At 31.4% G+C, this 115,343-nt stretch carries 99 protein-coding genes and 3 pseudogenes (1 of these 102 running past the window's edge); 15 read left to right on the top strand and 87 right to left on the bottom strand.

What is annotated here, in order from left to right:
- From J2Z44_RS06670 to J2Z44_RS06630, 9 genes are all read right to left on the bottom strand, one after another.
- On the bottom strand, positions 1–158 hold the 5' portion of the coding sequence (locus J2Z44_RS06670; RefSeq protein WP_209649437.1) for an ABC transporter ATP-binding protein. 604 nt of this gene lie to the left of the window's left edge; only the first 158 of its 762 coding nucleotides appear in the window; it begins with the start codon at positions 156–158; the stop codon falls past the left edge of the window.
- A 121-nt stretch (positions 159–279) separates the two neighbouring features.
- Positions 280–468 (bottom strand): cysteine-rich KTR domain-containing protein, encoded by a 189-nt coding sequence (locus J2Z44_RS06665; RefSeq protein WP_021283814.1) that lies wholly within the window; start codon positions 466–468, stop codon positions 280–282.
- A gap of 142 nt (positions 469–610) precedes the next feature.
- A complete protein-coding gene (locus J2Z44_RS06660; protein ID WP_021283815.1) occupies positions 611–961 on the bottom strand; it encodes a DUF1048 domain-containing protein in 351 nt (116 codons plus the stop codon).
- 9 nt (positions 962–970) lie between these two features.
- Complete coding sequence (locus tag J2Z44_RS06655; RefSeq protein WP_021283816.1) at positions 971–1,318, bottom strand: DUF1048 domain-containing protein; 348 nt, start codon at positions 1,316–1,318, stop codon at positions 971–973.
- Positions 1,318–1,641, bottom strand: a complete 324-nt coding sequence (locus J2Z44_RS06650; RefSeq protein WP_021283817.1) for a PadR family transcriptional regulator — start codon at positions 1,639–1,641, stop codon at positions 1,318–1,320. Before J2Z44_RS06650 ends, J2Z44_RS06655 begins: the two co-directional genes overlap by 1 nt.
- A gap of 313 nt (positions 1,642–1,954) precedes the next feature.
- The gene (locus tag J2Z44_RS06645; RefSeq protein ID WP_021283818.1) at positions 1,955–2,830 is read right to left on the bottom strand and encodes an AraC family transcriptional regulator; all 876 of its coding nucleotides are present in this window, start codon (positions 2,828–2,830) and stop codon (positions 1,955–1,957) included.
- Between the two features lie 87 nt (positions 2,831–2,917).
- Positions 2,918–3,364, bottom strand: coding sequence for a DUF5946 family protein (locus tag J2Z44_RS06640; protein ID WP_021283819.1), 447 nt, complete (start codon positions 3,362–3,364; stop codon positions 2,918–2,920).
- A gap of 173 nt (positions 3,365–3,537) precedes the next feature.
- Positions 3,538–5,151, bottom strand: coding sequence for an ABC transporter permease (locus tag J2Z44_RS06635; RefSeq protein ID WP_021283820.1), 1,614 nt, complete (start codon positions 5,149–5,151; stop codon positions 3,538–3,540).
- 23 nt (positions 5,152–5,174) lie between these two features.
- Positions 5,175–6,056 (bottom strand): ABC transporter ATP-binding protein, encoded by an 882-nt coding sequence (locus J2Z44_RS06630; protein ID WP_021283821.1) that lies wholly within the window; start codon positions 6,054–6,056, stop codon positions 5,175–5,177.
- 334 nt (positions 6,057–6,390) lie between these two features.
- Here J2Z44_RS06630 and J2Z44_RS06625 point away from each other — a divergent pair, with 334 nt between their 5' ends.
- The gene (locus J2Z44_RS06625; RefSeq protein WP_021283822.1) at positions 6,391–6,987 is read left to right on the top strand and encodes a TetR/AcrR family transcriptional regulator; all 597 of its coding nucleotides are present in this window, start codon (positions 6,391–6,393) and stop codon (positions 6,985–6,987) included.
- Between the two features lie 472 nt (positions 6,988–7,459).
- On the opposite strand, the gene ppsA is transcribed toward J2Z44_RS06625, so the two are convergent.
- The 14 genes from ppsA to J2Z44_RS06555 form a co-directional block, all read right to left on the bottom strand.
- The gene (gene ppsA, locus J2Z44_RS06620; RefSeq protein WP_021283823.1) at positions 7,460–10,075 is read right to left on the bottom strand and encodes a phosphoenolpyruvate synthase; all 2,616 of its coding nucleotides are present in this window, start codon (positions 10,073–10,075) and stop codon (positions 7,460–7,462) included.
- 497 nt (positions 10,076–10,572) lie between these two features.
- Positions 10,573–11,526, bottom strand: a complete 954-nt coding sequence (locus J2Z44_RS06615; RefSeq protein ID WP_021283824.1) for a 2-hydroxyacid dehydrogenase — start codon at positions 11,524–11,526, stop codon at positions 10,573–10,575.
- Positions 11,527–11,616: 90 nt separating this feature from the next.
- On the bottom strand, positions 11,617–16,011 hold the full coding sequence (locus J2Z44_RS06610) for a coiled-coil domain-containing protein (RefSeq protein WP_021283825.1): 4,395 nt from the start codon (positions 16,009–16,011) through the stop codon (positions 11,617–11,619).
- Entirely contained in the window at positions 16,004–16,720 is a 717-nt protein-coding gene (locus J2Z44_RS06605; RefSeq protein WP_021283826.1) for a DUF6063 family protein, read from the bottom strand. Before J2Z44_RS06605 ends, J2Z44_RS06610 begins: the two co-directional genes overlap by 8 nt.
- A gap of 55 nt (positions 16,721–16,775) precedes the next feature.
- A complete protein-coding gene (locus tag J2Z44_RS06600; protein ID WP_021283827.1) occupies positions 16,776–18,386 on the bottom strand; it encodes a hypothetical protein in 1,611 nt (536 codons plus the stop codon).
- A 322-nt stretch (positions 18,387–18,708) separates the two neighbouring features.
- Positions 18,709–19,713 carry a Wadjet anti-phage system protein JetD domain-containing protein gene (locus tag J2Z44_RS06595; protein ID WP_021283828.1) on the bottom strand — a complete coding sequence of 335 codons (1,005 nt, stop codon included), beginning with the start codon at positions 19,711–19,713 and terminating at the stop codon, positions 18,709–18,711.
- A gap of 346 nt (positions 19,714–20,059) precedes the next feature.
- The gene (locus J2Z44_RS06590) at positions 20,060–21,400 is read right to left on the bottom strand and encodes a DUF6398 domain-containing protein (RefSeq protein WP_021283829.1); all 1,341 of its coding nucleotides are present in this window, start codon (positions 21,398–21,400) and stop codon (positions 20,060–20,062) included.
- 510 nt (positions 21,401–21,910) lie between these two features.
- The gene (locus J2Z44_RS06585) at positions 21,911–23,599 is read right to left on the bottom strand and encodes an ABC transporter ATP-binding protein (RefSeq protein ID WP_209649432.1); all 1,689 of its coding nucleotides are present in this window, start codon (positions 23,597–23,599) and stop codon (positions 21,911–21,913) included.
- A 4-nt stretch (positions 23,600–23,603) separates the two neighbouring features.
- Complete coding sequence (locus J2Z44_RS06580; RefSeq protein ID WP_021283831.1) at positions 23,604–24,914, bottom strand: B12-binding domain-containing radical SAM protein; 1,311 nt, start codon at positions 24,912–24,914, stop codon at positions 23,604–23,606.
- On the bottom strand, positions 24,911–25,870 hold the full coding sequence (locus J2Z44_RS06575) for a S8 family peptidase (RefSeq protein ID WP_209649431.1): 960 nt from the start codon (positions 25,868–25,870) through the stop codon (positions 24,911–24,913). The genes J2Z44_RS06580 and J2Z44_RS06575 overlap by 4 nt, the downstream gene beginning before the upstream one ends.
- A gap of 15 nt (positions 25,871–25,885) precedes the next feature.
- A complete protein-coding gene (locus J2Z44_RS06570; protein WP_209649430.1) occupies positions 25,886–27,244 on the bottom strand; it encodes a PqqD family peptide modification chaperone in 1,359 nt (452 codons plus the stop codon).
- A gap of 5 nt (positions 27,245–27,249) precedes the next feature.
- Positions 27,250–28,563, bottom strand: coding sequence for a B12-binding domain-containing radical SAM protein (locus J2Z44_RS06565; protein ID WP_209649429.1), 1,314 nt, complete (start codon positions 28,561–28,563; stop codon positions 27,250–27,252).
- A 20-nt stretch (positions 28,564–28,583) separates the two neighbouring features.
- Entirely contained in the window at positions 28,584–28,889 is a 306-nt protein-coding gene (locus J2Z44_RS06560) for a hypothetical protein (RefSeq protein WP_021281803.1), read from the bottom strand.
- Between the two features lie 82 nt (positions 28,890–28,971).
- The gene (locus J2Z44_RS06555; protein WP_021281804.1) at positions 28,972–29,184 is read right to left on the bottom strand and encodes a hypothetical protein; all 213 of its coding nucleotides are present in this window, start codon (positions 29,182–29,184) and stop codon (positions 28,972–28,974) included.
- Between the two features lie 580 nt (positions 29,185–29,764).
- Here J2Z44_RS06555 and J2Z44_RS06550 point away from each other — a divergent pair.
- Complete coding sequence (locus tag J2Z44_RS06550) at positions 29,765–31,069, top strand: S8 family serine peptidase (protein ID WP_021281805.1); 1,305 nt, start codon at positions 29,765–29,767, stop codon at positions 31,067–31,069.
- Between the two features lie 178 nt (positions 31,070–31,247).
- On the opposite strand, the gene J2Z44_RS06545 is transcribed toward J2Z44_RS06550, so the two are convergent.
- The 6 genes and pseudogenes from J2Z44_RS06545 to J2Z44_RS06520 form a co-directional block, all read right to left on the bottom strand.
- Complete coding sequence (locus tag J2Z44_RS06545) at positions 31,248–32,039, bottom strand: SDR family oxidoreductase (RefSeq protein ID WP_242833382.1); 792 nt, start codon at positions 32,037–32,039, stop codon at positions 31,248–31,250.
- A 407-nt stretch (positions 32,040–32,446) separates the two neighbouring features.
- Positions 32,447–32,572: pseudogene (locus tag J2Z44_RS06540) on the bottom strand (Hsp20/alpha crystallin family protein); the annotation flags it as partial.
- Positions 32,571–33,992, bottom strand: coding sequence for a 4Fe-4S dicluster domain-containing protein (locus J2Z44_RS06535; RefSeq protein ID WP_021281808.1), 1,422 nt, complete (start codon positions 33,990–33,992; stop codon positions 32,571–32,573). The gene J2Z44_RS06535 and the pseudogene J2Z44_RS06540, both read right to left, overlap by 2 nt.
- An 11-nt stretch (positions 33,993–34,003) precedes the next feature.
- Positions 34,004–35,176 (bottom strand): SpoIIE family protein phosphatase, encoded by a 1,173-nt coding sequence (locus J2Z44_RS06530; protein WP_021281809.1) that lies wholly within the window; start codon positions 35,174–35,176, stop codon positions 34,004–34,006.
- Complete coding sequence (locus J2Z44_RS06525; RefSeq protein ID WP_021281810.1) at positions 35,176–36,864, bottom strand: [Fe-Fe] hydrogenase large subunit C-terminal domain-containing protein; 1,689 nt, start codon at positions 36,862–36,864, stop codon at positions 35,176–35,178. Before J2Z44_RS06525 ends, J2Z44_RS06530 begins: the two co-directional genes overlap by 1 nt.
- A 3-nt stretch (positions 36,865–36,867) precedes the next feature.
- Positions 36,868–37,113, bottom strand: coding sequence for a (2Fe-2S) ferredoxin domain-containing protein (locus J2Z44_RS06520; RefSeq protein WP_021281811.1), 246 nt, complete (start codon positions 37,111–37,113; stop codon positions 36,868–36,870).
- Positions 37,114–37,274: 161 nt separating this feature from the next.
- Between J2Z44_RS06520 and J2Z44_RS06515 the strand changes: the two genes are divergently transcribed.
- The gene (locus J2Z44_RS06515) at positions 37,275–38,216 is read left to right on the top strand and encodes a LysR family transcriptional regulator (protein ID WP_021281812.1); all 942 of its coding nucleotides are present in this window, start codon (positions 37,275–37,277) and stop codon (positions 38,214–38,216) included.
- A gap of 319 nt (positions 38,217–38,535) precedes the next feature.
- Here J2Z44_RS06515 and J2Z44_RS06510 read toward each other — a convergent pair whose 3' ends face one another.
- The 10 genes and pseudogenes from J2Z44_RS06510 to J2Z44_RS22045 form a co-directional block, all read right to left on the bottom strand.
- Positions 38,536–39,177 carry an NAD(P)H-dependent oxidoreductase gene (locus J2Z44_RS06510; RefSeq protein ID WP_021281813.1) on the bottom strand — a complete coding sequence of 214 codons (642 nt, stop codon included), beginning with the start codon at positions 39,175–39,177 and terminating at the stop codon, positions 38,536–38,538.
- A gap of 2 nt (positions 39,178–39,179) precedes the next feature.
- The gene (locus tag J2Z44_RS06505) at positions 39,180–39,656 is read right to left on the bottom strand and encodes a flavodoxin family protein (RefSeq protein ID WP_021281814.1); all 477 of its coding nucleotides are present in this window, start codon (positions 39,654–39,656) and stop codon (positions 39,180–39,182) included.
- Positions 39,657–39,925: 269 nt separating this feature from the next.
- The gene (locus J2Z44_RS06500) at positions 39,926–40,234 is read right to left on the bottom strand and encodes a nucleoside triphosphate pyrophosphohydrolase (protein WP_021281815.1); all 309 of its coding nucleotides are present in this window, start codon (positions 40,232–40,234) and stop codon (positions 39,926–39,928) included.
- A gap of 48 nt (positions 40,235–40,282) precedes the next feature.
- Entirely contained in the window at positions 40,283–41,230 is a 948-nt protein-coding gene (locus tag J2Z44_RS06495) for an alpha/beta fold hydrolase (protein ID WP_021281816.1), read from the bottom strand.
- 166 nt (positions 41,231–41,396) lie between these two features.
- Positions 41,397–41,978 (bottom strand): histidine phosphatase family protein, encoded by a 582-nt coding sequence (locus J2Z44_RS06490; protein WP_021281817.1) that lies wholly within the window; start codon positions 41,976–41,978, stop codon positions 41,397–41,399.
- Positions 41,979–42,112: 134 nt separating this feature from the next.
- Positions 42,113–43,276 (bottom strand): HNH endonuclease domain-containing protein, encoded by a 1,164-nt coding sequence (locus tag J2Z44_RS06485; RefSeq protein ID WP_021281818.1) that lies wholly within the window; start codon positions 43,274–43,276, stop codon positions 42,113–42,115.
- A gap of 276 nt (positions 43,277–43,552) precedes the next feature.
- Positions 43,553–44,605, bottom strand: a complete 1,053-nt coding sequence (locus J2Z44_RS06480; protein ID WP_021281819.1) for a PD-(D/E)XK nuclease family protein — start codon at positions 44,603–44,605, stop codon at positions 43,553–43,555.
- Positions 44,606–45,090: 485 nt separating this feature from the next.
- Positions 45,091–45,222, bottom strand: a complete 132-nt coding sequence (locus J2Z44_RS06475) for a ParA family protein (protein WP_021281820.1) — start codon at positions 45,220–45,222, stop codon at positions 45,091–45,093.
- 224 nt (positions 45,223–45,446) lie between these two features.
- A pseudogene (locus J2Z44_RS22050) lies at positions 45,447–45,545 on the bottom strand (hypothetical protein); the annotation flags it as partial.
- Between the two features lie 241 nt (positions 45,546–45,786).
- Positions 45,787–45,891 (bottom strand): AbaSI family restriction endonuclease, encoded by a 105-nt coding sequence (locus tag J2Z44_RS22045; protein ID WP_378109413.1) that lies wholly within the window; start codon positions 45,889–45,891, stop codon positions 45,787–45,789.
- Between the two features lie 123 nt (positions 45,892–46,014).
- Between J2Z44_RS22045 and J2Z44_RS06465 the strand changes: the two genes are divergently transcribed.
- Both J2Z44_RS06465 and J2Z44_RS06460 read left to right on the top strand, forming a co-directional pair.
- Positions 46,015–46,758, top strand: a complete 744-nt coding sequence (locus J2Z44_RS06465) for a hypothetical protein (RefSeq protein WP_021281821.1) — start codon at positions 46,015–46,017, stop codon at positions 46,756–46,758.
- 9 nt (positions 46,759–46,767) lie between these two features.
- Entirely contained in the window at positions 46,768–47,982 is a 1,215-nt protein-coding gene (locus J2Z44_RS06460; RefSeq protein ID WP_209649428.1) for a DGQHR domain-containing protein, read from the top strand.
- A 208-nt stretch (positions 47,983–48,190) separates the two neighbouring features.
- Here J2Z44_RS06460 and tnpA read toward each other — a convergent pair.
- From tnpA to J2Z44_RS06390, 14 genes and pseudogenes are all read right to left on the bottom strand, one after another.
- Positions 48,191–48,450 (bottom strand): annotated as a pseudogene (gene tnpA / locus J2Z44_RS06455) (IS200/IS605 family transposase); the annotation flags it as partial.
- Positions 48,451–48,955: 505 nt separating this feature from the next.
- Positions 48,956–49,648, bottom strand: a complete 693-nt coding sequence (locus tag J2Z44_RS06450; RefSeq protein WP_021281823.1) for a phospholipase D-like domain-containing protein — start codon at positions 49,646–49,648, stop codon at positions 48,956–48,958.
- Complete coding sequence (gene drmB / locus J2Z44_RS06445; RefSeq protein WP_209649427.1) at positions 49,630–51,393, bottom strand: DUF1998 domain-containing protein; 1,764 nt, start codon at positions 51,391–51,393, stop codon at positions 49,630–49,632. The genes J2Z44_RS06450 and drmB overlap by 19 nt, the downstream gene beginning before the upstream one ends.
- Complete coding sequence (drmA, locus tag J2Z44_RS06440; protein WP_021283635.1) at positions 51,380–54,724, bottom strand: DISARM system helicase DrmA; 3,345 nt, start codon at positions 54,722–54,724, stop codon at positions 51,380–51,382. Before drmA ends, drmB begins: the two co-directional genes overlap by 14 nt.
- Complete coding sequence (locus tag J2Z44_RS06435; RefSeq protein ID WP_021283634.1) at positions 54,717–57,377, bottom strand: DEAD/DEAH box helicase family protein; 2,661 nt, start codon at positions 57,375–57,377, stop codon at positions 54,717–54,719. Before J2Z44_RS06435 ends, drmA begins: the two co-directional genes overlap by 8 nt.
- Before the next feature lies 1 nt (position 57,378).
- Entirely contained in the window at positions 57,379–59,001 is a 1,623-nt protein-coding gene (locus J2Z44_RS06430; RefSeq protein ID WP_021283633.1) for a site-specific DNA-methyltransferase, read from the bottom strand.
- Between the two features lie 14 nt (positions 59,002–59,015).
- Positions 59,016–61,625 (bottom strand): DISARM system SNF2-like helicase DrmD, encoded by a 2,610-nt coding sequence (gene drmD / locus J2Z44_RS06425; protein WP_209649426.1) that lies wholly within the window; start codon positions 61,623–61,625, stop codon positions 59,016–59,018.
- A 24-nt stretch (positions 61,626–61,649) separates the two neighbouring features.
- Positions 61,650–62,876: a DNA cytosine methyltransferase gene (locus J2Z44_RS06420; protein WP_021283631.1), complete on the bottom strand. Its 1,227-nt coding sequence runs from the start codon at positions 62,874–62,876 to the stop codon at positions 61,650–61,652.
- Positions 62,877–63,525: 649 nt separating this feature from the next.
- Positions 63,526–63,624 carry a hypothetical protein gene (locus J2Z44_RS22040; RefSeq protein WP_378109417.1) on the bottom strand — a complete coding sequence of 33 codons (99 nt, stop codon included), beginning with the start codon at positions 63,622–63,624 and terminating at the stop codon, positions 63,526–63,528.
- A gap of 126 nt (positions 63,625–63,750) precedes the next feature.
- Positions 63,751–64,041 (bottom strand): AAA family ATPase, encoded by a 291-nt coding sequence (locus J2Z44_RS06410; RefSeq protein ID WP_021283629.1) that lies wholly within the window; start codon positions 64,039–64,041, stop codon positions 63,751–63,753.
- A 1,115-nt stretch (positions 64,042–65,156) separates the two neighbouring features.
- Positions 65,157–66,011, bottom strand: a complete 855-nt coding sequence (locus J2Z44_RS06405; protein ID WP_021283628.1) for a hypothetical protein — start codon at positions 66,009–66,011, stop codon at positions 65,157–65,159.
- Entirely contained in the window at positions 66,004–67,584 is a 1,581-nt protein-coding gene (locus J2Z44_RS06400) for an AAA family ATPase (protein ID WP_021283627.1), read from the bottom strand. Before J2Z44_RS06400 ends, J2Z44_RS06405 begins: the two co-directional genes overlap by 8 nt.
- A 200-nt stretch (positions 67,585–67,784) precedes the next feature.
- Complete coding sequence (locus J2Z44_RS22035; RefSeq protein WP_082206927.1) at positions 67,785–67,967, bottom strand: HRDC domain-containing protein; 183 nt, start codon at positions 67,965–67,967, stop codon at positions 67,785–67,787.
- A complete protein-coding gene (locus J2Z44_RS06390; RefSeq protein ID WP_021283626.1) occupies positions 67,903–68,595 on the bottom strand; it encodes a nuclease-related domain-containing protein in 693 nt (230 codons plus the stop codon). Before J2Z44_RS06390 ends, J2Z44_RS22035 begins: the two co-directional genes overlap by 65 nt.
- Positions 68,596–69,058: 463 nt before the next feature.
- On the opposite strand from J2Z44_RS06390, the gene J2Z44_RS06385 reads away from it, so the two are divergent.
- Both J2Z44_RS06385 and J2Z44_RS06380 read left to right on the top strand, forming a co-directional pair.
- Positions 69,059–69,436, top strand: coding sequence for a hypothetical protein (locus J2Z44_RS06385; protein ID WP_021283625.1), 378 nt, complete (start codon positions 69,059–69,061; stop codon positions 69,434–69,436).
- A 50-nt stretch (positions 69,437–69,486) separates the two neighbouring features.
- Positions 69,487–69,945 carry a helix-turn-helix domain-containing protein gene (locus tag J2Z44_RS06380; RefSeq protein ID WP_021283624.1) on the top strand — a complete coding sequence of 153 codons (459 nt, stop codon included), beginning with the start codon at positions 69,487–69,489 and terminating at the stop codon, positions 69,943–69,945.
- A gap of 90 nt (positions 69,946–70,035) precedes the next feature.
- Here J2Z44_RS06380 and J2Z44_RS06375 read toward each other — a convergent pair whose 3' ends face one another.
- From J2Z44_RS06375 to J2Z44_RS06355, 5 genes are all read right to left on the bottom strand, one after another.
- Positions 70,036–71,430, bottom strand: coding sequence for a bifunctional metallophosphatase/5'-nucleotidase (locus J2Z44_RS06375; RefSeq protein ID WP_021283623.1), 1,395 nt, complete (start codon positions 71,428–71,430; stop codon positions 70,036–70,038).
- Positions 71,431–71,804: 374 nt separating this feature from the next.
- Positions 71,805–73,019: an NAD(P)/FAD-dependent oxidoreductase gene (locus J2Z44_RS06370; protein ID WP_021283622.1), complete on the bottom strand. Its 1,215-nt coding sequence runs from the start codon at positions 73,017–73,019 to the stop codon at positions 71,805–71,807.
- Between the two features lie 564 nt (positions 73,020–73,583).
- Positions 73,584–74,723, bottom strand: coding sequence for an RpnC/YadD family protein (locus tag J2Z44_RS06365; protein ID WP_209649425.1), 1,140 nt, complete (start codon positions 74,721–74,723; stop codon positions 73,584–73,586).
- Between the two features lie 391 nt (positions 74,724–75,114).
- The gene (locus J2Z44_RS06360) at positions 75,115–75,996 is read right to left on the bottom strand and encodes a DegV family protein (RefSeq protein ID WP_021282123.1); all 882 of its coding nucleotides are present in this window, start codon (positions 75,994–75,996) and stop codon (positions 75,115–75,117) included.
- A 67-nt stretch (positions 75,997–76,063) separates the two neighbouring features.
- Complete coding sequence (locus J2Z44_RS06355) at positions 76,064–76,633, bottom strand: TetR/AcrR family transcriptional regulator C-terminal domain-containing protein (protein WP_021282122.1); 570 nt, start codon at positions 76,631–76,633, stop codon at positions 76,064–76,066.
- 355 nt (positions 76,634–76,988) lie between these two features.
- Here J2Z44_RS06355 and J2Z44_RS06350 point away from each other — a divergent pair, with 355 nt between their 5' ends.
- Positions 76,989–77,471, top strand: coding sequence for a hypothetical protein (locus J2Z44_RS06350; protein WP_021282121.1), 483 nt, complete (start codon positions 76,989–76,991; stop codon positions 77,469–77,471).
- 53 nt (positions 77,472–77,524) lie between these two features.
- Here J2Z44_RS06350 and J2Z44_RS06345 read toward each other — a convergent pair whose 3' ends face one another.
- The 4 genes from J2Z44_RS06345 to J2Z44_RS06330 all read right to left on the bottom strand — a co-directional run bounded on the left by J2Z44_RS06345 (position 77,525) and on the right by J2Z44_RS06330 (position 84,942).
- Positions 77,525–81,448 carry an AAA domain-containing protein gene (locus tag J2Z44_RS06345; RefSeq protein WP_209649424.1) on the bottom strand — a complete coding sequence of 1,308 codons (3,924 nt, stop codon included), beginning with the start codon at positions 81,446–81,448 and terminating at the stop codon, positions 77,525–77,527.
- A gap of 292 nt (positions 81,449–81,740) precedes the next feature.
- A complete protein-coding gene (locus J2Z44_RS06340; RefSeq protein ID WP_209649423.1) occupies positions 81,741–82,808 on the bottom strand; it encodes an RpnC/YadD family protein in 1,068 nt (355 codons plus the stop codon).
- Positions 82,809–82,982: 174 nt separating this feature from the next.
- The gene (locus J2Z44_RS06335) at positions 82,983–83,822 is read right to left on the bottom strand and encodes a radical SAM protein (protein WP_021283619.1); all 840 of its coding nucleotides are present in this window, start codon (positions 83,820–83,822) and stop codon (positions 82,983–82,985) included.
- A gap of 550 nt (positions 83,823–84,372) precedes the next feature.
- Complete coding sequence (locus tag J2Z44_RS06330) at positions 84,373–84,942, bottom strand: hypothetical protein (protein WP_021283618.1); 570 nt, start codon at positions 84,940–84,942, stop codon at positions 84,373–84,375.
- 353 nt (positions 84,943–85,295) lie between these two features.
- Here J2Z44_RS06330 and J2Z44_RS06325 point away from each other — a divergent pair, with 353 nt between their 5' ends.
- Entirely contained in the window at positions 85,296–86,207 is a 912-nt protein-coding gene (locus tag J2Z44_RS06325; protein WP_209649422.1) for an Rpn family recombination-promoting nuclease/putative transposase, read from the top strand.
- 114 nt (positions 86,208–86,321) lie between these two features.
- Here J2Z44_RS06325 and J2Z44_RS06320 read toward each other — a convergent pair whose 3' ends face one another.
- The 7 genes from J2Z44_RS06320 to J2Z44_RS21455 all read right to left on the bottom strand — a co-directional run bounded on the left by J2Z44_RS06320 (position 86,322) and on the right by J2Z44_RS21455 (position 93,212).
- Positions 86,322–88,061 (bottom strand): ABC-F family ATP-binding cassette domain-containing protein, encoded by a 1,740-nt coding sequence (locus J2Z44_RS06320; RefSeq protein WP_209649421.1) that lies wholly within the window; start codon positions 88,059–88,061, stop codon positions 86,322–86,324.
- Positions 88,062–88,553: 492 nt separating this feature from the next.
- Positions 88,554–88,796 (bottom strand): hypothetical protein, encoded by a 243-nt coding sequence (locus J2Z44_RS06315; RefSeq protein ID WP_021283613.1) that lies wholly within the window; start codon positions 88,794–88,796, stop codon positions 88,554–88,556.
- Between the two features lies 1 nt (position 88,797).
- Positions 88,798–89,283, bottom strand: a complete 486-nt coding sequence (locus tag J2Z44_RS06310) for a DUF3990 domain-containing protein (protein ID WP_021283612.1) — start codon at positions 89,281–89,283, stop codon at positions 88,798–88,800.
- On the bottom strand, positions 89,280–89,507 hold the full coding sequence (locus tag J2Z44_RS06305; protein ID WP_021283611.1) for a DUF3791 domain-containing protein: 228 nt from the start codon (positions 89,505–89,507) through the stop codon (positions 89,280–89,282). The genes J2Z44_RS06310 and J2Z44_RS06305 overlap by 4 nt, the downstream gene beginning before the upstream one ends.
- A 284-nt stretch (positions 89,508–89,791) precedes the next feature.
- Positions 89,792–91,540, bottom strand: coding sequence for a hypothetical protein (locus tag J2Z44_RS06300; RefSeq protein ID WP_209649420.1), 1,749 nt, complete (start codon positions 91,538–91,540; stop codon positions 89,792–89,794).
- Positions 91,540–92,655, bottom strand: coding sequence for a hypothetical protein (locus J2Z44_RS06295; RefSeq protein ID WP_209649419.1), 1,116 nt, complete (start codon positions 92,653–92,655; stop codon positions 91,540–91,542). Before J2Z44_RS06295 ends, J2Z44_RS06300 begins: the two co-directional genes overlap by 1 nt.
- A 98-nt stretch (positions 92,656–92,753) precedes the next feature.
- A complete protein-coding gene (locus J2Z44_RS21455; protein ID WP_021283607.1) occupies positions 92,754–93,212 on the bottom strand; it encodes an RpnC/YadD family protein in 459 nt (152 codons plus the stop codon).
- A gap of 301 nt (positions 93,213–93,513) precedes the next feature.
- On the opposite strand from J2Z44_RS21455, the gene J2Z44_RS06285 reads away from it, so the two are divergent.
- Positions 93,514–94,536, top strand: coding sequence for a nuclear transport factor 2 family protein (locus J2Z44_RS06285; protein ID WP_021283606.1), 1,023 nt, complete (start codon positions 93,514–93,516; stop codon positions 94,534–94,536).
- A gap of 98 nt (positions 94,537–94,634) precedes the next feature.
- On the opposite strand, the gene J2Z44_RS06280 is transcribed toward J2Z44_RS06285, so the two are convergent.
- On the bottom strand, positions 94,635–95,501 hold the full coding sequence (locus tag J2Z44_RS06280; RefSeq protein ID WP_021283605.1) for an Nmad3 family putative nucleotide modification protein: 867 nt from the start codon (positions 95,499–95,501) through the stop codon (positions 94,635–94,637).
- 390 nt (positions 95,502–95,891) lie between these two features.
- Positions 95,892–96,077: a histidine kinase gene (locus J2Z44_RS06275; protein ID WP_021283604.1), complete on the bottom strand. Its 186-nt coding sequence runs from the start codon at positions 96,075–96,077 to the stop codon at positions 95,892–95,894.
- 349 nt (positions 96,078–96,426) lie between these two features.
- Here J2Z44_RS06275 and J2Z44_RS06270 point away from each other — a divergent pair, with 349 nt between their 5' ends.
- Positions 96,427–97,203, top strand: a complete 777-nt coding sequence (locus J2Z44_RS06270; RefSeq protein WP_021283603.1) for a CAP domain-containing protein — start codon at positions 96,427–96,429, stop codon at positions 97,201–97,203.
- A gap of 197 nt (positions 97,204–97,400) precedes the next feature.
- On the opposite strand, the gene J2Z44_RS06265 is transcribed toward J2Z44_RS06270, so the two are convergent.
- From J2Z44_RS06265 to J2Z44_RS06245, 5 genes are all read right to left on the bottom strand, one after another.
- Positions 97,401–97,970, bottom strand: a complete 570-nt coding sequence (locus J2Z44_RS06265) for a hypothetical protein (protein WP_021283602.1) — start codon at positions 97,968–97,970, stop codon at positions 97,401–97,403.
- A gap of 43 nt (positions 97,971–98,013) precedes the next feature.
- Positions 98,014–99,303, bottom strand: coding sequence for a replicative DNA helicase (gene dnaB / locus J2Z44_RS06260; RefSeq protein ID WP_021283601.1), 1,290 nt, complete (start codon positions 99,301–99,303; stop codon positions 98,014–98,016).
- A gap of 8 nt (positions 99,304–99,311) precedes the next feature.
- Entirely contained in the window at positions 99,312–100,337 is a 1,026-nt protein-coding gene (locus J2Z44_RS06255) for a DnaD domain-containing protein (RefSeq protein WP_021283600.1), read from the bottom strand.
- A 1,088-nt stretch (positions 100,338–101,425) separates the two neighbouring features.
- Positions 101,426–102,433 carry an alpha/beta hydrolase gene (locus J2Z44_RS06250; RefSeq protein WP_021283598.1) on the bottom strand — a complete coding sequence of 336 codons (1,008 nt, stop codon included), beginning with the start codon at positions 102,431–102,433 and terminating at the stop codon, positions 101,426–101,428.
- Between the two features lie 276 nt (positions 102,434–102,709).
- Positions 102,710–103,102 carry a YgaP family membrane protein gene (locus J2Z44_RS06245; RefSeq protein ID WP_021283597.1) on the bottom strand — a complete coding sequence of 131 codons (393 nt, stop codon included), beginning with the start codon at positions 103,100–103,102 and terminating at the stop codon, positions 102,710–102,712.
- Between the two features lie 422 nt (positions 103,103–103,524).
- Here J2Z44_RS06245 and J2Z44_RS06240 point away from each other — a divergent pair, with 422 nt between their 5' ends.
- Positions 103,525–103,989: a GreA/GreB family elongation factor gene (locus J2Z44_RS06240; protein ID WP_209649418.1), complete on the top strand. Its 465-nt coding sequence runs from the start codon at positions 103,525–103,527 to the stop codon at positions 103,987–103,989.
- Between the two features lie 185 nt (positions 103,990–104,174).
- Here J2Z44_RS06240 and J2Z44_RS06235 read toward each other — a convergent pair whose 3' ends face one another.
- Positions 104,175–104,324 (bottom strand): hypothetical protein, encoded by a 150-nt coding sequence (locus tag J2Z44_RS06235; RefSeq protein WP_021282554.1) that lies wholly within the window; start codon positions 104,322–104,324, stop codon positions 104,175–104,177.
- 539 nt (positions 104,325–104,863) lie between these two features.
- Positions 104,864–105,769, bottom strand: a complete 906-nt coding sequence (locus J2Z44_RS06230) for a PhzF family isomerase (protein WP_209649417.1) — start codon at positions 105,767–105,769, stop codon at positions 104,864–104,866.
- Between the two features lie 164 nt (positions 105,770–105,933).
- Here J2Z44_RS06230 and J2Z44_RS06225 point away from each other — a divergent pair, with 164 nt between their 5' ends.
- Positions 105,934–106,287, top strand: coding sequence for a winged helix-turn-helix transcriptional regulator (locus J2Z44_RS06225; protein ID WP_021282556.1), 354 nt, complete (start codon positions 105,934–105,936; stop codon positions 106,285–106,287).
- A 191-nt stretch (positions 106,288–106,478) separates the two neighbouring features.
- Here the strand turns inward: J2Z44_RS06225 and J2Z44_RS06220 are convergent, their stop codons facing one another.
- Entirely contained in the window at positions 106,479–106,679 is a 201-nt protein-coding gene (locus tag J2Z44_RS06220) for a type II toxin-antitoxin system antitoxin (RefSeq protein ID WP_021282557.1), read from the bottom strand.
- Positions 106,680–106,709: 30 nt separating this feature from the next.
- Positions 106,710–107,732 carry an SPFH domain-containing protein gene (locus J2Z44_RS06215; protein ID WP_021282558.1) on the bottom strand — a complete coding sequence of 341 codons (1,023 nt, stop codon included), beginning with the start codon at positions 107,730–107,732 and terminating at the stop codon, positions 106,710–106,712.
- Between the two features lie 282 nt (positions 107,733–108,014).
- Between J2Z44_RS06215 and J2Z44_RS06210 the strand changes: the two genes are divergently transcribed.
- Together J2Z44_RS06210 and def are read left to right on the top strand one after the other, a co-directional pair.
- Positions 108,015–108,251, top strand: a complete 237-nt coding sequence (locus J2Z44_RS06210; RefSeq protein WP_021282559.1) for a helix-turn-helix transcriptional regulator — start codon at positions 108,015–108,017, stop codon at positions 108,249–108,251.
- The gene (gene def / locus J2Z44_RS06205; protein WP_021282560.1) at positions 108,251–108,703 is read left to right on the top strand and encodes a peptide deformylase; all 453 of its coding nucleotides are present in this window, start codon (positions 108,251–108,253) and stop codon (positions 108,701–108,703) included. The genes J2Z44_RS06210 and def overlap by 1 nt, the downstream gene beginning before the upstream one ends.
- A 268-nt stretch (positions 108,704–108,971) precedes the next feature.
- On the opposite strand, the gene J2Z44_RS06200 is transcribed toward def, so the two are convergent.
- From J2Z44_RS06200 to J2Z44_RS06170, 7 genes are all read right to left on the bottom strand, one after another.
- Positions 108,972–109,814, bottom strand: a complete 843-nt coding sequence (locus J2Z44_RS06200; RefSeq protein WP_021282561.1) for a nitroreductase family protein — start codon at positions 109,812–109,814, stop codon at positions 108,972–108,974.
- A 782-nt stretch (positions 109,815–110,596) separates the two neighbouring features.
- Positions 110,597–111,085, bottom strand: a complete 489-nt coding sequence (locus J2Z44_RS06195) for a methylated-DNA--[protein]-cysteine S-methyltransferase (RefSeq protein ID WP_021282562.1) — start codon at positions 111,083–111,085, stop codon at positions 110,597–110,599.
- Positions 111,069–111,986, bottom strand: a complete 918-nt coding sequence (locus J2Z44_RS06190) for a DNA-3-methyladenine glycosylase family protein (RefSeq protein WP_021282563.1) — start codon at positions 111,984–111,986, stop codon at positions 111,069–111,071. The genes J2Z44_RS06195 and J2Z44_RS06190 overlap by 17 nt, the downstream gene beginning before the upstream one ends.
- Positions 111,973–112,545 (bottom strand): bifunctional transcriptional activator/DNA repair enzyme AdaA, encoded by a 573-nt coding sequence (locus J2Z44_RS06185; RefSeq protein ID WP_021282564.1) that lies wholly within the window; start codon positions 112,543–112,545, stop codon positions 111,973–111,975. Before J2Z44_RS06185 ends, J2Z44_RS06190 begins: the two co-directional genes overlap by 14 nt.
- Before the next feature lie 195 nt (positions 112,546–112,740).
- On the bottom strand, positions 112,741–113,301 hold the full coding sequence (locus J2Z44_RS06180) for a nitroreductase family protein (RefSeq protein WP_021282565.1): 561 nt from the start codon (positions 113,299–113,301) through the stop codon (positions 112,741–112,743).
- 399 nt (positions 113,302–113,700) lie between these two features.
- Entirely contained in the window at positions 113,701–114,906 is a 1,206-nt protein-coding gene (locus J2Z44_RS06175) for an aldo/keto reductase (protein ID WP_021282566.1), read from the bottom strand.
- A 265-nt stretch (positions 114,907–115,171) separates the two neighbouring features.
- Positions 115,172–115,297, bottom strand: coding sequence for a DUF2200 family protein (locus J2Z44_RS06170; protein ID WP_278245284.1), 126 nt, complete (start codon positions 115,295–115,297; stop codon positions 115,172–115,174).
- Positions 115,298–115,343: the final 46 nt, after the last annotated feature.

Here is a 115,343-nt window from a genome sequence, read left to right as displayed (position 1 = left end):
GTAGCCATGATTCTAATCATGGTTGTTTTTCCAGCTCCATTGGAACCTAATAGTGCAAAGATACCTCCCTGCTCTACTTCAAAATCTACTCCTTTAAGTACTTCTACCTCTTTATAAGCTTTCTTTATCCCTTTAATTTGTATTATACTTTTTTTCATTTTCATTTTCTTTTCCTCCCCTACAATATAGTGCCCTTCCTCAAAGCTGCATTTTATTCATTCAGTGCAGTATGAGGAATTAACATAAAAAAAGAGCCGACAACAGTGATTTTACTCACGATTATCGGCTCTGCGTCTTAGCGTCTGGCTCTTTGATAACTGATATATTCATTTGTTTTACATTTATTATGGTTTCCTGTTTACACTTAGGACAGAATAACGGAAAGTTTTCAAGTACCGTATCAACACCTATCTTCACCTTTGTCTTGTTGCCACACACTGGGCATAATATCCACTCATATTTGCACACTGTACCATCCCCTTACTTCAGTTTGTTGTTGACCACTATAATTTTTATATCTATAAAAATTAAGTTTTTTTAATGTACTCCCCCATTGAGAGAAGCGCAGATTTTTCTATTTCAATTGCCTTTTTATCCACAGATTTTACTTTTACTTTGTTTTATCTGTTACCTTTTTCATGGCTTTGTTAACTTCTTGGTCAACAGACTCCTGATAGATGTCAGCGTAAGTTTTTGAATCTTTGATTAAATCGTCGCAGAAAGCAGCTACGTCACTGCCTGTCACTTCAAGGACGCCTTTACTCATGGCTACACCTTCTTCGAAAAGATCTATAATCCCCGATAACAAACCTATACCATCTGTTAGCTCAACTGGTCCTACCTTAAAAAGGTATTTCTCAATTTCTTTATAAACAATCTGATAATCTTTCGGAAGCGCTTTCACACGGGCTACATGGGCTTTCCATTGTTTTTTACCTTCAATTATATCTTGTATTCTCATTTTATCCTCCTATTTACCTAACTTTTTAGCAATATTATTGTTAAGTTGCTCACGCCACTTGTCACGATAAGACTTTGCCCCTTCTTCACCCACTAGTGCTAAACAGAAGCCTTTGATATCGTCACCCAAAACCTCCTGGATGCTCTGACCGTCAGCCGCCGTTTCTTCCAGAAGTCCAAGAACACCATCAAGAATTGGCATAAGGTTGCGACCAGTTAAATCTGAGTGTGGCCAAAGATTTGCTTTAATTATTTCCCATGCCCCTTGATAATCATCCGGAAGCCTTTTAGCTCGAGCTTCAAAAGTTTTAAATTCTTTAGTCATGTCACTTCCCGTGATCTTTTCCCAAAAATTCATTATTTCTTCTCCTTTAACTCATTAATTTTTGATGATACGAACTCCCATTTTTCCCAAAACCTCCTCAGTTCCTCACGCCCCGCGTCATTGAGGGTGAAAAACTTTCGCGGTGGTCCCATATCCGATGGCTTCTTCGTAATTTCTACTAGCTTGTTTTTTTCAAGTCGTACTAAGATGGTATAAACCGTGCCGTCTACAACATCCGAAAATCCCAGTGCATTCAGCCTCCTAGTAATCTCATAGCCATATATTTCTTCATGGCTGATAATTTCTAGAACACAGCCTTCTAGCACCCCTTTAAGCATTTCCGTAAGGTTCTCCAATGTAACCACTCCTTGCTATTCTGTATTACTGGTATTCAGTATTACTTACTACAGCTATATAGTATCACGCAGTAGTGGTGATGTCAACATACTTTTTTATTTTTATCAGCAAGATTTAAAATAATACTCAGTATTATAACACTTACCTTTTAGTAATACCCTTATAAACTAGGTTAAAATATGCATGTGTTTTACTTACCATAGCTAAATATTATGAGGAACCTGTAAGAATATAAAACAGCTTCACTGACAAGGACTGTCAGTGAAGCTGTTTTATTTCATATTTTTCTATTAAATAGAGTAACAGGAGGCGCTACTTTCTTTTCTTCACCGGTACCCATATTTCACTCTTGAAATTTGGAGAAGTTGTATCTTTGCTCTCATTCCACAGTATCTCAGGTCCTTCTGCTATTTCATAATTTGAAGATGGAAACCATTCAGAATAGATACGTCCCCAAACATTTTGCAGTGTTTCTGGGAAGGGTCCTACTGCCTCAAATACAGCCCAAGTTGAAGGTGCCACTGTAAGCTCTTCTAAATCCTTTGGACACTGATTATTTGTTGCTACCCCAATATAGTGATCAAGCACACCCTTTTCTTCCATTCTTCCCTCAGAAAAGTTCACTGATGCACTTATAAGTCCCATTGGCTCAACGTTTGAAAGTTCTTTAAGTGTTTTAATCATCTCCATGTTTAGGCTTTGCCACATTGCAGCAATTTCCGGATTTACTCCGTTAAAAACTATTGGTACAGTTTTTTTAATACCAACTATTGAAAAGGCTTCTTTTTCTTCCATTCTATAATTCATTTCATTTCCCCCTTGTATTGATAATTGGAAGGTCATTCTTGGATAGGATTTTAGACATTGACCATTGCTTCTAGCTTCAGAAGGTGTTATTCCATGTAATCCTTGAAAAGCCCTTGCAAAGGAGTCCGCTGAGCTGTATCCATATTTTACTGCAACATCAATAACTCTTATATCACTGTTATTAAGTTCAAAGGCTGCAAGGGTAAGTCGTCTACGTCTAATATACTCAGATAGGGTTACTCCTGCAAGGAAAGAAAACATTCTTTGAAAGTGATATTGTGAGCATAAAGCTATCTTTGCAACTTTTTTCAAATCAATGTCACCATCAAGGTTTTCTTCAATATAACTAAGTGCTTTGTTCATATTTTTAATTGAATCCATATTATGACCTCCTCATATCAATAGAATAACAGAAATTGAAACTACCTATCCGACATTTCCTGCACCATTCTGTGGGATATATCTTTATTATCTAAGTTGATTTCTAATTTCATCTTTCCATTTGTTAATATTGGCAATTGCATTGTCCTCACCGCCTAAGTATATATCTTCAATTGTCATGGGCCATTCTCTTAGTTCACGGTGTCTCTCTGAATTTGGAATGGAGCTTGTTATTTTCCCTAATGATTTTACAATTTCTCTGTTTTTCTTAAGAATATATGCTGAATCCCAATTGTTATCGTAAGCTTCAATAAATAGCTTTACTAAATGCTTATATCCTTCTGCTGTGTAATTTGAAGGATGTTGTATCATATAGCAAGCAACAAGCCAAAAGTGCAGGGCATATAACTTAGGATCATTATGCTCCCATACAAGGGGAAATCCAAATAGTTCATAACAAGAAAAACCATGAGTTTCTCTTGCACCACATTCCATACATCTTCCATCTTTCATAACTGTATTATTATCAACCATTATTACTTCCTCCTTTATAAGCTTTAATTATCTTTCCCTAATAAAAAACTTTTCAATAAAAGCTTACACTATGACGCAACGTAAATGTCAAATGAATTATTTATACTTGTTAAACACAGTAAAAAGCCTCACTGACAATCGCAGTCAGTGAAGCTTTTTATTTTCTTGAGCTACTAAGCTCCCTCAATCATATCTCGTTTTCTATATCCAATATAACCAAGTACTATTAAAGCAATGCTAATCACTGTTATAGTAGCAAAGATTGTTCCATCAAATTTTTCTACTGGCATATGTGGAATCCAGCTTTGAATAGCTGTTTTTGAAAACCACTCTGGTAAGTCTAAAATTCCGCCAAAGTAGTTTAAGGCAAAAGAATAGCCAAGATATACATAAACAATTTTACCTAGTTTTGGTGCAAAGCCCAAAGCCAAGGCAGCAAGTCCTACAAAGAACAATACAGATGGAAGAAAGTTATAGCCTGCTGCTATAAAATCTCCAATATTCATCACTGAACTATCTCCCATTGCAGAAATTGCTGTACCACCAAGTCCTACTGAAGCCAGTAAAATTCCTACTACTCCAGCAATGATTGCTATAATGACACTAGTAAAATAGAGCTGAGTTCTAGTGACTTTTGTTGAATAAAGCTGACTTAAGTGCAATCTCACTTCTTCTGAGAAAAGCTTATTAACTATAGCAATTGGTAAAATAGAGACTAATCCAATCATTACCATCATAATAGTTCCAGTAAAGGATTCCTCCAGTGAAACCCCTGCTAGCATAAACATTTTGCTTACCATTTCATTGCCTTCAATAAAAGTCTGCATATCTCCATAAATAGAACCATAGGCTGCCCCCATGATTACGAAAGCAACTGACCAAGAAATTATTACACCTTTATTAAGCTTCATAAACAGACCAGGTATGGATAGTAATGACTTTTTGGCTGTTGCGCGTCCTTCTCTTTCAGGTAAATAACCTGCTCCCATATCACGGCCACCCTCAAGTGCAAAAGCCATAACCACAACAAGGATACAAAAAACTATAGCATAAATTAGAGGATACCAATTGTTTTTAGTAAAGGGATAAGTTAAGTAAGTCCACCCCATTGGATTTAGCATTGATAAACTAACATTTGATACATCTGTGCCAGCACGAACAATGTAGAGTAAACCTACAATTCCAAGGGATGAACCAGTTGCACCGGATGATGTTGGCATAATTTGAGCCATAACTAATGCAATGGAAGCTCCAAGGATTCCTGCTATGCCTATTGATGCACCAAACAAGAATGATCCTTCAGTAGAAATTGTAGCTGCCCCAAAACTAGTCATAACTACCCCAATAGAAAGGGCTAACAAGATATTAATAATAATTATTTCCATCATCACAGCAAGAGAATTAGCTTGACGTCCAACTTGAAAGGAACGCACTAGTTCAGTTAGTCCATGATCTTCTTCCTTACGAGTATGGCTAACAACATGTAACGCTGCCATAATCATGGCAAACAAACCACAAAATAACAACATTTCATTGGCATACATTGCACCTAAAGTATAATCTGCTGCCTTTTCTATTGGTGTAGGACCAACCATTGAAATCATAGCAGGGTTTCGCATGGTTTCATACATTCCTAGCAACCCTTGTCCCTTACCAATTTCCTCAAAAGCTGGAACATAGGCACCTGCAAATAATCCCAGCCCTAGAATCCAGATGATATTTTTTTTCCAATCACGTTTAAGATACTGTACAAATAGTACATTCCAACGTGCAAATTTTTCTCTCATAGCATTTTCCTCCGTTCCATCTCTTAGACTTCATAATGGCGCATGAATAAGTCTTCAAGGGTTGGTGGCACAGATTCAAACTTCTTAACACCTAATTTTACAGCTTCGGATAATATATCATTAATGAATTCATTATCTGCAGAGAATGTAGCTTCATTGCCCTTTTGTTTGAAATCATGGACACCATTAACAGCTGCTATCTTAGTCACATCACCTTCTGTTTCTACAGTCACTGTAGAACGAGTTAAATGACGTAATTCATTTAATGTGCCAGTTTCAACCACCTTTCCCTGACGAATAATAACCACCTTATCTGCTAAACGTTCAACTTCACTTAATATATGAGAGGACAGCAAAATTGCTTTTCCTGCCTTCTTAATCTTTTCAACCTCCTCCTGAAATACTGCTTCCATCAAAGGATCAAGTCCAGAAGTGGGTTCATCGAAAATATATAAATCTGAATCAACGGACAATGCAGCAATTAATCCAACCTTTTGACGATTTCCTTTTGAATAGCCTTTTGCCTTCTTTTTAGGATCTAGTTCAAAACGCTTAATTAAGTAGTCACGCTTTTCCTTATCTCCTCCACCATGTAATTTAATAAATAAATCAATGATTTCACCACCTGTTAAGCTACCCCATAGAGCCACATCCCCTGGAACATAAGAAATTCGCTTATGAATCTCAATGCTATACTTCCAAACATCTTTATCGAAAATTTTTACATCCCCAGCATCACCCTTAATAATTCCTAGTAGAGTACGAATAGTTGTTGACTTACCTGCACCATTTGGCCCAATAAAGCCAACAACTTCTCCAGCCTTTACTGTGAATGTCACATCATGCAATGCTTTAAATTTACCGAACTTTTTTTGCAACCCATGAACTTTTACGATTTCTTGCATAATACAAATCTCCTTATTAAAATATTTAAAAATAGTTTTATAATGTGCTTCTTAATTTAAAACTACGTTTATATTTTAAATGAATTAATCTGAACTAAAATATATGTTATAATTCATATTGTTCTATTTAAAACCATATTTTAAACTAAAACTCACTTATTAATTCGATTATATTCCTTCTTAATGCCATAGTCAACAATTAAAATGGCATTTAAAACTATATATATGCTTGATGATTCATAACTTTTACTATATAATATAAAAAAATATAATTATGAACTAAATCTTCTTAAAAATGTTTTTAATCATCATATATAGAAAGTAGGAATAATTAATGAATGGTTATGAAAAGCGTACGCAAGAGAAGAAAAATCAAGTTTTAGAAGCAACTTTTTATTTGATGAATACAGATACAGGTATAGAAAACTTAACAATGGATGACATTGCTAAAAATTCAAATGTGGGTAAAACGTCCATCTTTAAATATTTTGGGAGTAAAGAAAATCTTATCCAAGAGGTTTTTGAGTTCTTTTTAAATAAAATAAGGGAAACAGCTCTAGAAATAATGGCAGAAAATAAGCCTTTTGAAGAAACCCTTATTGCCATGAGCCAGAATAAAATCAATCACTTAGAAAAAATCAACAAGCAATTTTATCTTGATTTAATGGATTTTGCTACCAAGAAGGATGATAACGGCTTATCCACCATGATGCAGCAATACACAAAGGAAAGCTATAATATAATGTTGGATTTATTCCACCGTGGTCGCAAAGAAGGCAAGGTTGATTTGAAATACTCGGATGAATTTCTTTTAGTTTATTTCCAAGCTCTTGTTGAGGGGATTTCCAGCCCACATATCTACCGAAAAATTCTCCCTTATACAGCCCAATGGACAGAACTGTTAGTTAAAGGTATTGCGCCAAATAAATAAATTCAAGGAAACTCACCTGTAGCATTGATAAAGATGATTTTATTAATAGGTGTATTTTCTAAGCATTCTCAAAGTTTTTAGATAAACATTAATGGTGTTTTAGTTTCAGTATGGAATCATAAAACTTCATTAAATTAAAAAGCAAAAAAACATAGAACACCACTGCTTTCAATTAAGTAGTGGTGTTTTATGTTTTTTTCCGAATGCTAATTATTAAGTATGAATCATAAAATCAAATCTTTGATTTACATAAGAGGTTCTCTAAACCTTTAGATTACTAAAAAGTAGTGATGTTGCTTCAAGGTGCAAACTAGTTTTGTAGTGAAGTTATTACTATAATAGGCATACTCATCAATTACTACATTTGTTTTTTAGTAAGTAGCCCCTATAAAAACTATTTTCATATTTGTTTGGTTAAGACTTTCTTCTATATGATCCTGTGATAAAATTTTTATTTCTATTATATATCACATTATAAGATTTCTACATAGCCCTCTGTTCCATGAACACGAATTCGTTGTCCATCCTTTATTAGTTTCGTAGCATTTTCCACTCCCACAACTGCTGGTAAGCCATATTCTCTTGCAATAACTGCTCCATGGGTCATTAGTCCACCAACTTCAGTTACTAAGCCCTTTATGGAGACAAATAGTGGTGTCCAGCTAGGGTCAGTAAAAGAGGTAACTAAAATATCTCCCTTTTCTAGCTTAGCATCTTCCATGTTTAAAATAACACGGGCACGGCCCTCTATAACTCCAGAGGAAACAGCTAGACCTACCATTGCACCTTCGGGGATATCTTCACGGTTATACTTCCCAGTAATCACTTCACCCTCAGAAGTCATAACTCGTGGTGGAGTTAGTTTTTCATATAATTTGTGCTCTTCTTTACGCTGATTTATAATGTTATAATCCAGTTTATTTAAGGCTACCACTTCCCGAAACTCTTCAAAAGTAAGATAGTATACATCCTCTTTTTCATGGATAACCTTAGCCTGAACTAGCTTTTCAGCTTCTTTTAGTAAAGCCTGTTTATAAAGGAAGTAGCGATTAACCAATCCATACTTTGGGTACTCACGATACCCAATGAAGTTTCTTATTAAATCAATTTTCCCCTTTGTTTCTTTAGCTTTATCCTCACCATCAGGTAGCTCCTTCAATCTCTCTAGTAGTTCTTGTTCTTTTTTTAATGCTTCCTGTCGTCCTTGTTCAAACTTTCTTTGGCTAGCTTTAGGCTGAAAGTTTTTAATGTTACTAAGAATCATAGGAATAAGCGTAGTTGGTTTCTCACTAAAGCGAGGCCTAGTAATATCAATTTCTCCACTGCAACGCATCCCAAATCTCTGTAGATATGAATTAATAGCATCTTTTGCTTCCTGTCCACCATGAAGCTTTACTATCTCCTCTAAAAAGTCATCATCTTTTATCTGCTCTAGATAATCAATTACTTCTGGGTAAGGACGAATAGCATCTGCCACATCCATTAGGGCCAGGCCCATCTCTGAAGTAATGTTGTTTGGTACAGATTGAGAAAGGATATCCGCTACATTTTTTTCTCCTAACCACTGCTGCATTTTCTCATTAACCCAGGCTGAAGCATTTATAGCTGCCATAAAAACTGCTGAACTTTGTGGGTCAAATAAAATTCTTTTTAACTCCCCAATATCTTCTGAAATGAAATCAAATAACTCTGTTCCGGTCTTATTCTTAATATTTTGTTTTAACTCTTCAATGGAATCTTCACATTTCTTAATTAAATCAGAAACTATGTTAGGATTACTATCTATTTGCGGTTCCTCTTTCCTAGTAGCTTCACTTTTATTGCCCTTGCTTAAGTTCTCATGTTCCTTCTCCTCAGGTAATAACTTTATGAAATCCCCCCTCTGTATAAGGGTTGCGATTGCATCTTTTATAAGAGGGTCATGTTGTGCCATGCCCTTTAATAACACCTCTCTACTTTCAGGTGAAACAAGCATTTGTGCCACATCAACAAAGAGCCTTCCACCAGCCTTAAACCTCTTTCCAAAGGATATTAACTGAAAAAAAGACATTCCTAGTAGTTTTAAAGGGTCCGTCATCATTTGTTGGTGTCCAACAGAAATATATACATGATTTTCTTCATCCTCTACTTCAGGAATAGGATATAAAGTAGTGATTGGACGACTTTGTACAATATAAAACTTATCATTAGCTAAGCACCATTCAATGTCCTGTGGTGAGCCAAAATGCTCTTCTAGGTTTCTACCCATGGTCTCAAGCTCCAAAATTTGCTCATCAGTTAAGGCTTGCTTACTTTGAAGTTTAGGCTCAATATGCTGCTTTTTAGTCCCTCCCTGTTCTAAAGGATAAATAGCTAGCTTTTTAGTTGCTATATGTTTATGAATTATGTTCCCTTGACGTACTTTATATATATCTGCATTTACAAGGCCGGAAACCAAAGCTTCCCCAAGACCATAGCTTGCGTCAATGGATAAGACTTTTCTATTCTCAGTAACAGGATCTGCAGTAAACATGATACCAGAAACCTGTGGAAAAACCATTTTTTGAACCACCACAGATAAATATACTTTTCTATGGTGAAAACCATTTTGTATACGATAAATTACAGCTCTCTCTGTAAATAGTGATGCCCAACATTTTTTTATATGATTTAAAATTGCTTCTCTTCCTTTAATGTTTAGATAGGTATCTTGCTGACCAGCAAAGGAGGCATTGGGTAAATCCTCTGCAGTTGCACTTGAACGAACAGCATAGGGATTATTTTCTCCAAAGTTTAAAAGAAGGTTAGTGATTTCTTCACTAATATCCTCTGGGATGGTTACTTCTTCAATAACTCTACGTATATCACTACTAATTTCAGCGATTTTATCAATATCCTCCACCTTTAAAAGGGTTAGCTCATCAAGTAACTCCTTAATAAGTGGTGTTTCCCCTATTACTCTTTTAAAGGCCTCAGTAGAAATACAAGAACCCTCTGGTACAGTTATTCCTTCAATTTTACATAGTTCCCCTAGATTGGCACCTTTCCCTCCAACCATGGAAATCTTTGTTTTGTCGATTTTCTCAAAGCTAAGCACATATGAATTCATAAACATTCTCCTCCCTCTATTTAGGTCTAGGTGAAGCAATAATCTCTTTTCATGTCTGTTCCTATAATACACACAATAATCCTAAATTATAAGTCTGTTATCTAAAAATTACATGTGTTATAATAAAGAGGGGGAGAAGTTTCCCCTTATTATATTTAAATATTTCCTCATTGAAGTATTCAAAAACCTTAGTTTTATTTAAGGTTATGGCATGGTTTATCTATAGATAAATAAGCTCAAAACTATATATATCTTTAAATATGGCGATTCTTTAATATTAATAGAAAATTAGATAATTAAATTAATTGAGCTTGAAAATAATCAGCTTTTTGTGCCCATTTTTTGAGAAAACTGTTTCTTGGAAAACATAAGTAAATGTTGAAGTGTTTTATCTATATAAATAAGAATGAATTTCAAGAATCATAAGAGTAATACTTATATAAATATAAGCTGCTTCACAGTGCATGTTGTTGCATTATGAAGCAGCTTCTGATTTCCTAAAATACTATATTTTTTTCTTCACCCTTTAGCCAAGAGTAAACATTATCAAAAACTATATTTGCTCTTTTAACCATGGATTCACTTGTAGCAAAGGCTACATGAGGTGTCACTAAGATGTTTTTAGCATTAAATAAAGGGTGGTCTGCAGGAACAGGAGGTTCTACTTCAAACACATCAATTCCAGCCCCAGCTATTAATCCTTCATTTAGTGCATCTCTTAAATCCTCACTATTAACCACTGGTCCTCTAGCTACATTAATAAGAATTGCATCCTTTTTCATTAAGGCAAGCTTTTCTTTGTTAATTAAATTTTTAGTTCCTTCATTTAAAGGCACATGTAAGGAAACCACATGACTTCTTGATAATAGTTCCTCTAAACTAACGTATTCAATGCCTAAAGCCTTACCTGCTTCACAATTAGATCTATTATAACCAAGCAGCTTACAGTTAAAGGCTTTAAGAATTTCAGCTGTTCTAAGTCCAATAGCACCAGTTCCAACTATACCAACAGTTTTTCCATTAAGTTCAAAGCCAACAAGCCCTGCCTTTGTGCCTTCTTTTCTTGTAACCTCATCACACTTAACTACATTTCTAAGAAGCGACACTATGATTCCAATAGTAAGCTCTGCTACAGCTTCCGTTGCATAGCCTTGTGCATTTGATACCTTAATGCCTCTTTCTATACAAGCTTCCTTATCCACATGATCCGTACCAGTAAAAGCTACTGAAATGTACTTTAAATTTTTAGCTGCTCTAATAACTTCACCAGTTAGTGGATTATTTGCAATAATAAGAAGCTCTGCATCCTCTACTCTTTTTTTAAGAGCTTCCGTGTCCTTTTCTACATTATCATAAAAAACAAACTCATGACCCATGTCTACAAGCTTTCCTGAAAGCTCCATTAATACTTGTGGACTTATTGCTAGTGGTTCTAGTAATACTATTTTCATATACTTCTTCTCCCTCTATTAAACTCTTTTTTAATATTATTTTACTTTATTATTATAAGCTTCTAAATAAAAATATATAAAGAATTAATATTAAAACAGTTCCATCTGCTCTACTTCTTCCTCTTTTATTTTAAATCTTGAAGAAATTAAATCGTGAACTAACTCCTCCCCTTTTTCATGGGTAGAAACTAGGTATTTTTGAGTTCCATTTCTCAATTTAGAAGCCTTTAAATCTAAAACATACACATTGTCAAAGCGATTAAGAATGGAATCTCCACCAAGTCCTGTAAAGCATATTAACTGAGTATTGCTCTTTTTTGCAATATCCATTAGAGGTTTTAAAAGGTGCTCAGAGCTTGTTTGGGCAAAGGGGTTATCCATAATAAGAACCTTTCCCTCTCCACTGGTTGAAAATATTTCGCTATCATCTTTTCTCATGTAAGATAAGAGGCTTGATAATATAACAAAGGCAGATAAGAAGCCTTCTCCACCAGAATTCTTTGATACCTCATTCCAGCTGATAGGTATTTGTCTATCCTCTTCAACCTTATAAAGCTTTACGTCAACATTACTTATGGATACTACTTCATTATAAAGATTTACTGTGGTGATAGTCTTTGACAGCATTTCCTCAATGTTTTGGTTTTCAGTAAGTAGTGCTAAGCCCTTTTCAGTAACACCATTTACTAAGTCTCTAAGCCTTATCCTATAAAGCTCCTTATTGCTTTCCCAGTCTGGAAGTTTAATTTGCAGCATTTTAACATATTTATCTTTTATTTTAATTGTGGAATTGTCATGAATTTTATCAAGATTCTCATGGACCTCTAGCACATAATCAAATAGAATGTCTTCTACGTTTGCTCTTTCCTCATTAATTAATTCTAAATCCTTATAAAGCTGCATTAATATCATTTCTTGTGCTTTTAAAGCTGTATCTAAGGTTTCTATTACGTTTTGCGGCTCATCAACAATTTCTGCTAAAGTGCTTAAAGTTCTCATAAAGAAATCATCATCACTAAAAATATGAATTTTAGATACCTTGGTAATTTCATCACTAAGGTTATTTCTTTCTTTCATATTCCTATCAATACATTGATTATAATCTCTTACAAGTTCACCCTTAAATCTTTCTATGGATTTTATTGGAGTGTTAATTTCAATAAATTGGTTAACTGAAAAATCTCCATAACTATCTAAAGAACTTAAGGTCTTTCCTATAATCTCTTGCTCCTTAATGTTAACTTTTAATCTGGTATCTGCCCTTTGAATTTCTTCATTCTTTTCTAAGATTCTCTCTGGGAAATTAACAAAGATTATTTCTCCTCTTTCTTTCGGATAGGCTCTACCATAATTTTCTTCAAGAGAACTTATAATACCTCTTTTACGCTCTTCTAAACCTGCTAACTCTATCTTTCTTTCTACTTCAGCCTCTTTAAGTTTATCAAAAGTTCTTTTAGCTTCCTTTAGCTGTTTTTTAGCTTCATTTTCCTTAGTTCTATCATAAAATACTTGCCTAAAATCCTCCTCAAATAGGCCGTATTCATCTTGAGTAGTGGTAAGCTCCGTTTCCTTTTCCCTAAAATTTTCCCTTGCTTCCTTTAACTCTTCTTCAATGACTTTTATTTCCTTCATAAGCTCAGAGGTTAAAGCTAAGTATCTTCCTTGTAAATCCTCTATATCTTTTTCAATGATGGTTCCTTGTTCATATTGTAGAAATCTAGAAACCTGTTCTTTAATCTTTGATAAATTAGAGGAAAGCTCCCTTTTTTGCTCTTCTAAGCTCTTTAAATAATTTCTCTTCTGCTTAATATACTCTTCCTTTTGGGCTTTTAAATCATCGGCTTCAGAAATAGTTTTACTTACTTTTTCAGCTTCTATTTTATAGTTTTTATACTTTTCATACTGAAGTGCAAGTTCTTTAAAGCTATCCATTTCATCCTTTAAATCCCTCTGCAGTTTTTCCTCTTCTTTGATTTGTTTTTCTCCCTTTTCAATGGAGTTTTTAAGTTCTTCTAGTTTTTCATTCATGTGCTCAAACTGTGAAACAGCAGTCTTTAATTCCTTTTCATCTTTTTCTATTTCATTTAAAAGGTTTTTATAGGAATCCTTATGTAAGTTAGAGGTTTTTATATTATTTCTTAAACCTTGATAGGTATCTATGTCTTTTCTTTTAAGGTTTAGAAGTTCTTCTGCCTTTCTTATTTCTTCTTCCTTCTTAGCTAGAAGAATTCTTAGCTCCTCTTCATTTAAAAGCTTATGATTAAAAGAAATATAAAAAGTAATGTCATCTAGAACCCAAAGCTCCTTATTAATCTTTCCTAAGTTTTTATCTAGGTTTCTTCTATTTATTATTGGAATTGGACTATTTGAATAAACCCCTAATTCTTCACTTTTAAGTTTATTAATATCCTCATCTTCCATAATTAATGAATAGGGTAGCATTGGATTTTTGTCTATAAGTCTAAAGTTTTCTTCCATGGTATAACTGTTATTTTTAAGCCAATCAACTCCATATACCAGGTCTATACCTCTTCCTTTAAGCTTTCTTTCCAGTTCCTTTGAAAGCTTTAAGTTTCTTCCTGTTTCTAGAATAGTTAACTCTTCCTTAACCTTTAAAACTCTTCCAAGTAAGGTTTTCTCTTCTTCCCTTAAAAGTTCTATTTTACTTTCAAAGGTCTTTAGGATTTCCTCTGTTTGGTATAACTTCTCCTCAGAAAACTCTATGTACTTTAAAACATCTTTTCGTTCTTTTATTTTTTCCTCTATCTCTATCTTTTGCTTTTCTCCCTCTTCAAGCTTCATATTAATTTTATTTATAAGGGAACTTAGTCTGACCTTTTCGCTTTCCACCTTTGGAACTTCTTCTTTTCTTAAAACTAAGGTTTTATTTAAATTTTTAATTTTTTCATTTAAAGCTGTTTCCTGTTTTTCATAGGCATTTTTACAGGTTAAAATTAAATCTTCTGGATAAAATCCTAGCATATTTCTTAAAATCTTTTTCTTATATTTATCATTAAACTTTTCTTCTACTTCGTTATACCTTTTTATGTCACTTTGTAGTCCACCTAATCTTTTGCTGTTGCTAAATATAAATGCATCAAAATCTTTTAAGTTAGAAGCTATAGTTTCAATTTCTTCTTTTGTTTTATCTAAACTTTCCATATTATCTTTTAGTTGATTTTCAAGGGTTTCTTCTTCTTTAAGGTAGTAATTTTTTAAAGTAAAGCCAATGTGTTTTCTTTCCTCTTCAGTTTCTTCTTGATTGGAGTTAGCTAGTTCTAGTTGATTTTCATACTTTTGAACTCTTTGGGAAGTCTTTTTATAGTCTTCATAAATCTTAGCACATTGATAAACTCCCTTTGTTCTTTCAAGGTGCAGCTTTTCCCCTTCCACTTTTTCAATCTGTAAGCTGGTATTATTAATTTCCTCTTCTAAAGCTTCAATTTCATCCATTAGCTTATAAAACCCTACAGAGGCTTCTTCATACTGTATATCCTTTAATTCGGCCCTTAGGCTATTTAAAATTTCCCTTAAACTTTCCTGTTCTAATTCTCTTGCTTCCTTAGAAGTTTTTAAAAATAATATTAAATTTGCAATTTCATTTTCTATTTCTTCTTTGTGGATTCTTTCCTTATTAAAACTATCAGCAGCTAAAGCTATGTTTTCTGATTCTTCCTTAAAAAGTTCAATAGCTGCCTTTTTTTGAACTCTAGCTTCATTTTCCTTGAATTGATAAATAAACTTCTTTATGATTTCTTGGAAATTACTTATCTTATTTTCTTCTCTATTTAACTTGTCCTCAACAGTTTTAATAAACCACTTTTCTACTAACCCTGGAATACTCTTTGCCTCTTGAAATAACTCAGATAAACCTGATTCCTTCATGTTTACCTTTCTAATGATGCTCTCCCATTCCTTGTGGTTTATTTTATATTGCTTTAGGGTTTCAAAATAATTTCTGCTTTGAGAGGCTACATTCATATCGTAATAATTAAAGTTAAAATCTCTATTTTTCTTTAACTCTTCAACAAGAGTTTTAAAGTTACCAAAACTCTTAATTTTTAAGGTATTACCCTGATTTTCTACAACAGGTAAATTATAAATATCATAGGGGTTGCTGCCTCTATACTCATGAATGAAGTTTATTATATCTAATTCCTCATCATCTTCCTCAGAGGAATTCTTCTTTCTCACTGCCATACCAATAAGAACGCGATTGTCTCCTCCCTCTAAAACCCACTCTGTTAATATAAAAGTAGGAGTTGGGGAGGTAAAATAGCTATTAAATTTTCTCTCTTTTAAATCTCTATTTCTTTTAGTAACAAAGGGAGCCATCATCATCTGCACCATTACAGATTTTCCCCCTCCGTTTCTTAAATTCATTAAGGTACTTTCTCCACCAAACTGAAAAATTTCATCATTAACCTTCATAGTGTTGTTATTATAATTTAAATTAACTAATCTAAGACTATTAAGTTTACTCACCGTCAACACCTCCTAAGGCCTTTGCTACCCTTTCATAATTATTCTTATTTAAAATATTCCAATCCATGAAGTTATCTAGCTTGGAAGTTGTTTTAATCATATCATCATCTTTTATGTACATTATTAACCCTTGATTTTCAAGGAAGGTTAATATGGTATAAATAAATCCCTCTTTAGTAGTCTTAGCTGTGGTTGACTTATCTGAACTTTTTAAGGCTTGCCAACTCTCATAAAGATTTGTAAAGGCAATGCCTGAGGTTTTTTCTAAGTTCTCTACTTCTTCTTTTTCCACGGCATCCTTTAACTTTTCATTTACTAAATTAGAAAGTTCTCCTCCCTTTAAGAAGTCCCTTGACTTGCTGGATTTTCCTTGAGAATTATAAAAAGTAACTAAAATTGTTAAAATTACAAACTGGGATAAGTAATAATCCTTGTCTGTTCCACCAGATTTACAAAGTTCCCTTTTTAATTCTCCCTTAGAATAACCTAAAAATTCATTGTCTTCCTTAGGAATTAAATAAATAACCCCACTGTATTTTTCAATACTGCAGTTAAAATCTTCTCCTTGCCTTTTAACTAAGCTCATTACCTCTTCTTTTTCTGAATAAGCTCTATATAAATCTCTCTCTACTTCTTCCTTTAGCTCTCCATTTTTAAGAAGATAGTAAAAAATTCTATTACCCATTGTTATATCTTCAATATTATACATTGTTCACTACTTTCCTTCCCTAATTAACTTTTGTAGCTTTGCCTTATTATTTACTTTAAGATATGTTAAAGAGAACATCAGAACAAATCACTGATTTAACCTTCCCTTTTTCGCTAGATACTTCACTGAACTTTACTTTTTCATTATTAAATAACTTGTCTGCTTTTATGGTTTTAATATGGGCTAGCTTTGGCTCTTCCTCAACTAAATCTAATAAAACCTCATTTAATTGAAACTGCAGTTGTCCACTTTCTTGTAAGGTTGCGCTGACTTCTTCTCTTAACTCCTGAATATGAATTTCCTTTCCTTTAAGAAGCTCAATGATTATTTCTCTAAAAACTTCTACCTTCGGAATTAAAATTTCCTTAAGGCTTTTATTTTCCTCTACAATCTTTGAAATTTCCCCTAGAGAAGTTTCCCCTTTATCACAGATTAATTCCAGAAGCACTCTTAAAGCTTCTTTGTAACTTAATAGCTTCCTTCTCGCCTGCTCCTCTTTTTCTCTTTCCCAATCTTCATCTTCAAAGGAAATCAGTTCATCATCTTCAACTTCTTTTTCCTTTATAACCTTTTGGTATTGAAGGCTCTTGTTTAAATTATATTTCTTTTCAATTGGCATATTAAAAAGTGGTCTAAACACCTTTTCTATAGCATCCAACTTACTGCTATCCTCAAGGATTTTATCAAAGATCTCTGTTGTTATATTAAATCTTTTAATTATAGCCATGGAGGATATTTCTCTAAGCTCCCTTGCATAAATGTTTTTTAAATTAAAGTGAGAGTTTAGAATCTTTTGCTGTTCTTCTATGGTTCTAGTTAAGTACTTACTGATAATTCCTAAATACTTTAAATTATCTAGCTCCTTTTCATCCAGTCTTTTAATATTTATATCCTTTTCCTTCAATTCCTTTATTCTATCATCAACATGTTCCTTATAATTTTTAAACTTTCCTCTAGTTTCCTGCAAAGACTCCATGTTTCCTTGAAGAAGGTCACTGTACTCTTCTACAGAATAATTAAGAGCATTTTCCTTAATTCTCCTAATTGCCTCCTCCATTTTTTGAAGCTGCATTCTTAAAATATTGAAAATACTTTTAATATCCTCCACTGCTCTATCGTAGGTGGCCTTTTCAAGATGCATTTTAAAAATTAACTCGTGAATAGTTAACCTTAAGTTATTCTCCATTTCTAGAGTAGACAATAAAAGAGAGTACCCTTCATCAGTTAAATAATAGGAAGTTCTTTTAACCACATTATTTATATAAACAATCTTGTTCCCTATAAAGGAAATATGTATATCCTTGTACTCCCTATCTTCAAAATTAAACCCTTTGAAATACATAACCTTCCCATCATCACAAAGGATGGTATTAACAATAAATTCTCCAAGGTTTTTGCACTGTTCAAAGCTTAAACTCTTATTAAAGTATTTAGAATTTATATCATCAATAAACACAGCAATATCATCTAGGGTGCAGTTTTCATCCTTTAAAGACTGCTCCATAATGTACAAAAGCACTGCAAAAATAAGGTTTAAATACTCATAGTCCTCATTAAAGCCATAGTTCTTCCAGGAACTTTTAAACATACTATTCTTGCAAATTAAAGCATAAGATCCTAGCTTTTTCATTCTTAAATTAAAGTTCTTTAAAAATTCAACTTCCATTGTTTTCTCCTAAAAATCTATATTTGAATATTTCTTTTTTAATCCTAAATCACCAACCACTTAGGTGAAAGTTTATATTCATAGAAATACTAATATTAAAATTGTTCTCTCCAATAATTTTCCTAAATTTAAAATCCATATTATTTTTTTATTTCTCATATTAATATGATTTAGATTACTACCTTCTTAAATCCTTTTCCCTTTTGATATAGGGAACCAGAGTTAAGGCTTAACTTATACCTGAGTCCTACACTAGTTCCCTTAAGGGGTTATCATGATAAATAAGTTAAAATTCCATCATGGAAACCTATATCTCTCTAAGTTAAAAATCCTCTATAGTTAATATTTCCTGAGGAATATACTTATCCATTTTCAGTACTTTTAATATTTCCTTCTTATATTCATCCTGAAAATAATCTAAAAATAAAGTTTTAATTCCTCTGTTTTGCCCTTCCTTGGTGATAGGTAAGTCTATGTTTTCCCTTAAGTACTTATCTATCATTTCTTTATAGCCTTCAACAAAAGGTTCTAGGTTAACCTCATCTTTAAAAGCCTCACTAAGGTTTTCATAAATAAGAATTCCCTCATAATCTATGTCCCCAAGATAAAGTATTTTATTGTCTTTGTGAGCAAGATAGGGCTCAACACAAAGTTTAAAGTCTTTAAAACTTTTAAAAATGGTTTTTCCTCCCCCATAAATTACAGTGGAGATATTAACTCCAAAGATAGAATTTTTTCCACTGAGTAAGAATTTACGAAGAGAATAAAAGGTATCCTTATTCTCAATTATCACCACATTTTGAGGGGTTGTTTTGTCAAAAGAATAATAAGGAAGTGGTTCTGTTGTTTCATAAACTTTTAAATAGTCCAAGGTCAAACCTAAATTCTTTAAAATCCTTTCCCCACCCTTTTTTAAAAACTTTTCTTTTCCCCAAACCTGAAAACTCCGCTCATTTACAGCTAGCTCTGTTTCTATTCCTTCAGGATGTTTCTTTAAGAACCTACTGAGACTTAACACATAGTCCCTATCTTCTATGTATTTTTCTAGATTTTTTAAATAATAGGTTTTGTTTAATCTAATATCTAAACCATAATGGAGTTCTTCTATGTACTTTGAATAATCTATTTCTTCTTGTAAAATGTTATACCTGTTATAAAGGGCAGGTCTTTTTCCATTGCCTTTACTGCTGGCAACAGGAGATATAACCTTTTTCACTTCAAGGTCTTTAACTATTGAGGCAAATTCTAAGTAATCCTCGATTCCTAGATACTTTTGCATTTCAATAGTATCTATTCTTTTTTTATTAAGCTTTCTTAAGTCTTTCATAAAAATACCTTCCCTTAATCTTTGTATGTAAAACCAGAATTAAAACTTCCTTATACATGCTTCCTACTCTATTTCCCTTAAGGGTTTGTGGACACTAATAAGTTAAATTCAATCCTGTACCTCTATATAACAATTTTAACAGTAAGACATACATAATACAAACCTTTGTTCACTACAATTCATTGTAAAGGTCCAAAATTAAGTCATAAAGCAATAGGCCCTTTCCTATTTTAAGCTTGTACAGAATGATATGTTTTATTCAAAGGTATATAAAAAAATCCATGGCTTAATTATTTCACCATGGATTTTATTTAGAATCTAACTTCAGAGGATTTTTGGACCTTATTTACTTTATTGTTTTAATCCAAGCAATAGCTCCCTCAGTATTTTTCCAAGCTTCATAGCCACCGTCGAATACGTAAGATTGAGCTTCTAAATCATCACCAAACCCCATATACTCAGGGGGTTGCTTTGGTAACTTTTTCTTTCCAATTAAGTAAGGTATAACATGAGGATTATGGTTTTTAGCTTCTTTCAAGGCTTTTTCAGCTTCTTTATTATTGCCCTTCTTAAACTCTAATAAGGCTTTACTAAAAATTATGGAAGCTGATGCATCATCTTCGTAGAACTTTAATAACTCTTCTATGTAGGAATCATTTTCTAGTATTAACCAATTAACAATAAGCCACCTAATTCCTTGATTGTCATTTGGATTAAGCTGTAGCATTTCTTTTGCTTCTTTTATTGCTTCACTTCTATGACCAATATCCCATAAATAATGTGCAAGATTAGCTTTAGCCATCATATAGGGTCTAGTTTCATGAGCAAGCCAAAAATGTCCCTTTAACTCTTCAAATTCCTTACCTAATTCGTTTTTTGCAGCTTCAACAGCCTTTTGAAAATAAGCTTTTCTTTCTAAATTGCTGCAATCTGAAACGTCTCCTAAAACTATGTAAGCTTGTGAACAATTTTCATACATTTCTAATGCTTCCTTTGCAAGTTCAATAGCTTCATCAGCATAGTCACACTCATAAACTCCAGAAATAATCTCATCCGCAAGTTGTTTTCTTTCCTTTTCAGTAAGGTTTTTCTTTCTTTTGCTTTTGGTTTTATTCCCAGGAAACTCAATTATTTTACTTCCTTGACATTTAGATGCCTTATCTTCCCTTTTTTTATCTTCCTTATCTTTATCTGCTGGGATATACGGAATTAACCCTTGTCTATAAGCCTCTTCCTGCAGTTCTCTTGGGGCATTTCTAACATCAATTATTAAACCATTAACTGATAGCTGCCAAATCATAGGATTATCTTCAAGTTTACTTGGCAGTGTCCACTGTCCATTAAAAAAGTTTACATCCATGAGTTCTTGAATTTCCCTGGATTTTGTTCCTCCACTGCTACTACTCACTCCAAAATTTAAATATAAGTCCTTAGCTTTCATGTGCGGGTCTTGCTCTGGATCAAATAAAAAGTTAGCACTTCCTATGGCGTGAACGATGGCACAAGCCCAGGTTTTAGCTCTCCCCTTCTCTAGGGGTGATGGCCTTTTTCTACATAGTGCTGCACATAAATCAACACATAAATCTTCATACTCATGATTTAAGTGCTCACTACAAAACTCCTCAATAATTTTACTTGTTTCATTAAACTTCTCTTCCATTGCTTTTGGTACTTTTCTATTACTCATACTAATTACTCCTAATATTTTTTAATTTATAGATAAACAAGCTCACCATTGTGGTATCCATATAATACTGAGCTTTAAAATTTGAAACTAAAATTCATATTTTTATATCTTTGAGGCTGCTTAACTACTTTAGAGAAACAGCATCTTTTAATAATTATAAATTGTTAAAGTTGTTTCTTTATAAATGGAGGTGAGCCTTTATTAAGACTTCATAGTTAAATTCTAACATAAAATTCTTCTTCCTATTCCTATAAAATACAAATTTTCCTTAAAACTTTTGTTTATTTATATCAAAACCTCTGGCACTCACAGCTTGCTATTAAACTCAGTGAAGAACTTCATATTAATATTTTAGGCAATAGAATACTACACCCATTTAATTTCTAAATGGGACAAACTCTTTATTTAGTTTTTATATTGTTAAATTACTTCATGTTTTTCTATATTATATCCTCGTGACTTTAACAATCTTATCATTTTCCTATATAAAAAAGCTTACATCCCCATACCTTAAGGTTCAGGGATGTAAGCTATATTTCCAACCATTCGTGCTAATTCCTTATTGTTTTTTACACACTGTTCAAAGGTGCCCATTTCTTTTACTGCTCCATTTTGAATTAGTATTATACTGTCATACTTTTTTAATATTTCACTATCAAGGTTATGAAGTACACTCACTAATGTAAGTTCAGGTTCATTTAATAATACTTCTTGAATTTTTCTAGAGGTTAAATTGTCCATGCTGGAAGTTGATTCATCTAGAATCATTATTGGAGTCTTTCTTAAAAATCCCCGAGCAATTCCAATTCGTTGCTTTTCTCCCCCTGAAATATTGGTTGAGTTCTCACCTATTATCATATCTAGTTTTTGCTTATTTGAATCAATAAGCTTTTGAAGTTCAAATTGAGAAATGTTTAATTCACTAATATCTTTATCAAAGGATAAATTATATCTTAAGGTATCATTAAATAGATGGATGTTTTGTGGAACTATAGATAATACTTCATATAAGTTAATTAAAGAAACCTCTTTAACATCTACATCATCTATTTTTATCTCTCCACTGTAGTCATTGTAGTATTTTGATAATAGCCTTATTATTGTGGATTTTCCAGACCCAGACTCTCCAATAACTGCATATTTCTTTTTCTTTTCTAGAACCAAATTTAAGTTTTCTAAGATATTATCCTTACCATTATAAGAAAAAGATACGTTATTAAAGCTAATATTTTCCTTGAAGTTGTTTATACCTGTAGCTGTTTCATGAGTTTCATTAACTACAATTAAACCTTCAACTTTTTTCACTGTTTCCTTAATAGAAGCTAATTTGCTTAGTTGGCTAGAAAGCTCTGAGGCACTTTGAGTAACTCCATTTAATATTTGTATTAGTGCAATAAGTCCACCAACTGTAAGCTCCTTACTTATTACATACTTACTTCCCACAAGGAGTACAATAATAATTATTGCAAAAGAAATTATACCCATAATAATATCTAAGGTTGCGATGGATATTACATATTTTACATTTCTTTTTTCTAGTTCTTCATTTGTTTTCTTAAATCTTTTTAAAATGGAATTTAGACTTAAATGGTACTTAATAGTTTCAAATCCCGTTAAATAATCCTTTAGTTTACTATTAAACTCACCATAAGAATGCAATAGGTTTTCTCTTAACCTTCCAATATATCCTGAAAACATCATTGGTAATGAAAATAATAATATACTAGCTAAAATAACTATTAACGTCATTCTCACATTTAATACTAAAGCAAAAATTATATTTAAAGTTAATGCTGAAATACTTGATATTATCTCAAACCAATTAAAAAAATAATTATCATTTATCATACTAACATCATTATCATAAACTGAAATATATTCCCCAATATTCTTTTTTTGAAAATTAACAAAGTCTTGGTCCATTGTTGACTTGAAGATATCATATTTAAGTTTAATAATCACACTTTTAAGATAATTATTAATAAAAACCCTATTTATAAAGGATATAATACTAATTAATATAAGGTATCCAATATAATATGGAATTCTTCTATTTAACAGCTGAAATTCACCAGCACTTATATAGTCAATAATCTCTTTCATAATTAGAGAAAAATAAACTCCCCCAATTACTGCAAAGATAGTCATAATGCAAGCACTAACTACTTTTGTCTTCTTCATTAATAGATATTTTCTCATGAAACTAACTCCTATCCATATGCTCTAATTCCTTCATAAAATTAAAATGCAGCCTTTTAAGTTCATTGGCTTTTAAATATTTAGTATCCATAACAGGATTGTCCATTTTGTACCTATCCCAATTTTTTGTAAGTATTTTCAATCCGTACTCATCTCTTTTTTCAAACACCTCAGTGCCTGGATAAGGGGTATTTATTCCGGCAAGAACATTAACCTGATATTTTCTTTTTAAATACTTTGCCTTTTCTAAGGTTTCCTTAATTGTGTCTTTAGTGTCCAAATGATGTCCTATAATTAGTGAAAGATTTATTCTAAATCCAATATTTGTAGCTAACCTAATAGCCTCTTCAATTTCACTAAAACTAATGTTTTTTCTTATTCCAGCTAGAATTTCATCATTGCCACTCTCCATACCAAATTGTATCCATCTGCACCCGGCTTCATACATTGCTATTAAAACCTCTTCTGAAATCACATCTACTCTGGATTCGCAGAACCAGTAAAAACTTAAGTCCTTCTTAATTAGTTTATCACAAAACTCTAGTACTCTGGCTTTATTTAATGTAAAGGTATCATCAATTATAAAAAATTCCTTTGCATCAAACTTATTTTTAATATGTTCTAATTCCAAAATAACGTTATCAATACTTCTAAAAGTTATTTTATCCTTCCAAAAGGCTTGAGAGGAACAAAATATACACTTTCCAATACACCCTCTTGCTGTAGCAATAGTAAATGGGTGCCTATATCTATGAAGCTTAATCAATTCCCTATTAGGAAAAGGAAGTTCATCTAAATTACTTATTCGTTTAACCTCAGTTTTTCTAATGCTATTATCTTGTTTATATGCAATCCCCTCTACGTGTTCTAAAGGTATAGTTTCTCTAATGACATAATCACATAATTTTAAGAAAGAAAATTCCCCCTCCCCTAATATAATGTAATTAACCTTCATTTCATTCAATATTTCTTCATAGTTGAAAGTAGCACTATTACCTCCAACAGTAATAACAATATCCTCAAATTCTCTCTTAATAAGAGTAGTTATTTCTTTCAACATACTCCAGCTACCATAATAACTTGAAAATCCAACAATCTTTGGTGAGTGCTGTTGAATCTTTTCTAGAATTTGCTTATTGCTCATGTTTTCAACGCCTAAGTCTAAAACCATAACCTCATAGCCATTGCTTTGTAATACTGAAGAAATGTAGAGTTGCCCAAGTGGCGGCATTGTACTTATTTTAGACCCCGTTGAGTCTATGCTCATGCTTTCCTCAGTAAACAAATTAATAATCATTACATCTATATCTTTCATTTATTCACCTTCTCTCTCCACATGGAAATCATTATATTATCTGCATTAATAAAGGGTATTTCTTCCTTATGATTAGAAATTATATGTGCACTTTTAAAAATTAATTCCTTAGCCTTTTCTTGATTTAATTTAGGATCTATTAATTTCATATATGCAACTATGCCAGTAACAAAACCAGCAGCAATAGAAGTGCCTTTAGTGTGGCTATAAGTGTTATTAATAAAGGTTGTGTAAATGTCCTCTCCTGGGGCGTAAATTATATCCTTTTTCCCACTGTTATTAAATTCCGATTTTTCTAGGATAAAGGTGTCATTTACCTTGTGTACTCCCACAGAACCAACAGCAATGACGCTGTTTAAACTGGCAGGAAAATCAATACTATCCTCACCATTATTACCTGCAGAACTAATTATAATAATAGAATTTTCAATTGCTTTACTTATGGCTACCTTTAAAGCATTAATATGTGCTAACCGAACTAAATTCATTTCATCACTACTAATAACTTCAACTCCCATACTAAGATTAATAATATGGACATTATTCTCTATAGCCCAATAAATAGCTCGAACTACATCCATGATATGTGCCTTACCATTTTTATTTACAACTTTTAACGGCACTATTTTAACACCATCAGCTACTCCAGCAATTCCTACTCCATTGTTTTTTTTAGCAGCAATTACGCCTGCAACATTTGTGCCATGGCCAAATTCATCACAAGTATCCCTGCTATTATGGATAAAATTATACCCTTCAATAACATTTCCATTTAAATCCTCATGTTCTGCTTCTACCCCTGAGTCAATTAATCCAACTATTACTTCACTCAATTTTTTCTCATCACATAGACCCCAGGTTTTTTCAATATTAATACACCTTAGTCCCCATAGACTTAATCTATAGTGATCATTAATTAAATCATATATTGTAACATCCTTATTTAACCATTCCATATATTACTTACATACCTAACTCATTGGCCTTAAAATTGAATAGATTATTTGATTCTTAGTATGTTGGCACATTGAGTTTCCTCCCAAAATATTGTTAGTATCATAAAGTGCTTTTGCTCTACAGCCCCCTAAGCAGATAAAATTAACCTCACAGTCCTTGCAATTATCTAGCTCTTTTATTCCAACATTGCTATAGTTTAATAAACTTTCTATGCTACCATTTGCCATATTATCTATTTCATAACCACTGAGTTCCATCATATGACATGGATATATGCTACCATCCCACTTAATTGATATTTCATTTACACCTGCACCACAAGAATCCTTTTGTTTAATACTATATACGCTATTTAAACATGTATCTTGCATTCTACAAGCACTAAACACAACTTTATCAGAGTTATAATTGTGCCAGCTACTAAGCACCGCAGTATGTCCTAAAATTTCACGCCACTTTTCCTCGATTATCTCTTCCTGAAAATCAAAGTATTCTAATATTCTATTATTAGCGCTATCAATTTTTATAGGTTCGTTTATAACCATTGAATAAACTTCCAAACTCTCACCTAAAATAGCTATTTCCTTTAGTTCATTAATATTAAAAACAGTTGCGGTAGCTGATATAATTACATCAATATTGTGTTTTTTGCAAAGATTGATGGCCTTTATGCTTGCTTCATATGCGCCTTTTCCTCTTATTCTATCATTATTTTCTTCATTAACTGAATCTAAAGGTATAGCAACAAAAGTGCAGTTTTCCTTTATCCATTGTATGTTGCTATCATCTAAGTAGAACCCATTGGTCCACAGAATTACTCTGAGTTTTTTGCTCTTTAAGTACTCTAATATTTGTCTTAATTCTTTATTAAGTAAAGGCTCTCCCCCAGTAATATTCACTATAGTATCTTCAGCTTTTTTTTCTTCAAGTAATAAATTTAAATATTCCTTTAAGTTATTAAAGTTGATATCTACTCCTAATTCTTCATCCTTAACACATTTGCTACAATAAGCACAGGATAAATTGCACTTATTTGTCACATCTATGTAGATATTTGATAAGCTTAAGTCCACACGATGATTTAAAAGTTCTTTTGATTTTTCTTCTACTATAAACTCTTGATCTAATGCCTTAATGCAAAAATTATCTACATCCTTTAAAACAACTTCACAAGGGATTTCATATTCCTGAGCTATGCCTTCAGCAATGTTCTTTATAGTAGTATTTCCGTCCATTTTATCAAGAATTTGTTTGCCAATAACGTTTAGTCTAAACCAACGCTTATACTTATCTGAAAATAAAATTACTTGGTTTTTATCCTGAATACTTTTAAAGGCTAAATTATCAAAATAATATTTTTCATCTATATTCATTATAATTATTCCTCCATGGATATTTCTTGGTTTGAGGCTAACTTTATTGCCTGTTGAAAATAGTACCTAATTTCATTTCTAGTTAAATTATCAGTGCTAATGATTGCATTATTTAAATGAAACTTATTCCAATCCTTAGTGTGAATATTTATTCCATACTTATCATTAGAGTAATACTGCTCGGTGCCTGGGAATGGTGTATTTACACTTGCAGCTAGCATAACTCCATATTTGTCTCTAATATACTTTGCGAAATTCAAAGTTTTAACTATAGTTTCCTTAGTATCAAAGGCATGTCCAATAATAAAGGAAGCTGTTATATGCATATCATACTTATAAGCTATTTTAACTGCTTCTTCAATTTGTTCTACTGTAACTTTTTTCTTTAATTTCTTAAGCACATCATTATCTGCGCTCTCTAGCCCAAATTGAATTTTTCTACAGCCAGCCTCATGTATTCTTTTTATTAACTCCTCATCTACCACATCTGCTCTACTTTCACAGCCCCAAGTAAACTTAATGCCACTATCCTTAACAAGCTCACAAAAGTCTAAGCATCTTTTTTTAGAAGCTGTAAAGGTATCATCTGCCAATAAAAATTGATTTGTTTTGTATTTTTCATATAAGTGCATAACTTCATTAAAAACATTACTCGCACTTCTCAAATATACTTTTTTCCCCCAGAAAGCTCGAGAGGAACAGAAAATACAATCCCCTGGACATCCTCTTGCAGTGTTAATTGTATATGGAATCAAATACTTATTTACATCTATTAAATCTCTGTCTGGAATAGGAAGTTCATCTAAGTTAGTTATTCTTGTAAATTCATTTCTTACTACAACTTCATCATCCTTCAAATAAGCTATTCCATCTATTTCATCTATGCTTTCCTCTCCATCAATGATTTTACACAGCTTTAAGGTGCTATACTCACCTTCACCCAAAACCACATAATCCACAAGTTTTTTAGTTAGCATTTCATTATATGTAAAGGTAGCAAAGGCTCCTCCTGCAAAAATTTTGCATTCTGGTAAAGTTTCCTTAATTAGTTCACATAATGCTATCTGTGAATTCCAAGATTCGCAGTAAGTACTAAGTCCAATTAGTCTTGGGTTACATCTTAAAAGATATTCTTTTAATTCCTTAGTATCAAAGTATTCCACTGCCAAATCCAAGATTTTAGTGTTATAACTATTTTTATTTAACACAGTAGCAATATACAAAATACCTAAAGGCGGCATACTATTTACCTTTGCCAGTTCCTTCTTATACCAAAAGGTTACGGGAAGATTTATTAACAATACTTCGCATTCTCTCATTTTGTGCCTCCTAATTTTTACTATCCAAATAATCTATTATATGAATCATCCTTATTTTCAATACAAATAATGTCTTTTTCAGTCATTAATTCAAGCCTTTCAATAAACTCCTCTTTATCAAAAGTGTTTTTACAAAACTCCCATAATTCTTCAACATCAATTTCATAGTCTATAGCTTCCCATATGAGTTTATACTTTTCATTTAATACAATTCTTTCACAGGAAAAATTAATAATCTCAATTAATCCATCTTCACGTTCATACCAATTATTTGATTTCCAACTTATTAATTCATTCTTACCTTTTATTGTGTTTCCACACGCCATTTTAAACACCTCTATATAATCAAACTGGTTAACAATTTATTATAATTATAAAGGGAACGAAAAATTCGCTCCCTTATTAATTTTAAACTGGTCCTGGAATTGCTATAACTGTAATAGCTGGCTTTATACCTGCTTTTACTCCAGTAGATACTGAACTCTTTATTGCAGGAGATGTTACAGCAGATTTAATAGCTGAACCACCTGATTTAATTGCTGAAGCAACTGATGACACATGCATTGAAACTTCAAATGTTGCATCACTATCCATTATTTCTGGAATCATGTATATTTTCATTGTTTTCCCCCCTTTTTTCTTTTATTACAAGCTTGCAATTGAATAATATCACAGAATATCGTTTAATTGTAGTGTTATTTATCATGGTTTTTCTACTTTTTTCTCCTGCAAATATTTCAACAGTGGTTTTTCGCCAATTTTTGATTTATTATTCAAAAATTAAACATGTAATACTGAAGATAATTTAATGACTTTTTATATTTGCAAGTTTTCGCAACAACATTATTTTATTATTTTGTGATATTTTTTTATTTCTCATGGTATTTCTTCCTTTCTTTCATAAACCAAATTAACCTAATGGATTATCCTGGACCATATTAAACTCGTTATCACCTCATGATTTAGCCCCAAGTAAAAGGCTTAAGTAGACAAAGATGCTGATTTTCTACCATTCATTAACAAAAAGTAAACTTTGTAAACTTGTACCTTAATATTTGAATACAAGTTTTTATTTATAACATTGAACTGAAATTTTTATTAACAATAAATTCAATTGAGTGAATTTACTGTCATTTTATGATAAAGTATATTTATTCAATTATTTTGTATAATTTATAATTACTAAGGGGGTTTAACATTAATGAAAAGAGCATTTTTAGTAGCCTTATTGCTTATGTCACTTACGGTAACGGCCTGCAGTCCAAAAGCCAAAACAACTGATGTAAATGGGGAAGCAAAACAAAGTGAAGCAAGTGAAACTGCAAAGGAAAATAATACTGCTTCATCTACGAACATAAAAATAACTAAACATCCCAGCGCCGCAGATTTCGGCCGTGGAAGTGTAAATACTTTGCCATCACCAAATCCTGCTTATGAGGGTGATAAGACTCTGGATCTTAGGGGATATGATTTAAGTGCCCTTGATTTAAAGGATAAAGCAAAGGATTTAGAATATGCAGAGTTTGACAGCAAAACAATTTGGCCAAAAGGTTTACCTGATAAATTTGACCCTAAAAAGCAAATGGAACTTGGTAAAAGTCCTGGGCTTAAGGTAAGGGAACTTCATAAAAACGGAATAACAGGAAAAGGTGTAGGTCTTGCAATCATAGACCAAGCACTCCTAGTAGACCACGTTGAATATAAGGATAACCTTAAAATGTATGAGGAAATTCATTGCTTTGCTAATGAGGCCCAAATGCACGGTCCTGCAGTAGCCTCTATAGCTGCAGGAAAAAATGTAGGAGTTGCTCCTGGTGCAGACTTGTATTATATTGCGGAAACTCATGGAGAATATAAAAATAATGATTTTGAATATGACTTCACTTGGGTTGCCAAGTCTATTGATAGAATCCTTGAAGTAAATAATACTCTTCCTAAGGATAAAAAAATCAGGGTTATTTCCATTTCAGTTGGTTGGGATAAAAGCCAAAAGGGTTATGATGAAGTAAATGCTGCTGTTGATAGAGCAAAGAAGGCAGGAGTTTTTGTTGTTTCTTCTTCACTTATAAACACTGATGGATACATGTTTAATGGCTTAGGCAGAGATCCTTTAAGTGATCCTGAAGCCACTTCTTCCTACCAACCAGGTTTGTTTTGGAAAGATAAGTATTATGAATATGGTGATAAATTTTATTCCATAATGGGAGAAAAAGTGGGGGTAAATATTGATGAAGCTTTATTAATTCCTATGGACTCAAGAACCACTGCAAGCCCTACAGACCCTAAAGATTATGTGTTCTACAGAGAAGGTGGCTGGAGTTGGTCCATTCCATATGTAGCAGGGCTATATGCTTTAGCCTGTGAAGTTAACCCAGAGGTTACTCCTGAAATCTTCTGGTCAACAGCACTTAAAACTGGGGATACAATAAAAGTTCAAAATGACGGAAAAGAATATGAAATGAAGAAGGTAGTAAATCCTCTGAAATTAATGAAAGAATTAAAGTAAGCTATAAAGTACAAGGCTTTTCATTCTCTAAACAAGTAAAAAAATTAAGCCCTATAAACTTAGGGCTTTTCTTACAATTTTACAGTACACATAACGGTAATTGCTAAAAACTCTAGGTTAGCTCATAACAATCACTGCTTGTAGCTCAACCTAGATGAAGTAGAGCCATATTCTATAATTAAATTAGTTCTCTCTTTTTAAAGGGTGCCATCATAAATCTTTGAGCAGACTTTGTATTTGTAAGCCACTTAATATATGCATTTTGTTTTGTATTCTCTAAAATTTTAGGAATAAAAAACTTTGCAACAGTTTCGGGTTTATCCGCTAAAATGTTAAATACCTTCTTAAATTGATTATCCTGAGTAACTGTAGAAAGTTCTCCTGTAGGGGCTTTAGTAATAAACTCAGTAAGCATCATACCTGGAGATAATCTACCTACCTTAACTTGAGAATCTTTAAGTTCCTTTGCTAGTCCCTTTGTGAAATAAGTAAGTGCACGCTTTGAAGTCCCATATAAAATAGTTTTTTCAATAATCATATCATCGGAGCCTAAGCCTTCCATGTTCCAAACCTGACCATGGCCCTGTTTAACCATGTTTTCAACAGCTATTTTGCAGCCATACATAACCCCTTTTATATTGGTATCAACAACTGCTTCAATATATTCCGCTTCAGTATCCCACATAAACTCATGAGGAACATTTTGACCTGCATTATTAATCCAAATATCAACGGTTCCCCACTTCTCTACAGATTTAGTCCATAAATTTTTAATCTCTGATATATTTCTTACATTGCAGGGTACATAAATAAACTGCTTTTCAAAGCCTTTAACCAGCTGTTTTTCCCTATCAAAGGAATTTTCCCTTGATCCAGATATGGTAACATTACACCCTGCTTTTAAAAATTCCTTAGCCATTTCAAGTCCTAAGCCCCTAGTACTACCAGTAATCACAACATTTTTCACCATAGATCCCCCTCTACATTTATGCATCCTGAAAAACAAATAAGTCATTACATTCCATTAACATAACCTTTAAATATCCCTACTATCTGTGGAAACCTTTCCCCTGACTAACTGAAAATATCCTTCACAGCTTTGAATTATTATTTATTTTCAGATGCCTTATCTAAATTAATTATACCATAATATTCCATAAAATTAAGTTTTTAAATACTTCTGAACCCATAGTTTTTTTAATATTGAACAAATGCTTAGATAATTTAAAGGATACAATTTATTACTATTAGATTAATACAACAAAAACTCAAAAACAGCACTAACTTTAAAAGGTCTGTGCTGTTTTAATAAATTTTATTGACTTTATATTAAGGAGAAGGTTTTAGTTAATCTAACTTAGCTGCTTTTATATTTTATTATTGAATATCTATTTTTTTCTTCTTGTCATTTCCCTTCGCTAGTTTTGGAAGAGTTATCTTTAAAACGCCATCATTAAAGGATGCATTAATATTATTCTCATCCACATTATCTATATAAAAACTATACAAAGTTCAAAATTTCAATCGCATCCTTGATTGTCTTTTCCATAGCTTCTCTGCCATAATCATCAACTAGCCTTCTATCTTTTGGACTGTGGGTTAAGCAAGCAGCACCGCCTATACATCCATCGTTGCAGGCCATGCCTTCAATAAAGTTTTCTTTTAATACACCTTTACTAGCTTTTAAAAGTGCAGTTCTACACGCTTCAATTCCACTACAAGGGATAGGTGAAACTTTAAAATCTGTTGCCCCTTGTTCCTTTAGCGCCTCTACTACTGCATCTGATAAACCACCACTTCTTGCAAAAATCCTTCCAAAGTAAGAGGCATTGTCTAGCACATCATCTGGTAAATTTGAAAGATTAATATTTCTACAATCAAATAGTGCTTGAAGCTCTTCAAAAGTTAAAACCACATCCACATATTGTTTAACTCTATGTTTTTTAACTTCAGCTTTTTTTGCAGTGCAAGGTCCAATAAATATAACCTTACTATCAGGGTGAATTCTTTTAATATATTTTCCTATTTCAGCCATGGGAGATAGATTATGAGAAATATGTTCCTTTAAATCAGGAAAATTTTTCTCAATGTAGGCTACAAAGGCAGGACAACAAGAACTAGTTAAGAATTCCTTTTCTACCAGTTCCCTAGCTTCCTTGTGGGCTACCATGTCCGCACCAAGGGCTACCTCTACAACATTGTAAAACCCTAGCTGTTTAAGTCCTGAAACTACTTGACCTATATTAGCATTTTGAAATTGTCCTGTAATAGAAGGAGCAATAATGGCATAAATTTTATTATCCCCATTGCTCTCTCGTAGAAGTTTTATGGCATCTAGTATATAGGATTTATCCATAACAGCACCAAAAGGGCATTGATATACACAAGCACCACAAGCAATACATTTGGACTCATCGATATGAGCTTTTTTATGTTCATCCATAGAAATAGCATGGACCTTACAGGCATTTTCACAGGGACGAACACTTTTAATAATTGCATTATATTGACAAGCATTTAAACATTTCCCACAGCTAATACATTTTTTATGATCTATAACTGCTTTATGAGAAACAAAGGAAATAGCACCTCGCGGACAAGCGTTTTCACATCTATGAGCAATACAGCCTCTGCAAGCAGGTCCAACAGAAAATTCAGTTATAGGACACTCATCACAAGCAATATCTAAAACTTCAATTACATTGGAATTATTTTTATTTCCACCCATGGCAAGTTTTATACGTTCATTTAAAATTGCACGCTCTTTATAAATACAACAACGAATAGAAGCTTCTGGACCTGGTACAATTTTTTTAGATATACCTAGCATTCCACCCTCTAAATTATCCTCAAAAGCAAGCTTTGCAACTTCTTTTAACACCTCATATTTAAGGGCTTGAACATTAGTATCAAATAATCTCATAATTCTACCTCCTAACATAAGCTTACTTTAACTTTTTTATCCATTTTCATTAAAAGACTTTTTAGTTCTCTTATAAATTCCATTTTAATTGATGAGTTAATCTTTATATCATCCATTTCATGACCAGGATTAATTGCTTTACCAATAAAGAAATTTACATCAGTAGCTTCCTCAAAGAGCAACTTGGCAAGTAAGGAAGCACCATCAGTTTTATTCTCTAAATCAAGTGAAATTTTACTATCCTCTAAGTACTTTCTACCTATTTCTACTACCCTGCCAAGGGTAATAACTCCTTCAGTAACTAAATCTACACCCTCTATGTGAGCAATGGCAGGTATTTCTTCATTCTGAGAATTTGCAACTATTTTAATAGGTTTATTTAAATAGTTACTAACCATTTTTGAGGTACTCCCACCACATACTATCTTTTTACCTACCTTAGAAAAAAATAGTTTTAGTATTATATTGTCCTCTTCTTTTTTCTCAGGAGGGCCTATAATAAGGTTTACTACCTGTCTTTTCCTTATCTTAAATACTGCAACCGTTGAGTCATCCTGAGGAGTACCAAGAGATAAATCCATGCAGGCATCAGCAATGGTGGAGGCCATTCTTTGTGGGGACATATTAGGGGTATACCATAACTCTATATATTTAATAATTTCATCCCGCTTCCAACCATTTGTAGTAACTCGCCCTAGACCAGCACTAGTAATGCCATCTGTAAGTAAAATAACCATATCTCCAACTTGGAGTTTTATATTACTTTCATAGATTTGTTTTTCTCCAATAATCTTACAGGTGGATGAATAGGAATAATTTTTACCCTCTCTCACTATAATTGCTGTAGGGTTATCAAACTGACCTAAATAAGCATTATTGTCATAGTGATAAAATTGAAATATTGTAAAAGTTGAATAGGCAAGATTTCTAACCTTACATACAGGTAAGGTCTTTGCTACGGTATGCACGCTATGTTCAATAGACATATTTCCAGCCATCATGGTACTTAAAATTTTCGAAGTTAGTGTGGCCAGGATGTTTGCCTTAATTCCACTACCAAGCCCATCAGAAAGTACAATTGTGGTGGTATCCTCCTTCTTTACCATGGTATAATAATCTCCGCAAATCTTTTCACCATGCTTATTGAGGCTTACAAATCCACACTCCATAAATATGTTTTTCACTAGTCTTCATCCTCCTCAAACATAGTGTTTTTTAACTCATTTAAGGCAACTTGTGTTTCAGCTGTGGTTTCACCAAGTAAAGAAGCGATTTCGTGAACAATACCTATTTGCTTTTCTAGTATTATATCAGCAATATTCTTTGCGTTATTTCTTGAAGCTAGAAGTTTTTCTCTCTTTAACTGTTTCTTAGTTATATCCTTCATTATGCAAATTACTACATGGCTGTTTTTATCATATACTAGCAACTCTTCTATATATTTTTCATATTCTGCTAAATAAATCTTCTTACTTATTCTACCTTCCTCTTTAGAAATTACATTGACAAAATCAAACTCGTCCATAATTCTTGACACAGGTACACCGATAATATCTTCACTTTTGGAAATACCAAAGATATTACAGGCAGCTCTATTAATTTGTTGAATCTTTAAATCCATATCCACAGCTAAAATTGCATTTGGAGTTGCACTTATAATTTTGTCAGAGAAGGATTCTGCTTTACTTCTCATATAAGGAAGACACATGGTTATTTCCGCTTTACCAAAATATACAGCAATAGCTTTTTCTCTACAGGTATGATATCCACAGGTACCACAATTAAGTTCATCACTGAGACTATTTCTACCCATTTTTTTAAGTATAGCTGCAATATCACTTTTGCTAGGAGGAAGATAAACAATCTCTTCACTGTTAATTTCCTTATTGAGATTCATATCTATGTTTAAATCATAATCGCAGAAAGTTTCCCTATTAAGAGCAAGTTCCTCCACCTTTATTTGTGCATTTATACGGTTTAATTTGTTTTTACCTTTTGCAGGACCATTAACACAACTGCCATTGCAAGCACTCATTTCGATGAAGCAATTTTGAAATTTACCTTCCTCTATTTCATTAAGTGCATCAATACAATTATCTAGGCCGTCTATAGGAATGTATTTATAATTTGTATCTATATTCATGGTCCTAATTATTCCACCAGCCACAGGAAAGAATCTAGATAAGTATTTTGAGGAGGGTATATCTTCCGTGTTAGTTACTTCAATCTGTTCTTCCTCAAGCCACTGATTGAGCTCATCAAAGGTTAAAGCTATATCTATTAGTCCAGGATAGTTTTCTGCCTCATCTTTTTTAGAAATACAAGGGCCAATAAACACCACCTGTGCCTTGGGATTCTCCTCTTTTATCAACTTTCCATGAGCTTGCATAGGGGATAAAACAGGAGCTAAATTTCTAAGAGTATTAGGATGATGCTTTTGAATTAACTTAACTACTGTTGGACAACAAGAAGAAATTATTGTTTCCCCTGTGTTTTTAGCTATGAGTTTTTCATACTCACTCTTTACTAAAAATGCGCCTTGTGCTGTCTCATAGGCCTCTGAAAAACCTAGTTTTTTTAATATCTCTTTAAATTCTTCAAAGGTTGAAACATTATAATTTGCAATAAAAGAAGGAGCAACACTAGCAATAATCTCTTTATCCCCTCTAATTAAATTTTTAACAATCTCTAAGTCATTCCTAACTTCTTTAGCATCTTGAGGACAGGTTAAAATACAATTTCCACAAAGTATACAGTCTCTTTCTAGGATTTGTGCCTGATGATCCTTAACTTCAATAGATTTAACAGGACAATTCCTTACACACTTATAACAATTTTTACAATTAGCCTTTTTTAATTTTAAAATGCTCATATGCTAATCAACCTTCTTTAAAACATATTCATCAAAAACCTCTGTTAAATTTTCCTTTGTTACCCCTGTTACAAGCTGTTCATCCACTTTTATGGTTACTCCTGCTTTACAATAGCCAAGACAAAAGGCAACCTTAACCTGAACCTGACTATCTAAGTCTTTTTCAGTTATCATTGCCTTTAAATTATTCATTATTTCATAAGATCCTCTAACATGACAACTGCTACCTATGCATACTAAAACATCCATTTTACAGCCTCCTTTAGAATGTTCATTCATAATTTTAACTAAAATTTAACTACTGTAATTGATAAAACATTCACATTGTTCTCATTGTAACATTGAACTTAAGTAGTGGGTAATGTATAATTTATATGTCTAATATGTTTAATAATGAATGGATGATAGTAATGAATTTATTACACTTAAAATATATTGTAGAAGTTGAAAAGACTAATTCCATAACTAAGGCTGCTCAGAATTTATTTATGGGACAACCTAATTTAAGCAGAGCTATTAAGGACCTTGAAAAGGAGATTGGGATAACTATTTTTAAGCGGACTGTTAAAGGGGTTGAACCCACTAGAAAAGGTGCTGAGTTTTTATCCTATACAAAGGCAATTTTATCTCAAATTAACGAGTTAGAGTCTTTATATAAACCTTGTGAGTCTGACGTCATAGAATTTAATATGTCTGTGCCTAGGGCAACCTATGTTTCTGTTGCATTTTCTGAATTTGTTAACTCCTTTAAAGAGGAAAGGGAAATAAACATATTCTTTAAAGAAACAAACTCCATGGGAGCAATAAATGATGTGAATAACGGGGATTCTAATTTAGGAATTATTCGTTATCAAAAACTATATGAAAGCTACTTTTTATCATTTTTAAAGGATTCGGATTTACAATATGAACCCCTCTGGGAATTTGACATGTGTTTGCTTATGTCAAAAGACCATCCCCTTGCTCACCATGAAGATATCCCTTATTATGACCTATGCGACTATACAGAGATTGTCCATGGAGATTTTCAGGTACCTTCTCTTTCTCCTAGTGAAATTAAAAAGGATTTTAGGGCCAAGTTACCTTCCAAACGGATTTATGTATATGAGAGAGGAAGTCAATTTGACTTATTACAAAGGGTGAAGGGTTCCTTTATGTGGGTATCTCCAATTCCTCAGGATGTTTTGGACCACCAGAATATGATTTTGAGAAAATCTTCCGCTGGCTCATTAGTTAATAAGGACATTATAATTTATAAGCAAAATCATGTGTTTACACCCTATGAAAAGTTATTTATTGAAATGTTAAAGAATTTCACAAAAACCGAGAAAGCAACCAGGGAGCTTAGGTAACTTTATAAGAATTTTACCTATATGAACTTTAGTTTTTCCATATATCACTAGCTTACAGTATTTTGTGGCAAAAATTATATGGTATTTGCAATTCCACTTTTCCTCATGAACAGTTAGAATTACTTGTTCAAAAGGTTTGCCTCCATGTTCTGTTCTATAATAACAATATGAATTCAGCGAATATGAGTTAAAGGATGCAATTTATTATTATTGGATTAATATAACAAAAACGCAGAAACAGCACCAACTTTAAATAGTCAGTGCTGTTTTAATAAATTTTCATTTTAGTTTTTAAAGATTCTTTACTTACCATTGCATATTAAAGATAAGGTCTATCCAGCCTTTTTTCGTAGGCATTATGTTTTTTCATTTCCCTATGCCAGAATATATTGTTTATACCTAACCTGGTAACCACTTTAAGAAGTCCAAGCATTGGCTGTTTAATCTCATAAGGCTTCCCAAGGTTATTAACTAGCTCCTTATTAAAAGCACCTGTTTCCTCATAAACAGCACCTAAATCAGAAATCATTTTTAGTACTTTCTTAAACATCTTTGGCATCATATAAGTAGCAGCAGCTTCTCCTTTGCAAACTGTGCCTAAATAGTTATAGTTAAGCTTTTTAGTAAAGCTCTCCAAATATTTTACAATAAATCTCTCCTGTGAAGTTTCCATAAAACCAGCCTGAATAATAAAACCTAGAGACTTTCCTTCAGCTGCAGGCTCCATAGCCTCGAAAAACTCCATGACAATTCCCGGCATGGCATGAATATAAAGAGGCATTATGATAATAACTGCATCAAAAGCTTTTATATACTTAGCTAGCTCTTTTTTATCACTATTTACTATATTCCTTATTTCACAAGGATTTTTCATATTCTTTATAAAGTACTGAGCAAAAATCAAGCTGTTGCAGCTTTTAGAATCCCCTTTAGGTGAACCGTTTAGAATTAAAGTTTTCATAGCTAGCACCCTCCCTCTGAAACAAATTCTTCAATAGGCTTTATAGTAATGTTCTTGTTATGAAACTGATAGAACACCCTATTTACGTAGTCTACAAAAATCTTTCTGCTATCTTCATCTTCAAATTCACCCTGATAATAAAACTCAATATCTGGATACTTTTCATACCTTTTCACATGCATGGATTCACCTGTATCATAAGAGATATAAGGCAAATAAAGTGGCAGCATTCTGTCAAATAGACTTTTTAAATTGCTACTTACAAAGCCCTTTGAAACCTTTGAGAAATATATGGCCCTGTCAGCTGTTATATACTCATGATAAAAGTCCTCTAAGTCCTTAAAAGCGCATCTTCCAGGTGTTGTCCACCAACAAGTCCAACATCCAGTGCAACCTTTAACCTTACTTTCTCTAAAGTCCAGTGTAAAAGCAGCATCAACACTTCTACCTTCAAATTCCTTGATAACTACAGTTTTCATTTTCTCCCCCCTAAAATTGTAATTTGCCGCAAAAAAAGCTGTAAAAACAATTAATTCTTACAGCTAAAAATTATGACTATTTAATTTAAAATATATTTGTCCTATATACAGTATACTCCACATTTTAGCAATACATTACCATATTCTTAATGCACAGTATTATTAGCAATAGTTACCCATTATGGTATTATTAATCCCCTTGAATATTTGAGTGCATATATGATGTAATATTAGCATTCATCTACTTAATTCATTACATAACTTTAATACTAAAGCACCTTCTCCAAAAACACTCCATCCTTAAAGCCGCCACGTTCTTCCTTCTTTTCTTCTCTCTTTTTAAGAAGGTCTTCCTCAGAGTAACCTAAATTTTCTGAAAGACCAAAGACAACTTCCATAATATCTGCAAGTTCTTCTAGGTTTTTATCTTCCATAAATTCATTAATTTCTTCCTTAAGCTTTTCTTCAAGAAGTGGTAAAAGTTTCTCCTTTGGAACTATAGAAGTTTCACACTTTCTTCCATCCTCTTCAATAACCTGTGGAATTTTATCACGAACTAATTTGTTATAAACTTTCATTTTAATACCCCTTACTTCCAAATTCTATTTATTTCAACTTCATCTATTTCACTTTGGAATATAAGCCTTTATTTCTCTTGCAATATTTAAATATTCATGGTCATGTATATAATGGCTACAATTAAGATAGATGATCTTCCCACCTGATATCTTATTGATAAAGTTTTCTTGAAATTGTGTCCATTGTTTTTCATTCCAACCAGTACCACTACCATTTGAAGAAAACATTAAAATTGGAACCTTTGGCAATTGTCCATTGTCCACTATTTTTGCATTATTTTTAATTTCTTCTACTTCCTTTAGCATAGTTTTAGTTGCAGTTCTTCTGAAAAATATAGCTCTATATATGTCTTTCTCTTCATTGCTTAAAGTGCCATATTTAATAGCGTCACTTTCAGCTATTCCAGGTAAAAGCCTAGTTATTCCTATGTTGTTAGCAAAGGCTGCAGCTTTTATTAAGGGCATATTTAATTTATAATTTTCATAGGCTTCTGGCACTGCCATATCTAGCCCTATAATAGCGCTTACCTCATTTGGATAGTTCTGTGCCCAATACAAGGCTTCAATGCCAGACATAGAATGAGGACAAAGGATAAATGGCCCTTCAATACCAGCTTGTTTTAATGCAGCTCTTGATTGATTTAATATTGTATCGATATCTCTTTTTTCATCAACTACATCACTAAAGCCATAACCCAGCTTTTCTATTACAACTATTCTATAGTCATCACTAAGCTGAGAGAACAAGGATTTAAAATCTAGAATTGGAGAAGAAGTGCCCCCACCTGACATAAACACAAGGGTTTTCTCTCCATGACCTTCTGTGTAAATACTAATTTTATGGCCATTAACTTCAACTATTTCCCCTAAAGGTTTAAACAGCTTAGCTTCTCTCTTCAACTGAATTTTATTGTAAACATACATTATTGATATAATAATCATTAGTACTAATAAACTTATAAGTGCTACTCTCTTTGCTTTTCTTAATACTTTCATTTAATCCCCCAAATATATTGCCATATTCCCACTACAAAGACTAATCAATCTATGGTTAATTATACCATATACCCTTATTGTGTGCCCTATGTTTGTAACATTGTACTAACATGACTTCAACTTCTGCCACGAAGTAATTTGCTATAGACTTACTTTACTAATATCCTTACTCCCAAATTCTATTTATGTCAACTTTATTCATTTCATTACCTTTAAAAGTTAACACATACACATCTGGATTAGTTAAGCTTTGCCAGCCTTCATAGCCAAAGGAACTATTAAAATATTTTATAATCAGTGAAAAAAGCTCTCCATGAGTTACCACAGCAATATTACTTTCTTCTCTTTTAATTAAATCTTTTAAAGCTTCTATAGCTCTAGAGGTAGCTTCTCTTGAGGACTCTCCACCTTCATATTTTAAATCCATATCCTCAAAAGCTGCTCTTAACAGCGGAGTAAAATCCTCTACCTCCTTTGAAGTTAGTACTTTCTCCTTAAGTCTTTCATCAATATTTATTGATAAATTAAGCTCTTTACTTAGTGGAGTTATGGTGTCTACAGCTCTCACATAAGGACTTGAAGCTATGTATTGAATATCATAAGGTTTTAAAAACTCTATAAGCTCTTTAGCTTGCTTTAATCCAAGGTCAGTGAGCTTTGCCTCAGCAGGTTGTCCCTCCGCTTTGCAGTGTCTGATTAGGTATATATTTTTAAGGTTTTCTTTATTGTTTAAGTTCATTGTTCTCATGCCTTTCTTCTTAGAAATAATTTGTTAAAACTTAGTTTTATTCTTTAACTGTTTATAAACTCTTATAGTAATAACTAATTAAATTGAAACTTCAATTATAAATGGAATATAATTTAACCCTTGCAATGCTTTAATTAAAGCAATTTTTCTCTCACTTTAAAACCTTGATTAGCAGCAATTTGGTACAGAGGAGAAATGCACTTTTTAAGTTCATTACTAAACATTTCCTTGGTACCACTTTTATAAAACTCATAGATGTTTTCAACTCTAAAAGCATCTATATATTCCTCTGCAATATCATTAACTTTTTTCTTACACACATGAGAAAAAGCTTCATACTGCAAATCACAAAAATCAGCTATGTAATTATCATAAAGTAATAAGTCATCACTTTTTTTACTATTAATATTCTTAAAGGTAGGCACTAAGTTCCAAATCTGATCATGCAGCACAAAGCTCCAAGGAATAAAGTGATCTATACTTAAGCCACCATGAAGATCATAATTTTCTTCAGTAAAATACTTTCCAGTGTAGATATCTGCAATTTTAGAAGTGCTAATTACATCCTTCCAAAGCTTTGTTGCCTTAGAAAGCTTTCTCTCCTTAGGTGCTTCTAGCTTAAAGGCTATAGCTGGTACATTAGGATTTCTTTTTTGAAGAAAACACACTAACTTGTAATAAGCCCAACCTTTAATTATCCTATAATTATATTTTAAATAGTCTATCCATCCATCTTTTATTCTAATAAAACTCTCATTATCATCATCTTTATATATTCCATAAATACAGTTGCTCTCCATTCTAGATAGTTCTTCCAGCTCCTTCATAGGTTTCTTCTTATCCATAACCTTATCATTAAGAAAAGGAGATAAAAATCTATAGGGGACATTTAAGGTTAAATCCTTTAGCAGCTTAACTAAGGCTTTGTCTTCCGTATTATATAAAAAATTAAGCAGCTTATTTTCCTCATAATTATTTTCAAAGCCATAGGTATCAGCAATGTAATTAACCACAGTAACTAAATTATCACAATACCCAAAACTCAGCTTAAAAGCTCTTAATGGATACCAAGCATTAACTACCATCCTTGAAACTAACTTTTTAAAAGGAATTTCAACACTCCCCAAGGAAACCTCATCAAGTAAGGCAATTAACCAATACATCTTATAACTTGCAGTGACCACCTTATCATCTAAAACTCTTGAAAAGGTTGAATAATCTACTTCTCTGCTATAAGGTATCATTTCTACTGACTTAGGCAGTATTATTTGATTTTGGTCCAATAAAATTTTGCTCATAGCTCTTCCCCCTAACCCATAGCTTTTATTCTCATTAATTTATAATTTTTACTCAAGTTAATATACAAACTCCTATTTAAGAACAACTTTGGAAGCAAATTTAGACGGAACTAGTTAATTACTTATAGGAAAGTCACATTATTACATCTAAGCAACTTCAAAGCTACTTAACAGCTTCTTAATAAAAGAGATCTAATCTTGAAGCTTCCAAAATGTTGTTAATGACAAGGAATCTCAACAAAACAACTTCTTTAGTTTCATTTAAATTAAATTTGCTTACTTACAATTTAAATTTACATCCATAAAATTCTTTATGTTTTCAAGCCCCTTTATGTAGAAGTCTTGTATAGCTTTAACATGGTCTTCTTCACTTAAAAAGGTCAGTAATGACTTATCAATGCATAACCCAATCCACCCTTCCCAGGTTTCTAAATCCAAATTGAAATCTATATTCTTATCTACATAACTCTTCATTAAGTTTCTTACCTTATCAAGGTTCTCATATTTCTCAGAAACCCATAATGAAGTTGAAACCATAGGATAAATTTTATCAGTTAAATATAAATCTACACTTACTTCTAGGTCATTTCCTATACTTACAAATTTTCTGTATATACCATCACTTAAAAGTTGATTGAGTCTATTAGCCTGTGATATCTTCCCAAATTTGCTCAGTACTTCTTGTACTTTATCACTCATAGTTTCCTCAACCATTGAAATTATTCTATCGAGATTTTGAATAAGGTATATATCCTGTGGTAAAAATATTCTTTCTTTGTCCATTCCCAATTCCTCCATATATTCAATTAAACATTGATTTAGTCTATCATCCTTGAATTTCTTAAGCCAGTTGTAAATTTCATACCATCTATATTGAAAAAAATTTATACCAGTAAGCGAACTTAGTGCTTTCTCATCTTCTTTAGGGTCATATAGGGCTGTTAAATAGATAAAATGAGCCTGTATTCCATTATTAGTAAGGTTTAGCAAATGCTCTCTATATCTTTCCAATTGCTTACATCCTTCTTTTGCTCCAAGTTTAGACTCAACAAACACAACATATTTACCTTTCCCTACACTATCGTAAAATTCTATAACTAAATCTGGCCTACTATCAGTTTCATGATGGTCTAATTTTTCATAAGTTCTTTGTGTATCTACTTTAAAGCTATTTATGTCAATATTATCAATGCAAAGAAATTTCTCTATAAACTCGCTTAAAATACCCTTGTCCTTTATCACTTCGCCAAAAATTTCAGTAAGATAATCTTCTCTTGGGTTATTAGGTGAATTTTTAACAAGTTTATATATTCTTTCAAAAACTCCCATGTTCACACCTCATAAATTCCAATTTTTGTTTTTTTTCATTTCATCTGTATTATAACATAATTTTGGTAAGCGGTTATTGAAACAATTCTATTTATGTTAAATGTTAAGAATCAAATAATTATCGCTACTTACTATTGCACTTTGAGCAATTAAATTAAAGCTTGGCTGACAGTCAATCAAACAACAACATATAAATTCCCAAGCTTTTATGCCTTTTGATAGTAAGGAGAGAGTTTTTAGTTTATTAGCTATTAATTTTCTCTTCCATGATCCCTAATCTCATGTACAACTCTATTTCCACATCAAATAGTCTTAGATGAGAAGGTATAAGACTTAATTTCGTTGATAAGTCATTATTTATTTATCAATTATACAATTTGATGATTCTACTGGCCTTTATTTAAAATACCACCATACCAGTTTTTTATTGTTCTGGTATACTTATATTTTGATTCCCATTCTTTTACATTAATAAAGGATAATTTTTAGCTTGCTTGTGGATCTAAATCAATTATTAGAACGCTTTTCACACCTTTTGCAAGCTCGGTAGCATCATTAGCAGTAACTGTTGTTTTACCTACTCCACTCTTATAATTTATAACTGAAACTTCCTTCAAAAATATCCACCTTGAAATTATTAAAAAGTTTCTACTTACATTTAATTTTACGGGCATAGATAAATGTTCAAAATAAATAAATGGTACTTGTTTTTAATCTAACCAAGTACCCTTCACAGTCATTCATCATTAATCATATAATTTGTTGCATATATTAGTGAAATTATTTTAGATTACATAATAAAATTCATGTTAATTCCTCTACTCTATATGTTCTTACAGTTCTACTTCAGTGTTTCTTCTTTATCTAATTCAAATAAGCCCTTAAACCTATACATTATATCTCCTAGTGGACCTCTATCTTTAACAAATACGATACGTTTTTTCGTTGTGTAGGAGTAATTTTAGAATGCTCCATTTCGCATAAAGATATAAATACTTTATTCATATAAGTTTCTGGATTATGCTCCTTTCCATATCTCAAGAAATAATTTTTTCTCCAAGCCCCCTTACAATAGAGTTAATTTCATTAATTATATTATCGATTTATTCGTGTATATCTTTTAATCCCCTACTGACCTTACCTCTAACAATTTTATTATTTTTTAAATTTAAGATATCTACTTACCATACTTTGTTTGCTTTAATATTCCTTATATGATAGGGTTCATCAGTCTTAACATCTAAATTCATTTGTGGAAAGCACATATCCGTAAGCGATATTTTCATTTTTACCTTTATCGTAGGGAAATATGATGAATCTTATGGAAAATTTATCTTTATATGTTATAATATATGTCATAATGCGAAAATTGACAGTATTTTAATCAAATCTCTATGGGGGTGCGCACTGTGAATGTATTCAAATTCTCAATATCCATAAAATCAAAACACAGTTGCTCTGACATTAAACAGAGTGTTATGAATTGCTATAAAGAAAAATCAAAGCATGCTGAAACATATAAAGAATTTGCTGAAAGAAAATGGAGCGAAATTAAAAAGGAACAAATAAAAACAATGTACTCAGAAAAAGCTGTTATTTCATACAATTATTTATCTAAAACTCATTATTATATAGTTCAAATTGATGAACATGACTCTATAGATCAAGCAACATATGAAGTAGTTGTAATATCCTCTATTGAAGATATTAGTGAAGCTTTAAATTACGCATTTGATGATATAAAGAGTAAATTAACCAACTTCAAGCTAAAATTAATTGATAATAAAGCGCTGCTATTTATTTATGTCGGTGAGGATATTATTTCGAATAAAATTATGATAAAATCAAATGTTTTTTCATTTTCTAAATTTCTTTATAGAGAAATTTTCAGGTTGAGTATAATGTTACTAGTTACTCTACTTGGGCTGTTCCTTTCATTTACAAGTGAGAGTTCTACTGTCGATAATGTATGTTATTCAGTTATAGCTTCATGTATATTTTTTATTGTTTCAGAAATTTTAATTAAAATAAATTTTAAAAAAACTATAGAAATAAAAGATCTTACTAATTGGGTTGAGAAGCATGATATATTAATTACTGATTTCGATGGATTAGATGATGATTATAATGCTATTCAAAATCCGATTACATAGGAGGGTATTATGAAGATTCCTTATATAAAAATAGTTCAAAAAAATGAAGTTTTTTATATCACTAAGTTTAAGGCATCAGAGTTAAAAGGTAGGATTAATTTTCATTTTAGAGAACCCTACAGTAATACTCCTGAAGAAGTAATAAAATATAATGACTATATTGACAAATTGAAAAAAAAAGGAATAGAGATAAATGCATCTGATGAAGGTGTCCAGAGAAGGATCCAAATAAGTAGGATAAACAAAATACAACAATTTTTAGATGAAAATGATGATAGTTACTTTCCAACATCTGTTGTTCTTGGAGTTGATATATCTAAGTATGAAGGATTTGAACAGTCTTATCTCAAAATGGAGAGTAATGATTTTGGAGAAATCGAACTTCCACATGATATTACATTTCAAATTGTGGATGGACAGCATCGTTTAGCAGGATTATTTATTTCGGACATGGTAAATAAAGAAGATTTTGAAGTATCGGCCGTTTTGTTATTTAATGCGACAAAATATACTTGTGCAAAAGTTTTTGCCGATATTAATGGTAATCAAACCCCTGTCAATAAATCTGTTATTTATGACTTATTTGATCTTGTTAATAGTACAAACTCTAAATCGAATAAAATTAAAACTTTACATATGTTATGTAAAAAGCTAAATAATGATCCTGAGTCTCCATTATTTCATCATATAAAGATGCTAGGAATTGGCGGCGGAGCTATATCACAAGCTTTCTTCATACAGAGTGTTGATGAAGTATTAAAATCAATAAACTTTGATATTTCAAATATCCAATCAATATATAGTCATTTGTTCATATATCTTAAGTGTTTTCAAAGGGTATTTAAAAAACAATGGCCAGTTATTGAAAGTAAAGCATTTGATGATATATCAGACTTCAATGAATATGCTTCTTATTTAAGTGAAGTTCTTAATAAGGATATTTATAATAACCCAAATCAATTTATTGATTATTCTAATTATGTATTAAAAATTCAGAGAAGTCAATTACTGAAAACAAACGGCTTTGGATCAATTATGCTTCTGTTTCCTTTTGTATATAATGAAGTGAAGGAAGCAAATTATGAAAAATACTTCAATATAATAAACAGTCTAAAAGACAAAATTGATTGGGCAAATGATGAAATACTCATCCAGGGTACTGGCAAAAAAAATCAAAAAAAAATGTTGTATAAAATATTGAAAATATTAAATTACAGTATTTAGTTTCTTACCTTTAAAGCCTTTGTGACTTTTAAAAATTCTAAAACCATTCCAAATAATTGTATTCTCTATTAGCAGTAAGCGGGTTTTCTTCAACCCGCTTTTTTCTAATACTCTAAGATTTTTTTTTAATATTTCTTAGTTACTTTAACACCCCATTCACAAATCAACTAACTTTGAAAAGAACCCAATATTAATTGTAAATCAACAATTGTCTGTTCCCATACTTATATTTTAAATTTGCATGTCTATCCAATATTATGAGCGAACTTTTCCCCTTTAAGTATCCCATAAATTGAGCTACGCTAATTTTAGGTGGAATACTCACTAACATATGTATATGATCTGGGTAGCGTTTGCCTCTATGATCTCTACACCTTTGTGTTCACATAACTTTCTAAGAATTTTACCTATATCAACTTTAATTTTTCCATATATCACTTGCCTACGGTGTTTTGGTGCAAAAACTATATATTATTTACAATTCCACTTACTATGTGCTAAACTTTGACTATCCATATTGGATGACCTCCTTCGTTATTGATGCGGTTGGCGAACCTGTATCTATTTTAACAAAGGAGGTTTACTTTTTTCTACTCATAGCTAAAAGCTTTTTAGAACCACGGGCCTAGCCCGTGGTATTCGTTACACAATAAAAGGATTAGTTTTACTTAAAACCAATCCTTTCAACAAGACCAATATAAATAATTTTCTAAAACTAATACTCCTACATTGCTCTACTTAAGTTTTACCAATGATTCTCTCTTGTTTTACTGTCCATTAAAATGGCATAAATATACGATGAACCTCTAAAATTCTGCAATTGAATAGTAATTTTAAATGGTACATATCTTAGTGCCACTTAAAAATTTATTTTGGGTATTTTTTGTTATTATTTTATTCACTCTTATATAATAATAAATGGCAATGAAATTCGCTTATTTTTGGTGTAGACATAATACTCTCTCCTTTTTACCTATATCTTTTGAAATACCTTCTGCCTCTTAAGTTCTTTTAACATCCCCTCAACTAATCCTGCTTTTTTCAAAGACTCTATAACCGTTCCCATTTCAATATTTCCTTCAATTCCATGATAGGAAAGGTTCGAAGAAGAAATAAAAGTTTTATAGGAATCTATAACTATTACTTTGGCATGAAGAGCTGCCATTTTGTCTTTTGTGTTTTTGTTATAATCATAAATATTTAAATATCTACTTTTATACAATAGAAGCTTATCTAAATGCTCTTTTTTATTCTCAAAATCATTAAGATATAAATTTACAAATACCCCTTTTCTTGCTTTATTAACTATTTCATCAAATAATTCCATTGCATAGTCTGATATTGAATAGCCAGTCAAAGTTATGCTCTTCTCTGCACTAAATATTAATTCTTTTATAATCACACTGGTCTTCCTTGCATTTAATTTGAAACTATTTGGTGCTGTTATTACAATCTCAACCTTTTCAGTACTTTTGTAATTATATAAACCAATTGCAACTTGAAGCAATCTATTTGCTTCTTCAAAAGATAGATTGGGGAATCTCTTATTAATTTCTATAAGAGATTCCTTAAAACTCAAGTTAAAATCCAAAGTATCATTAATTTTTTCAATATCTGATACAATGGTTTCTATAAGAAGTGCTTCACTTATACTTCCATTCCACATAGTTCTTTCACCAAATCTTTAAAATAACTACAATCTCCATCTATATCTAAAGGTACAACAAGTTTTCTATCTAATAATCTGTTTCCATTTTCACAGGCTGTTTCTGAAATCATTGCACAAGAATGACAAGCAGCACCATTTAATCTTTCATCAGAAGGCTCATTTGCCATACATTCTGGATCTGTTGTACAGGTCAGTGCATTTTCCAATGCCTGCTTTAATAGTTTATTAAAACTCCTTATTTCACCCATTTCAACTAATCCACCTAAAGATCCTTCTTTATCAGCACTTCCAGTATAAAGTAATACGCCACACATGTTTTCACTACTGTATATTCTCTCTTTAATCGCAGAGGATGAATAACCACAAAGCATAGCCATTTCCTTAATCATTAAATGAGCAAAAGTATGTAAGAGAACGTATTCCGCATTTCTTTCCTTAAATTTTGTCCATCCCCTAGATTGACAAAATTCGCTGTAATAACTCTTATATTTTTCTGATAATTTTTGAGTTTTTAGATTTTGCTTCCATTCTTTAACTGTTTCTTTGTTGAACTCAATAAAAATCCCTTCGCCATTTATTTCAACTGCTGGCAGCCAAGGTTCTACTTTACTTTTTGTTAGCGGCACTATATTTTTAGGATCATCTACTTCTGGTTCAGGTGCTTCCATTCTCATAAAACCTAGTAATACCATTACTTCTCTTAATCTATGAACTTTAATAATCCTTGAGAAATATTTTGATAGATAATTAGGAACGGCTTCTTCCTCTGCTTTAAAGTATTTTACATTTGTTTGGTATATCATATCATCATGATGAGTAATCGCTGAATATTCCATTTCTTTAATCTCAGTAAACTCTTTTATTTTTTCATCTCTTTTTTTAACTGCAGCATTAAATTCTTCTCTTGAGCATCTTTCTTTAAAATACTTCTCATAAACTTTTGTTACTCCCATTTCACCAAAATCATCCCTATAATTGATAATGTCCCTGTAGTACTCATCAACTAATGAATATAATGGATTTATCCAAGGTGGAATTGATATTGCACTTCTTATTACAGAAAAATAAACGTTAGAAGCTCCACGCTGTGAAGGAATCACTTGTTTTTTACATGTAGAATATACTCCTTTGGAATTTTTAATTACTCTTGGATTATGAGGATGTCTACCACTACATTTTAATTCTCTAAAATTATCTGGACTTGTTGCGCCACTCATATTTCTTGAAGCCCCACAATCACACTGAACTATTAACTCAGCTAATGATGATGTATTTCCAGTAGAAATTAATTTCATACTTTTTTTACAAGTAGTTTCTCCTTTATGAACCCACCATCTCCAAGGAAAATCATCAAGATGTCCGTCAGTACATGCCGTAATAAATCTGGCAGGATATGCTTTAAAACCGCATAAAGGACACACTGGACCGTTTTGAATATATTTATCTAAGTTAAAATTTTCTGTAATATCAAATAAATTATTACACCTACTATTAGAACAAACATGATAGCTTGGAAATGATACTACTGGAATATCCCCAATAAAAGAAGCTTTAGGTGTTTTAAAAAAATCCACTCCTAAGTAAGAAGCTAATCTTGAATCATATATTGTTTTTCCATAAGATGCCCAATAACTAATATCTAAGACTGTTACCGAATCATTAAGCGCATCTAATATGGAGCCTGGACCAAAAGTTGTTATTAATTGGTTAGGTCTTAATTCTCCCAGTTTATTTATTTTCATTCTTATTAGCCTCCTCTGTAAAATAATAAAGTGCCGATGAACTTTCAACTTCTCTCATTGAATTAAGTGTAGGCTTTTCTTTAGGAGTACAATATTCGTTGTAATAATTTAACAATCTATTATACTTTTCAGTATTTTTAATATAATAATATAACTCTTTTTCTTCTTTTGATAAACATTTCCAATCTTCAATAAATTGATTGATTTCAAAAGATGTATCTTCTTTTGCCTTAGCTGATACTACCTTAAGCCTTTCTATTATTACTTTCTTTGTTTCTTCTATTATTTCATTTTTAATATCACAAATACTATTTGCTCCTTTGTTAGCAGCCATAACTTCATTTTTTAATCTTAATAAAGCTACAACTATTGCATGAAGAACTCTATCTCTTGCACGAGCAGAAAATGGTGTTGCAGTAGTTCCTTCTACATATCTATACATATGTGAGTGGAACCCTTTAAAGTTTTCATAGTGAGATAAATCCCTTGGTCTATATGGATTATAAATGGTAACTACAAGTCCAGGAAACTTTCTTCCTATACGGCTTGTGGCTTGAATATATTCAGAATTCTGCTTAGGTTGTCCCATTACAGTCATTAACCCTAGTCTATCAACATCCATACCAACTGCAATCATATTTGTAGCTATTGCAACATCTAAACATTCTTCATTATCATGAGATAGAGTTAATTGTTCTAATAGTTCTGCAATCTTATAAGAAGATATACGTGAGGTAATTTCTTTTGTTCTTTTTAAAAATCTTTCCTGATTATATCCATATCTTTTCTTTATTCTTTTTATTCTCTTAGGAATGTCATCCTGTAATAACCTTACAGTACCACCTAATTCTCTTATACTATTAAAATAACCAATTAAAGTATAATAAGGATCTATAAATTCTTTATACTCTTCATCATTTAATAACTCCTTAACTGTTTGAAGTAGCACTGCATATATTCTAAGTACAGTAGTTTTCATTGACTGCCCGCTGGCACAAACTGAACAATATTTTCTAAAGGGCTTATCAGCTAAACTAATTTCTTTAATAAAATAACTATCTCCAATATCAAAACCACTTGGTGGAAATTGAGAAAAACTATTTCTTCCATATAAACATCTTATTTGTTCATCTGCGTTTTTTATAGTTGCTGTGGAAACTATATATTTAGGTAATATTTTCTTCCCATTTCTAGTAAATGAACACATTTCTTCTATTACAGTTTCATAACCGCCATATATTGTTCCAAGAGGACCTGTTATAAGATGTAATTCATCTTGAACTATAAGTTCTGGTGGATAGAATTGTCTTGTTTCAACAACTTTAGCTGCACTTAAATTTTCTTTTTTATTATGGCGATTTGGATGGTCTTCTCCACAAGCTATATATCCATGCCTTTCACAAACTCTATCTGTTCTACCGAAGATTAATCCAGTTTTTTCATCCCAAGGAAGCCTTGCAAACTTATCTACTGTTGAAATAATTACCGTTGGGCATTTTCTATAAATTTCTTCATCTACAATATAAACTGGTATTGGCTTTTCTTTATATTTAAAAAAATGACAATTAGCATCGTGACAATAAATATTTACTTCTCCTTTTTCAATGTCAATTTCATAATCCTCTTTATTTATTGCACTCCCACAGAAAGGACAAGTAATAATTTGCTTAGTAAGTTTATTTACTGCTTTATCACTAGCTGTTGGATCTTCTTTATTAAACTTAAATTCATTAAAACTATTTGGAGTTACTCCACCTCCAACCCAAAATCCTATTGAAATTGGTGATTTACCATAATCATTTTCATTTTCACTTCTAATTATCTCTGCTGCACATATCATTTTGGTTAATCTATCACGTTGTTGAGTGGTTAAAAGTCGTAATGTATATCTTAAAATAACTGTTACTCCACCATCTTTTTCAAATTCTTTTTCATTACTTGCAGTTAATCTTCTATGTCCAATTACAAATGCAATCAATCCTAAATAAGCCTCAGTCTTTCCTCCTCCAGTTGGAAAGTAAAGCAAGTCAACATTTTTTCGTTCATTATCTATAGGATTTATACATCCAGAAATATTTAAAAGTATAAATGCTATTTGGAATGGTCTCCATTTGCTATGATCTTTTTTGCAAAATTCTTCATCCCTAAAACTACACTTTATACCGCTACCATATTTTTTTGAGAATTCACTCATTCCTCTTTGCAAATACATACATTGGTTCATAAAGCAAAAGGCTTTAAAAGCATAATCATTGCTTTCTATTTGCTCTATACCCTTAGAAATTCTATTATAAGCTTCTAGGCATGAATTTATAATCTTATCTCCTCTGTCTCTAAACCCCTCTTCTTGCATTTTGAAATTACTTTTTAAAGCATTAATCCATTTAAAATAATCACTATTTAAAGCTTTTAATCTGCTAATTGTTTCAGCTTTATTTGAAGGCTTAGCCATAAACTTCATAGAAAAATAATCTTCTGAAAATCCTTCAAGATTTGGACTAACAGAAGCAATTTCATGTTCAGGTATAAAAACAGTTTTAACCTCTATAGCCTTGTCTCCTTCTGATTTAGTCCAATCTGCAGCGCACCCATTGCCACGAGCATAAATTGGTCTTTTTTCATAATAAAACTCATCTTCTATTTCAATGTCTCTGCAAAGATGTTCCGGTTCAAAAACTGGTTGATTGTCTATTCCAGAAACTATGAGTTCTGCTTGAAACATCACATTTTCAAAATCTCTTTCATCACAGGTCTCTTTCCCATTAACCAAATAAACTGCAACTAATTTTGCACCACTCTTAAGCCTTATTTGTGATGATTTAATTTTAATAGATGGATCATCTTTTAGTGCTATTTCTATATTCTTATTTTTATCTCCTATATCAAGAATAAGTTCTTCTTCCTTTGGAATACGTATAAAAACAGTCCTACCAGTTTTCTTTTTATTTTCTTCATCATTATCTTTATCTGGTTTTATCTTATCTTTATAATATTGTCCCCATTTTACTTTAACTTTTAATTTTTCTATGTCACTATTAACATAAAATCTTATTCCCATAGAAGATTGAAGTTTGAACTTAGCTCCAACCATCTCTTCTATTTCGTCTTCTTCATCATCTATATATTCTTCATCCATTGCTGACATAAAATCATTATCCTCATATTCCACATCAGGAGATATAGAAATTTTCCTAGGATATAGCATTCCTGTTATATAACTGCTTAGTGGTGATTCATCTAACTTCTCTTCTTCTTCCGAAGGTCCCATTAAGTCAATTCTTAAAGCGTCAAGTAGCTTGTCCCTAACTTTACTATAAGATTTATCACTCATTCTCAATTCCCTCCAAATTTTCACTTAAACCAACTGTGTACATGAAAGAATTACCTAGAATAACTTTATCCCCTGCAATAAGTCTATAATCCCATTGTTTTTTATCAGCATCCACTTCTGTTGCACACTTACACCACTTTATTGCTGCTTTAGCCTTTTCAAGAACATCCTTATCTTCTGTTTCATTTTTAGCTTTAATTTCAATTAAATATTTTGAATCTGTAGTTTCCACAATAAAATCAGGATTATATTGCTTACCTGCTTTATAAAACAGTCCCATTTGATTTAGTGGTGGCTTAATCCATCTTAATACCTTTTTATCTTCCTCCAATATAACTGAGAATCTTCTTTCATCATCACTGTCAAAACCATATTCAGGATAATAAGATTTTTTATATCCCGTAAACAAGTATTGTCTAATGTTCTTTTTATCTTTTATATCCTTGTAAAAATCAACACTTCCACCTGGTTTTATATTTTTTACAAAAGGTTTGAAAATAATCAGGTCTTTTTCTATTCTATATATAAATTCTGTATGCTCTTCTTTTGCTGTATAAATTTGCTTTTTTATCTCATTTACTATTAAAGTAGCATATCTTCTTACTACCTTTTTCTTATCCTCATAAGAACCTTCAATAAGCTTAAGATATTGTTCTACAATATTTAATATATAGTCAGCATCTTCAGAACTAAACTCTGGTACACTTTCAAGAAGCATACATGCAAGTTCATTTATTGGATCATCAATTTCTAATGCTACTGCTTCAAGTGTTTCAAGTAATTTATTATTTATAACATCATATCTTTCAATATATGATTGCTCCAATTCAAAGTTATTAATCCCCTTTTTAACTATGATTGGCTTAAACTTTACTGTAGAACTGTATCCTATACTTATTTTAGGTACAGAAATAGCGAATTGCTTTAACTTATTTATTTTTTCAATAAATTCATCTTTTTTGAGTATTGGAGTTTTAGTAATTTTTGCTTTATCTTTAGTCTTTGAGAGTTCTTCAAAGGCTTCTTTTGAATTTTCATCTATCTTCTCTTCAACAGTCTTTTCTAGTTCAAATAATGTCATCTGCTGTATATCGGAGTTATCCTTTGCCTTTACTTCTTTTGCATATGTTTTTAAGTATCCTTTATACAGGTCTTCCTGTATTCTAAGATCACTTATATCCTGAAAGGATTTCATATCTGTATAACTTATTGCTTTTTCAAATAATTCTAACTGTACCTTATTAAGCTCTGGTTCTATTTCTACTGTTTCTGTTTGCTCTATTTCTTCTTCATCCAGGTTACGCTTCTTAAATACTGGATTTGATTTTATTTCATCAACTAATTCCCTATAATGATCATGTGCTACTATATCCAATGTATCCAATTCTTCTTGTCCAGTTATTTTCCCAAAAGGTAAACGTAGTCCCCTTCCTATAGTCTGCAATGCCAATATTTCACTTTTTGCAGCATTTAAAGGAATAATCGTAAATAAGTTATTAACATCCCATCCTTCCTTTAGTTTGTACACATGTAAAACTATTTCAATAGGATTGGTATTCTCTTCTATAGTTAATAGCTTTTTTATATTATCTTCAGTTTCTACACTACCTGTTTTAGAATGTATTTCTATAACTTTACCCTTATACTTTCCATCAAAAAAGGAATCAGAATCTATTAACTGTCTTATTTCCACAGCATGGTTTGTATCTTTGCAGGATATCAAAACTATAGGTTTTACCTGAGGTAATCCATTTTCACTACAGTATTTATAAACTGTGGCTTTTCTATGCTCATGCAGCTTAATACCATCCTTTATTTTCATTTCTTCAATATCTTTTTCAGTAAAACCTGCTGTATTTGTTCTTCCCATAACTACAGGTATTTTAAGAAATTTTCCTGCTCCCTCTGCTAATCCATAGCTGTAAATAATATTTTTATTTGTTGATTTCGGTGTAGCTGTAAACTCCAATCCTAATATTGGTTTCAAATAATCTATAGCTTTCATAGATGCAGGAGCATAATACCTATGTGCCTCATCCATACAAATTACTAAATCGTCAAAACTAGCAAGTACTTCCGCAAAGGACTTTCCTAATGCTTCTTGGAACTCGTGGAACTTAAATTGTACATCTCCTCTATTAAATATTTTTCCAATATTAAAAATAAATATTTGAATCTCTGAAGAATTATCAATTTCTATCTCATCTTGAACATATTTCACTGGATAGGATAAATAATTCTCACCATCATATACCTTAGGTCTTCCCATTTCTGCTTCTAATCCCTTAAACATATATTTACGATGGTGCGGCATTACTTCCTTACGCAGTTTATCATATATTGTATTCCCTGGAGCCAATATAAAAAAGTGCTTGTAGCCTTTAGTTTTATATAAATAATATATGGAAGCCCCCATTAATCTTGTCTTTCCAATACCTGTGGTCATTTCAAAGCAGAAAGAAGGAAAACCAAGATTATCATCTACCATTATCTTGGATTGTGTTTGACAGTTTTCTGTAGCTATTTCTTCTGCCTGTTCTTTAGAATAGGTTTTATAATCTATTTTAGAACATATATTATCTAAAGTTTTAAGAGCCTCAAATTGAGGTTCTCTAAGGCTCATTGCCCAATTTAGTTTATCAACAATACTCATCTTAAATTCCCTCACTTTCAAAGCAACACTTATTTAAAAAGTCTTTTGGAATTTTCTTTATCTCAACATTGTCTGGCAGATTAATATCTGATTGCATTTTGGTACAATATATTAACAAAGATTGCCTTTCTTCTAACTCATTAACGAGAGAGAATACATATTTACTATTAACAAATTCATTAGTTACATGAATAAATCTATTTTCAGAAGACTTTCCTTGAAAATTTCCAATTGGTTTATGCTTAAATCCTTCTATTTTACATATTGCCTCTGCCATCATGTCAAAAGTATAGGATGGATTTATACTGTAAATGGGCAACTTAGAGTTTTTAATAAGTAATGGTTCTGCAAGTTCATAAAATTTAAAACCGCCTCCACCTTGCCAATTAATAATTTTTGATATACCGCTCTTATCTGAGCCATCAACTACACCTTTTAATCTTTTGAGACAATGTGAATCACACTGTGGACCCATTTCAATTCCTATCCATTTTCTATTCATTTTGTGAGCAACAGCGGCTGTAGTTCCTGATCCTAAAAATGAGTCTAGTATTATGTCTCCTTCCTTAGTTATAAGTTCAAGACAACGCTTAATTAACTTTTCAGGTTTCTTGCCTTTTTTAAATGTTACACTTCCTTCATTTGCTATACCTTCCCATGCAATATCACTCCACACATCCGTTAATGGTGATGTTGCAGCTAATTCTCCATCTAATTCCCTAACATTTTTTATATAAAAAGAAATCTGTTGACCATTAACAATATATACATCATCTAACCCGGATCTTTCAACTCTATAAATTACATCTGGATTTTCTATAGACTTCTTCTTAACTTCAATTATTTTTTTACCTGCACCAGTATCACTAATAGCTGTTAAGCGGCATATTCTATGTGCATTGTTTACTATAAATTTATTATAGTTTTCAATCAGCGTTTCAGGTTTTTTACTACGAACATTATTATTTTCTTCAAAAGCTTGTGAAACGGTAATAAATTTCCAGTCAGTATAATAATCATCAGGATTTGCTATCCATTTGTTATAAGCATAATCTGGTGTTCTTTTTACCCTACAAGCATTTTCAATTAATAATTCTCTTTTTTTTGCATAAAATAAAATATGCTCTGCAGCCTTAAAAACTCCTGGATTTACAGTGCTAAAAGCAGAAGGAGAACGAGATATAACTGTTATTCTATTCATATAATTTTTTCTTCCAAATATCTCATCCATAATAATCTTACAATAATCCGATTCGTTATCATCTAAATGAACAAATATTGCTCCATCATCTGACAATAATTCTTTTAATATTCTTAACCTTCTTGCAATCATATCTAACCACTCTGAATGTTCTATACCATCTTCATAACCTATTTCTTCTCCGTCAGCATTAATTCTTGCTCCTGTATTAAATGGTGGATCAATATATATACACTTTATCTTCCCTGCATAATCCTGTTCTAAAGCCTTTAAAGCTATAAGGTTATCTCCATGTATTAGCATATTTTCAGTATTAGGATCACCATAGGATTTTGACTTATCTTCTATTAATATTCTTGGTTCTATCTTTTTCTCTTCATATTTTCCTACCCAAGTTAACTCAAGTTTACCTTGTTTTAGCATTATTGTTCCTCCAATCAAAACTTTAGTATTAATCTAACTATCAAATAAGGATTTATATCAAACTGTTTCTTAAAATCTTCTTTAAGCTTACTTGCTTCATCCTCTATTTCCTGATTAGCTTCATGATATTTTATAATAATATTGTTACGTTCTTTTTCTCTTTCTTCTGCTCTCTTTTTGTAATCTATTTTTTCTTTAAAAACTTTAGTTGCAGCACACTGCTCCATAATTTCTTGTATTTCAGATGTTATAGCTTCTATTTCTAAATTAAACTGTTCTTTTCTAATTTCTGACCAATTATTTATTTTAGAATTATTATACTGAATAAGCCCTTGGTATTGATTATAATAATTTAGAATTAATTCTTCATAGATGTCATTACCACACTTCTCCACTTCATTTTCTTTTATATCTATTTTTTCTACTATGTTCTCATCAATATTTTTAATTACATCACGTATACTTTTTTCGTCTAAGCTTACTTTATTCTTTCTTTCATCAAAAGCACTTAAAACTGGATATATAATTTTATCATTATTGTAAAATCCACCTATAAAAATATATCCGTGCTTTAAATTATATTTATTTAAAGCAGAACTTCTTACTTTAAAAGCTGCTGGTAAATTCATTTTGTTATTTGGCTTATTAACATTTTTCAAGCTCTCATTTTCATCTAAATATTTAAATATATCTGATAGAAATTTTTTATAATATTCACCTTTAGTATTATCTTTTTCCTCAATAAGTAGTGATTTTAATTCTTTAAACTTAGTATTTCTTTTCCTTTCAAAGTCCTTTTCAAGAGCCTTAAATTCTTTATTAAATTCGCCTAAACTATCGCAGTTTTGGTATATTTGTAATATCCTTTTTTCAAAGTTCATTCCTGATTCTAATAATCCAAGTGCCTGATCTGATGCACCAAATACCCCTTGAAACAACATAAATTTTTGAGATAAAATTTCATAAACTCTTCTATCTGCTAAGTTTTCGGTATTTAACAAATTAATTACTACTGTATCATTTTTTTGCCCATACCTATGACATCTACCAATACGCTGCTCTATCTTTTGTGGATTCCAAGGCAAGTCATAATTTATTACAGTATTACAAAATTGTAGATTTAAGCCCTCAGAACCAGCATCAGTAAGCAAAAGAATTTTACAGTTGTTCTTAAAATAATCAACTATAGCATGTTTTACTTCTACATTTCGACTGCCAAATACCTTCCCAAAATTTTTAGCCTTCCATGCTCTGTAAATATCTCCAGTACGTTTATCCGAGGTATTTCCATTAAAAATTAAAACTTCATTCTCATATCCATTTTTTATAAGTTCATTAAAAAGATATTCTTGAGTTCTAACAGATTCTGTAAATACAACTACTTTTTCATCTTTTTCTAGCTCATTTTGTCTTTCAAATGCAATAGATAGTGCTTTAAACAATTCATTTGCCTTTGCATTTTTGTCTATACTTTTAGCTAACTTTATAATGTTATCAACTATATCTATTTCATGCTGAATAAATTCATTTACTTTTTCCTTATCATATAATTCAATAATCTTATCCTCTTCCTCATCTTCACTATCATCATCTAAATATGAGAAAAAGTAATCAAGTCCTTTATCCACGCTTTCAATTCTTGTGCTTTCTTTTAATAATACAAGTCTATCTTTTAAAACTTCAAAGGTATCTGCAACAGCATAACTTGATGAAGCTAATAGCTTTCTTATAACCACTGTAATTAAGGTTCTATTTGAAGATGGAATTGAGTACAAGATTTCTCTCTTTAAATAATCATTTACCATCTTATATAATATAGCTTCAGAAGGTGATAATTTAAAATCAACGGTTATACAAATTCTTTCTTTAAAAGATAAATACTCTGCTACATCTTTTCTTAAAGTTCTATGTATAACTTGGTTTATTTGTTTCTTTAATTCTTCATAGTTTTTATCCTTCAAATATCTTTTCCCATATATCTGTTTATCAAAAAATATTTTCTCATCTATAAAATAAACTAATCCATATAAATCTAATAAGTTATTTTGAATAGGGGTTGCAGTAAGGAGAATTTTAGGAATTCCTTTTGTTAATTGATATAAATTCTTTAATGTCTTTGTCCCCGATTTATGAACATTTCTTAATTTATGAGCTTCATCAAACACGGTAAAATCCCATGCTGTCTTACTGAATATATCATTCCTTTTAGAAGCATAATTATAAGAACATATTATTACTGCAACATTTTTATTTTCTAGATCAACCTTTTCATAATATTCATCCATATTATAGCTGTCAACAATTGTGGAATATATATTAAATTTTTCTTCAAGTTCTATTTGCCATTGTTTTCTAAGATTTGATGGCATAATCAATAAAATTCTTTTATTGCCATTTTGAATAACATATTTTAATACAAGCCCTGCCTCTATAGTCTTACCAAGTCCAACTTCATCTGCTAGTATAATCCCACCAGTTTTTAAAGAAGATATTGCTGAGCAAAAAGCTTCTACTTGATGTGGATTAACATCAATATTAGAACCTATTAAACAACTATATGGATTGTTTTTCAAAAACTCCTTTTTTATGCTTGCATAATGTTGTATAAAAATATTATCTCCCATAATTCTAATTCCCCCAAAATAACGTTACTCTAACATTTCCCTAATCTTTTCTGCAATACCTTTTGCCATTAATGGTGGAACTGCATTACCTATCTGAATAAATTTTGCTGTTCTAGGGCCTTCAAAATAATAATTGTCAGGAAAAGATTGTACTCTAGCTGCTTCTCTAACTGATAAAGAACGACATTGATTAGCATCTGGATGAATAAAATAATGTCCATCCTTTGAAATATGTGCCATCATTGTTTGGGCACTTTCTATATCTCCTGCTACTACTTTGAATCTATCTAAAAAAGCCTCTTTATTTTTATGAGTACATAGCTCTTCTGGCAAATCTGTATATTTTAATCTTCTATGTCCATCATTCCAAGCATTAATAGCCAATCTATATATTTTTCTATCTCTTTCATTATGGTTTCTGCACATATGGTGAGTTAAAATATCATTTTTCTTTCTTATACCACTCCATCTTAAATATTTATTTATAGGCTCTACGTATTCATTAATCTCTTCCCCTGGATTTAATGGACTTAAATCTCTTAGAATATCATTTACTATTGCATTAATTTTAATAGACTGAAAATCTGGATATCTTAATCCGCTTCCTTTTCTCCAACCAATAATAATGATTCTTCTTCTATTTTGTAACACCCCAAAATCACTAGCATTTAATGGTCTTGCCTCTACTTCATATCCAACCCTTTTCATAAAAGCGATAATATTTTTGAAGGTTTTTCCACCTTTGGCTGTAAGTATTCCTGGTACATTTTCAAACACGAACATATCTGGTTGATATTTATTTAAAAATTTCACGTATTGTTTATACAAATAATTTCTAGGATCATCTTCCATGTTATTTTCGTCTCTCGACCTACCTACAAGAGAATATGCTTGACATGGTGGGCCACCAATAATAACATCAATTTTATTAATTTGTTTTTCACGAATTATGTTGTCAATATTGTTAAATATATTCTCAATGGATTTATCTGATATTTCTTGATTCATAACTGTTGATAGTAGCTCATTTGGTACTGAATTATATAATTCCTCTTGAGAAATCTCCCCTCTGAGATATCTATAATACATGTTTATCCTTTTATGTTCTTTTAAATAATAATAGCATGTTCTTGTTTTCAATGTTAATGATGCATATTCATTCATCTCTATATGTGCAATAGGAGTAAAGCCTGCTGAGACAAATCCCTCTGAAAGTCCTCCTGCTCCTGCGAATAAGTCAATAAAATTCATTATTAATTTCGTCCTACTTTCTAAATATTTATTATTTTTTTATATTTCCCTGATATAATACGTGCATCATATGGCTTTTCAGAACTTTCTGGAATTGCCCATACTGAAGCATGTTTTTTTGCTCCTTTAATTCTTCCCTCAGCACATAGTGCTTGTACTCTCCTTGTCCTTATACTCCATTTTGGGGCTGCTTCCTGAACTGTAATGTAATGTATTCATTCATATTACACCTCGTTAATTTAAAATTATTTTATGCCATTATCATTTTATTCGTCTAAACGAAGAATTACAAGAAATATAGAAGTTATTTTTAATATTATTAACTATATGTAAGCTACTTTACGTGTAATATTTCAAAGTCAACCGAGTAGTTATGGATGTACTGATACTTGGTGTACTCTAAAATTCTTTTCTATAATTATTGCCTTTTTAGCTGATAAAAAGGCACATGCTGACTAGAGAGGTCAGAAGTGATGTCAAACTTCTCAGGACCATATTGATTATAAAATTATTATCTTTCTTCTGGCCAGAGATGTGAAAATTCAATTCAACTTTCTTGCTTGAGGAACATCTTCTTTAGTAATTAACATCAAAGATTCTTTGGCAATATTTTCGATCAACTTTAACATCCTCCTCGACAGATTCATCATTATATTATCAAATATAAATTCCGAACAAGACGACCATTTGAAAAGGTCTCATCTTCTTCATTAAATTTCAGTTGCAACAAATCGCGTACTTTTTCAATAGCTTGCTCTTCGGTAAAATAATCATTTTTATTGCATTTGTAATTGAATATTTGAACAAGCTCATCTAGTGAATAATCACTAAATGAAATAAAAGTATTGAATCTTGACTTTAATCCTAAGTTTCATTAAAAGAACCTCTCCATCAAATTAGTATACCCAGCTATGATTACAACTAGGTCATTGCAATAATATTCGAGAGCTTTTGTTAACTCAGTAAGACTTTCTCTACCATGTCTATCACTGTGCTCACTCTCTATTATGCAATATGCTTCATCAATAAATAGGACTCCAACTTTCGCACGATTACCTAATCTTTTGATCTTGATTGCTGTTTGCCCTTGATACTCAGCAATCAAATCATTCCTGCTCGCTTCAATAAATTGTCCTTTACTTAGTAATCCGATAGCTACATACATCTTTCCAACAATACAGCCACTGTATTTTTAGCAATGCCATATACAAAGTTTTATTAGATTTTTTCAATCCGTTTCTCACTCGTAAATGTTGTGTTTGATTATAGTCAATCAAATCATGGACTTGCTACTTCAAATTTTCAAGACCAACCAGCTTGTCTAATTGATTAAGTAAATCACCTAATGAAACGTTTGATGACTCTTAAATTTTCAAAAGCCCATCAACTTTTAATGCTCCTAGATATTTGCATGATATCTCAATAACTTTTTCTTGTTTTTGCTCCATCTTCGGCAAGGATTGTTTCTTAATTAAGATATCCAAGTTTTTGATTAACACTAAAATAGCTTTATCATTTTGTTCATCAGCTATTTCTTGAACTAACTTTTCAAAATCATATGTTGGCCCTAAGCAAACATATATCTGCTTAGCTTTTTAATTAACTGGCATTTGTAATTCTTTGAAATCATCACAGCACCCCATTTATTATCGAAATTACTAGAACACATATTATAGCTATACTAGAAAATGAACTAACTTGTGCAGTCTTTAACGCTTTTGACAATTTTCTTGTCAAAAGGCTAAGCTCTGTTACTTTATTTCTAGCGCTTTATAATTCAGATTCAAGGTATATAGAAATACTTTCTGCTTATTGATCCATTCCAATGAGTGACTCCTTAATAGTATTTTCAAAATTTACCTTATTTTTTGTAATTTTGTTAGTAATTTACTCAAGTATCCCATGTTAAATTATTTGTTTTAAATTCAAGAGTAAATAGCTAGAGTCATCCTTTTTAAGGTAGGCAAAACTGGCTTTAAATACTCTTGCCAATAATCATTATTAATTTCCATATCATGAACCCAATAGTGCCAAGCTGTATTTTAAATTACTGCTTTTTTTTCTATTTATGAAAGCTTTTTCGGCATCTTTTTATACAATGAATCTAGATTAATGAAATAACTTTTCAGCTTATAATCGTAGTCGCACTTTATCCACATATTTATCTTTTCTTCCTAAGAGTTAAAATGCAAATATCCTGATTGCCATAGAAATTATTAATCCAATCATAGGAAAAGGTAAGAATATTGACCTGATTCTTCAATTAAGGCTTAGTCCTATCTAACTCATTTCTGCTGGTATATAAGTATCAAAAAACCAACTACTGTTTAACAGTGCTGCGTACACTGCAGCCTCCCACGAATTTAGTCTTACTTCTCTATTTGACACCATACGATCTTCTAAATCTTCTCTTATCGCCTCTATGCCCCTTCTTCTGTATAGTCTTTTTAGCTGAATCTTATAAGAGGAGAATATATCTGCTGCATGTGCAGAATATAATGAACTTAGTCTAAAAGTAGCAAAATGATTTTTTGCCCTTTTAAATTTTTCATCAATCCATGTGTCAGGCTTGTACACAGTAAAAATAAAACCAATTGGAAATTCTTCAATTATAACTGCTTTTAGCCAAACCTCGTCATTAAAATCATCATAATAAGGGTGTATGGTTTCCTCTTCTCTTGATGCAATTGTTTTAGTTAACTTAACTTTATTGCACTCAGAACAGGATGCCAATAAATTAAATGCAGTCACAGCATATGTAGGATATTTTGTTTTAGGTAAATAATGGTCTAATGTAGATACAGTTCGCTTTCCACACATCGGGCATATGCCATTTGTTGGAAGAAGCATAATTTTGTTATAATACTTTCTTCCACCATCCTGAACAAATTTTGCATCATAAAGCCATACCATGTCATCTTTTGTAGCTCCACCAGATACAGAGTTATGTGTACTAATTGTTGACAATTTCCCTTGATTAGCAAGTTGATCATAGTTTAAACTTGCTTGTACAATTGAATTTTTACTACTCAAAATATTATTTAACCTAACTCCATTTCTCATGTTATAAGTACATGCTTCTATTATTTGACATTGTTTATATTCTATAAAGTTTGGCTTATTAACTTTAATCATACAACTCACCTTCTGTCTGTTCCTTTTCATACATAAGAGATTTAAGCATTATTTTACCTTCTTCCCCCAACTCACCTTCGAATTCTTTTAGTGCACTTTTATAGCTATACTTTTTTAATGCTATATCAGTAATCATTTTATGAAATCCTGAATTTGTAACTTCGAATCCAAATATTTCACTGGTAAGTATGCTTAAATTTTCTCCAAATGTTTCAATTTGAGGCCTATCTGTTACTAATTCATCACCAGATCTTCTAAGTATCCAAACACACTTTTTGGGAACTTCTTGCACTATAACTGGAGAATGTGTAGCCACAATTGCAACCCCATTCCTATAGATTAGTAAGTTTGATAATGCTCTGATAAATGCCGAAACAAGAGGAGGATGCAAATGTCCCTCTGGTTCATCTAATAATACCAAAGTCTGTTCCTCAACAGTTTCAACAAGTTTTGCTACTGTAAGTAAAATAACTTTGTGCCCTGTACTTAAATCCTTAAATTTCGGAACTACTTCCTGCATAAAAATGATTTTTTCTATTCTTTCCCTATATTCTCTAGATTTCTCGTTCTCTATTAATGGATATTTAGTACTTAATTCTTTAAATTCTTTGTCCTTATAACTTACGTTAGACCACTTTTTTACGTCTAGTTCAATAAATGTGTTATCAGATTCTAAAATAGCTATTGCTTCAAACCATAACTTTCTCTTAGAACCCTTTGTTACTATATAAAGACTTTCAGCAAACTCTTTAGATAACTCATCATAGTTTTTTGTACCGTCCTTCTTCGATAATCCTATATGTAAATAGGGTATAATTTCTGATTCTATTTCCATGTATTCATCGAATGCACTAAAGGATACAAAGACTATATTGGCAAAATTATTAGACCATTTTATATCAAATTGCCCATACATTGCATTTGCATTATCATATTCCAAAGACCGTAACATGTTTTTTAATATAGTTGTCTTTCCAACTCCATTCTTTCCAATTAAAACATGAATATTAGTTGGTGGCATTATTTCAGGAACAACACTAAATTCTAATTTAGTTCTTTCACTTTCTTCATAATCATAACAGTTAGGCAAATAGTAACTAAATTCATAATTTGTCAGTCTAGCACCTCCCCATGCCATTCTGTTATACTGGCCCCTAATTGTACTTATTGTTTTATCTCTTAATAAAGATACATTAGTTACATCAAACATCTTTACTTCATCTAGTAAATTCAAATCTTTTGCTATATCATTCAAACTTGATAGGATTATTTCACTAAAATCATTCTTCTCTCTAAATTTATTTAATCTTTCATAGTAAAGTTCAGTTGAACCTACTGAAAAAAAGTCCTTACCTAATTCTGTAAATGTTTCAGGTATTTTTGGTCTTCTTTCACTTTGATTTCGCTCAGCAATTTTTACCCCACCAAAGTTATGACTTATTCCTTTTTCATCTATATAGCACATTTTGTATAATGTTGAGTATGTAAACCAATCGTCCCAACTGTTTTCTATCAAATAAACAATATCATTTTCAGTACATTTACTACCTGAAGATACTACTTTAAAGTTCATTTACTCATATCCTTTCCTAAGTTACACAATTGTTTACCAGCTTAATCTATATTTCCACTCGCTATTCCTAAATAATTAGTTGGTAATCAATCCACTTTCCTACTCATGTCTTTCCTAATTGCATACAATAAACTATCTATTATAATCAATATCAAGCACAATATTTTATAACATGATATTAAGATTATAAATACACCAAATTAGCGATTCAATATCCCCACGCCATACTTAGCCATATTCTTCGTCCCAAAGACTCTAACCTTCAACAACTCTTCCTTAGTCCTTAAATATTTCTCAATCAAATCCTTCAACTCAACATTATTGAATATGAAGGATGCTGCCACATTTTTTATTATGTCTCCTCTTAATTCCTTCAGACACATTGCTATACCCCTTTAATTTATTATAAATTGCATCCACCTGTTCTCTTCCTAAGTAGCAGCAGCTTCCTAAAATCATCATGTTCACAGTTTTTTCTAGCTCATGTCTATTTATCACTCTTATGCCTTCAGAGTATACCTGTAGCTTTTTTAAGGTACACCTTTCACTAAAGGCAATGATGGATTTCATTGTGTTTTTATCTTCTATATTAAGTAGCTTTGAAAGATGCCTAATGTGACTTTGGTTTTGCCAAATTGGGTTGTAGAATCTTTCTTTTCTCCCATTTTTAAAGCTTTGAGTCCAGTTTTTGTTCTTTTCATCTCCAAAAATCCAGCCGCTGTAGTTTTTTGATTCAATTACAAAGATCCCTTTTTCATGAATCATTACTACATCTATTTCTGTAGTTCCACCCTTTTCTTTTGGTACATAAACATTGGCCAGTATTCTTTTGTGTCCTTCTACTTTATTTAAGATGTTAAAAGACAGATATTCCCCGTATAGTCCCGAGTTAAATCTAACTTTAGTATAAGGATACCCAGTTTCTTTTTTGTAATTGCTTTTATTGTAATTTTTAACTTCTATGTACTGAAATAAGGCTACAAATAGCATTATTAGTATAATAAATCCCATAATCTAATTCCCCTTTATAAAACTTGCTTATACAAATAATTATAAGACAAACTAGTTACAAACTTAACAGGTTTTTCTTATAATTTGTTGAAATTCCTCTTATTTTTCACAAAAATGATTTTTTAACTAATAAGTATAAGTAAATTTAAATTTTATGAAAATTCTTTTATTCCTAGTATCTCATAATCGACAGTTTTATTTATTATTTTCCATAGTTTTAGGTATCTGAAATTTAATAAAGGGTTAAAGATGAGAGAGATATTTTCAGCTACTCAAGTAAATCTGTGACTTTCTTTCACCTACATTATGCTTAGAACTTTTCAACTCACTTCCAAGCAACAATCCATTGTTACGAACATCTGTTGTCGAACATTCGTTTTCGTTTTTTATTGAAATTCTTATTTCCTACTATTAAAATATAGTTAAAAGAAATCTTTAACATAATAATGAAGGGGCGAATTTTATGAAAGAAATTAAATGCAAAGAGTTGTATAGATTGCCTGTAACTTCAAATTTGACTCAAGATATATTTGATATGGGCTTTTTAACAGGAAAGAAGCGAGAACTCCTTGGTGTCATTAACAACGAAACTTTATCTCCCAGTCTTCGAATGTCCTGGATTCATCTATACATGGAAGAGTTTCATAAAAAGCAAAAACTTATTTGTGATAGTATAAGACGAAAACTCAATTTAGTGGACTTGGAAAATATAATTACCGTAGATTATGAAGCTGGAGAAATAGTAGTATTAGATATAAGCAAAAAAGAATATGAGAAACTTGCCAAAAAGTATAACTATTTGCTTACCATTATATATAAAGAAGAACACATTATACCCTAGGTAAGTAAAAGATTATTAAAAAACTATTTTATAGCTATGGTGGTGTTTGTATGGTAACTTTCGGTGAAAGATTGAAATATTTAAGACAGGAAAAAAATCTTACCCTTTATAAAGCAGCAAACCTTTTAGGAACTACCAGTTCCACTTTGTGTCACTATGAAAATGATCTACGAAGCCCTAACTGCGAATTTGTAAATAACTGTGCAGACTTTTTTCACGTTTCTTCAGATTACTTACTTGGTAGAGTTCCTATTAGACAGGTCAGCGATTCGACAAATTATGTAAGGCTTAGTGTTAAGGAAGAAGCTCTTAATAAGGACTCAAAGCGTTATATTAATTCCTTGTCACTTTTTCTCTCAAAGTATGATAAATATCTTGAATATAAGGACTACGAACTGTTAAAGATTTTCACTGAAACCCAAATTAAAATTATTGGGTTAAAAAATAAAGAAAAATCTCTTATAATACAAAATAAAGCTGAAAGTAATACTAAGGAAAGTATAGTTTAATTCTTGATTTTAGACATATTCACCTTGTTGCAAAAGCTAAAGAGATTTAAATTGAAAGCCATGTGCTCCCTCCCACATGGCTCCCTATTACTATTTTAAACCTGCTCCTGGGGTAAGAATCCACCTATCCACAAAAGCTTTTTCAACAAACTCCCTTTTAGCTAGATACTCTTTTAATGTATCTCTCAAATATTCCTTGTTATATCTTACATTTTCATTGTTTTTTAATGATTGATACCCTGTTCCTCTTTGTAAATAAACTGAGGTTGCAACGGAATACCATTTTTCCTCCTGGAGCTTTTCCTCATTTATAAAAATATTTACTATTTTTCTTCCATTATGCTCAATAACAACATTAGATACATGGAGTCTCCCTAAATATTTTCCTCTAAAACCTGGTCCCTTACCATCGGCATAGCAATAATCTGTTTCCAAAGAGTTTTCGAGAGCTTCCCTTAAATATTTACCCTGTATGTCAAAGCTGGTGGGATTTAAGGGTGAGGGACTTAATTCTAGAAGCTTCTTTGTTGAAACCTCACCTTTTCTCATTCCGCCATTTATAACTCCACTATTTATGAGCCCAATATCGCACTTAAGCACATCCCTTAAAGCATCTGCTAGTAAATTTGTCATAGGGTTTTCCTCAACTACATCATGCCAAAGATCACTTTGGAGTTTATAAAGAGGTACACTTAATTTATCTATAGCCTTTTCCTTATTTTCCTTTAATATATCTATAACTTTTTCACAGGGATTGCATTGCTGAATATTTATGTTTTCCCCTTTAATAAGCTCAACATTGTTGTCATTTACTTCTAGTTCTAATACTCCTAAGTTTTCTCCAAAACTGCCTGAGGTAAATATTATCTTTCCATTTACTATTTCAGGCTCCTCCATTAATATGTGAGAGTGTCCACCTATTACCATATGAATACCCTGAACATTCATTGCAAGGTCCTTATCCTTGTCCATTCCAAGATGTGACAATACTATGCACAAATCATATTTCCCACTGTTTACTCTTATTTCTTCCTTAACTACTTCTATATAATCCTTAAAAGCAAGTCCTCTTAACTCATTAATTACACCTAAATCAGGTGATGCACCTATAATTAAAATTCTCAGATTGTTTTTATTCAAGATAAAACTTTTTTTCACTCCATGAATTTCTTTAAAGCCGATACTATATGCATTGCTGCTTAAAAAAGGAATCTTTGAGTTCTTTGCCATGTTTTCCAAGGTGTCTAAGCCATTAAAGGTTTCGTTGTTACCTACAGCTATAGCATCATAACTACCACACTGAAGTAGCTCTAAGGCAGCTATTCCATCTGTTCCCTGTAATTCTAATCTTTTAAAGTCAGCAAAATCCCCTGCATCCAGTATTATTGTCGCTTCATCCTTAAGCTCATTTATCTTACTCACTATTTTTGAGAAATTCTCAAAGTTGCTATGTATATCATTTGTGTGTAATATTTTTAACTTCATATTTATCCCCCAATAATTTTAAAACCTAGTTATTACTTTTACACACTAATTATATAACTTTTGGAATTTAGTTAACAAGAAAAAATATTTCCTAATCCTTTTCATAGCTCATATCTTTGCGAAGTGAGTTTATAACAATGAACATTAAGATATTAAGACATCCACAAATTAAGATAAGAATATAATGAGATATATTTATTTAAAGATGTCTTTTTATAAATATATCTTTAAAAGAAGATAAGAAGATATAGTATTCATGCGGGTTTGCGGGGATTAAGGTGGATTTTCATACTTAGAAAAGCCTTATAGATTCATAGTGAAAAAGGGTCATGCAGTGTGTACATGACCCCAGGGGTAAATTCTACCTAAAAAGTTTAATGATCAAATCTATCTAGTTTAAATAAATTCATATCGCTATCTACCTCTCCACAATATAATTTACTTAACATCATTCCACCTAAAATAGCAAATAGTATTCCATTTGCCCCATAACCTAAGCAATACCATAGTTTAGAATTATTATGATCCTTCCCGATAAAACCCAGATTATCTTGAGTTGATGCAAAAGCACCACAATATCTATATTCTATCTCCATATTTAAATTTGGAAATAAATTTTTTAACCTTTGTTCTAATTTTTCATAACTTTTACTACATAATTCTTCATTATATATATCTGGTATAAAGTTTATATCCTCCCCTCCAATTATAAGCCTGTTATCTATAGTTGTTCTAAAGTAATTATAAGGATCATTGTTATCTCTAAAAACTACATCTTTGCAAATATCCTCAATGTTATTTATGGGCTTTGTTGCAATATTAAATGTAGTAGTCTTAGTTCCAAAGGCCCTCTTAGTGAAAAGTCCTGTATTATACCCTGTAGCTACAATAACAATTTTTCCTTTAACTTTATAACCGTACACAGTTTCTACGGCAACTTCATCATTGCTATATTTAACATCTATAACCTCTGTGTTTTCATATGCTCTTAATCCCTTTTTACAACTCTCCTCAATTAGATGATGAGTAAATTTATAGGGATCAAATTCAGCCCCTCCACCTTTACCTAATACACCACCTTTTACATCAAATAAAAATGGATTATTATCTTCATCAATAAATTCTACGTGGAATCCAGCCTCTTTTCTAAAATTATATTCTTGCTCCATCTCCTTCTTTTCTAATTTCTTAGATGTATACAAAAAACTATCTACTCTTTTAAAATCACACTTATTCCCATATTTATCTATAAACTCTTGAATTTCATCTAATGCCTTTATTCCAAGCTTATAAGACCTTATTATATTCTCCATACTTGTATATGATTTTAGCTCCATAGCATTACTATCAAGCTCATATTGAAGTAATGAGGTTGTTATACTAGTACTGCCATGACCTATTCTCGATTTCTCTAAAATCACAGAATCAATATTGCTTTTACTAAAATAGTATCCTAAAATTGCTCCAGTGACTCCTCCACCTATTATTATTACTTCTGTCTCTATATCCTCTGTTAAATACTCATACTGTTTTATCGTTTTGTTAATTCTTGTAAATATGCAATCTCCTTGTACATATTGTGTATTCATAATAACCACCTATTCTCTTAAGAATATTTTAAATAGAATCTTTTCAATTCACTTCTCATACTTTTATAGTTAATCTTCTAAAGATTTTTCAAAGTCTCTATATTTTACAGAAACATCCAATAATTCATATAAACTATTAAAAAATTTCATGCTTTGTATTGTCCTATTGTTGTCTTTCTTGCGGATTTTTGAAGTATCCCATTGCAGTAAACTCTTAGCAAGGCAATTGAATAATACTATTTTGTAAGCTTATTTTTTCCTAAAGTTTATGGTATATTCTATAAATACAAATATATATTTGATAAATTTAGGCGAAAAAATTACCAGTGAAAGTGAAAACAATTTCGGATTTTTATAATGAAGCAATACCAAGAAAATTTGAATATATACCTAAGAACAAATTCAAGATTCATACCTTTAATAAGTAAACATACAAGTCTTTATGTACTCCATAAATCTTCTGTTTTAAGCAAATAAATTCCAAGAATATCACAATATTTGTTCTTTTAATGCATTTATTTAAAATTTGAGCCATGCAGCATTACACCACATGGCTCATTATATTTAACTCATGATTCCTTTAGCAATTTCTTTTACAAGGTCTAAACTTAATTCTGTTGTTTCTACTACGAATTCAAGGCTCATACCTTTACGAAGTAAGTTCCTCGCAATTTCAACTTTGGCCTTATCTTGCCCTTGTTGAACTCCTTTTTCAATTCCTTGCTCAATTCCTTGCTCGATTCCCTTTTGAATGCCTTTTTGAATTCCTTTTTCAAACCCTATTACAATTCCCCTTTTCTCAACCTCAGGGTCATAAAAACTTTTAAACATAATCTCAACCTCCTTACTTAATCCTTTATAATAATTGTAGGTATCTATGAAATAATCATTTAAATTCTGTATTACTGATAACATCTCGTTGTAATCTTCTAAGGTAATTTTATCACATTTATAGGCCTCACTAATAGCTTCAAGAGTATTTTTTATTGTAATTAATATATGTATATTAATCTTTTCTACTTTTTCCTTTTTTAATTCTTCTGGTTGTTTACTTTCTTTAAGCCTTTCCATAAATCTTCTGTAATTAAAAAGTTGCAGAGGATAAAGTAAATACTTATTTTCCTCATATAGTCTTTGAATATCATATTCCCAATATTTTAATACATTGATTTCATAATTAAAGTTTCCTTGCTTAGGAAATTTGATTCTTAGATTAATCTTATCCTCTAGCCCCTTTTCCTTTTCTAATACTATAAGATAAGGTTCTGGGAAACTGATATCTATAGTATTTTTATTTAATTCCATGAAGTTTTTAACTGCCTTATCAAAGCCATACCTAAAAATTCTTATGCCCATGTCCTTTTCATATTTAGTTTGAAACTCTATAGCATAGTCATAGAGCTTACCTTTATCAGTAACTTCAATGTACAAATCAGCTCTAAAACTTAGAATAACACTGTTTATATTTCTATTTAGGTTTTCTACGTTAGGATAATTAACCTCTGCTTCATATCCAATGTCATCACCATAAATAGAGTTTAGAAAATCAATAATAGGTCTCTTATTCTTAAGGGTAAATAATCGCTTCATTATGCTATCCATATTTAATGAAGTTTTGCCTGAATTTTTACTTGTATCACTTTCATAGTTTGACTGGTCTTCTTGGACTAATGTTAATACATTTCCTTGTTTTAAGTAATACATAAATTCACTTCCTCTCATTAAATATTATAGACAAAAAAGTCAGCTCCTAAACATATGTTCGCATAAAAATTACAGAAAAACTAGAGTTTTAGTTAATCATCCCTGGAGTATTTTTTGTTATATTCTATAATTACTAATCTATTAAAATATTGGTGTATAATGCACCATATAACTTTTAAGGCTTTCTCTTTGCTTATTCTCATTTTTTTCAAAAATAACAAATGCGTGTATTCACACGCCCTTTTAAATAGCTAGCAATTACTTACACTTTTTTACACAAGCCTTGAAACCTTATAATTCCAAGGCCTTACAGGCATTTTGCTAGCGCAAAAAAAGTTGAAATTCCTATATAATAAAAAAGCCCTAAGCTTTGAAAACTTAGGGTGAATTATTATGATAAGAGTCTGCTCCGTCCAACAAAAGTTACCGCAATCATTCCTGCCCCAGTATGACTTCCAATGATTGGGCCAATATTACATATTATAACTTTTTCAGCCAGTTTTTCTTCTATGATGAGCTGTTGTAAATACTTGGCCTCCTCTAGACAATTTGCATGACCTAGGAAAATGGTTTCACACTCTGTCTTCTCACAGTCTTCCTTTAACTTTTGTATCAAGTAGTGGTAGCTTTTTTTTCTTCCTCTCATCTTGGCTGCCGTAACAAGTTTTCCTTCTCTATCCACACTTAGTATTGGTTTTATATCTAATATACTTCCTACCGAAGCTTGTACTGCATTAATTCTGCCTCCACGTTTTAAATGTTCTAGGTCATCAACAGCAAACCAATGACATATTTCAAAACGCTTCTCTTCAATCCAATGCTTTAATTTATCTATAGAAAAGCCTTCCTGCTTTTTTAATGCTGCCAAATATACAAGCAGACCTTCACCGATTGAAGCACATAGGGAATCAACACTTATAATCTCCCTGTCCGGGAACTCTTCTTTTAAATCACTTATTACTAACCTGGAGGCATTATAAGTACCGCTCATTCCGGAAGAAAAGGAAATATACAGAACCTCTTTTCCCTGCTTTAAAATATCAGTAAAGATAGTCTTGTATGAATTATAATTAATCTGTGTGGTTGAAGACATCATACCTGTTCTTAAATGACCATAAAAATCATCAAGAGCCATTTGTCTTTCATCAGGATAATGACTATAAATCTTATCCTCAATAATAAACTCCATAGGTATGACTACTATATCTAAATCTTTAAGGATTTCCACTGACAAATCACATGTTGCATCTGTAACGATTATATAATCCTGCACTATAATTCCTCCTCTAAAAATATAGAAGAATTATAACATCTATTGGTTTATTACGTATATACACAGATTAGCTCTTTTGTGAAAACCGCTCTAAAGCATCTCTCATGGTTCCTTTAAGAATCACCTTTGTCATGTCAGTAATTTCCTCAGGGCTTGGAGTAAAGTCTGCCTGTATCCAATGGGTCAACACGCCCACTAAAGAAACGCTATAGTAGTGGGCTGTAAAATCTTTTTGTGCCTCTTTTACTTCTAAATCGGTTGCCATATCATAAACAATATTTTTCACTACACGAAAAACACTTTTATACACAAAATCTTCCAGATACCCTCTGCCTAGTGACTTAAATACACAAATAGTAATTTTTTTATTTGCTTCCAAATAATGAAATAAATATAATAATTCGTTGTGCCAGGATTCATATGTACTATTTATCTCCAGTTGTTCCAAAGCTTCTTCATGGTAAAACCAATCTAAGAGCTCATAAATATCTTTAAAATGATAGTAAAATGTACGTCTGTTCATGCCGCACATGTCTACAATGTCCTGAATTGTTATTTTTTCGAAAGCTCTTTCACTCATCAACAGCTTCAGAGCATCTGCCAATTTCTTCTTTGTAGTATTGATCTCATTATTCATTAATTTCACCCTTAATATACAATGCTTTTCAATAAATTTTATCATACTTTAAACTATATTTCTTTCTAAATCTAATATAATTATTTTTATAAGAAGAAAATATTATACCATCTTAAAATACAATTAATTTAGAAGTCGTATTAGTTAATCACCCCTGGGGTGTTTTTTGCTTTTCCATATTTATACAAAAACACGTTGACAACCTACACATTTCTATGTTATACTAATGTAGTTGCGAAAGAATGCGCCAATTAGCGCTAAATAATTTTATCCATAAATTAAGATATTATTTGACTCTTGTGATTTTGAAAGCAAGAGTTTTTTGTTTTTTATAGCAACAGAAATCGGAGGTAGTATGGAAATTTTAATAGTATTTTTACTAAAACTACTGGACAACACGCTAGGCACAATGAAGAATATATATCTAGCCCGTGGAAAGTTCTTTTTTTCTAGCTTGCTAGCAGCCTTGTCTACAACTATATATATGATTGCCGTTGTAAAGATGGCAAGTTCAGATGGCATCCTAAGCATCGTAGCTATATGTGCCGCTACATTTATCGGGACTCTGGTTCCAGGGCTTGCAGTTAAAAAGTCTGAGAAGGAGAAGCTTTACATCTTTGATATCACAGCAGACACCCTGCATAGTGGCAAAGAGTTTGCAGATATTTTAAGAAGTGAGAACATTGCCATAAAAACCAGCGTTGTCTATGACAATACCATGGTAAAGACTCTCTCCATAAAAGCTTATTGTGCCAGTAAGAAAGAAAGCAAAATGGTTAATGAAATCATATACCCAGCTTTCAAATACAATGTTTATACACCAATGAGCTTAGATTAAAATTTGAGCCATGCAGCATTACACCACATGGCTCCTCATGTTTAGCTCATAATTTACTCACCCCAGGGGTAACTCTTTATTTCATTTAGAAGCCTTTGTACTTCACCCTTAGGATTATTCCACCAGTTATAGCTCCAGATTCTAGTTATTTTCCATCCTCTAGATTCAAGGTAGCGTTGTCTATGGATATCTCTTTCCCTTGCAGATTTGGAGCTGTGGTAGGTTGCTCCATCACACTCTATTCCTAGGATATACTTAGATTTTATTGGATCATAAATAGCTAAGTCTATTTTATATCCTGAAACTCCAACTTGAGTGTGCACTTCAAGGTTATGGAGTTTATCTTTTAAGGCCTCATAAACTTCAGCCTCAAAGTCACTGTCATGGTGTATTTCTTCTTTATTTTTCACTTTGGTATCCACCACAGCTTTTAAAATGTTCTCAGCTTCAGTTTTATTTCCACTCGATACTGCTCTAACATATTGGAGATAATTTTTGAACAGCTTTGGTCCTTGATTTTTAGTATTATCCACTTGAAGTTCTTCTGGTTCAATGGAAGTTACTACATAAATCTTTTTCTTCGCTCTACTGATGGCAACGTTTAGTCTGTTTTCTCCACCATCTTGAGATAAGGAACCAAAGTTTACAGAAACTCTTCCCTTTTCATTTTTTGCATAGGCAACGGAGAAAATGATTATATCTCTTTCATCCCCTTGAACATTTTCTATGTTTTTTACAAATAAGCTTACATCTTCATTTTCATCCATTCTGTCAATTTCAGCTAGGTATAGTTCCCTAAATTCACTATCTTCACTAGCCTTTTTATCTAGCAGGTCTTCTATAGCAGTTTTTTGACTAATGTTAAAGGTGATAACTCCTATGGTTTCCCTGTTTTTTCTTTCCTTAAGAATCTGATGAACTAAGGTTACTACGCTTTCAGCTTCTTCAATATTTGCTCTGTTAATCCATTTTCCAGGTACCATTATTCTTTCAATTGGAACTCCATATTCCCCTTGGGTATAAACATTTGGTGAAATCTTAAGTCTTCCTTCGTAAAAGGCATAGTTAGAAAAGTTAATTAGTTCTTCAAAGGAAGAACGATAATGGTAGTTTAAATGAACTCCTTTGTAGTTTACTTTTGCAAGGTCTAGTAAGCTCTCCTCTTCTAGTGCTGCTGTGGTGTCGTCCTCTATTTCTTCCTCTTCCTCCTGATCTAGGAACCTGTTGGAGAAGGTTCCATTTGGTCTTAACTGCTTATCATCTCCTGCAATTATTACGCTGTTTCCTCTAAAGATTGTTGGAATGGCATTTTCCACATACATCTGGGAAGCTTCATCAAAGATTATAATATCAAAGAGCTTCTCTTTTAAAGGTAGTATTTCTGACACAGTTTCTGGGCTTAACAAAAAGCAAGGAAAAACCTTCAGTATCATATCACTATAATCTTCAACATACTTTCTAATAGGCAGCAGTGCTCTTTTTTTGTTTGCTTGCCTCTTAAACTCTTTAAAGCCTTTTTCGCTTTGAAGGGTTTCTATTTCAGAGTTCCATTTATTTAATATGAATTCTCTCACTAAGTTTTGCTTCACTTCAATATTTGTATTTATCCCTTGAACTAATTTATCGAAAACCCCCAGGTACTGCACTGCCTTTTGGAATTCTTCTTCCTTTTCTATTTCCCCAATGTGATAAAGCATAATAAACTCTAGAAGCTTCTGAGTAGAGTTTTTCATTTTCTCCACATCTTCATTTAAAGCATAATTCATAATTTTAAATTGCAGCTCACTAAGCCCTTTAGTGGTTTTAAGTTCAGTTTTATACTCCTCTATAAGATGAAGAGCTTCAATAACATCCTTAAAATATTCCGTTAAATCCTCACCCTTAAGGAGCTCTGCCACCACCAGGTTATAAACTCGTTCATTTAAGGCCTTCTTCACAATGGAAATCTCCTGAAGAGAAGTTTCTATTTCACTATGGAGTGTAATTATAGATTTTTGTAGCTGTGCATATCTATTTTCGTATTCTAATCTATTAGCTTCTTCCTGTTTTTTATTTTTTGAATAATTCATCCAATACTTAAGACTCCACCATCTACCATCATTGATAGGCTTAAGCAAGTCTCCATTTTTCTCAAGAGAAATAGCCTTAATTACTTCCTCTAACTTATCCCCAGTTAAAACGTAGCAATTTTCTTCAAAGGCCTTCATTAGTTTATGGTACAGGTCCCCTTCACTAATTGCTTTATCAGTGATTGTCTTAATGGGGTCTATGATATTTTCCACCTTCATAGAAAGCTCATCTATATCCATAAAACTCATGTTTAAATCCACATCATCCACAAAAGGATTTTTAGAAAGCAGGTCTCTATAAGTTTTATAGCTTAAAACCTCTTTTTCCTGAAGCCCTTCTACTGCTTCCTTTAGGTTTTCATAAGTATAAGTTTTAAATACATTTTCCTGCCTAAACCTAGAAAAATCAGAATATCTACTGTCTTCTCTACTTTTTATACCCTTTGTCTTACTATACATTTCTTGAAGGGTTAATCCAAAAGGTCTTTCTCTATGAAGTGCATAGGCTAGTTTTTCTAATTGCTCTATTTTATTATCAATATCCTTAGACACCTGGAGTATATTTTTCTCGTATTCCTCATATTCTTCCGCTAAAACCTCTAGGGACTGAGCTACTGTACTATAAAAGGACTTTTTATCCCCTTCAGTATCATGGATTAAAAGTGCCTTGGCATTAAGCTTTGCAAGTCTGTTATAAATAACATCCAGCGCCGCTCTTTTTTGAGACACCATAAGTACAGTTTTATTTCTTGCTAAGGCATTGGAGATAATATTAGCAATGGTTTGTGACTTACCAGTACCTGGTGGCCCATATATAACTAATTCTTCTGTGTCATTAGAAAGCTTCACAGCCTTTTCTTGACTATAATCTAAGGCAGACATCAGATAAAGCTCCTCTTCACTAAAGGATAACTTACCATGCTCCTCTTTATCTTCTAAGGAATTTGACTCTAGAGCAGAACTGGTCTTAAGTAAATCCTCCAAAAGTTTATTATTAATGTCCATTTGGAGTAAATCTTCATAATCGTTATAAATAGAATTTGCTATAGGAAACTGACCAAGGACTAAATTATAACTTAACTTCAGTTTTCCCATTTCAAAGTTTGGCAAAGTATCCTTTTTATATTCTAAGAATTTATTAACTTCAGTAGGACTATTTTCAATTATAATGTTGTTTTCCTTTAACTTTTCTAAGGCTTCAGTAATAAAGTTTTCTTCAACCTTAGAAAACTCAGTTTCAATGTCCTTAACCTTTATTTCATTATGTTTACAAATAGCCAGTAGCAGCACCTTATTTAAATAAATTACTGCTTCCTCCTTATTTTCTAAGTAGTAGCTGTCTCCATCCCTAAGCAATGACACTGGAAACATAAAAAGTGGTGCCCTAACAAAGGTATCATCCTTAAGTTTTCCCTCCACAAAAGGATAACCCACATAAAGCTCATTTCTGCCAGTTTCCTTAATAATGCTTGTGATTTCACGAAGAAGGGCTCTAAGACTCACTGAGTACTCAACTAGCTTATCTCTCTTACCACTAAGACTCTGCTGTTCCCTCTCCAGCTTTTCTCTATATTTAGTTTTGATTTTTTCCTTTAACTCCTGAGCCTTTTCTTTGTCTAAGGTACTATCAATACTTGATAGCTCTAACTTCTCTTCCTTTGCTATATCCTTTTCTAAAGTACTCTCACCCTTTAGAAAATAGGCAGAGTAATCAGGAAGAATTAAAAACTTCTTATCTTCTCTACTTATAAGGTAACTTAAAATATCACTAATAAACCCTTCAGAAAACTCCCCTAATTTATATAAATCAAAAGCTCTCTTATTAGGTAACTTCTTACTAACCAAGCTTCTATTTCTTCCACTTAAATTTATTAAACGTTCCTTGTACTTGCTTAAAATTTCCTCCACTATAACACCTCTTAAGAAGCTCTAGTTCTCTATGTACTTAAATAAATCATAGTCTAAAGCTTATTTATTTTAAAATCTATAGAAAATTTATATTAAATAATGAACAAGTTCATTAAAGATAAAATATTAATGTGTTTCTTATAAAGCAAAATAATTGCACTGCCTTATTATATGCAATGCAATTATATTATACTTTCTATTTATTATATTTGCCATAAAGATGGCAAAACAAATTATGTTCACAATTTGTTAACTACCCCAGGGGTAAAAGAATAATGCCCCCAAGGGGAACTTAATTAACTCTTTCCTTAAAAATCATTTCAACTTGCTCTTCACTTAAGCCAGTTAATTCTATGATAACCACCTTGTTAAATCCCTTACTAATCATATTTCTCGCAATTTCTATTTTTGCTTTATCTTGTCCTTGTTGGATTCCTTTTACAATTCCCCTTTTTTCAACCTCAGGGTCATAAAAACTTTTGAACATAACCTCAACCTCCTTACTTAATCCTTTATAATAATTGTAGGTATCTATGAAATAATCATTTAAATTCTGTATTACTGATAACATTTCGTTGTAATCTACTAAGGTAATTTTACCATATTTATAGGACTCACTAATAGCTTCAAGAGTATTTTTTATTGTAATTAATATATGTATATTAATCTTTTCTACTTTTTCCTTTTTTACTTCTTCTGGTTGTTTATTTTCTTTAAGCCTTTCCATAAATCTTCTATAATTAAAAAGCTGCAGAGGGTAAAGTAAATACTTATTTTCTTCATACAGTCTTTGAACATCGTATTCCCAATATTTTAATACATTGATTTCATAATTAAAGTTTCCTTGCTTAGGAAAGTTGATTCTTAGATTGATCTTATCCTCTAGCCCCTTTTCCTTTTCTAAAACTATAAGATAAGGTTCTGGAAAACTGATTTCTATAGTATTTTTATTTAATCCCATGGAATTTTTAACTGCCTTATCAAATCCATACCTAAAAATTCTTATACCCATATCCTTTTCATATTTAGTTTGAAATTCAATGGCATAATCATACACTTTGTCTTTGTAAGTAACTTCAATATATAAATCTGCTCTAAAGCTTAAAAGGTCATTGTTTATATTTCTGTTTAGATTTTCCACATTGGGATAATAAACTTCTGCCTCATATCCAATGTCATCACCATAAATAGAATTTAAAAAATCAATAATTGGCTTCTTGTTTTTAAGAGTAAATAGTCTCTTCATTATGCTATCCATATTTAATGATGTCTTTTTATAATTGTTACTTGTATCACTTTCATAGTTTGACTGGTCTTCTTGGACTAAGGTTATTACATTTCCTTGTTTTAAGTAATACATAAATTCACTTCCTCTCATTAAATATTATAGACAGAAAATCAAAATACTAAACATATGTTCGTAGTGAATTTAAAGAAAAGGCTATATTTTAATATAATGTTAAAATATAGCCTAAAAAAATTATAGATGGATGAACCCATCTATAATTTTCAATAGAAGAAAATTACAAACATATTATATGCGTTGATTATGTAGTTTTTCTTTAACTAATTCTTCGTGATAAAAATAATTGATGTATTTTATGCAATTTTTGTTGCAATAATTTTGTATTTCTATAGATAAATCTATCCAGTATTTTTTTTCGTTTTTAATATATATTTTTTCATATTCACTATATAAGTTGGGATAGTTTACGTTAATATAGTCTAATATTCTTTGTTTATATTCCCCTCTTAGATTTAGATTTTCAAACCAATATTCATCAACATAAGTATGAGTTTTTTCTATAATACTTTTAAAATCTGTAATGTATGGAAACATTGGTGACATAAATAATACTGTATAAATTCCTTGATTGTGCAATTCTTTTAATGTGTAAAGCCTGTCGTTAATGCTACTTGCATTATCCATATCGTTTTTGAAATTTTCATCTAATGTATTTATAGATATAGATACTTTTAAATCTTTGCATTTTTTTAACAAATCAATATCTCTTAGAATAAGTTTGGATTTTGTAGAAATTCCAATGGAGCACTCTATATTCACTAACTGTCCCAATATTTTTCTTGTAATTTGATATTTTTCTTCAAAACAATTATAGCAATCTGTCACAGAAGAAAGAAAAACAGATTTATTTTGCAACTTTTTCAAACTTATAGGCTTATCACACTGTTTGATATCAACAAATGTTCCCCATTTTTCCCTATGCCCTGTAAATCGTTTCATAAAACAAGCATAGCAGTATTTACAAGCATGTGGACACCCAATATAAGGATTTATTACATAATCGCTTGCAGGCAAATTGGATTTTGTTAAATAGTCCTTAACTTGCACAATTTTTTCTTTTATTTCCATTTATTTTCCTCTCATATTCATATTAATTTTATATATCAAATACAAATAATGTTTTCCTCTCGCTTAGTTACTATTGTTCATTATATTATAGTTTTTAATATAACTTATTATAACATAGTTTACAAAATATCACATCTATTATACATACACTGATTTAAAATATAGCCAAAGAAAAAGGGCTATCTCAAAATAATCTTTAAATATCATTTTGAACCAAAAGAGAAATTTAAGACTTTAGCACTAGAAATTTTTGAACTTAATTCAATATAGTCTCTAAGAAGAGGCTATTTAATAATCTACATGAAATTATAAACTTAAGTATAACTTCATAACTTTCCTATAAACACAGCAGTATGACATTTAAAATTAACCATTTCATTGTTAACTGGTTGATTAAATTTGTTTTTTTATTTATATATGTTTAAGCATAAATATTAAACAAGTAAATTTTAAGGACATGTAGAATTTTCGACTACATGTCCTTAATATAGTAATTTTTAGTTTTATTAAGTTTAAAAATTCTTCTTCTATTTTTATTATTATGCCTATGCTAAAGCTTGTTCGCTGCATCAATTAAACTTTGTCTATCAACTGGTTGCAAAGTTTGATAATCTACTTCTGTTACATTTCCCTTGCTTAAGTTCCAATAGACAATTGTTTTAATATTTGCTGGTGAACTATTAGCATCTACAAATTCTTTAATAAGTCCTTTGATTACTCTAACTTCTTCTTGCATATTGCTTGACTTACTAAAGGTAATAAAAATAAACTTATTATTTTTATTATCCCATCCACCTTCTATAGGTATTTCAATTCCCCTATGATTAGTAGTAATTAAATTCCTATCTATAATTGCTGAAAGTTCCACATGTTGAATTTCATTAAAAGGATATTGATAATGTAACATAGCTAGTGAAACCAGTCTTTGAAGCATATCTTTAGTAATCTTGAAGGAGTACTGCTTATGAAGATAGGTTTGTATTGGACTCAATGTCTTGTTTTTAGTAGCATCTCTGATAACTTTCATTGCCTCCGAAACTGCCCTTCCGTAAATAGGATTTCCAGAAGTATTGTAATTAAAATATGCTTTGAAATAAGTATATAGTGATTTTAATTTCATTTTGTCTCCCCGACAAATTATTATCACTACTAGTTATATGTGGTAACGATGTAAATTAGAATAAATATGAATCTTCCAAAAACTTTATTTTTATAACCTCCCCTATGTTATAAGACCGTTGATTTAGAACATGTTAACTACCCCAGGGGTAAATTCTGTATTACTGATAACATCTCGTTGTAATCTACTAAGGTAATTTTACCATATTTATAGGACTCACCAATAGCTTCAAGAGTATTTTTACTCTAACATTTAATCCTACTTGAGTATTCCGATCACTCCAAACACCTGTTTGTATATTAATATTTTTCTTGTCAATAATTAAGATATAAGTTATAGAAAGGACTGGTTCCATGCATTATAATAGTGTTATAGAGAATTATTTTGTTAGAGAAAACTCAGATAAATATGAAGAATTTTTACTTAAACCAAAGAATGATTTTGTTTTTAAGAAAATTTTTGGTGACGCTAAAAATAAGGATCTTCTAATAGCTCTTTTAAATTCTATCTTAAGTGATAAAGTTAATGATGTAACAATTTTAAACTCTGAGCTATTGAAAGAGAATATTGAAGATAAGAAAAGTGTGTTAGATGTGAGAGCTGTAACTGATATTGGTCATCACATTGATATAGAAATTCAAGTTTTGCGAACTGTTTCTATGCCTGAAAGAAGCCTTTATTACTGGTCAAAGCTCTACATAGAACAAATTGCTGTGGGTGAAAGTTATAAAAAACTTAAAAAGACCATTGCTATTAACATTGTTGATTATGACTATATAAATACAAGTAAATATCATAATATATTTCACATTATGGAAGATGAAACTAAGTTAAAATTAACAGAAGTGCTAGAAATTCACTTTATCGAACTTAGCAAGCTAAGGAATGTTAACAATATGGATAAATTATCACAATGGATGAATTTTATAAAAGGCGATTCAAAGGAGGTTATTTTGGAAATGGCGAAGGTAAATAGTGACATAGAAAAAGCTTACGATATTTTGAGAACTATGAGCCAAGATAGAGAGGCTCGTGCCCTCTACCTATCAAGAGAAATGGCTCTTCATGATGAAGTAACTAGACGTGAGGAAGCATTAGAGGAGGGAAGAGTTACCTTATTATTAGAGCAACTCAATAGAAAATTTAAAGGCTTATCTGATGATTTAGCGGAAAAAATCAGAAAGCTTCCTGAAGAGAAATTTAAGACTTTAGCACTAGAAATTTTTGAACTTAATTCAATAGAAGATATCTATAAGTACCTGTAAAAATCTCTTAACCCTATATCTAATTGTCTTAAATATAAAAAAATAACACCTGCACAATTTCAAGTGTTATTTTTTTATTTTCTCTTTATTAAAACCTCTAATAATCCTATAAAATTACAGTAACTTAATCAGCTCTTCTAACTCTTCGGATAACTCTTTTGCCGTGATAAAGTCAGCCTCCTTTAAAGCTTTCTCTATTCTTGTTTCAACTAATTTTTTCTTCTGCTCAGTTTCTAAATAACCTTTATCAAAATGACTAGCATAAATCATCTTTTTAAATTTTTTTATATTGGTTTTTCTAATTGTTTTATCTTCAATGATTAAAACAGAATCCATACAGTTTACTACAGTGTAGAAATCATGAGAAATCATCAATATGGCACCTTTATACTCTTCTAGGGCTTTTTCCAACGCTATTTGTGAATAAGTATCTAAATGACTTGTAGGTTCATCAAGCAGCAAAAAATTTCCTTGACTTGCAGTAACTTTAGCGATCTGAAGTATGTTTTTTTCCCCACCAGATAAAGATCCTATCTTTTGATTAAGGGCATCTTCTTCAAAACCATAGTCTGAAATATAATCTGTAACATCTTCATAAGTTTTAAGCCCAGCCTCTAAGAACTCTTCCATTATGGTGTTAGATTCCTTTAGGGTTTCACCTTGAAGTTGAGATAAGTAAGCTACTTCCATGGCCTCATTTATCTCAATGGAAGGATTATTATTTTCAAAGATTTCCCTAAGCAAAGTGGTTTTTCCCGTACCATTGGGACCTATAATGGCTACTTTCTCGTTGGATTTAATCTCAAAGTTCACATTTTCTAGAAGCAACTCATCAAATGAAACACTGTAATCACTAACTTTTAAAGCAACGGTTTCTTCTATTTTATTATCTATAAAAAACCTGAAATTCGGATGTTTAATATCTATAAATGGGGCTTTAATTCTACGCTTTTCTAATCTTTCATGAATTTTAACTCTAACCCTTAGAGTCTTTCCTCTAGCACCTTCAGCATCAGTAGTTGCCCTATCTCTTAGTTTTTCTATTAATTTTTCATTTCTCTCAAGTTCTTCATTATCAGCAATTGCTAGTTCTTGCATCTCAATTTTAGTTTGAAGTAATGAGAAGTTATACTCTATATAGCTTCCCTCAAACTCTTGAAGCTCCATGTTTTCAAGGTGCAGAATTTTGTTAAAACAATGATTCAGTAAGTATCTATTGTGGGTAATAACTAGCATTGTACCCTTGTGAGAATTAATTAGATTTTTAAGAGAATTAAGGTTCTCAAAGTCTAAAAACACATCAGGTTCATCCATAATCATTAAGTCTGGACTATTTAGCATTTCCTTGATTACTTGAATAAGCTTGAATTCTCCACCACTAAGTTCAGATATCCTTAAATCTTTACACTTGTTTAAGTTTGCAAGATTTAAATTTTTATTAATGTTTTTTTCGAAATCATCTCCATTAATTGCAGCAAAGGCATCTAAGGCTTCTTGGTACTTTTCTAGTAAGGGCTCAATATCAGAAGAGGTTTCCATCTCACTACAAATAGATGCTATCTCATTTTGTAGTGTAATAAATTTCTCCCCTATATACTGAAAAACTGTAGTTTCTTCTATTTTATCTAGCTGTGAGAACTGACTCACATAACCAATTCTACAATTTGATTCTTTCTCTACCTTACCCTCGAAGATATATTTTTCAGGGTCCATAATTATATCTATCAGCGTACTTTTTCCACTGCCATTTCTTCCTATAAAAGCACAATGCTCTCCCTCTTCTAAGGTAAATGAAATGCTATTATATAAATCCTTTTGTGGAAATGAGTAGGACAAGTTTTCAACTTTTATCATATTAATACCTCTCTTTATCATTAAAGAATAAACAACTTCATTTTATTAACAACTTTATCTTAATGAAAAACTTCATTTTAATGAAGATCCTTGTAAGCTGAGTTGGACGAACCAAGTTTCTAGTAACCGCTGAAATTGGTTAACACTAAAGTATCTTTTCTTGGCTGGATAACTACCACTTATAAAAGGTGGTAGACCTAAAGCTTCCAAAATGTTGTTAAAAAAGAGCCTATAAAAACAAGCTCTTAAATGTATTATCTTCTTAATTTTAATTTTTATTTTTTTATGTGTTAAATTCTTCTACTAAGTTTACCTTTGATAGCATAACACTTTTTATGGCTAAGTTCAAGATTTTAAAAATTCATTAATACCGTATATAACTTGTCATCTAGTTTCCTAGCTTCTGTTAGCATCCTTGTTAATTACCCCAGGGTACTCTGAACAGCCCCCTGTCTACGTGACAGGGGGCTGTTCAATCCACATGACTTTGTTTTAAATATCTAAAGGCTCTCCATTTTGCTCTCGTTCAAAACTTTTATAAATATAACTTGGACCCTCGTACCACAACTTTGTATCTTCTTGCTCTAATAGGTCATATACCTTAGAGTTGTAAAATTTAATTAATACCTCTTCCCAATTCATATTCTTATTCTTTGCAGTGATTTCTGTTACTTTTGCAACTTTTAGTGGAATAAAAAGATGTACATTTTCTTGTGTAATCTTAGGTAAAGTCATGTTATACCACCTCACTGTTAATAAATTCAAGAATACCTATAGCTTTTTCACTATGAAAAGATATCTGATCAGCTAGCTCATAAGTTTTCAATTCTCTTATGGCTGTATCCATATCCATAAATTTATTTTCAAAGGCATTTAAGCATGCATACACTCTATCATCTGCTACAGGTCCTTTAATAATATCATAGCTGTGTTTATAATCTACATTCATTCTATTGTTAATTACAAACTCCAACCATTCCTTACTAGCCTCTGAAAAAACTATAATATTTAAATCCTTGTTATCTAATATATCCTCTGATACTTCATATATACTTATATATCCATTTTCATTATTTTCTCTTTTCTTTTTGATCTGAGCCCATTTATAAGCTTGTTCTTTATTGGTAGTAGTATAAAACCCATTACCAAAATCCAAAGTCCTATTTGCTTTAATTAAATTTGGATGTTGAACTTCTACATTACTTCCGTGATATAAAATCAAAATTTATACCCCCTGTTTTTCAAATAAACTTCTATTTCTTCAATAATATATTCCTTGCTTTGTGTATGAAGCATCTCATATGCATCCTTTAAAAATTCAAGTGCTTTACTTTCGTAAAATAAATTAGCCACAGCTTTACCTTTCATGCCATGTTTTACTTTAAAATTTTCTATACAAAAGGCAATAAATTCTATTATTTGCTCTTCATTATTAAATTCCACCATTACTATACCCTCTTTATTATTTATGATTTTACTTTATACTTAAAATTTAAACCAAATTGAATATTTATAATCATATTATAGCATATGAAGTTGTTTCAAGGGATTTATTTAACTCTATTGCTTGTCCAAACTATTATCCACCAACATCCCATTTATGTTAACCCCTAAGTTTTGCAGCTCTGCTATATCAATATAAATACATCTACTATTTATATACCTTTTTTCACTTTCATCTTCTCTTAAAAATCGAGTGTTAACTACCCCTGGGGTAACTTAACCCTTTTCTACATATATCTATGTACTGGGCTGCCATCTAAAAGAAGTACTTCACTTTCTCCCATTTGTACATCAATTGATACTTTGCGTACAGTATTGCTTGTTTTTCCTAAATAGTATAACCATCTTCCTACAACCTGAGGTTCGGTTCCCATCATACTATAATGTGTTTCCTTTTTAAATATTCCAGTGGTATAACTATTAGCACACTGTGTTGATTCCAGTATAATACTAGATTCTCCAGTTACTATGTTATACTTTCTTATAGACATTTTATAATCTAAAATCACATAAAAAATCCAGTCATATGCTAAAAATGGATAAGTATCACAACTATAATTCATAATAGATGTATTTCTTATGGCTTTTGGATTTTTTAGATCCAAATATGAAAAACTTAACTTTTCGTAAGAATTACCATTTTGAGTTGAAAATAAAACATTTCCATAGCGGCTTGTATCATTGGCTGAAAGAAAATAATAACTAACACCTGGAATCTCACATATTATTTCTAAAGTACCTTCTTCTAAGTTAAAATTATATAAACTATCACTGTTTAATAGGTTTTCATCAGAAATTGGATACCCATAAACCACGTATGACCCTTGGGGTTTAAAATATACATTTCTTCCTACAAGATAATACTCTTCACTGGTTAATACATTTTCACCATTTACAGTATGCTTTAATATCTCTGTGGTATTATTTTTTAAATCTATTTTAACAAGCCTTTTTGCATTTTCTACTTCAATTATATAAGTGAAGTAATCCTCATTACATTGATATTTTGATCCTTCTCCAACTAGCTCTATTATTGTTTTTTGAAATGTATTAATATTTACCTTCACCACACTATTACTTATAGTTCTAGTAAATAAAAATAAGTTTTCCCCATATCCTAACATTTCAATTCCAAATATATTACGAGTAATTTCAATATCTAATTTTGAATTTATTTCAACCTTTTCACCATCATTTTTTCTTACTCTGTATAATTTGTCAGTACTATTATCGCAATATACTAAGTAGTCTTTTAAAATTATATAGTTTTCATTTATATTAATTATATCAGCACATTTCTCACAAATATCACTACCATCATAGGTATTATATTTTTTTTCTAATTTATCCTTATCTACATCCTCAGTCTTCTCTTCAACTACATAACCATACTTTTCAGCAATACCTTCAAAGCCTGTAGCATTATATATTGCTTTTATACATTCCTTAATCTCATTAACTCCTTTTTTATTCACATTAAAGTAGTCAAATAAACCTTCTTCATAATCTTCCAAGAACTCAAAATTACCATACTCTAAAAATAAATATTCCATAATTACTTGCAAAATAGCTTTTTGTGAACTTAAATTAACAATATTCTCAATACTGCTCACATCAATAGATAATTGCGGGTTTTTTATTTCTATGTATGAATTTACCGATCTTATAAATTTCTGCTGATATGCATTATTTTCAGCGCCACTATTAGATATAGTAATTAATAAAGCTGCTAATAATTCCTTTTCTGCCTCATCTAAATCTTTCTTTAAATCAAGTTTTGTATTTAAGTCATAGATTTCTTTCTTTTTTATAGAATTTAAATCATCTATAACTTCCTCCATAACACCATTCAAAGCGTCTATTTTTTTGTTTATTTGCCCTCCAACTTTATTAATTGTTTGGCTTGTCTGATTAAACTTATCGTTAAATGGCTTAGCTCCAGCTTCCATTCCACGTTTAAAATCTTTTGTGCTCATTACTCTTCACTCCCTATGATTTTATTAAGATTTTCTCCCATTACAGTATTATAAAATTCTTTTTCTAAAAATTCTTTTTTTACTTCACTGACAAACTTTTTATCGCTTACAATTCTATATAAGGTTACCAAAATGCCACCCACATCTAATTTTGTTAGATCTTTAGTTAATGCAGCATAAATAACATTGCTTGTGGATGCAATAGTATTGGAATACATTATTATTTTTTTACTTCTTACCTTATATAAATCAACAGAAATATCATTTTGTTCATTGTAAAACAGCATATGTATGCATTCTATAATACTATTTATTAAAATAGCCATGGAAGCCCCTCGTAGAATACTATAATTATCAATATGATATTTTGTAAGCAACTTCTTAGCCATATCTTCATTTAAGCTTGATAAACCTGGCACAGGTAACCCCTGTTTAGTAAAATTATCTGCTCCCAAATGAATTGCCTGCTTAATAACTGCAGCGGGTAAATTCCATGTATTTGCACAACTTTGCTTTATAGCCACATCAATTGCACCTAGGGTTCCACCTTGAAAAACTCCATCTAACTGCTTATTAGTAACCTTAAAGGTTGTTATAAAATCATTTTTTGTTAATGAATCTGAAAGTATATTTATAGGTCCAATTACCCAGCCAATAACAGGATCATGTCCCAATGCTCTATATCTGTGTGTAGCACCAGAAATTCCAGAATTTATATTCAAATCCTTAAAACTCTCTGTTTGTGTAACAGCATCATAGGGTACACTTCCAAATAATATATCATGCCACTCTTTCGGTGTAATTTTTTTCAGAGGATCTTTTACCAACTTATCCCCATCTGAAGCCTTATCTAATCTAAATTTATCATTTGTAAATATATACTGTCTTGCGCATTGTAATGCCGTTGCTAACATTAAAAAGGAAATGTCTGTTTTGCTAAGCTTTGTAACCTTTTTAAACTGTTTTTCAATATCATTTACTACTAGTGCCGCATTGTTTGCAACCACAGAAACACGCTTTGCTTCCTTAGATATTTTATCTAAATTATCAAGGTCTTCATTGATCCCGCTTATTATTAAATCCTTTTTTCTCTTTAAATTATCGTATTTCCTCAATTTACTCTCCTCTTATTAAGAAATTCCTTATTTACTAATTTAATCAACATATGCTACCTTTTGATCCATGGAGCATTGCATCACATGGCTACTTATACTTAACTCATAATTTCTTTAGCAAGTTCTTTTACACCTTCTAAACTTAATTCGGTTATTTCTGCTACAAATTCATAGCTCATGCCTTTACGGAGTAATCTCCTAGCAATTTCTACTTTAGCCTTATCTTGCCCTTGTTGCATTCCCTTTTCAATCTCTTTTTCAAATCCTTTTACAATACCCATTTTCTCAACCTCAGGATCATAAAAACTTTTGAACATAACTTCTACCTCTTGGCTTAACACTTTGTAATAATTGTAGGTATCTATAAAGTAATCATTTAAATTCTGTATTACTGATAACATTTCGTTGTAATCTTCTAATGTAATTTTATCACATCTATATGCCTCACTAATAGCTTCAAGGGGATTTTTTATTGTATTTAATATATGTACATTAATTTTTTCTACACTTATCTTTTTCTCTTCTTCCCATTGCTTACTTATCTTTAAGTTATCCATAAATCTTCTGTAATTTAAAAGCTGCAGTGGACCTCCAAGGTCCAACTTAATAAAGTGAAAAATACATTAGCAATACAAATTGCGTTCACAACTTGTTAATCATCCTTAGGGTGATTTTTGCCCTATGTTTTACTCATCCTTACAAATTTCATTCTAATTTACCATGGTTATATTATAGCTCATATGCTAACCCCTTCCTATAAGGCTTTATTTCAAGTTTGAATTCACACTTTGTTAACTATCCCTCTGTATTATCCCATGGTAAGCTTATTATTGGGAAAAAATATGGGAGGGTATATTAATGAAAGGATTCAAAAAAGTAGTATTATTTATAATGCTGATAACTATGACAATTGCAGTATACGGCTGTAGCTCTAAAACTCCATCTAATTCTGTAAAGAATTACTTAGAAGAGGTGAAGAAAGGTGAAAATGCAGACTTTTCTAAGTTACTAAATCAAACCTTAGCTAAAGCAAAGAAAGACACCGAGAAACAAAGTGAAGGAGCACCAAATGAGTCAACGAAAAAATTCATGGATTCCTTGAAAAACTTAACGTATACAATAAATTCCGAGAAAATTAATGGAGATTCTGCTACTGTAAATGTAAAAGTAAATGGTCCTGATATGGCATCTGTATTAGGAGACTTTTTACAAAAAGCCTTTACAACAGCATTCTCACAAGCTTTTTCAGGAAATAACGCAACACAAGAAGAAACAGATAAATTATTTGACACTATGCTCGTAGAAAGCATGAATAATATGAAGTATACTGAAAGAACTGGTGACATTTCTTTAACCAAAACAAATGGTGAGTGGAAAATAAATAATGATGATGCTTTAACAAAACTATTAGTTAACTTAGATAATTCCTTATTTAACACACAAAATGAAAAACCAGAAACTGCAAAAAAAGAAGTTAAGGAAATGGTTTTAAATCAACCTTTTATTGTTGAAACAGAAAATGGAAACTATAGCTTAACTATAGAAGGTGCAAGGGCTACTGATAAAAGAAATGAGTTTTCTGGTATAGAAGCTAAAAAAGTTGCTTTTCTAGACTATACTTATGAAAACATTAGCTTTGGGCAACAATCTGGACAGGATTTATACATTGATGGATATGCTTTTCAAGTATTAGATGACCAGGGAAATGTACTTGGGGATTATCCTGTTTATGACGAAAATAGAGATCCTAAAAATACTCCAGTTGGTGGAAAATGCAAGGCCAGTGCTACCTTTGCACTCCCAACAGATAGTTCTAATTTAAATGTAACCTTTACAAGAGGTTCAGAAAAGGTTGCTAAAATAATAGTTCCAATAAAATAATTATTTTAATAAAACACATTGATTTTAAATCGATGTGTCTTTTATTTACTGCTATTTATTCTTTCATTAACTCCACAGGGGTAAACTTTGTTTAATTTTTAAGTATTCAAGATTAAACTTTTAGCCCATTCTTCCACTTCAGTGTTTCCAGTTATCACAAACTCTTGACCCCTCCCAACAGTTTGTAGCAAACAATGATGGTCATTTAACTGCCATATAGGTTTCCCCGATTTATCAACCAACTTTTCATGAAAAGTCATTTTAGTATTAAACTGTGGATGAAAGAAACGTGGTAACTTCCAAAGAGATCTTTTACCTTGCCCTTCACAAGTAAGGACTAGAGAATTGTTATATCCTAAGCATCCAAAACCGGGCATTGAATTATTAAAACTTAATGTCTCTCTTGCAATATAAGCAGTATTGTTTTTTCTCTGTCTATAATAGTAGTGTGGATGTGAAAGCTTCCATCCCTCGTATTCTAGATGCTCTGAAATGCTTTGAATTTCACCCACTTGAAGGTAGCCCCATATAATTTGCTTATCAGTTCCCTTTATAAAAGTATAGTTGTCATTTATTTTCTTTACATCTTTAAACCAGCCAAAAAATAGAAATAAATCTCCTTCTTCTATTTCCTGATTGGCTAGATGTGATTGAGCACTGCTACATTGCCCAAATAAACCTCTCCAATCCTTTTTACGCCCCTGTATAGTATGATAGTTTAAGTCAGGATCTAAGTGTGCATATCTATTTTCCAATCCCTTAATTCCTAAATCATTCATTAAATCTGAATAGCTTATGCCTTCTCTGAATACAAGATCTTTGTACATTATACCAGTGTTAATTTTATTGATATCATTATCCTCTGGTATAGGAAATGATACATGGTATTTTTCATCAATAAACAGTGGACTTGGATAACCACCTGCAGCTGTATCAAATCCCTTTCTACTTAATATAATCTTCATATCTATATTCCCCCATTAAATATTAGTCCTTCAATATAAAACCCTATTGTGAATTTCAAATTCCTTATTAAAATTTTGACTATTTCTTCTAGAATAAATAAGCTCCAATGGCAAATTTCTAATCCCATGGATAAAAATATTTTACCCATTTAAAAATACTAGTTACCTTATTTATTATAATGTATTCCATACATCAATAGATATATCTATGTATTGATAACCAATAGCAAAACAAATTGTGTTAACTACCCCTAGGGTAAGTATTTTTTGATTTGCGTAAACATGCACTCCCTATAGTAAGGGGGCACATAGCTTTAAAAATTTAACTTTTAAGTAATTTTATTGCTAATAGGCAACTTAATACATATCCTTACCATATCTCCATGGCTTTCAGCCCAAATCTGCTTCTGCAAGTTCTAGAGCTATATCATTACTGGAAAGCTTTGTGTACTCAAATAGCTCATCAATGAGTTTTTTTAGTTTTATAGATAAATTGTAAGTTGAGGTTAGGTATTCCTTCTCTTCTTCCTTACTAAGTATGAATAAATAGATTACAGTTTCTAGTTCTTTCTTCAAACTTTCTCTAGTTCTTACACACTATTTCCCCATCCCCTATGATTTTTAGTTTTTAATTTTTAAATATTAAAATCTCAAATGGATTATCTTACCCTTATTATGAAACTCATGGAGTGGGGTTGTTTTCGTTTTTATCCCGTGATAAGATATGTTCATCGACAAGGCACTGAAGCAATAAAAGCTGCAAAACACCACTGGGTGTTAGTGATACCCCCAAGTATCAATATAATTTATATACAAAAGTATCTAATTAATTGTGAATCAGCAAAGAGCTGTAAAGATTCTTCTTAGATATTTAAGTAATAGAAATTATATGTAAGCAAAATAAAAAATAAGGAGTTATTGATATATGATGAAAAATAAAGTATTATCTTTAGTTTTATTTCTATGTACTGTAGGAGGAGCTACTGCTGCTAGTGGAACAACTGCTAATGCAGCAACTAGTACTTCAATGCCTAAAGCTTCAAATCAGGCCATAGTTCAAAAGCAGACTAAAACTCCACAAAAAAGTGGACAACTTATAAATTTATTTTCAAGACAAAAAAACAACAAAGTGAATACTCCAGTAGTTAAGCAACCAAACAGCACGGATACTGCAGCTGCAACACCAAAAACTGAGGCTCCTAAAGCGGATGCTCCAGCAACAGCACCAACCACAGCAGTGCCAAGTGGTGTACCTACAAATCCAAGCAATAAGAGCTTTAAATATATGGAAGCAGTAGAAAAAGATATTCTAATCTATGTTAATGAAGAAAGAGCAAAAGCAGGCTTAAACCCACTAACTTGGGAAGAGCAAATGAGACCAATAGCAAGATATAAGTCTAACAACATGCTTCAGAATAACTACTTTGATCACAACACACCATCACTAAACAATGCTAGCCCAATGGATTTAGCAACTAAATACTTCAAGTATGACACAAATAGTTATGGTGAAAACTTATTCTACAGCCAAGGTTATGCAGAATCTGCAACTACAGCTAAATACCTTGTAGATCAATGGATGAACTCCCCAGGACACAGAGCTAACATTTTAAATGGAAGCTGGACAAAGATGTCTGCAGGGGTAGTGTTTAGCAGTGAAGGAAATTGGGTTTATGCAACTCAGCATTTCTCAACTAAATAATTTGTTCTAATATAACAAGAGACAGCCAAGGTTTGGTTGTCTCTTTTTGTGTGAACAGCCACATGGCTTTGTTTAAACTATCTAGAGTCCCTCTATATTCCTCTATTTGAAACCTTTTATAAAGGTAACTTAGTTCTTACTCCACTAATCCTATAGGTTATTAATCCAAGGGATTTATTCCCATGGTTCTTAACTCGCTATTTATTCAAAGTGTTATCCACCAGCATTCCATCTATGTTAATCCCTAAGTTTTGTAGCTCTGCTATGTCAATATAAATACATCTGCTATTTATATACCTTTTTTCACTTTCATCTTCTCTTAAGAATCGAGTGTTAAAATTTCCGAGGCAATAATGCTTATGTCTAATTACTCTTCCAACATCATGAGGTTTATTTTCATCAAAGTAGCACTGATATCCTAGTTCTCTACACTTTTTTATAAATATATCAAAGAAGGATTTAATGTTAATTCTAAGTACATATCTTGCGTTTTTATCTATGATTGCATCGTAATTATACTTCCATTTTATTTCTCTATCCTTTGCCATGTCATTCATGATTTCAAAGATTATTTCTATGTTGTCCAAGGTTATTTTATTGGTTTTTCTATAGTTTCTTGTTATTCCTAATCTATTTAAAAGTCTTTTTAAGTCCTCTTGTGCAGGTTCTGTATCCCCTATTTTTTCTTCTGTTATAACCTGCTCATTTAATATACTTTTTATATCCCTCATGTTCTTAACAACTTCTTTATTGCTATAAATTTCCATAATTATTTCCCCCTATTATTTAAAAATTTATAATTAATCCCTTTTATTTTTCTTCTATCTTTTGATAAGCTCCACTCCACTTCATTGGTATAACTCCTGTTTCCCCTTGTCTTGCTTTTGCAATTAAAAGTTCCAGTTCATCTTCCTTTGCCTCTGTTGGTTCATAATAGGCATGTCTATAAACAAACATCACTGTATCTGCATCTTGTTCAATGGCCCCTGAGTCTCTTAAGTCTGCAAGAATTGGCCTTTTGTCTATCCTGGTTTCTGTGGCTCTGTTGATTTGAGATAAACATATAACTGTTATATCTAGTTCCTTTGCCATTCTTTTAAGCTGTGAAGAGATGTTTGCTACCTCTAGATTTCTATTTTGAAAAGAGGTTTGAAGTCCTATAATTTGAAGATAATCTATAAAAACCACATCCAGACCCTCACTTTCTTTTAATCTGTAACATTCACTTTTAATATCCTCTAGGTAAACCACTGAATCATAAAGCTTAAAGTTATAGGTGGATAGCTTTTCAATAGTGCTTTTAACTCTTGAAAATTCCTCTTCATTTAAGATAGATCTTTTTATTTTGTTCATGGATATTTTGCATAAAGCTGCTGCTATTCTTTGAAAGCACTGCTTTTTACTCATTTCTATGGAAAAGTAAGCTACTTTACTTTTTCCTCCTATAGCTGCAGATAGGGCTAAGTTCATACTAACTGCGGATTTTCCCATGCTGGGTCTTCCTGCAATTATCATAAGTTCCTGTCTTTCAAAGCCCCCTAAAATATGATCTAGGGTTTTAAATCCTGAGCTTATGGAGCATAGGGCTTTCTCTCCCTTTCTCACTGCCTCCATATCCCCTAGAAAATTATCTATACCTTCTTTTAGGTCTCCACTATGTCTTTTACCTCCAGCTTTGATTAGGTTTATGGTATTTTCAAAGTCACTGATTATTTCTCCAATAGGCTTGTTCCCGTCATGAGCTTCCTTAGTAGCATTATTAGAGCAACTTATAAACCTTCTTAAATTAGCTTTGTCCTTTATTATTTCACTATAGGTTTTTACATGTTCTCCTGATAAAGAGGTGGCTATGAGCTCACTTAAATAGCTTATTCCTCCAGCCTCAGCTAGGCTATCTTTTAAAGCTTCTGTAAGAGTAACCACAGTTATTGGAGAGTTTTTTTCCTGAAGCTGCCTTATTGAAGTATAAATTAATTTATTTTTCTTATCATAAAAGTCCTCAGGTAGTAGAAAATCATAAATCTCATGAATTAGCTTATTTTCTTTTATTACTGCTCCTAGAATTTCAGCTTCTGCCTTTAAGTTAAATCTTCTATCCATGCTCTTTTCTACTCCTTTTCATAATCTACTTCTGCAAGATTCTTGCTATAAATTCTAGCAGCACTGTTATCTTCTTTTTGTACTAGAGTAGTCTTTTTAGCTCCCTTATACTTTTTAATGGCTTCCTCTGCTTCCTCTACAGTGGCTATCCCTTCTGAGAGCCAGTTATTTAAGATTCCTGACACATAATTTAAATTACGTTTATTAACACATACAGCTTCTTCTAAAGCCTTTAACACCAGTGACTCACCCATGTCCTCTACCCATTGATTAAGCTTTTGAATTTCTATTGGTGAAGGTAAGTGAAAGTTACTTTTAAAGCACTGTAAAACCACATTTTTATTTTGCGGCTTGTCTACATCTTCTTTATTGATTTCCATGTTATGTTCTTTATGATCTTCCTTATGATCTTCTATACCATTTTCCTTATTGCTGCCTTTATAATTTGCCTTCTGATTTGTGTTTGCATTTTCCCCTGTAGCTTCACCTGCTGCATCTTCCCCTTTTACTGCTTTTACTTTTGGGATTTCTTTTCTTTCATTGGTATCATTGAGTTCTTTTCTCTCTTTTGTTTCTCTTTCTATTTCTGTTTTTAATATTTCATCATTAATTTCTACCTCCTTGAAAATTTCTTTTAAAAGCTCTGGTTCTTCTTTGCAAATTCCCTTACAGATTTCATAAAAAGCATTTATAAATTCTGTGGTTTTAACCCTTTTAAGCTCCTTGTTGATGCAAATTCTAATGTTTTTGTGATTATGTATGTTGTTGTATTTATGCCAATTTAAAATCATTACTTCCCTATTGTCAGGGTTATAAAGAATCTTCCCCTTTTCCTGAAAAAACTTAAGATGCTGCCTAATTTTCTCCTCAGAAAACTGAAGCTCTAGCTGTGCAATAGTAAGCCCAATATTATAAATCCCACATTGGGTGGTTCTTCTGTTAGTTAGTAAAAATAAATAGGTTAACTTATGCTCTGAGGAAAGTTCTAGTACAAATTCATCCTGCCAAAACTCAATATCAACTGGTCTATACATAACAACACATCCTAATCTTTAAATAATAATAAGTTCATTTTGTTAATTTTCATTTTAATAAGGCATCTGAAAATAAATAACAAGTCAAGGATGTGAAGGATATTTCGCGGTATACAAGGAAACAGGTTCCACAGATAGTGGGGCTATCTAAGGGTTCTGTTGACGCAGTATAGCACAAAATAGACGAACAGATTGACTTACTTATTTTTTGAAGATGCCTACAGCACTTTGGAAGCAAATTTACACCGAACAAAGATACCTTTGTGAACAAACTGTGTTTGTTATACCTAAGCAATCTATCTTAGTTGGGTAACTGCCAATTTTGAAGCTATTAGACTTGAAGCTTCCAAAATGTTGTTAAATAATAATAAGTTCCTTTTGTAGAGGTCTTTAGAAGTAGCTTTTCATTGAGAAATAAACCTTCCAAAAGATAGCTAAATAATTTCTTGCAATGATCTACTTTGCTAACAGGTATAAATAAAATTCATAAAATTTTTAGTGAAATTATATCTCTAAAGATTAAATATGCAGTTTTTATAAAAGTTGCATGGATTTTAAAAAATTTTTTTGAAATATTTTTTATAGCTTTAATCTTTGTAGCCTCCAATGGTAAAAGTTTTTCTAAAAAACTTAAGAAAACCAAGATCGGAGTAAGGCATAAGGTAAGATTTCACTTGAGCTACTCACCTAGACTTCCTAAAAAACCAAGCTATAATTACAAAAAACAAAAGGACTATTACTTTTTTGTAATAATCCTTTTATATGTGCTTCTTTTATTCAATTTATTGGTTATATCATAAAGACAATTTCACTTGTTTGTTTTAGTTGTAGTAGTTTATTTTATTATTGTTGTAGTATAGGTCAGGGGGTTGGCAGGGGGTGAAAAAAACACCTGACAAATGCCAAGTGTTTTCTGATCATTAAATTTATTTTCATTATTTAGTAGTAACACATAGTCTCTTTTTCTATTTAAAACACATTAAATCGAAACAATATTATTTTTTTACGTCCTACAAATCAGTATTGTCTATAAGGTAATTCTGATTCTATTCCAATTTTTAAACTCCTAAGCTAGATTTTACTTAATTCTAATTCAATATAAATCCTAAAGCTTTATCCAGTTTATTCTCTAAATCTTCTGGATACCAATGGCCTACACCATGATTAATAATATAATTGCAAGACCCTCCAAAGTTATTAAGAGTTTCAATCATTTCTTCCACATCTTGCACTGGCGCATCTTTCTCCCCTTCCATAAACACCCACTTAATGTGTTTTTCAGCAGCATTCTTGGCACTCTCAACTGTAAAAGACGTAGGTTTTTGGGAACACAATAAAATCGCACCTTTTATAGGAATTCTATCAGATAAGGCCATATCTATAGCAGCATGAGCACCTCCTGAAAATCCCCCAATAATTATTTTCTCATGATCTATTGAATACTCCTTTGATATTGAATCATAACATCTTTTTAACTCTTCCCTCATAGAACTGTACATTTCAAAATATTCAATATCACATGTGTTTTCTTCCATTTCATATTGAAAGTATAATTCTTTTATGTTCCAAACATAACTATTATGTGCAATTCTTTGTGATGATTGAGGAACAACCACAACAAAACCTCTCTTTAGAAGAAATTCTGGCTCCCAAAACCTATTATGATATTCTGCATCCTCACCATCTCCATGCAAACTTATAAATAGTGGATATTGTTTTTCTTTAACATATCCCTGTGGAACATACACTTTGTATTTAAGTTCTTCTTCTTTTTCAGCAGCTCTTCTTAAAAGGTCATTTTTAGCTTTTAAATCCTTATATCTTGGGTTATTATTTAAAGGCGAAAACTTCCATAATGGACACATATACCCGCTATTAATAAGACTGTCTATTATATCTAGTGCTTCATCATGTAAATTACACCTAAAAAGAGACCTAGCCTTATCTATCATAATGTTGTAATAATTCCTTTTTATTTCATCCTCTGACATAAGAATTTTAATGTTCTCTAGGATTTCTAAGGTTTCCTTATACTTTTCCTCTCTGTATAATTTAGAATAAACTCTCTCCACTTCATCAAAACTTTTATACTTCATTGTTATCCCCCTCATTCTTTCCCCTGGGTAAACTTCTCATTGATTTCAAATAATATTCTGAAATTTTACCCTGTAAGTACCCTTAATTATTTTATCTGTTCAAAATCCATTTTATATCTATTGGATCTATTCACGTTAATTATACCTAATATTTCCTAATATGAAAATTACTACTTAAGTAATACTACCCTTAGAAAACTTTTTACATACGTAAAATAACACATAATTAAAATAATGTCCTACAAACCTTTTAAGGTGCTAGGCATTCTCCAACCTTTATAGCAAATTTTTTAGTGCTTCTTTTTCATAATTAATTTCTGAGCAGGTTCTAACTCCCACTCTTCTAAAAACCTCTAAGGGTGGACACCAGCCTTGAAGGGCATGTTGCAGTAAAAATCCTCCTACTGCGCCTGTGGCTAAAAGCCATTTTTTGTTTACTGTAACGCCAAGAATTGTGCTAAGAATAATAGCGCTTGCAGCATTGGTTTCAAGGACTCTTTCAATATCCCATTCTGCATCCAATTCTTTTAGTCTGCCATTAATTTCATCCTTACTCTTATCTGCATAGCTTAAAACATTTCCAAGTGTTTCTTTCTTAATTTTATTGTTTATTTCCTTATTGGTATGTAACTGCACTCTCTTCATTGTATCTGGAAAAATAGTTCTCATATGTTGCCTCCTATATAGCTTTTTAAATTATTAACACTATTACTTGGAGTTATAAAAATAATGTTTTTCCTTAATAATAGTATAAGTCTCTGGAGTCAAGACTTAATTTACCATTGAGTCTACTTTGATTCCCTTTAGACTTTTTCATCATGATTTTTTTATTAAAAGTTTAATTCATTATAAATTTCATTCATATTGAATAAGATACTTTTTATCATAGATGCCTATATTGTTCACTAAAATAAAAAATTATATTTATTAATTCTTATCAAAGTAAATTGTATTCCACTTTGCTAATAATCCCTTAGAAAACTTTTTAATATTCAATTTTCTTTTTAAAGTCATGGTAGTTGAATATGTAAATCTATGTTAATATGTATTATAATATTGATAATAAAAAATTCTTGTGAGGTATCTTATCTATGAATAACAAATTGACTAAGGAAAATTTAGAAAAGTTAAAAGAAGAATTAGATTATAGGCTTACGGTGAAAAGAGCTGAGATTGCTAAGGAAAAGATGGAAGCTGCTGCCCATGGTGATAGGTCTGAGAATGCAGAATATAAGGAAGCCTGTGCAAACTATAGAGAAAATGATAATAGGATTCAGTATTTATTAACTATGATTTCAACTTCTACAGTAATAGATGATACTCCTTTAGATAGCTCGGTTTTAGGGGTTAATAGAAAAGCAAAAGTTAACTTTGTAGAGGATGATTTTGAAACTATTATTACTTTAACGACTACTTTGGATGCAGACCCTGAAAAGATGTTTATAAGTATAGAATCAGATCTTGGAAAGGCCTTAGCTGGTAAAAAGGCTGGAGATGTAGTTGTGGTTAATGCTCCTGATGAAACCTATGAGGTGGAAATTTTAGAGATACTGTAATGCCTTAAAAAGTAAATTATGTTTAAGATTTTTAAAAGCTGTTTCAAAGGTATATTAATTACTTTTGAAACAGCTTTTATACTTAACTTCTCTACTTTTTCCTTGAATCTAAAGGTATAACAAACACTTATCTTATCATAAACCTACTGTGATTTCTTTAAAACTCTTATAAAAAAATAATCTTTTTACTTACCAGTTGTAACTCCTTCAGTTAACTTCTTAAGTCCTTCGCTATCTATTTCTCCTCTATTACTTGACCCTTTAGTGCTGTTACCTCTGTGGTTTCGAGTAGCAGATTCTGTTTCTGATTTTATAACTTTATTAGCCTTCTTCATAAGAACATACCCTCCTAAGATAATTTGACTTACATCTATTATAATTTCATTAATTCAATTAATTATGTAAGAAAATTTCTTATAGGATCATGCCAATGGTGGAGTTGCGCTTTGTCCTTATCCTTGCAAGATTCTCTGATTTATATTTAGACTAAGGACTTTAAAATGAATTTTCACTTATTCTTTTGAAGCTTAGATAAACCATTTTTACATTTAATTTATATGTTCCAAGAAGTGGTTTCTCCAAAAGATGGACACAAAAGATAAACTGTAGTTTTAATAATATAATCTTCACCACCACCAACTTCGTTAAGAATTATATCTATATTTTTTAATACCCCTTCTGTTTCTTCATCAATTGAACCATATTTTTTTGTCCATTAAGTGGGTCAATAGGTAGCTGAGCAGATACATAAATTGTATTGTTGTGAATAATTGCTTTAGAGTAATGACCTTAAGGCTTTAGAGAATCTTTTGTATATATTTGTATCATTTTAAATCTTCTTTACAAATCCTTTTTATATTCTAGAATCTGTATATCACATTGTTATTTCCGATTGAAAAACAATCACAGCGCTCCCAGAAATCTTAACTTCAACTGGTTCTTTATCTTCTATTTTCACCTCAACTTCAATAGTACCTGATCGATTTATAGCTTCCCCCTGCTTAGCTTTGAATTTTAACAAAGAATTACTGTGGTTAACAAGCCTATGGTGAACTAGATATGCACCTAAAGGGCCATTAGCATTACCAGTTACAGGGTCTTCATTAATACCTATTGCAGGCGCGAACATTCTGCCGTGTATTAAAATATCATTATCCTCGGAATCAACTGTGAAGACATAATATCCATTACATTGGATAATCTTGCTTAGCTTAGTGAGTACATCATAATTCGGATGTAGTGCATTTAAAGTTTCAATTCTTTTTATACCAATCATAACCTTGGAATGGCCTGTTGATAGAATCTGGATTTCATAGTTTTCTAGCAAATCACTGTTTTTTATATTAAGAGCTGCTAAAAGTTCCTCTTTATTTATGCCATCAATAATGTCACCAAATTCAATTTTACCCTGGGTCATAACAATTTTATAATCTTCATTTTCATTTATTATATCTACTGGTAAAATTCCAGCACCTGTTTTATGATACACCCTTGAAGTATTAAGCCCATTTTCAACAGCACGAGCATAATGAGCTGCAATAGTTGCATGCCCACAGATTGGTACTTCGTTTGTAGGAGTAAAAAATCGTATATGAACATCATAATTATTGCTACCTGAAGAAAAGATAAAGGCCGTCTCAGAGTTATTAAGTTCCCTTGCAATTTTCTGCATTTCATAATCAGTTAATCCATCTGCATTTGTTATTACTCCTGCTGGATTTCCTGTAAATCTTTCCTTTGTAAATGAGTCAATTTGATACAAAGTATATTTCCTTGTCATTATTTTCTCCTGCCTTTATTGTGAACTTATAGATTATAATCCATTTTTAAGTTTGTGGTAATCAATATCTAGATATTATATAATTAATTATATTTTTCATTAGATGCCCATACAAGTACGCACTTTTTAATCAGATACTTACCATTTAGAAAGAAGGATAGAATATGGATAAATATACTATTGAAGAATTTCCAAATCAAAATAAAAGACAAAAGGATTTTAAGTGTTCAATTGGATTTGCTATGACTGTAATTGGAAGTAAGTGGAGAGCAATAATCTTATGGCACATATTGAAATCTAATAAGGTGAGATATGGTGAGTTAAAAAAATCTATCCCTAATATAAGCCATAAGATACTATCTCAAGAACTAAAAAATTTAGAAATGGATGGGCTAATCCAAAGGATTGCTTATGCCACAATTCCTCCTAAAGTAGAGTATTTACCTACTGCTAGAGGTGAATCACTAAAAAATATATTAACTGAACTATGCCTTTGGGGCAAAAAATATATGGATTAATTTTATAATCTTGAGCTAACTTCTATTTTTACATGTGGTAAAGAGGCACAATTTTTCACTTTAATATATCTGAGTACATAATGTAATTGCATTTAATAACACCTATATATCTTAAAATTAAGATAAGCAGATTAAAACCCCTAGAATTCCTAAAAATCCTAGGGGTTTTAACTACTTCACGAAAAGAACACTTATTCAATTAAGTCTTCTTCACCTTTTCTATCCTTATCAGTTCCTTTGCGCTTTTTTACGCATTCTGTCAGTAAATATTCTATTTGCCCATTGATGGATCGAAAGTCATCCTCAGCCCAAGCTGCTAGCTCATTCCAAAGACTTGGTGATAGTCTTAATAAAACCTGTTTCTTATCTTTTTCCTTTGACTTCTTATCCACTATCTCTCAAGCCCTCTTCCTAATTATTTCTTAATAAATTGAACCACTATTTACTATTGGCTGTGCATCCTTATTTCCGCAAAGGACTACCAATAGGTTACTTACCATAGCAGCTTTTCTTTCGTCATCTAATTCAACTATATCATTTTCACTTAGCTGATTTAAAGCCATTTGAACCATGCCTACTGCACCTTCTACAATTTTTTGTCTAGCTGCAATAATAGCAACTGCTTGTTGACGTTGTAACATAGCTGAAGCTATTTCAGGTGCGTAAGATAGATGAGTAATACGAACTTCTAAAACTTCAAGTCCTGCTATATCAACCTTTTCTTGTAATTCTCTTTGCATAATAGAAGCAACTTCTTGACTACTACCACGTAAAGATTTTTCATTGTTATTTTCATTCTCTTGTCCAGCTTCATTAGTATCATAAGGATAGCATCTTGCTACATTACGAATTACGGAATCACACTGAGTAGAAATATAGTTTTTGTAGTTATCTACATTAAATACTGCCATAGAAGCATTTCTTACTTTCCATATAACAACAGCTCCTATTTCAATTGGGTTACCTAATTCATCATTAACCTTTTGTTTTCTATTCTCAAGAGTTATTGCCTTTAAAGATATTTTTTTACCAACAGTTTCATGAGTCATATTTTCATGTTCTTTATTAGTAGCAATTTGACTTGCTGTAGCTCCTAAATGTTTAGCTGTTGGATTTATACCTGTACAGAAAGGGTTTACCCAATAAAATCCCTCTTTTTTTAATGCTCCTTTATATTCCCCAAATAAGGTTAAAACTAAAGCTTCATTTGGATTTATTACCTTAAGTCCTATAAGCATTATAGGTGCAACAACAATGACAACAACTGATAATAAGATAATACACACTCCAAGAGTTGTATTAGTTTCTACCACAAGGCTAGCACTTATTATAATGCCTGCTATAGCTAATATCATTAGTGCTATATTTCCAATAAGCATTCCCATACCACTTCTTGCTTGCATTTCTTTTTCTTCATAAAGGATTTTCTTATCCTCCATAACCATTCACTCCCCTAAAAATATTAATATGATATCAATTTGATATCATATTAATATTTTACATCTTCTTCAATATATTTACAATAGCTTTTGTAATTTTATTTTAAATATTTACATACTAAAATGAGTCTACTATTTTTCTACGGCTTCCATTAAGAAGCATAAACAGAAAATAGCATTAAAAGTATTATTGCTATTTTAGCCTACTATATGTAAGGTTTGCTTGACATCATGTGAAAGTAGTACTATATTAATAATGTAAGGTAAACATTACAGGAGTGATATTTAATGAAAAACAAAATAAGACAATTTCGTGAACATTTAGGACTAACCCAAGAACAATTGGGTGAGCTTATAGGTGTATCAAGACAGGCAATTAACGCTATTGAAACAGAAAAATTTGAACCTTCTATATGGTTGGCCTATGATATTGCAAAAGTATTTCACAGTTCCATAGAAGAAATTTTTCTATTTGAAGAAAGTGAAAGGAAATCTAGAGCAGAGCAAAGTAGAGGTGTAGTTTAGTGGCATTAAGACAAATAAGGTTGTATGATGATGAAGTATTAAGGAAGAAGAGTAAGGTGGTTGAAGTTGTAGATGATAGGATAAGACAAATATTAAATGATATGGCTGAAACTATGTATAATACAGAAAATGGTGGTGGATTAGCAGCCCCACAAGTAGGTATATTAAAGCGATTAGTTGTAATGGATATGGGACAAGGACTTATAAAATTAGTAAATCCAAAGATAATTAAACAAGAGGGAACCCAAGAAGTTATAGAAGGTTGTTTGAGCATCCCCAATAAATGGGGTAAGTTAATAAGACCCGCAAAGGTAACTGTACAAGCATTAAATGAAAATGGAGATGAAATTATATTGACAGGTGCTGGAGATTTAGCAAAATGCTTCTGTCATGAAATAGACCATTTGGATGGTATTCTTTTTACTGATTTCGTTACTGAATATATAAAGTAATATAATTAACCCTAATGAAATTATTAAATAAAATAATAATGCTAAACTTTTAAAAGTGCGAAATAATACAACTTCGCACTTTTATTATTTAAAATAAATTATACTCTCCAAAGCAAATGGCTTATCTGCTATAACATCATAATTACATCACACAAATCTTAAGATATACCCCAACTTACCTTTAAGCTATTAAGGCTTTTAAGGATAGGCAAATTGAAAAATCATCTTGGTCGCATATAATCTGATAGTTATAGTTAAGTTTAGTTTTTTAGTTTTCTTCCCAAGTAACTATATATTTTAGCTTACCAGCCTGAATCTCTGGTTTTGATTTTATCCATTGACCAGTTATTCCAAGTTCTTTTGCTGCTAGCTCAAAATGACACATTGCAATACCCATGTCTATGTTTTGAATTTTAATTCCATTAAAGGTATTGTTATATTTTTCATCTTCCTCTAAGAAAATGTGGTATAACCCCTGAGAATCTTTAATAATTCTCCAAGGCTGTTTATTAGATGCGGAAGGACCTAATCTTACTGCTTCTAACACCTTTTCATAAGAGCCTACTGTATCTAAGTTTAGTGAAGTGTTAAAGTTATTTTGGAAAAATAATTCTTCTGGCTTTTTCCTCTTTTTAGCTCCTACCAAGGTTCTGATGAAATTCTCTTTTAAAGTCCTTTTATCAGCAGTATAACCTATAGGAGTGATGCAAGGTAATAATTCTTCACCAGATAAGTTAACTTGTTTTGCAAAACCACCTCTATTAAAGGTTCCTCCTAGCCAGCAAGTTCCAAGGCCCAATTCTGAAACCTTAAGAATTACCTTTTCCATGCAGTAGCCAAAGTCCTCCATAGCATATTCCCCTGGTTTAACAACCCCTACAATATAACTTGTTGCTCCACTTATCATGCCATAGGTAATTAATGACTTTAACTCTGCTTTATCGTATTCTGAAGCATCAATAATATGAAAGGCAACTTCATTGCCCATGGGACCTTTTTTATTTTCCTCTATAAAAGTTCTGATAATCTCTAGTTTTTCTTTTTCAATAGGTTTGTCTATATAATTTCTTACAGAGTACCTTTCCTCAATGGTTTTTATTACATTATTCATAAATAATCTCTCCTCTTATCCTCTTTTATGTATAGATAAACAAGCTTAAAACTTTCTATATCTTTGAATTTGACAATTGTTTGTTATCAATAGCAACTTAGATAGTTACATCAATTGAGCTTGCTTATCTCTTTTGGGGAAATCACTTCTTAGAAGATACACGCTAAATATTGAAGTGTTTTCTCTATAGGAAACCAGATTAAAAAATTAACTTACCTATGAACCCCACCCTGATTCCCTTAATAGGTCATGGATATAGCTTCATTTATACTGAATAAGTTAAAATTACTTCCAGGAACCCTTGATTTAATCTTATAGCTTATGTTTCCTAGTTTAAATTTCTTCTAGTTTTTCCTTTAATCATATTTATATGTTTATGGTACTTTACATAGAATAATTTAAATTGTTCTAAATTTAATTGTATTCAACCATTATTGTTTTGTCAAGATGTTATCAGCGTTAACTTTTTTCTGAGAATCCCTTACCAGCTTACCTCAATAGTTTTAAGTAAATATCTTCTAAAGGTTATAATTTACATTTACAGAAATTCAGTCAGTGAAAACTTGTTATAGCTGTATTTTATGATTTTTAAAATCTCTAATTGATATTTCACTATATAACTATTATTAAAAATGTCCAATACTTATGATAATGTTATACTTTAAATTATATTATGATACCTTTCATCAATATACTTATAGATAAGATTATAGATTTTTTATTTTCAATAAAATAGCCCTTAGTTTCTGCTAATAAATCAAAAACTAAGGGTTACTAAGACTTTATACCTTGACCTTTTTAAATTGTCTTTCATGATTAAGGAGCCATTCCTTTCTCCATAGACCACCTGCATAACCAGTTAATTTCCCGTTAGAGCCTATAATTCTATGACAAGGAATCACAATACTTAACTTATTTTTCCCATTTGCACTGCCCACAGCTCTAACTGCTTTTTCCTTTCCAATGAAGCGAGCTATATGCTGATAAGCTACAATCTCACCGTAAGGTATTTTTGTTAGAGCCTCCCAAACTGTTTTTTGAAACTCAGTGCCTTCAAACTCATAGGGAAATGTAAAATCAAAGCGATGCCCTTTGAAGTATTCCTCCAACTGGTTATAACATTCTACTAAAACTGGAGGGGTATCAACTAGTAATGAACTTATTTTCTCATTTTCTTCTATAAACATTATGGAGCTGATAGCCTCATTACTCCCCACAATTTCTATTATGCCAATGGGTGATTCATAGTGTAATTTATATTTCTTTATCATATAATAACCTCCAAAGATAAAAGGTAGCATAAGCCTGCCAACCTTCCCAATTTGCTGCATACTCTTTTATTTCTTCTATAGTAGGTTTCTCCTTAAGTCCTAATAAAACCTTTAAAGCATTATGTAAGCCCACATCTGCAATTGGAAAAGACGAGGTTTCATGTAAAGATTTCATCATTATGTAATCTGCTGTCCATGGTCCAATACCTCTTAGGTCCATTAGTGATTTCTTTACCTCATGATAATCTTGCTTCTCCAGTAGCATTTCTTTTGTTAAAAATCCACTTTTCATATCTTTTGCAATGCCAATAACATATTCAGCCTTCCTGGTTGTAAATTGAAGTTTCTTTAAATCATCTACACTTAAGGTTGCAATAGCTTCAAATGAAGGGAATACCCAAAACTTTTCTCCTTGAAAGATTATAAATTCACCAAACTCTTCAACGAATCTTTCCTTTAACGTATATGCAAAGGTTAGATTAATTTGCTGGCCAATAATCGCCCATACTAAGGCCTCAAATAAATCTGGAATGCACATAATCCGTAAGCCATAGTATTTATGAACAATTAAATTTAAAATTTTATCATCCTCAGCTATTTGGTAAAACTCCTGTAAATCCTGTTCTAAGTCAAACCATTCCCAAATATACTCTCCTACTTTTTCCCTCTGATAACTAGATGGTTTGCTTATTGGAAACTCTACTCTTATGGAATCGTTAATATAACTAATTTTGCAAAATATTAAGGCTTCCTCTACCTTTAATAGCTTGTATAATATTCCCTCTTTAATTCTATGAAGTACTTCCTGATGAGACCTTCCTAAGAAAATTAAGCACTCCTGAAAATTAAATTCCTTTGGAGGAATTATGTCTATATAAGTTTCATGATCAATCCAATTCATTTTGAAGCCCCTTTCTATATTCGCTAGGTGAACAGTTTTTCAAGTTCCTAAAAGCTTTATAAAAGTTTGAAGGACTCTGAAATCCCACCTCATAGCAAATCTCAAGATTAGTCAAAGTGGTACTTTTAAGAAGGTGACCAGCTTTATCAATGCGTATTTTTTCTAAATAGGTCCGTGGGGTCTCAGAGGTTTCCTGTTTAAATAAACGCTCTAGATAAAAGGGGCTTAACCCAACACTTTCAGCTATATCTTTCAGTTTTAAGTCTTGTTTATAGTTATTAACTAGAAAGGTAATGATATTTCTCACAATCTCAAGATGGGGGGATAGCTCAATTTCTGGCTGACACCTTTTGCAAGGACGGTAACCCGCTTCTTCAACTGCCTTTATATCATGATAAAATTCTACATTTACCTTTTTAGGTTTTCTTGATCTACAAGAAGGACGACAGTAAATTTTCGTTGTTTTTACTGCTGTAAAAAATAGTCCATCATATTTACTGTCACAAGCCATAATTCTCTCCCACATCTCTTCAAAGGAAAGATTGATTTTCTCCACCATTTAACCACTTCCTTTCACCTTAGGTTGTGCATTTTTCTTTTCTAATAATATTAACTGAGTTCATTTTAACAAGTAACTCATGTTCATTTCGTCCTCATTCTTGCTGTTATGGTGCTCATTGTAAAACAAGACCCCCAGTCCTAAATTACAGGTCTGAGGGTTTCTAGTTTTCTAGTATTAATACCCTAAGGTATATTAATCAATAGTAATTATTTTTGATGGGTCAACTTCATGAGGTGCTTTTTCCATGTCAGCCTGGCCAACAGCTATACCAATACCAAAACCATAGCCCTCAGGGATGCTAATACGATTTCTCCAGTATTCAGCCTTTTCACCGCTAAAAACTACTCCAGGCATTCCAACAATAACACTGTCTAACCCTATTGATTTTGCAGCTAAAGCTATGTTTTCAACAGCTATTCCAGCATCAACTTTTGCATAGGAATTTTTCTCTTCAATTGCAATAACAATGACACATGGAGCATTATAAAGCACTTTATTATTTCTAGATTTTAAGCGCTCTACTACTTCTTTATTGCCCATTGCCACAAAGAAATTAACAACATCCTGCTCCATTTCCTCTATAATAGACTTATTGTTAATAAATATGAACTTATATGGTTGAAGGTTCATAGCACTTGGTGAAGCAAGTGCAGCCTCCTGAAGAACTGCTTTTTGTTCCTCAGTTAAAGGTTCTCCTTTGTATGCTCTGATGCTGCTACGAGATTTGATTATGTCCATAACTTGGTTTGTCATATATATCCACTCCTTAATTTTAATATACTAATTCAATAGTACTACTTTCATAAATGTAGGTAATCAATGTGACCACTTACCTTATAAACTTACTCTTACCTTAATTTTGTTTGTATGGTCTTTGCCCATAAAATTCATGATAAATAAGTTAAATAATGAACAAGTTCATCTTGTTAATCTTCATTTTAATGAAGCACTTTAGAAGCAGGTTTATACCGAACAAACGTAGTTTGTTACACCAAAGAAACTTATCAAGGCTGAGCAACTGCAAGTCTGCTTAGCAGATACCTTAGAAGATATCAAACTTGAAGCTTCCAAAATGTTGTTAAAACTTCACAAACAAGACTATAAGATAAAAGATTCATATCTGTGTCTAAACTTAATATTTTATAAAGCTTATTACCATAATTTAAATAATCCCACTGCTGCTTTAGCAATTTTATAAACAGGGGTTTCAAGCTCTTTTTTCACGTTCTTTAATTCCTTACGAATTTCAATATTCTGTGGGCAATGCTTTTCACATTTTCCACAATCCACACACTGAGATGCACTACTTGGAGTCTTTCTCATTACAGTACACATTATATAGTCACGCCAACCTGATTTTCTATTCTCTGAGTATATCATATTGTAACTGTGGAAAGCCCCAGGAATATCAACACCCTTATGACACGGCATGCAGTAGCCACAGCCTGTACATCCAACCTTTATATTTTTATTTATCTCACTCTTTACTTGGTCTATTAGAGCAAAATCCTCTTTTGTAAACTCATCAACTTTAACTTCTGAGGCAACTCTTATATTTTCTCTTATCATTTCAAGCGAGTTCATACCAGATAAAACTGAGGTAACTGATTCTTGGTTCCATAACCATCTAAAGGCCCATTCAGCAGGGGTACGGTTTCTTGAATCCTGCTTGAAAATCTCCTTTGCCTTTTCAGGAAGTAGGTTTACAAGTCTTCCACCTCTAAGTGGTTCCATTACAATAACTGGTATACCTTTCTTACTTGCATAATCAAGGCCTCTTCTACCTGCCTGACTATGCTCATCAATATAATTGTATTGAATTTGGCAAAAATCCCAGTCATAGGCATCTACTAATTTTATAAACATATCAGTATTTCCATGATAGGAAAATCCTATATTTCGGATTTGTCCACTATCCATTTTTTCCTTTATCCAATCCTCTACACCTAAAGCTTTTAGGCGCTCCCAGGTATCTATATCTGTAAGCATATGCATCAAATAATAATCCACATAGTCTGTTTGAAGCCTCTTTAGTTGTTCTTGAAAATATTTTTCTAGGCTGCTTTTAGATTTAACCATGTAATGTGGAAGCTTGGTTGCTATATAAACTTTTTCTCTGCAGGAATTTCTTTTAAGTATCTCCCCAAGGGTTACTTCACTTCCTCCATAAACATAAGCAGTATCAAAATAGTTAACACCACTTTCAATGGCTTCCATCACTTCTTTTTCAGCCCTGCCTAGATCAATGCTAGTACCTTTTTTCGTGAATCTCATGCAGCCATAACCAAGGATGGATATTTTGTTGCCTTTTTTATCTGTCCTATACTGCATAACTGTTTTGCTTTCTTCTGGTCCCATTAAGTACATCCCCTTTATATTTGTAGATAGACAAGCTCAAAATCTGATAAATTCTTAAGTATAAAGGTTTAAGGATATTATAACCAACTTAGATATTTCCAGTAATTTGAGCTAGTCTATCTCTTTGGAGAAACCACTTCTTAAATGGTATAATTCAAATGTTGAAGTGGTTTCTCTCTAGATAAACAAGCTAAATACTTGTCATATTTTAAAATCTGAAAATCTATTGATATATTAAACATCCTAAATTTGAGCTTAAAAAGTTCTACTTTCTCAAAATCTTGTCCATAGCTTTACCTTTTGCTAACTCATCAATAAGTTTATCTAAGTAGCGAATTTCCTTCATAGTTATATTCATTCCTTTCGCTACGCTCAAGGCACAAAACGGAATGAAATGTGCCTTTAAACGAATTTTGTTTTTAAACCAAGTCTATAAT

Origin of the sequence: Clostridium punense, from assembly GCF_017874425.1 — a bacterium.
Lineage (GTDB): Bacteria > Bacillota > Clostridia > Clostridiales > Clostridiaceae > Clostridium_J > Clostridium_J punense.
The sequence above is the reverse complement of the archived record's forward strand: the minus strand, read 5'-3'. Positions and strand labels throughout refer to the sequence as shown.

What these genes read in the sequence shown, in the direction of transcription:
- J2Z44_RS06660 (WP_021283815.1), bottom strand. Translation starts at nt 961, where the DNA reads ATGAGAATACAAGATATAATTGAAGGTAAAAAACAATGGAAAGCCCAT.
- J2Z44_RS06655 (WP_021283816.1), bottom strand. Translation starts at nt 1,318, where the DNA reads ATGAATTTTTGGGAAAAGATCACGGGAAGTGACATGACTAAAGAATTT.
- J2Z44_RS06645 (WP_021283818.1), bottom strand. Translation starts at nt 2,830, where the DNA reads ATGGATTCAATTAAAAATATGAACAAAGCACTTAGTTATATTGAAGAA.
- J2Z44_RS06640 (WP_021283819.1), bottom strand. Translation starts at nt 3,364, where the DNA reads ATGGTTGATAATAATACAGTTATGAAAGATGGAAGATGTATGGAATGT.
- J2Z44_RS06635 (WP_021283820.1), bottom strand. Translation starts at nt 5,151, where the DNA reads ATGAGAGAAAAATTTGCACGTTGGAATGTACTATTTGTACAGTATCTT.
- J2Z44_RS06630 (WP_021283821.1), bottom strand. Translation starts at nt 6,056, where the DNA reads ATGCAAGAAATCGTAAAAGTTCATGGGTTGCAAAAAAAGTTCGGTAAA.
- J2Z44_RS06625 (WP_021283822.1), top strand. Translation starts at nt 6,391, where the DNA reads ATGAATGGTTATGAAAAGCGTACGCAAGAGAAGAAAAATCAAGTTTTA.
- ppsA (WP_021283823.1), bottom strand. Translation starts at nt 10,075, where the DNA reads ATGAATTCATATGTGCTTAGCTTTGAGAAAATCGACAAAACAAAGATT.
- J2Z44_RS06615 (WP_021283824.1), bottom strand. Translation starts at nt 11,526, where the DNA reads ATGAAAATAGTATTACTAGAACCACTAGCAATAAGTCCACAAGTATTA.
- J2Z44_RS06605 (WP_021283826.1), bottom strand. Translation starts at nt 16,720, where the DNA reads ATGTATAATATTGAAGATATAACAATGGGTAATAGAATTTTTTACTAT.
- J2Z44_RS06600 (WP_021283827.1), bottom strand. Translation starts at nt 18,386, where the DNA reads ATGGAAGTTGAATTTTTAAAGAACTTTAATTTAAGAATGAAAAAGCTA.
- J2Z44_RS06595 (WP_021283828.1), bottom strand. Translation starts at nt 19,713, where the DNA reads ATGAAAGACTTAAGAAAGCTTAATAAAAAAAGAATAGATACTATTGAA.
- J2Z44_RS06590 (WP_021283829.1), bottom strand. Translation starts at nt 21,400, where the DNA reads ATGAGTAATAGAAAAGTACCAAAAGCAATGGAAGAGAAGTTTAATGAA.
- J2Z44_RS06585 (WP_209649432.1), bottom strand. Translation starts at nt 23,599, where the DNA reads ATGAGAAAATATCTATTAATGAAGAAGACAAAAGTAGTTAGTGCTTGC.
- J2Z44_RS06580 (WP_021283831.1), bottom strand. Translation starts at nt 24,914, where the DNA reads ATGAAAGATATAGATGTAATGATTATTAATTTGTTTACTGAGGAAAGC.
- J2Z44_RS06575 (WP_209649431.1), bottom strand. Translation starts at nt 25,870, where the DNA reads ATGGAATGGTTAAATAAGGATGTTACAATATATGATTTAATTAATGAT.
- J2Z44_RS06570 (WP_209649430.1), bottom strand. Translation starts at nt 27,244, where the DNA reads ATGAATATAGATGAAAAATATTATTTTGATAATTTAGCCTTTAAAAGT.
- J2Z44_RS06565 (WP_209649429.1), bottom strand. Translation starts at nt 28,563, where the DNA reads ATGAGAGAATGCGAAGTATTGTTAATAAATCTTCCCGTAACCTTTTGG.
- J2Z44_RS06560 (WP_021281803.1), bottom strand. Translation starts at nt 28,889, where the DNA reads ATGGCGTGTGGAAACACAATAAAAGGTAAGAATGAATTAATAAGTTGG.
- J2Z44_RS06555 (WP_021281804.1), bottom strand. Translation starts at nt 29,184, where the DNA reads ATGAAAATATACATGATTCCAGAAATAATGGATAGTGATGCAACATTT.
- J2Z44_RS06550 (WP_021281805.1), top strand. Translation starts at nt 29,765, where the DNA reads ATGAAAAGAGCATTTTTAGTAGCCTTATTGCTTATGTCACTTACGGTA.
- J2Z44_RS06545 (WP_242833382.1), bottom strand. Translation starts at nt 32,039, where the DNA reads ATGGTGAAAAATGTTGTGATTACTGGTAGTACTAGGGGCTTAGGACTT.
- J2Z44_RS06535 (WP_021281808.1), bottom strand. Translation starts at nt 33,992, where the DNA reads ATGAGATTATTTGATACTAATGTTCAAGCCCTTAAATATGAGGTGTTA.
- J2Z44_RS06525 (WP_021281810.1), bottom strand. Translation starts at nt 36,864, where the DNA reads ATGAGCATTTTAAAATTAAAAAAGGCTAATTGTAAAAATTGTTATAAG.
- J2Z44_RS06520 (WP_021281811.1), bottom strand. Translation starts at nt 37,113, where the DNA reads ATGGATGTTTTAGTATGCATAGGTAGCAGTTGTCATGTTAGAGGATCT.
- J2Z44_RS06515 (WP_021281812.1), top strand. Translation starts at nt 37,275, where the DNA reads ATGAATTTATTACACTTAAAATATATTGTAGAAGTTGAAAAGACTAAT.
- J2Z44_RS06510 (WP_021281813.1), bottom strand. Translation starts at nt 39,177, where the DNA reads ATGAAAACTTTAATTCTAAACGGTTCACCTAAAGGGGATTCTAAAAGC.
- J2Z44_RS06505 (WP_021281814.1), bottom strand. Translation starts at nt 39,656, where the DNA reads ATGAAAACTGTAGTTATCAAGGAATTTGAAGGTAGAAGTGTTGATGCT.
- J2Z44_RS06500 (WP_021281815.1), bottom strand. Translation starts at nt 40,234, where the DNA reads ATGAAAGTTTATAACAAATTAGTTCGTGATAAAATTCCACAGGTTATT.
- J2Z44_RS06495 (WP_021281816.1), bottom strand. Translation starts at nt 41,230, where the DNA reads ATGAAAGTATTAAGAAAAGCAAAGAGAGTAGCACTTATAAGTTTATTA.
- J2Z44_RS06490 (WP_021281817.1), bottom strand. Translation starts at nt 41,978, where the DNA reads ATGAGAACAATGAACTTAAACAATAAAGAAAACCTTAAAAATATATAC.
- J2Z44_RS06485 (WP_021281818.1), bottom strand. Translation starts at nt 43,276, where the DNA reads ATGAGCAAAATTTTATTGGACCAAAATCAAATAATACTGCCTAAGTCA.
- J2Z44_RS06480 (WP_021281819.1), bottom strand. Translation starts at nt 44,605, where the DNA reads ATGGGAGTTTTTGAAAGAATATATAAACTTGTTAAAAATTCACCTAAT.
- J2Z44_RS22045 (WP_378109413.1), bottom strand. Translation starts at nt 45,891, where the DNA reads ATGAAAATATCGCTTACGGATATGTGCTTTCCACAAATGAATTTAGAT.
- J2Z44_RS06460 (WP_209649428.1), top strand. Translation starts at nt 46,768, where the DNA reads ATGAAGATTCCTTATATAAAAATAGTTCAAAAAAATGAAGTTTTTTAT.
- J2Z44_RS06450 (WP_021281823.1), bottom strand. Translation starts at nt 49,648, where the DNA reads ATGTGGAATGGAAGTATAAGTGAAGCACTTCTTATAGAAACCATTGTA.
- drmB (WP_209649427.1), bottom strand. Translation starts at nt 51,393, where the DNA reads ATGAAAATAAATAAACTGGGAGAATTAAGACCTAACCAATTAATAACA.
- drmA (WP_021283635.1), bottom strand. Translation starts at nt 54,724, where the DNA reads ATGAGTGATAAATCTTATAGTAAAGTTAGGGACAAGCTACTTGACGCT.
- J2Z44_RS06435 (WP_021283634.1), bottom strand. Translation starts at nt 57,377, where the DNA reads ATGAGTATTGTTGATAAACTAAATTGGGCAATGAGCCTTAGAGAACCT.
- J2Z44_RS06430 (WP_021283633.1), bottom strand. Translation starts at nt 59,001, where the DNA reads ATGCTAAAACAAGGTAAACTTGAGTTAACTTGGGTAGGAAAATATGAA.
- drmD (WP_209649426.1), bottom strand. Translation starts at nt 61,625, where the DNA reads ATGGGAGATAATATTTTTATACAACATTATGCAAGCATAAAAAAGGAG.
- J2Z44_RS06420 (WP_021283631.1), bottom strand. Translation starts at nt 62,876, where the DNA reads ATGAATTTTATTGACTTATTCGCAGGAGCAGGAGGACTTTCAGAGGGA.
- J2Z44_RS06410 (WP_021283629.1), bottom strand. Translation starts at nt 64,041, where the DNA reads ATGTATGTAGCTATCGGATTACTAAGTAAAGGACAATTTATTGAAGCG.
- J2Z44_RS06405 (WP_021283628.1), bottom strand. Translation starts at nt 66,011, where the DNA reads ATGATTAAAGTTAATAAGCCAAACTTTATAGAATATAAACAATGTCAA.
- J2Z44_RS06400 (WP_021283627.1), bottom strand. Translation starts at nt 67,584, where the DNA reads ATGAACTTTAAAGTAGTATCTTCAGGTAGTAAATGTACTGAAAATGAT.
- J2Z44_RS22035 (WP_082206927.1), bottom strand. Translation starts at nt 67,967, where the DNA reads ATGTGTCTGAAGGAATTAAGAGGAGACATAATAAAAAATGTGGCAGCA.
- J2Z44_RS06390 (WP_021283626.1), bottom strand. Translation starts at nt 68,595, where the DNA reads ATGGGATTTATTATACTAATAATGCTATTTGTAGCCTTATTTCAGTAC.
- J2Z44_RS06385 (WP_021283625.1), top strand. Translation starts at nt 69,059, where the DNA reads ATGAAAGAAATTAAATGCAAAGAGTTGTATAGATTGCCTGTAACTTCA.
- J2Z44_RS06380 (WP_021283624.1), top strand. Translation starts at nt 69,487, where the DNA reads ATGGTAACTTTCGGTGAAAGATTGAAATATTTAAGACAGGAAAAAAAT.
- J2Z44_RS06375 (WP_021283623.1), bottom strand. Translation starts at nt 71,430, where the DNA reads ATGAAGTTAAAAATATTACACACAAATGATATACATAGCAACTTTGAG.
- J2Z44_RS06370 (WP_021283622.1), bottom strand. Translation starts at nt 73,019, where the DNA reads ATGAATACACAATATGTACAAGGAGATTGCATATTTACAAGAATTAAC.
- J2Z44_RS06365 (WP_209649425.1), bottom strand. Translation starts at nt 74,723, where the DNA reads ATGTATTACTTAAAACAAGGAAATGTATTAACATTAGTCCAAGAAGAC.
- J2Z44_RS06355 (WP_021282122.1), bottom strand. Translation starts at nt 76,633, where the DNA reads ATGAATAATGAGATCAATACTACAAAGAAGAAATTGGCAGATGCTCTG.
- J2Z44_RS06350 (WP_021282121.1), top strand. Translation starts at nt 76,989, where the DNA reads ATGGAAATTTTAATAGTATTTTTACTAAAACTACTGGACAACACGCTA.
- J2Z44_RS06340 (WP_209649423.1), bottom strand. Translation starts at nt 82,808, where the DNA reads ATGTATTACTTAAAACAAGGAAATGTAATAACCTTAGTCCAAGAAGAC.
- J2Z44_RS06335 (WP_021283619.1), bottom strand. Translation starts at nt 83,822, where the DNA reads ATGGAAATAAAAGAAAAAATTGTGCAAGTTAAGGACTATTTAACAAAA.
- J2Z44_RS06330 (WP_021283618.1), bottom strand. Translation starts at nt 84,942, where the DNA reads ATGAAATTAAAATCACTATATACTTATTTCAAAGCATATTTTAATTAC.
- J2Z44_RS06325 (WP_209649422.1), top strand. Translation starts at nt 85,296, where the DNA reads ATGCATTATAATAGTGTTATAGAGAATTATTTTGTTAGAGAAAACTCA.
- J2Z44_RS06320 (WP_209649421.1), bottom strand. Translation starts at nt 88,061, where the DNA reads ATGATAAAAGTTGAAAACTTGTCCTACTCATTTCCACAAAAGGATTTA.
- J2Z44_RS06315 (WP_021283613.1), bottom strand. Translation starts at nt 88,796, where the DNA reads ATGACTTTACCTAAGATTACACAAGAAAATGTACATCTTTTTATTCCA.
- J2Z44_RS06305 (WP_021283611.1), bottom strand. Translation starts at nt 89,507, where the DNA reads ATGGTGGAATTTAATAATGAAGAGCAAATAATAGAATTTATTGCCTTT.
- J2Z44_RS06300 (WP_209649420.1), bottom strand. Translation starts at nt 91,540, where the DNA reads ATGAGCACAAAAGATTTTAAACGTGGAATGGAAGCTGGAGCTAAGCCA.
- J2Z44_RS21455 (WP_021283607.1), bottom strand. Translation starts at nt 93,212, where the DNA reads ATGGATAACTTAAAGATAAGTAAGCAATGGGAAGAAGAGAAAAAGATA.
- J2Z44_RS06285 (WP_021283606.1), top strand. Translation starts at nt 93,514, where the DNA reads ATGAAAGGATTCAAAAAAGTAGTATTATTTATAATGCTGATAACTATG.
- J2Z44_RS06280 (WP_021283605.1), bottom strand. Translation starts at nt 95,501, where the DNA reads ATGAAGATTATATTAAGTAGAAAGGGATTTGATACAGCTGCAGGTGGT.
- J2Z44_RS06270 (WP_021283603.1), top strand. Translation starts at nt 96,427, where the DNA reads ATGATGAAAAATAAAGTATTATCTTTAGTTTTATTTCTATGTACTGTA.
- J2Z44_RS06265 (WP_021283602.1), bottom strand. Translation starts at nt 97,970, where the DNA reads ATGGAAATTTATAGCAATAAAGAAGTTGTTAAGAACATGAGGGATATA.
- dnaB (WP_021283601.1), bottom strand. Translation starts at nt 99,303, where the DNA reads ATGGATAGAAGATTTAACTTAAAGGCAGAAGCTGAAATTCTAGGAGCA.
- J2Z44_RS06255 (WP_021283600.1), bottom strand. Translation starts at nt 100,337, where the DNA reads ATGTATAGACCAGTTGATATTGAGTTTTGGCAGGATGAATTTGTACTA.
- J2Z44_RS06250 (WP_021283598.1), bottom strand. Translation starts at nt 102,433, where the DNA reads ATGAAGTATAAAAGTTTTGATGAAGTGGAGAGAGTTTATTCTAAATTA.
- J2Z44_RS06245 (WP_021283597.1), bottom strand. Translation starts at nt 103,102, where the DNA reads ATGAGAACTATTTTTCCAGATACAATGAAGAGAGTGCAGTTACATACC.
- J2Z44_RS06240 (WP_209649418.1), top strand. Translation starts at nt 103,525, where the DNA reads ATGAATAACAAATTGACTAAGGAAAATTTAGAAAAGTTAAAAGAAGAA.
- J2Z44_RS06235 (WP_021282554.1), bottom strand. Translation starts at nt 104,324, where the DNA reads ATGAAGAAGGCTAATAAAGTTATAAAATCAGAAACAGAATCTGCTACT.
- J2Z44_RS06230 (WP_209649417.1), bottom strand. Translation starts at nt 105,769, where the DNA reads ATGACAAGGAAATATACTTTGTATCAAATTGACTCATTTACAAAGGAA.
- J2Z44_RS06225 (WP_021282556.1), top strand. Translation starts at nt 105,934, where the DNA reads ATGGATAAATATACTATTGAAGAATTTCCAAATCAAAATAAAAGACAA.
- J2Z44_RS06215 (WP_021282558.1), bottom strand. Translation starts at nt 107,732, where the DNA reads ATGGTTATGGAGGATAAGAAAATCCTTTATGAAGAAAAAGAAATGCAA.
- J2Z44_RS06210 (WP_021282559.1), top strand. Translation starts at nt 108,015, where the DNA reads ATGAAAAACAAAATAAGACAATTTCGTGAACATTTAGGACTAACCCAA.
- J2Z44_RS06200 (WP_021282561.1), bottom strand. Translation starts at nt 109,814, where the DNA reads ATGAATAATGTAATAAAAACCATTGAGGAAAGGTACTCTGTAAGAAAT.
- J2Z44_RS06195 (WP_021282562.1), bottom strand. Translation starts at nt 111,085, where the DNA reads ATGATAAAGAAATATAAATTACACTATGAATCACCCATTGGCATAATA.
- J2Z44_RS06190 (WP_021282563.1), bottom strand. Translation starts at nt 111,986, where the DNA reads ATGAATTGGATTGATCATGAAACTTATATAGACATAATTCCTCCAAAG.
- J2Z44_RS06185 (WP_021282564.1), bottom strand. Translation starts at nt 112,545, where the DNA reads ATGGTGGAGAAAATCAATCTTTCCTTTGAAGAGATGTGGGAGAGAATT.
- J2Z44_RS06180 (WP_021282565.1), bottom strand. Translation starts at nt 113,301, where the DNA reads ATGACAAACCAAGTTATGGACATAATCAAATCTCGTAGCAGCATCAGA.
- J2Z44_RS06175 (WP_021282566.1), bottom strand. Translation starts at nt 114,906, where the DNA reads ATGGGACCAGAAGAAAGCAAAACAGTTATGCAGTATAGGACAGATAAA.